This is a genomic window from Jhaorihella thermophila (assembly GCF_900108275.1).
Lineage (GTDB): Bacteria > Pseudomonadota > Alphaproteobacteria > Rhodobacterales > Rhodobacteraceae > Jhaorihella > Jhaorihella thermophila.
The window spans coordinates 109,046-219,069 of sequence record NZ_FNVD01000005.1 but is presented as its reverse complement, the minus strand read 5'-3'; the positions used below and the strand labels follow the sequence as shown (position 1 = coordinate 219,069).

At 66.1% G+C, this 110,024-nt stretch carries 118 protein-coding genes, 1 tRNA gene and 1 pseudogene (2 of these 120 running past the window's edge); 61 read left to right on the top strand and 59 right to left on the bottom strand.

Annotated elements, in window-relative coordinates; genetic code table 11:
* The 14 genes from C4S70_RS08480 to rpmD all read left to right on the top strand — a co-directional run.
* Positions 1-207, top strand: the 3' portion of a protein-coding gene (locus C4S70_RS08480; protein ID WP_104007679.1) for a TIGR04282 family arsenosugar biosynthesis glycosyltransferase. 396 nt of this gene lie to the left of the window's left edge; the window shows 207 of its 603 coding nt (coding positions 397-603); the start codon falls outside the window, past its left edge; its stop codon occupies positions 205-207.
* Positions 208-286: 79 nt separating this feature from the next.
* Positions 287-2,539, top strand: coding sequence for a ribonuclease R (gene rnr / locus C4S70_RS08475; protein WP_104007678.1), 2,253 nt, complete (start codon positions 287-289; stop codon positions 2,537-2,539).
* A gap of 100 nt (positions 2,540-2,639) precedes the next feature.
* Entirely contained in the window at positions 2,640-3,923 is a 1,284-nt protein-coding gene (locus C4S70_RS08470; protein WP_104007677.1) for a lytic murein transglycosylase, read from the top strand.
* 193 nt (positions 3,924-4,116) lie between these two features.
* Positions 4,117-4,317 (top strand): 50S ribosomal protein L29, encoded by a 201-nt coding sequence (rpmC, locus tag C4S70_RS08465; protein WP_104007676.1) that lies wholly within the window; start codon positions 4,117-4,119, stop codon positions 4,315-4,317.
* Between the two features lie 12 nt (positions 4,318-4,329).
* Complete coding sequence (rpsQ, locus tag C4S70_RS08460) at positions 4,330-4,560, top strand: 30S ribosomal protein S17 (protein ID WP_104007675.1); 231 nt, start codon at positions 4,330-4,332, stop codon at positions 4,558-4,560.
* Positions 4,561-4,636: 76 nt separating this feature from the next.
* Entirely contained in the window at positions 4,637-5,005 is a 369-nt protein-coding gene (rplN, locus tag C4S70_RS08455) for a 50S ribosomal protein L14 (RefSeq protein WP_104007674.1), read from the top strand.
* Between the two features lies 1 nt (position 5,006).
* Entirely contained in the window at positions 5,007-5,318 is a 312-nt protein-coding gene (gene rplX / locus C4S70_RS08450) for a 50S ribosomal protein L24 (RefSeq protein WP_104007673.1), read from the top strand.
* A complete protein-coding gene (gene rplE, locus C4S70_RS08445; RefSeq protein ID WP_104007672.1) occupies positions 5,311-5,871 on the top strand; it encodes a 50S ribosomal protein L5 in 561 nt (186 codons plus the stop codon). Before rplX ends, rplE begins: the two co-directional genes overlap by 8 nt.
* A gap of 16 nt (positions 5,872-5,887) precedes the next feature.
* Positions 5,888-6,193: a 30S ribosomal protein S14 gene (gene rpsN, locus C4S70_RS08440; RefSeq protein WP_104007671.1), complete on the top strand. Its 306-nt coding sequence runs from the start codon at positions 5,888-5,890 to the stop codon at positions 6,191-6,193.
* Positions 6,194-6,205: 12 nt separating this feature from the next.
* The gene (gene rpsH, locus C4S70_RS08435; protein WP_104007670.1) at positions 6,206-6,598 is read left to right on the top strand and encodes a 30S ribosomal protein S8; all 393 of its coding nucleotides are present in this window, start codon (positions 6,206-6,208) and stop codon (positions 6,596-6,598) included.
* A gap of 11 nt (positions 6,599-6,609) precedes the next feature.
* On the top strand, positions 6,610-7,143 hold the full coding sequence (gene rplF / locus C4S70_RS08430; protein ID WP_104007669.1) for a 50S ribosomal protein L6: 534 nt from the start codon (positions 6,610-6,612) through the stop codon (positions 7,141-7,143).
* An 11-nt stretch (positions 7,144-7,154) separates the two neighbouring features.
* Positions 7,155-7,514: a 50S ribosomal protein L18 gene (gene rplR / locus C4S70_RS08425; protein WP_104007668.1), complete on the top strand. Its 360-nt coding sequence runs from the start codon at positions 7,155-7,157 to the stop codon at positions 7,512-7,514.
* A 132-nt stretch (positions 7,515-7,646) separates the two neighbouring features.
* Positions 7,647-8,216: a 30S ribosomal protein S5 gene (gene rpsE, locus C4S70_RS08420; RefSeq protein WP_104007667.1), complete on the top strand. Its 570-nt coding sequence runs from the start codon at positions 7,647-7,649 to the stop codon at positions 8,214-8,216.
* 12 nt (positions 8,217-8,228) lie between these two features.
* On the top strand, positions 8,229-8,417 hold the full coding sequence (gene rpmD / locus C4S70_RS08415; RefSeq protein WP_104007666.1) for a 50S ribosomal protein L30: 189 nt from the start codon (positions 8,229-8,231) through the stop codon (positions 8,415-8,417).
* Between the two features lie 78 nt (positions 8,418-8,495).
* Here the strand turns inward: rpmD and pncB are convergent, their stop codons facing one another.
* From pncB to C4S70_RS08400, 3 genes are all read right to left on the bottom strand, one after another.
* Complete coding sequence (gene pncB / locus C4S70_RS08410; protein ID WP_200822742.1) at positions 8,496-9,788, bottom strand: nicotinate phosphoribosyltransferase; 1,293 nt, start codon at positions 9,786-9,788, stop codon at positions 8,496-8,498.
* A 102-nt stretch (positions 9,789-9,890) separates the two neighbouring features.
* On the bottom strand, positions 9,891-10,286 hold the full coding sequence (locus C4S70_RS08405) for a hypothetical protein (RefSeq protein WP_104007665.1): 396 nt from the start codon (positions 10,284-10,286) through the stop codon (positions 9,891-9,893).
* 6 nt (positions 10,287-10,292) lie between these two features.
* Positions 10,293-10,832 (bottom strand): DMT family transporter, encoded by a 540-nt coding sequence (locus C4S70_RS08400; RefSeq protein ID WP_104007664.1) that lies wholly within the window; start codon positions 10,830-10,832, stop codon positions 10,293-10,295.
* A 157-nt stretch (positions 10,833-10,989) separates the two neighbouring features.
* On the opposite strand from C4S70_RS08400, the gene C4S70_RS08395 reads away from it, so the two are divergent.
* Complete coding sequence (locus C4S70_RS08395; RefSeq protein WP_104007663.1) at positions 10,990-11,745, top strand: hydroxypyruvate isomerase family protein; 756 nt, start codon at positions 10,990-10,992, stop codon at positions 11,743-11,745.
* A 4-nt stretch (positions 11,746-11,749) separates the two neighbouring features.
* On the opposite strand, the gene polA is transcribed toward C4S70_RS08395, so the two are convergent.
* From polA to C4S70_RS08375, 4 genes are all read right to left on the bottom strand, one after another.
* Complete coding sequence (gene polA / locus C4S70_RS08390; RefSeq protein WP_104007662.1) at positions 11,750-14,560, bottom strand: DNA polymerase I; 2,811 nt, start codon at positions 14,558-14,560, stop codon at positions 11,750-11,752.
* 137 nt (positions 14,561-14,697) lie between these two features.
* On the bottom strand, positions 14,698-14,880 hold the full coding sequence (locus C4S70_RS08385) for a zinc-finger domain-containing protein (RefSeq protein ID WP_104007661.1): 183 nt from the start codon (positions 14,878-14,880) through the stop codon (positions 14,698-14,700).
* 98 nt (positions 14,881-14,978) lie between these two features.
* Positions 14,979-16,292, bottom strand: a complete 1,314-nt coding sequence (locus C4S70_RS08380; RefSeq protein ID WP_104007660.1) for a replication-associated recombination protein A — start codon at positions 16,290-16,292, stop codon at positions 14,979-14,981.
* A gap of 5 nt (positions 16,293-16,297) precedes the next feature.
* Positions 16,298-17,677 carry a trypsin-like peptidase domain-containing protein gene (locus C4S70_RS08375; protein ID WP_104007659.1) on the bottom strand — a complete coding sequence of 460 codons (1,380 nt, stop codon included), beginning with the start codon at positions 17,675-17,677 and terminating at the stop codon, positions 16,298-16,300.
* A 171-nt stretch (positions 17,678-17,848) separates the two neighbouring features.
* Between C4S70_RS08375 and C4S70_RS08370 the strand changes: the two genes are divergently transcribed.
* The gene (locus C4S70_RS08370) at positions 17,849-18,301 is read left to right on the top strand and encodes a host attachment family protein (RefSeq protein WP_104007658.1); all 453 of its coding nucleotides are present in this window, start codon (positions 17,849-17,851) and stop codon (positions 18,299-18,301) included.
* Positions 18,302-18,374: 73 nt separating this feature from the next.
* Here the strand turns inward: C4S70_RS08370 and rplQ are convergent, their stop codons facing one another.
* The 8 genes from rplQ to C4S70_RS18630 all read right to left on the bottom strand — a co-directional run bounded on the left by rplQ (position 18,375) and on the right by C4S70_RS18630 (position 24,010).
* Entirely contained in the window at positions 18,375-18,794 is a 420-nt protein-coding gene (rplQ, locus tag C4S70_RS08365; RefSeq protein ID WP_104007657.1) for a 50S ribosomal protein L17, read from the bottom strand.
* A gap of 118 nt (positions 18,795-18,912) precedes the next feature.
* Positions 18,913-19,929: a DNA-directed RNA polymerase subunit alpha gene (locus tag C4S70_RS08360; protein ID WP_104007656.1), complete on the bottom strand. Its 1,017-nt coding sequence runs from the start codon at positions 19,927-19,929 to the stop codon at positions 18,913-18,915.
* A 115-nt stretch (positions 19,930-20,044) separates the two neighbouring features.
* On the bottom strand, positions 20,045-20,434 hold the full coding sequence (rpsK, locus tag C4S70_RS08355) for a 30S ribosomal protein S11 (RefSeq protein WP_104007655.1): 390 nt from the start codon (positions 20,432-20,434) through the stop codon (positions 20,045-20,047).
* Between the two features lie 12 nt (positions 20,435-20,446).
* A complete protein-coding gene (rpsM, locus tag C4S70_RS08350) occupies positions 20,447-20,815 on the bottom strand; it encodes a 30S ribosomal protein S13 (RefSeq protein ID WP_104007654.1) in 369 nt (122 codons plus the stop codon).
* A 195-nt stretch (positions 20,816-21,010) separates the two neighbouring features.
* A complete protein-coding gene (locus C4S70_RS08345; protein WP_104007653.1) occupies positions 21,011-21,658 on the bottom strand; it encodes an adenylate kinase in 648 nt (215 codons plus the stop codon).
* Entirely contained in the window at positions 21,655-23,022 is a 1,368-nt protein-coding gene (gene secY, locus C4S70_RS08340; RefSeq protein WP_104007652.1) for a preprotein translocase subunit SecY, read from the bottom strand. Before secY ends, C4S70_RS08345 begins: the two co-directional genes overlap by 4 nt.
* Positions 23,023-23,133: 111 nt before the next feature.
* Positions 23,134-23,604, bottom strand: a complete 471-nt coding sequence (gene rplO / locus C4S70_RS08335; RefSeq protein ID WP_104007651.1) for a 50S ribosomal protein L15 — start codon at positions 23,602-23,604, stop codon at positions 23,134-23,136.
* Positions 23,605-23,743: 139 nt separating this feature from the next.
* Entirely contained in the window at positions 23,744-24,010 is a 267-nt protein-coding gene (locus tag C4S70_RS18630; protein ID WP_160114858.1) for an integrase core domain-containing protein, read from the bottom strand.
* Positions 24,011-24,043: 33 nt separating this feature from the next.
* Here C4S70_RS18630 and C4S70_RS18625 point away from each other — a divergent pair, with 33 nt between their 5' ends.
* Entirely contained in the window at positions 24,044-24,439 is a 396-nt protein-coding gene (locus tag C4S70_RS18625; RefSeq protein WP_160114857.1) for a hypothetical protein, read from the top strand.
* A 280-nt stretch (positions 24,440-24,719) separates the two neighbouring features.
* On the opposite strand, the gene C4S70_RS08325 is transcribed toward C4S70_RS18625, so the two are convergent.
* On the bottom strand, positions 24,720-25,313 hold the full coding sequence (locus tag C4S70_RS08325; RefSeq protein WP_104007649.1) for a hypothetical protein: 594 nt from the start codon (positions 25,311-25,313) through the stop codon (positions 24,720-24,722).
* A gap of 61 nt (positions 25,314-25,374) precedes the next feature.
* Complete coding sequence (locus C4S70_RS08320) at positions 25,375-27,723, bottom strand: DNA topoisomerase IV subunit A (protein ID WP_104007648.1); 2,349 nt, start codon at positions 27,721-27,723, stop codon at positions 25,375-25,377.
* Between the two features lie 203 nt (positions 27,724-27,926).
* Here C4S70_RS08320 and C4S70_RS08315 point away from each other — a divergent pair, with 203 nt between their 5' ends.
* From C4S70_RS08315 to C4S70_RS08300, 4 genes are all read left to right on the top strand, one after another.
* A complete protein-coding gene (locus C4S70_RS08315) occupies positions 27,927-28,577 on the top strand; it encodes an SH3 domain-containing protein (protein ID WP_104007647.1) in 651 nt (216 codons plus the stop codon).
* 64 nt (positions 28,578-28,641) lie between these two features.
* Positions 28,642-29,472 carry an SDR family NAD(P)-dependent oxidoreductase gene (locus C4S70_RS08310; protein WP_104007646.1) on the top strand — a complete coding sequence of 277 codons (831 nt, stop codon included), beginning with the start codon at positions 28,642-28,644 and terminating at the stop codon, positions 29,470-29,472.
* Positions 29,473-29,544: 72 nt separating this feature from the next.
* On the top strand, positions 29,545-29,745 hold the full coding sequence (locus tag C4S70_RS08305) for a twin transmembrane helix small protein (protein WP_104007645.1): 201 nt from the start codon (positions 29,545-29,547) through the stop codon (positions 29,743-29,745).
* 3 nt (positions 29,746-29,748) lie between these two features.
* Positions 29,749-30,321: a cob(I)yrinic acid a,c-diamide adenosyltransferase gene (locus tag C4S70_RS08300; RefSeq protein ID WP_104007644.1), complete on the top strand. Its 573-nt coding sequence runs from the start codon at positions 29,749-29,751 to the stop codon at positions 30,319-30,321.
* Between the two features lie 31 nt (positions 30,322-30,352).
* Here C4S70_RS08300 and C4S70_RS08295 read toward each other — a convergent pair whose 3' ends face one another.
* Positions 30,353-30,814, bottom strand: a complete 462-nt coding sequence (locus tag C4S70_RS08295) for a GyrI-like domain-containing protein (RefSeq protein ID WP_160114856.1) — start codon at positions 30,812-30,814, stop codon at positions 30,353-30,355.
* Positions 30,815-31,048: 234 nt separating this feature from the next.
* Here C4S70_RS08295 and C4S70_RS08290 point away from each other — a divergent pair, with 234 nt between their 5' ends.
* Both C4S70_RS08290 and C4S70_RS08285 read left to right on the top strand, forming a co-directional pair.
* Complete coding sequence (locus C4S70_RS08290) at positions 31,049-31,807, top strand: electron transfer flavoprotein subunit beta/FixA family protein (protein ID WP_104007642.1); 759 nt, start codon at positions 31,049-31,051, stop codon at positions 31,805-31,807.
* Positions 31,807-32,736, top strand: coding sequence for an electron transfer flavoprotein subunit alpha/FixB family protein (locus C4S70_RS08285; RefSeq protein ID WP_104007641.1), 930 nt, complete (start codon positions 31,807-31,809; stop codon positions 32,734-32,736). The genes C4S70_RS08290 and C4S70_RS08285 overlap by 1 nt, the downstream gene beginning before the upstream one ends.
* A gap of 101 nt (positions 32,737-32,837) precedes the next feature.
* On the opposite strand, the gene C4S70_RS08280 is transcribed toward C4S70_RS08285, so the two are convergent.
* Positions 32,838-34,808 (bottom strand): hypothetical protein, encoded by a 1,971-nt coding sequence (locus C4S70_RS08280; protein ID WP_104007640.1) that lies wholly within the window; start codon positions 34,806-34,808, stop codon positions 32,838-32,840.
* Between the two features lie 138 nt (positions 34,809-34,946).
* Between C4S70_RS08280 and C4S70_RS08275 the strand changes: the two genes are divergently transcribed.
* Positions 34,947-35,627 (top strand): thiamine diphosphokinase, encoded by a 681-nt coding sequence (locus tag C4S70_RS08275; protein ID WP_104007639.1) that lies wholly within the window; start codon positions 34,947-34,949, stop codon positions 35,625-35,627.
* On the opposite strand, the gene C4S70_RS08270 is transcribed toward C4S70_RS08275, so the two are convergent.
* The 3 genes from C4S70_RS08270 to C4S70_RS08260 form a co-directional block, all read right to left on the bottom strand.
* Positions 35,587-36,561 carry a DMT family transporter gene (locus C4S70_RS08270; RefSeq protein ID WP_104007638.1) on the bottom strand — a complete coding sequence of 325 codons (975 nt, stop codon included), beginning with the start codon at positions 36,559-36,561 and terminating at the stop codon, positions 35,587-35,589. The genes C4S70_RS08275 and C4S70_RS08270 overlap by 41 nt on opposite strands.
* A 162-nt stretch (positions 36,562-36,723) precedes the next feature.
* Positions 36,724-38,100, bottom strand: a complete 1,377-nt coding sequence (locus C4S70_RS08265; protein ID WP_104007637.1) for an L-serine ammonia-lyase — start codon at positions 38,098-38,100, stop codon at positions 36,724-36,726.
* 153 nt (positions 38,101-38,253) lie between these two features.
* Positions 38,254-39,282 carry an NADP-dependent oxidoreductase gene (locus C4S70_RS08260; protein ID WP_104007636.1) on the bottom strand — a complete coding sequence of 343 codons (1,029 nt, stop codon included), beginning with the start codon at positions 39,280-39,282 and terminating at the stop codon, positions 38,254-38,256.
* Between the two features lie 157 nt (positions 39,283-39,439).
* Here C4S70_RS08260 and C4S70_RS08255 point away from each other — a divergent pair, with 157 nt between their 5' ends.
* Complete coding sequence (locus C4S70_RS08255; RefSeq protein ID WP_104007635.1) at positions 39,440-40,225, top strand: inositol monophosphatase family protein; 786 nt, start codon at positions 39,440-39,442, stop codon at positions 40,223-40,225.
* 121 nt (positions 40,226-40,346) lie between these two features.
* Here C4S70_RS08255 and C4S70_RS08250 read toward each other — a convergent pair whose 3' ends face one another.
* From C4S70_RS08250 to C4S70_RS08230, 5 genes are all read right to left on the bottom strand, one after another.
* Positions 40,347-41,927, bottom strand: coding sequence for an ABC transporter ATP-binding protein (locus C4S70_RS08250; RefSeq protein ID WP_104007634.1), 1,581 nt, complete (start codon positions 41,925-41,927; stop codon positions 40,347-40,349).
* A complete protein-coding gene (locus C4S70_RS08245) occupies positions 41,924-43,030 on the bottom strand; it encodes an ABC transporter permease (protein WP_104007633.1) in 1,107 nt (368 codons plus the stop codon). The genes C4S70_RS08250 and C4S70_RS08245 overlap by 4 nt, the downstream gene beginning before the upstream one ends.
* Complete coding sequence (locus C4S70_RS08240; protein ID WP_104007632.1) at positions 43,031-44,143, bottom strand: microcin C ABC transporter permease YejB; 1,113 nt, start codon at positions 44,141-44,143, stop codon at positions 43,031-43,033.
* Between the two features lie 7 nt (positions 44,144-44,150).
* The gene (locus C4S70_RS08235; protein WP_235003763.1) at positions 44,151-45,938 is read right to left on the bottom strand and encodes an extracellular solute-binding protein; all 1,788 of its coding nucleotides are present in this window, start codon (positions 45,936-45,938) and stop codon (positions 44,151-44,153) included.
* 328 nt (positions 45,939-46,266) lie between these two features.
* Positions 46,267-46,773 carry a c-type cytochrome gene (locus C4S70_RS08230; protein ID WP_104007630.1) on the bottom strand — a complete coding sequence of 169 codons (507 nt, stop codon included), beginning with the start codon at positions 46,771-46,773 and terminating at the stop codon, positions 46,267-46,269.
* Between the two features lie 114 nt (positions 46,774-46,887).
* Between C4S70_RS08230 and C4S70_RS08225 the strand changes: the two genes are divergently transcribed.
* Positions 46,888-47,718, top strand: coding sequence for a prephenate dehydratase (locus C4S70_RS08225; protein WP_104007629.1), 831 nt, complete (start codon positions 46,888-46,890; stop codon positions 47,716-47,718).
* 5 nt (positions 47,719-47,723) lie between these two features.
* Here C4S70_RS08225 and C4S70_RS08220 read toward each other — a convergent pair whose 3' ends face one another.
* Both C4S70_RS08220 and nudC read right to left on the bottom strand, forming a co-directional pair.
* Complete coding sequence (locus C4S70_RS08220) at positions 47,724-48,191, bottom strand: SRPBCC family protein (protein WP_104007628.1); 468 nt, start codon at positions 48,189-48,191, stop codon at positions 47,724-47,726.
* A 39-nt stretch (positions 48,192-48,230) separates the two neighbouring features.
* Entirely contained in the window at positions 48,231-49,214 is a 984-nt protein-coding gene (nudC, locus tag C4S70_RS08215; protein ID WP_104007699.1) for an NAD(+) diphosphatase, read from the bottom strand.
* A 260-nt stretch (positions 49,215-49,474) separates the two neighbouring features.
* On the opposite strand from nudC, the gene dgcN reads away from it, so the two are divergent.
* The 3 genes from dgcN (at position 49,475) to C4S70_RS08200 (ending at position 52,420) form a co-directional block, all read left to right on the top strand.
* Positions 49,475-50,491: an N-acetyltransferase DgcN gene (gene dgcN, locus C4S70_RS08210; protein WP_104007627.1), complete on the top strand. Its 1,017-nt coding sequence runs from the start codon at positions 49,475-49,477 to the stop codon at positions 50,489-50,491.
* Positions 50,492-50,580: 89 nt separating this feature from the next.
* Positions 50,581-51,546 (top strand): N-acetyl-D-Glu racemase DgcA, encoded by a 966-nt coding sequence (dgcA, locus tag C4S70_RS08205; protein ID WP_104007626.1) that lies wholly within the window; start codon positions 50,581-50,583, stop codon positions 51,544-51,546.
* A 13-nt stretch (positions 51,547-51,559) separates the two neighbouring features.
* The gene (locus C4S70_RS08200) at positions 51,560-52,420 is read left to right on the top strand and encodes a D-amino-acid transaminase (protein ID WP_104007625.1); all 861 of its coding nucleotides are present in this window, start codon (positions 51,560-51,562) and stop codon (positions 52,418-52,420) included.
* On the opposite strand, the gene C4S70_RS19060 is transcribed toward C4S70_RS08200, so the two are convergent.
* From C4S70_RS19060 to C4S70_RS08160, 9 genes and pseudogenes are all read right to left on the bottom strand, one after another.
* The gene (locus C4S70_RS19060) at positions 52,417-52,827 is read right to left on the bottom strand and encodes an STAS domain-containing protein (protein WP_235003762.1); all 411 of its coding nucleotides are present in this window, start codon (positions 52,825-52,827) and stop codon (positions 52,417-52,419) included. The genes C4S70_RS08200 and C4S70_RS19060 overlap by 4 nt on opposite strands.
* Positions 52,828-52,932: 105 nt before the next feature.
* Positions 52,933-54,015 (bottom strand): annotated as a pseudogene (locus C4S70_RS19055) (SulP family inorganic anion transporter); the annotation flags it as partial.
* A gap of 204 nt (positions 54,016-54,219) precedes the next feature.
* Positions 54,220-55,203, bottom strand: a complete 984-nt coding sequence (locus C4S70_RS08190; RefSeq protein WP_104007698.1) for a zinc-dependent alcohol dehydrogenase family protein — start codon at positions 55,201-55,203, stop codon at positions 54,220-54,222.
* An 82-nt stretch (positions 55,204-55,285) separates the two neighbouring features.
* Positions 55,286-55,600, bottom strand: coding sequence for a DUF1244 domain-containing protein (locus C4S70_RS08185; protein WP_104007624.1), 315 nt, complete (start codon positions 55,598-55,600; stop codon positions 55,286-55,288).
* Between the two features lie 215 nt (positions 55,601-55,815).
* Entirely contained in the window at positions 55,816-56,424 is a 609-nt protein-coding gene (gene plsY / locus C4S70_RS08180; protein ID WP_104007623.1) for a glycerol-3-phosphate 1-O-acyltransferase PlsY, read from the bottom strand.
* The gene (pyrC, locus tag C4S70_RS08175) at positions 56,424-57,701 is read right to left on the bottom strand and encodes a dihydroorotase (RefSeq protein WP_104007622.1); all 1,278 of its coding nucleotides are present in this window, start codon (positions 57,699-57,701) and stop codon (positions 56,424-56,426) included. Before pyrC ends, plsY begins: the two co-directional genes overlap by 1 nt.
* A 24-nt stretch (positions 57,702-57,725) precedes the next feature.
* A complete protein-coding gene (locus C4S70_RS08170; RefSeq protein WP_104007621.1) occupies positions 57,726-58,121 on the bottom strand; it encodes a hypothetical protein in 396 nt (131 codons plus the stop codon).
* Positions 58,118-58,666, bottom strand: coding sequence for a hypothetical protein (locus tag C4S70_RS08165; protein ID WP_104007620.1), 549 nt, complete (start codon positions 58,664-58,666; stop codon positions 58,118-58,120). The genes C4S70_RS08170 and C4S70_RS08165 overlap by 4 nt, the downstream gene beginning before the upstream one ends.
* Complete coding sequence (locus C4S70_RS08160) at positions 58,663-59,607, bottom strand: aspartate carbamoyltransferase catalytic subunit (protein ID WP_104007619.1); 945 nt, start codon at positions 59,605-59,607, stop codon at positions 58,663-58,665. The genes C4S70_RS08165 and C4S70_RS08160 overlap by 4 nt, the downstream gene beginning before the upstream one ends.
* Before the next feature lie 117 nt (positions 59,608-59,724).
* On the opposite strand from C4S70_RS08160, the gene C4S70_RS08155 reads away from it, so the two are divergent.
* The 6 genes from C4S70_RS08155 (at position 59,725) to C4S70_RS08130 (ending at position 67,290) form a co-directional block, all read left to right on the top strand.
* On the top strand, positions 59,725-60,495 hold the full coding sequence (locus C4S70_RS08155) for a uracil-DNA glycosylase (RefSeq protein ID WP_104007618.1): 771 nt from the start codon (positions 59,725-59,727) through the stop codon (positions 60,493-60,495).
* On the top strand, positions 60,492-61,091 hold the full coding sequence (locus C4S70_RS08150; RefSeq protein ID WP_104007617.1) for a metallophosphoesterase family protein: 600 nt from the start codon (positions 60,492-60,494) through the stop codon (positions 61,089-61,091). The genes C4S70_RS08155 and C4S70_RS08150 overlap by 4 nt, the downstream gene beginning before the upstream one ends.
* Positions 61,088-61,708 (top strand): LysE family translocator, encoded by a 621-nt coding sequence (locus C4S70_RS08145; RefSeq protein WP_104007616.1) that lies wholly within the window; start codon positions 61,088-61,090, stop codon positions 61,706-61,708. The genes C4S70_RS08150 and C4S70_RS08145 overlap by 4 nt, the downstream gene beginning before the upstream one ends.
* Positions 61,709-61,711: 3 nt before the next feature.
* A complete protein-coding gene (gene moaB, locus C4S70_RS08140; RefSeq protein WP_104007615.1) occupies positions 61,712-62,254 on the top strand; it encodes a molybdenum cofactor biosynthesis protein B in 543 nt (180 codons plus the stop codon).
* A 125-nt stretch (positions 62,255-62,379) separates the two neighbouring features.
* On the top strand, positions 62,380-63,864 hold the full coding sequence (locus tag C4S70_RS08135) for an efflux RND transporter periplasmic adaptor subunit (RefSeq protein ID WP_104007614.1): 1,485 nt from the start codon (positions 62,380-62,382) through the stop codon (positions 63,862-63,864).
* A gap of 24 nt (positions 63,865-63,888) precedes the next feature.
* A complete protein-coding gene (locus tag C4S70_RS08130; protein ID WP_104007613.1) occupies positions 63,889-67,290 on the top strand; it encodes an efflux RND transporter permease subunit in 3,402 nt (1,133 codons plus the stop codon).
* On the opposite strand, the gene C4S70_RS08125 is transcribed toward C4S70_RS08130, so the two are convergent.
* On the bottom strand, positions 67,236-67,706 hold the full coding sequence (locus tag C4S70_RS08125) for an NUDIX hydrolase (protein WP_104007612.1): 471 nt from the start codon (positions 67,704-67,706) through the stop codon (positions 67,236-67,238). The genes C4S70_RS08130 and C4S70_RS08125 overlap by 55 nt on opposite strands.
* Before the next feature lie 5 nt (positions 67,707-67,711).
* A complete protein-coding gene (locus tag C4S70_RS08120) occupies positions 67,712-68,524 on the bottom strand; it encodes a protein-disulfide reductase DsbD domain-containing protein (protein ID WP_200822741.1) in 813 nt (270 codons plus the stop codon).
* Between the two features lie 147 nt (positions 68,525-68,671).
* Here C4S70_RS08120 and C4S70_RS08115 point away from each other — a divergent pair, with 147 nt between their 5' ends.
* On the top strand, positions 68,672-69,229 hold the full coding sequence (locus C4S70_RS08115; protein WP_104007610.1) for a YqgE/AlgH family protein: 558 nt from the start codon (positions 68,672-68,674) through the stop codon (positions 69,227-69,229).
* 57 nt (positions 69,230-69,286) lie between these two features.
* Here the strand turns inward: C4S70_RS08115 and prpE are convergent, their stop codons facing one another.
* Both prpE and C4S70_RS08105 read right to left on the bottom strand, forming a co-directional pair.
* Complete coding sequence (prpE, locus tag C4S70_RS08110; protein WP_104007609.1) at positions 69,287-71,179, bottom strand: propionate-CoA ligase PrpE; 1,893 nt, start codon at positions 71,177-71,179, stop codon at positions 69,287-69,289.
* A gap of 236 nt (positions 71,180-71,415) precedes the next feature.
* On the bottom strand, positions 71,416-73,689 hold the full coding sequence (locus tag C4S70_RS08105; protein ID WP_104007608.1) for an NADP-dependent malic enzyme: 2,274 nt from the start codon (positions 73,687-73,689) through the stop codon (positions 71,416-71,418).
* Positions 73,690-73,843: 154 nt separating this feature from the next.
* Between C4S70_RS08105 and C4S70_RS08100 the strand changes: the two genes are divergently transcribed.
* Genes C4S70_RS08100 through C4S70_RS08085 form a run of 4 tightly spaced genes read left to right on the top strand, consistent with a single transcriptional unit; the run spans position 73,844 to position 77,843 of the window.
* Positions 73,844-74,932 (top strand): cupin domain-containing protein, encoded by a 1,089-nt coding sequence (locus tag C4S70_RS08100; protein ID WP_104007697.1) that lies wholly within the window; start codon positions 73,844-73,846, stop codon positions 74,930-74,932.
* Positions 74,929-75,321: a cytidine deaminase gene (gene cdd, locus C4S70_RS08095; protein WP_235003759.1), complete on the top strand. Its 393-nt coding sequence runs from the start codon at positions 74,929-74,931 to the stop codon at positions 75,319-75,321. Before C4S70_RS08100 ends, cdd begins: the two co-directional genes overlap by 4 nt.
* Before the next feature lie 6 nt (positions 75,322-75,327).
* Entirely contained in the window at positions 75,328-76,635 is a 1,308-nt protein-coding gene (locus C4S70_RS08090; RefSeq protein ID WP_104007606.1) for a thymidine phosphorylase, read from the top strand.
* A complete protein-coding gene (locus C4S70_RS08085) occupies positions 76,632-77,843 on the top strand; it encodes a phosphopentomutase (protein ID WP_104007605.1) in 1,212 nt (403 codons plus the stop codon). Before C4S70_RS08090 ends, C4S70_RS08085 begins: the two co-directional genes overlap by 4 nt.
* Before the next feature lie 47 nt (positions 77,844-77,890).
* Here C4S70_RS08085 and betC read toward each other — a convergent pair whose 3' ends face one another.
* Positions 77,891-79,402, bottom strand: coding sequence for a choline-sulfatase (betC, locus tag C4S70_RS08080; RefSeq protein ID WP_104007604.1), 1,512 nt, complete (start codon positions 79,400-79,402; stop codon positions 77,891-77,893).
* Between the two features lie 300 nt (positions 79,403-79,702).
* Between betC and C4S70_RS08075 the strand changes: the two genes are divergently transcribed.
* The 6 genes from C4S70_RS08075 (at position 79,703) to C4S70_RS08050 (ending at position 86,144) form a co-directional block, all read left to right on the top strand.
* Positions 79,703-80,653, top strand: a complete 951-nt coding sequence (locus tag C4S70_RS08075) for an ABC transporter substrate-binding protein (protein WP_104007603.1) — start codon at positions 79,703-79,705, stop codon at positions 80,651-80,653.
* Positions 80,637-81,719 carry a quaternary amine ABC transporter ATP-binding protein gene (locus C4S70_RS08070; protein WP_104007602.1) on the top strand — a complete coding sequence of 361 codons (1,083 nt, stop codon included), beginning with the start codon at positions 80,637-80,639 and terminating at the stop codon, positions 81,717-81,719. The genes C4S70_RS08075 and C4S70_RS08070 overlap by 17 nt, the downstream gene beginning before the upstream one ends.
* Positions 81,716-83,779 (top strand): ABC transporter permease, encoded by a 2,064-nt coding sequence (locus C4S70_RS08065; RefSeq protein WP_104007601.1) that lies wholly within the window; start codon positions 81,716-81,718, stop codon positions 83,777-83,779. Before C4S70_RS08070 ends, C4S70_RS08065 begins: the two co-directional genes overlap by 4 nt.
* 208 nt (positions 83,780-83,987) lie before the next feature.
* Positions 83,988-84,863 (top strand): DMT family transporter, encoded by an 876-nt coding sequence (locus C4S70_RS08060; protein ID WP_104007600.1) that lies wholly within the window; start codon positions 83,988-83,990, stop codon positions 84,861-84,863.
* The gene (locus C4S70_RS08055; RefSeq protein WP_104007599.1) at positions 84,863-85,534 is read left to right on the top strand and encodes an NnrU family protein; all 672 of its coding nucleotides are present in this window, start codon (positions 84,863-84,865) and stop codon (positions 85,532-85,534) included. The genes C4S70_RS08060 and C4S70_RS08055 overlap by 1 nt, the downstream gene beginning before the upstream one ends.
* An 85-nt stretch (positions 85,535-85,619) precedes the next feature.
* Entirely contained in the window at positions 85,620-86,144 is a 525-nt protein-coding gene (locus C4S70_RS08050) for a DUF2478 domain-containing protein (RefSeq protein WP_104007598.1), read from the top strand.
* A 132-nt stretch (positions 86,145-86,276) separates the two neighbouring features.
* Here C4S70_RS08050 and C4S70_RS08045 read toward each other — a convergent pair.
* From C4S70_RS08045 to C4S70_RS08030, 4 genes are all read right to left on the bottom strand, one after another.
* A tRNA-Arg gene (locus tag C4S70_RS08045) sits at positions 86,277-86,353 on the bottom strand.
* A 54-nt stretch (positions 86,354-86,407) separates the two neighbouring features.
* Positions 86,408-87,796 (bottom strand): sensor histidine kinase, encoded by a 1,389-nt coding sequence (locus C4S70_RS08040; protein ID WP_104007597.1) that lies wholly within the window; start codon positions 87,794-87,796, stop codon positions 86,408-86,410.
* 15 nt (positions 87,797-87,811) lie between these two features.
* Complete coding sequence (locus C4S70_RS08035; protein WP_104007596.1) at positions 87,812-89,230, bottom strand: dihydrolipoyl dehydrogenase family protein; 1,419 nt, start codon at positions 89,228-89,230, stop codon at positions 87,812-87,814.
* Between the two features lie 6 nt (positions 89,231-89,236).
* Positions 89,237-89,977, bottom strand: a complete 741-nt coding sequence (locus C4S70_RS08030; protein WP_104007696.1) for a TVP38/TMEM64 family protein — start codon at positions 89,975-89,977, stop codon at positions 89,237-89,239.
* A 309-nt stretch (positions 89,978-90,286) separates the two neighbouring features.
* On the opposite strand from C4S70_RS08030, the gene rpmH reads away from it, so the two are divergent.
* The 8 genes from rpmH (at position 90,287) to yihA (ending at position 97,156) form a co-directional block, all read left to right on the top strand.
* Positions 90,287-90,421 carry a 50S ribosomal protein L34 gene (gene rpmH / locus C4S70_RS08025; RefSeq protein WP_104007595.1) on the top strand — a complete coding sequence of 45 codons (135 nt, stop codon included), beginning with the start codon at positions 90,287-90,289 and terminating at the stop codon, positions 90,419-90,421.
* Positions 90,422-90,451: 30 nt separating this feature from the next.
* Positions 90,452-90,877: a ribonuclease P protein component gene (gene rnpA / locus C4S70_RS08020; RefSeq protein WP_104007594.1), complete on the top strand. Its 426-nt coding sequence runs from the start codon at positions 90,452-90,454 to the stop codon at positions 90,875-90,877.
* Positions 90,874-91,125: a membrane protein insertion efficiency factor YidD gene (yidD, locus tag C4S70_RS08015; protein WP_235003757.1), complete on the top strand. Its 252-nt coding sequence runs from the start codon at positions 90,874-90,876 to the stop codon at positions 91,123-91,125. Before rnpA ends, yidD begins: the two co-directional genes overlap by 4 nt.
* A 152-nt stretch (positions 91,126-91,277) precedes the next feature.
* Positions 91,278-92,147, top strand: a complete 870-nt coding sequence (gene ttcA / locus C4S70_RS08010) for a tRNA 2-thiocytidine(32) synthetase TtcA (RefSeq protein ID WP_104007592.1) — start codon at positions 91,278-91,280, stop codon at positions 92,145-92,147.
* Positions 92,148-92,210: 63 nt separating this feature from the next.
* Complete coding sequence (locus tag C4S70_RS08005; RefSeq protein ID WP_104007591.1) at positions 92,211-93,755, top strand: putative bifunctional diguanylate cyclase/phosphodiesterase; 1,545 nt, start codon at positions 92,211-92,213, stop codon at positions 93,753-93,755.
* 106 nt (positions 93,756-93,861) lie between these two features.
* Entirely contained in the window at positions 93,862-95,748 is a 1,887-nt protein-coding gene (gene yidC / locus C4S70_RS08000) for a membrane protein insertase YidC (RefSeq protein WP_104007590.1), read from the top strand.
* Positions 95,745-96,506, top strand: a complete 762-nt coding sequence (locus C4S70_RS07995) for an MOSC domain-containing protein (protein ID WP_104007589.1) — start codon at positions 95,745-95,747, stop codon at positions 96,504-96,506. The genes yidC and C4S70_RS07995 overlap by 4 nt, the downstream gene beginning before the upstream one ends.
* Complete coding sequence (gene yihA, locus C4S70_RS07990) at positions 96,506-97,156, top strand: ribosome biogenesis GTP-binding protein YihA/YsxC (protein WP_104007588.1); 651 nt, start codon at positions 96,506-96,508, stop codon at positions 97,154-97,156. Before C4S70_RS07995 ends, yihA begins: the two co-directional genes overlap by 1 nt.
* Positions 97,157-97,159: 3 nt before the next feature.
* On the opposite strand, the gene C4S70_RS07985 is transcribed toward yihA, so the two are convergent.
* Genes C4S70_RS07985 through C4S70_RS07975 form a run of 3 tightly spaced genes read right to left on the bottom strand, consistent with a single transcriptional unit; the run spans position 97,160 to position 100,244 of the window.
* Positions 97,160-98,332: a lytic murein transglycosylase gene (locus C4S70_RS07985; protein WP_104007587.1), complete on the bottom strand. Its 1,173-nt coding sequence runs from the start codon at positions 98,330-98,332 to the stop codon at positions 97,160-97,162.
* 32 nt (positions 98,333-98,364) lie between these two features.
* A complete protein-coding gene (cbiB, locus tag C4S70_RS07980) occupies positions 98,365-99,285 on the bottom strand; it encodes an adenosylcobinamide-phosphate synthase CbiB (RefSeq protein ID WP_104007586.1) in 921 nt (306 codons plus the stop codon).
* A complete protein-coding gene (locus C4S70_RS07975) occupies positions 99,282-100,244 on the bottom strand; it encodes a threonine-phosphate decarboxylase (RefSeq protein ID WP_104007585.1) in 963 nt (320 codons plus the stop codon). The genes cbiB and C4S70_RS07975 overlap by 4 nt, the downstream gene beginning before the upstream one ends.
* Before the next feature lie 185 nt (positions 100,245-100,429).
* On the opposite strand from C4S70_RS07975, the gene C4S70_RS07970 reads away from it, so the two are divergent.
* A complete protein-coding gene (locus tag C4S70_RS07970; protein ID WP_104007584.1) occupies positions 100,430-100,792 on the top strand; it encodes a response regulator transcription factor in 363 nt (120 codons plus the stop codon).
* Here the strand turns inward: C4S70_RS07970 and C4S70_RS07965 are convergent.
* Positions 100,774-101,763 carry a glutathione S-transferase family protein gene (locus C4S70_RS07965; RefSeq protein ID WP_104007583.1) on the bottom strand — a complete coding sequence of 330 codons (990 nt, stop codon included), beginning with the start codon at positions 101,761-101,763 and terminating at the stop codon, positions 100,774-100,776. The two genes, C4S70_RS07970 and C4S70_RS07965, sit on opposite strands and share 19 nt — an antisense overlap.
* 215 nt (positions 101,764-101,978) lie before the next feature.
* Here C4S70_RS07965 and C4S70_RS07960 point away from each other — a divergent pair, with 215 nt between their 5' ends.
* Entirely contained in the window at positions 101,979-102,332 is a 354-nt protein-coding gene (locus C4S70_RS07960) for a hypothetical protein (protein WP_104007582.1), read from the top strand.
* Between the two features lie 23 nt (positions 102,333-102,355).
* Here C4S70_RS07960 and C4S70_RS07955 read toward each other — a convergent pair whose 3' ends face one another.
* From C4S70_RS07955 to C4S70_RS07940, 4 genes are all read right to left on the bottom strand, one after another.
* Positions 102,356-103,534, bottom strand: coding sequence for a MalY/PatB family protein (locus C4S70_RS07955; RefSeq protein WP_104007581.1), 1,179 nt, complete (start codon positions 103,532-103,534; stop codon positions 102,356-102,358).
* Between the two features lie 138 nt (positions 103,535-103,672).
* Positions 103,673-103,909 (bottom strand): helix-turn-helix transcriptional regulator, encoded by a 237-nt coding sequence (locus C4S70_RS07950; RefSeq protein ID WP_104007580.1) that lies wholly within the window; start codon positions 103,907-103,909, stop codon positions 103,673-103,675.
* Positions 103,906-104,532 (bottom strand): hypothetical protein, encoded by a 627-nt coding sequence (locus C4S70_RS07945; RefSeq protein WP_104007579.1) that lies wholly within the window; start codon positions 104,530-104,532, stop codon positions 103,906-103,908. The genes C4S70_RS07950 and C4S70_RS07945 overlap by 4 nt, the downstream gene beginning before the upstream one ends.
* On the bottom strand, positions 104,529-105,113 hold the full coding sequence (locus tag C4S70_RS07940) for a hypothetical protein (protein WP_104007578.1): 585 nt from the start codon (positions 105,111-105,113) through the stop codon (positions 104,529-104,531). The genes C4S70_RS07945 and C4S70_RS07940 overlap by 4 nt, the downstream gene beginning before the upstream one ends.
* A 150-nt stretch (positions 105,114-105,263) precedes the next feature.
* Between C4S70_RS07940 and def (C4S70_RS07935) the strand changes: the two genes are divergently transcribed.
* Genes def (C4S70_RS07935) through C4S70_RS07915 form a run of 5 tightly spaced genes read left to right on the top strand, consistent with a single transcriptional unit; the run spans position 105,264 to position 107,685 of the window.
* Entirely contained in the window at positions 105,264-105,782 is a 519-nt protein-coding gene (gene def / locus C4S70_RS07935; protein ID WP_104007577.1) for a peptide deformylase, read from the top strand.
* The gene (def, locus tag C4S70_RS07930; protein WP_104007576.1) at positions 105,779-106,276 is read left to right on the top strand and encodes a peptide deformylase; all 498 of its coding nucleotides are present in this window, start codon (positions 105,779-105,781) and stop codon (positions 106,274-106,276) included. The genes def (C4S70_RS07935) and def (C4S70_RS07930) overlap by 4 nt, the downstream gene beginning before the upstream one ends.
* A gap of 8 nt (positions 106,277-106,284) precedes the next feature.
* Positions 106,285-107,190, top strand: a complete 906-nt coding sequence (gene fmt, locus C4S70_RS07925) for a methionyl-tRNA formyltransferase (RefSeq protein ID WP_104007575.1) — start codon at positions 106,285-106,287, stop codon at positions 107,188-107,190.
* Positions 107,191-107,199: 9 nt separating this feature from the next.
* On the top strand, positions 107,200-107,436 hold the full coding sequence (locus C4S70_RS07920; protein ID WP_104007574.1) for a hypothetical protein: 237 nt from the start codon (positions 107,200-107,202) through the stop codon (positions 107,434-107,436).
* A 9-nt stretch (positions 107,437-107,445) separates the two neighbouring features.
* Positions 107,446-107,685, top strand: a complete 240-nt coding sequence (locus tag C4S70_RS07915) for a GlsB/YeaQ/YmgE family stress response membrane protein (RefSeq protein ID WP_104007573.1) — start codon at positions 107,446-107,448, stop codon at positions 107,683-107,685.
* 108 nt (positions 107,686-107,793) lie between these two features.
* Here the strand turns inward: C4S70_RS07915 and rnhA are convergent, their stop codons facing one another.
* From rnhA to C4S70_RS07895, 4 genes are all read right to left on the bottom strand, one after another.
* Positions 107,794-108,252, bottom strand: coding sequence for a ribonuclease HI (gene rnhA, locus C4S70_RS07910; protein WP_104007572.1), 459 nt, complete (start codon positions 108,250-108,252; stop codon positions 107,794-107,796).
* Positions 108,245-108,838, bottom strand: coding sequence for a class I SAM-dependent DNA methyltransferase (locus C4S70_RS07905; RefSeq protein ID WP_104007571.1), 594 nt, complete (start codon positions 108,836-108,838; stop codon positions 108,245-108,247). The genes rnhA and C4S70_RS07905 overlap by 8 nt, the downstream gene beginning before the upstream one ends.
* Positions 108,839-108,849: 11 nt before the next feature.
* Positions 108,850-109,800 carry a 4-hydroxy-3-methylbut-2-enyl diphosphate reductase gene (ispH, locus tag C4S70_RS07900; RefSeq protein ID WP_104007570.1) on the bottom strand — a complete coding sequence of 317 codons (951 nt, stop codon included), beginning with the start codon at positions 109,798-109,800 and terminating at the stop codon, positions 108,850-108,852.
* A gap of 136 nt (positions 109,801-109,936) precedes the next feature.
* Positions 109,937-110,024: the 3' portion of a LabA-like NYN domain-containing protein gene (locus C4S70_RS07895; protein WP_104007569.1), read on the bottom strand. Its footprint extends 497 nt past the window's final position; 88 of the gene's 585 nt are visible here — the last part of the coding sequence; the start codon falls outside the window, past its right edge — the gene reads right to left on this strand; the stop codon is at positions 109,937-109,939.

Below are 110,024 nucleotides of genomic sequence, written 5' to 3'. Positions count from 1 at the left end.
ACCGACGGCGGCTTCTGGCTGGTGGGGGCGCGGCGCGGGTCGGCGGTGCCCGCGCGGCTGTTCGCCGGTGCGCGCTGGTCGAGCGAATACGCGCTGGCCGACAGCATCGCCTCGGTTCGCGGTGCGCGGATCGCGCTTGTGGACCGGCTGCGCGACGTGGATGAGGCGGCCGATCTGCCCGGCCGCACGAGCCCGCCGCGCGATTGACATTCCCCTCCCCGGCTCTCGCCCCGGCGCAGTCGCTTTTGCGCATGACGCCGCCCGCGCGCCGTGCTAGGCGAACCGTATGAAGCGAATTCCTTCCAAGGCGGAGATCCTCGACTGGATCGCCGCGCACCCGACCCAGACCAGCAAACGCGACATCGCCAAGGCGTTCGGCATCAAGGGCGCCGACCGGATCGAGTTGAAACGCGTGCTCAAGGAGCTCGAGGCCGAGGGCCACCTGGAAAAGCACAAGCGCAGCTATCGCGACCCTGAAAGCCTGCCACCGGTGACGGTGCTGACGGTCAAGGCCCCGGACGAGAACGGCGACCTCTACGGACGGCCGCTGGAATGGCATGGCGAGGGGGTGGAACCGATCGTGCTGATCGTGCCACGCGCCTCCGACCCCGCGCTGGGCGAAGGGGACCGGATCCTTGCCCGCCTGACCCGCGTGCACGAAGAGGACCACAATTACGAGGCCCGCCTGATCCGCCGCATCGGGTCGGCCCCGCGCCGGGTGGTGGGGATCTTTCGCAGGACCGCCGAGGGCGGCCGCATCCTGCCCATCGACAAGGCCGCCAGCACCGAATGGATGGTGGCCGAGGCCGACCGCCACGGCGCGAAGGACGGCGAACTGGTCGAGGCCGAACAGGCCGGCCCGCGCGGCCGCATGGGCCTGCCCCGCGCGCGGGTGATCGAACGCCTGGGCGACCCCACCGCGCCCAAGGCGGTGTCGCTGATCGCGATCCATCAGCACGGCATCCCCGACGAGTTCCCGCCCGAGGTTCTGGCCGAGGCCGACCGGATCAAGCCGGTGGGGCTGAAGGGCCGCAGGGATCTGCGCGATCTGCCCTTCGTCACCATCGACCCTGCCGACGCCCGCGACCACGACGACGCCTGCCATGCCCATCCCGACGACGACCCCAAGAACCCCGGCGGGCATGTGATCTGGGTCGCCATTGCGGATGTCGCGGCCTATGTGCGGCCCGGTTCGGTGCTGGACCGCGAAGCGTGGAAGCGCGGCAATTCCACCTATTTCCCCGACCGCGTGGTGCCGATGCTGCCCGACCGGCTGTCGGGGGATCTGTGTTCGCTGCACGAAGGCGTGCCGCGCCCCTGCATCGCGGTGCGCATCCGCGTCGATGCCCAGGGGCGGAAACTGGGCCACAAATTCGTGCGCGGCATGATGAAATCGGTCGCCTCGCTGACCTACCAGGAGGTGCAGGCCGCTATCGACGGCCAGCCGAACGAGCGCACCGAACCGCTGCTGGATCCGGTGCTGAAGCCCCTCTACTCCGCCTGGCGGGCGCTGGCCGCCGCGCGCGAGGAACGCCAGCCGCTGGATCTCGACCTGCCCGAACGCCGCATCGTTCTGGGCGAGGACGGCAAGGTCAAGTCGGTCGCTTTCCGCGAGCGGCTGGATGCACACCGGCTGATCGAGGAATACATGATCCTCGCCAATGTCTGCGCCGCCGAGACGCTGAACAGGAAACGCTCGCCGCTACTGTTCCGGGTGCACGAAGAGCCGACCCCCGAAAAGCTCGAGGCGTTGCGGGAAACCGCGCAGGCAAGCGGACTGACGCTGGCCAAGGGGCAGGTGCTGCAGACCCGGCACCTCAACGCGCTTCTGGCCGCGGCCGAGGGCACCGAGTTCGACGAACTCATCAACCTCTCTACCCTGCGGTCGATGCAGCAGGCCTATTACAGCCCCGAAAACTTTGGCCATTTCGGACTGGCCCTGGCCAATTACGCGCATTTCACCTCGCCCATCCGGCGCTATGCCGACCTGATCGTGCACCGCGCCCTGATCCGCGCGCACGGCTGGGGCGATGACGGGCTGACGGACGAGGAAATCGAACGGCTGGACAAGACGGCCGAGCACATCTCGGACACCGAACGCCGATCGATGATGGCCGAACGCGACACCACCGACCGCTATCTTGCCGCCTATCTGAGCGAACGGGTCGGCAGCGAGTTTTCGGGGCGCGTCAGCGGGATTGCCCGGTTCGGGGTGTTCGTGAAGCTGGACGAAACCGGCGCCGACGGGCTCATTCCGGTGCGGTCGCTAGGGCGGGAGTATTTTCATTTCGACGCCGACAGCGGCACCCTGATGGGGGCCGATACCGGGCTGACCATCAGCATCGGCCAGCGCGTGACCGTGCGGCTGGTCGAGGCCTCGCCCGTGACCGGGGGGCTGGAGCTGGAACTGCTGTCGCTGGAGGACAAACCGATGCCGCGCGGGCCGCGCCCGGCGCGGCGGGCGAGTGGGCGCAAGGTCAAACCGACGCGGCAGAAACGCGACCGGCTCAAGAAGAAGGCCGCGCGGCGCAGGCGGTGATCGGCAAGGGCCCGCCGCCCGGCGCGGCCCGTCCCTTCCCGCGCTTTACGCATAGGCAGGGGCGGCTATTCTGGACCCGAGGCAGCGCGATGGGAACGGCATGGCACGGATCACCGGCAGATTTCGGGCGAGACGGGGCGGATTGGTCGTCGCGGCGGTTCTGTGCGCCGGCATCGCGCAGGCGGCCGGGCCGGTCGATCATTCGCTGCGCCCGCTCGCGCGGCCCGGCATGGTGATGCACCCCGCCCCGGCCTCGGCCAGCGCCTTTGACGCCTGGGCCACGGATTTCCGCCGCAGGGCGGAGGCGCTCGGCATCGACCGCGCGTTGATCGACCGCGCCTTTCTTGGCGTGTCCTTCGACCCCGCGATCCTGAAACGCGACGAAAACCAGTTCCAGTTCACGAAAACGGTCGGGCAATTTCTGAAAACCGCCGTGTCGGAGGCCCGGATCCGCAACGGGCGGGCCGCGATGCGCAAATACGCCGCCGATCTGGCCGCTATCGAGGCGCGTTACGGCGTGGAAAAGCAGATCGTCGCCGCGATCTGGGGGCTGGAGAGCGCCTATGGCGCCTGGCGCGGCTCGACCGATGTTCTCAGCGCGCTGGCTACGCTGGCTGCCACCAGCCGGCGCGGGGCGTTTTTCGAAACGCAACTGATCGCCGCGCTCACCATCCTGCAACGGGGCGAGGCGCGCGCCACCGACCTGCGCGGCAGCTGGGCGGGCGCGATGGGGCACACCCAGTTCATGCCGACCTCCTATCTGCAATATGCCGAGGATTTCGACGGCGACGGGCGGCGCGACATCTGGTCGGACGACCCGCGCGATGCGCTGGCCTCAACCGCGGCCTATCTGGCGGCGCACGGCTGGACCCACGGCCAGCCCTGGGGGGTGGAGGTGCGCCTGCCCGAGGATTTCGACTATCTGCTGGCCGACCGGCGAATCGAGAAGATGCCGTCGGACTGGGCCGCGCTGGGGGTGAGAGGGATCGACGGCCAGCCGGTGCCCGATCACGCGCCGGCCTCGATCCTGCTGCCGGGCGGGCACCGGGGGCCGGCCTTCATGATCTTTCCCAATTTCGCGGTGCTGGAGCGTTACAACACCGCCGACGCCTATGTAATCGGCGTGGGCCATCTGGGCGACCGGCTGATGGGGGCGGGACCGGTCGGGCACCCCTGGCCGGACGACCGGGCGCTGACCTATGACGAACGGATCGAACTGCAGCGCCGCCTGACCGAACGGGGCTTTGACACGCAAGGCATCGACGCGCGGATCGGGCCGCTGACCATCAACGCAGTGCGCGCCTTTCAGAACGCCCAAGAGCTCATTCCCGACGGCTATCCGTCACCCGCGCTGCTGGCCCGTCTGCGCGGCGCGGGGGGCTGAGTTCCGCCCGGCGCGGATGCAGGGAAAAAACCGCAAACTTTCCCTTGCCCCTGCGCCCACCCTCCCTTATAGGAGCGCATCTCGCGGATTCCGGTGACGGGATTCGTGTGTCTTTTGTTTTGTCCACCGGGATCAGGGTGACCCTTGCCAAAGGTCGGGGCCCTCCGGTGTTCGAGGAAAGAGGAAAAAGGCGATGAACGCCCAGGAACTGAGAGAAAAGACCCCGGACCAGCTCCGGGAGGACCTGGCGGCGCTGAAGAAGGAAGCGTTCAACCTGCGCTTTCAACAGGCGACCGGCCAGCTTGAGAACACCGCGCGGATGCGCACCGTCCGCCGCGACATTGCACGGGTGCTGACCGTGCTGAACGAAAAAGCCGCAGAAGCTGCGAACTGAGGAGCCTGATCGATGCCCAAACGTATCCTGCAAGGCACCGTCACCAGTGACGCCAACGACCAGACCGTGACCGTCCTGGTGGAACGCCGCTTCCGCCATCCTGTTCTGAAGAAAACGGTTCGCAAGTCCAAGAAATACCGGGCTCACGATCCGAAGAACGCCTTCAAGGTCGGCGACACCGTTCGCATCATCGAATGCGCGCCGAAATCGAAGACGAAACGCTGGGAGGTTCTGGAGGCGTAAGCCTGCGAACCTTTCGGTTTGAGCGAAACCCTGGGGGAATGAACGAGAACAGCCCCCACAGGTCGGGAGAAACCACATGATCCAGATGCAGACCAATCTGGATGTCGCTGACAACTCCGGCGCCCGCCGGGTTCAGTGCATCAAGGTCCTGGGTGGTTCCAAGCGGAAATACGCGTCGGTGGGTGACATCATCGTCGTGTCCGTCAAGGAAGCCATCCCGCGCGGCCGCGTGAAGAAAGGCGACGTCCGCAAGGCCGTCGTCGTGCGCACCGCCAAGGAAGTCCGCCGCGAGGACGGCACCGCGATCCGTTTCGATCGCAACGCCGCCGTGATCCTCAACAACAACCTCGAGCCGATCGGCACCCGGATCTTCGGGCCGGTGGTGCGCGAGCTGCGGCAGAAGAACTTCATGAAGATCATCTCGCTCGCCCCGGAGGTGCTGTAAGATGGCTGCCAAACTGAAGAAGGGCGACAAGGTGATCGTGCTTGCCGGCAAGGACAAGGGCAAGCAGGGCACCATCACGCAGGTCATGCCGAAGGAAGGCAAGGCCATCGTCGAAGGGCTGAACATCGCCATCCGCCACACCCGCCAGAGCCAGACCAGCCAGGGCGGCCGCCTGCCCAAGGCGATGCCGATCGACCTGTCGAACCTGGCGATCGTCGACAAGAACGGCAAACCGACCCGCGTCGGCTTTCGTATGGAAGGCGACAAGAAGGTCCGTTACGCCAAGACCACGGGGGACGTGATCGATGCTTGATGCCGCAAACTACACCCCGCGCCTGAAGGCCGACTACAAGGACCGCATCCGCGCCGCTCTGAAGGAAGAGTTCGGCTACAAGAACGACATGCAGATCCCGCGTCTGGAAAAGATCGTTCTGAACATCGGCTGCGGCGCCGAGGCCGTGAAGGATTCCAAAAAGGTCAAGTCGGCCCAGGAAGACCTGACTGCGATCGCCGGCCAGAAGGCCGTGGTCAACAAGGCCAAGAAGTCGATCGCCGGCTTCCGCGTCCGCGAAGGCATGCCGCTGGGCGTCAAGGTGACCCTGCGCGGCGACCGGATGTATGAATTCCTCGACCGCCTGATCACGATCGCCCTGCCCCGCGTCCGCGACTTTCGCGGCGTGAAGCCGGCCTTTGACGGCCGCGGCAACTTTGCCATGGGCATCAAGGAGCACATCGTGTTCCCGGAAATCGACTTCGACAAGGTCGACGAGGTCTGGGGCATGGATGTCGTGATCACCACCACGGCGAACACCGACGCTGAAGCCAAGGCGCTGTTGAAGCATTTCAACATGCCGTTCAACAGCTGAGCCTGAGAGGACTATCATGGCCAAGAAAAGCATGATCGAACGCGAGAAGAAGCGCCAGCGCCTGGTGGCGAAATACGCCGAAAAGCGTGCCGCGCTGAAAGAGATCGCGAATGACGAAAGCCGCCCGATGGAAGAGCGCTTCAAGGCGCGTCTGAAACTGGCGAAACTGCCCCGCAACAGCTCGCCCACGCGGCTGCACAACCGCTGCCAGCTGACGGGCCGCCCGCACGCCTATTACCGCAAGCTGAAAGTCAGCCGTATCGCGCTGCGGGAACTGGGCTCCGCCGGTCAGATCCCCGGCATGGTGAAGTCGAGCTGGTAAGGAGAGAGTGAGATGAACGATCCTATCGGCGATATGCTCACCCGTATCCGCAACGCGCAGATGCGCGGCAAGTCCACCGTGACCACGCCGGCATCCAAGCTGCGGGCCTGGATTCTCGACGTGCTGGCGGAGGAAGGCTATATCCGCGGCTACGAAAAGACCACGGATGCCAACGGCCATCCGGCGCTCGAGATCAGCCTGAAATACTTTGATGGCACCCCTGTCATCCGCGAGATCAAGCGGGTCTCCAAGCCCGGCCGTCGCGTTTACATGGGCGTCAAGGACATCCCGCAGGTCCGTCAGGGCCTGGGCGTGTCGATTGTCTCCACCCCCAAGGGTGTGATGTCGGATGCGAACGCACGCGCGGCCAATGTCGGCGGCGAAGTGCTTTGCACGGTCTTCTGAGGAGGTCGCCCATGTCTCGTATTGGTAAGCAGCCGGTCGAGTTGCCCAGCGGCGTCACCGCGACCGTGTCGGGCCAGACCATCGAGGTCAAGGGGCCGAAAGGCACCCGCAGCTTTACCGCCACCGACGATGTCGCGCTGGTGGTCGAGGACAACGTCGTCAAGGTTCAACCGCGCGGCAAGTCCAAGCGTGCCCGCCAGCAGTGGGGCATGTCCCGCACCATGGTGCAGAACCTCGTCACCGGCGTGACCCAGGGCTTCAAGAAAGAGCTGGAGATCAACGGTGTGGGGTATCGTGCCCAAATGCAGGGCAACAAACTCAAGCTGAACCTCGGCCTGAGCCACGACGTCGAATACGAAGCGCCCGCGGGCGTGACCGTTTCGGCGCCCAAGCAGACCGAGATCGTCGTGGAAGGCATCGACCAGCAGCTCGTCGGCCAGGTTGCCGCGGAAATCCGCGCCTGGCGCAAGCCCGAGCCCTACAAGGGCAAGGGCATCAAATACAAGGACGAGTACATCTTCCGCAAGGAAGGCAAGAAGAAGTAAGGACGCGAAAAATGGCAAACAGCAAAAGAACCCTGTTTCTGAAGCGCCGCCTGCGCGTTCGGAACAAGCTTCGCAAGGTCAATGTCGGCCGTCCGCGGCTGAGCGTGTACCGTTCGAACAAGAACCTCAGCGTACAGCTGATCGACGACGTTCGTGGCGTGACCCTGGCCTCGGCCTCGACCTTGGAAAAGGATCTGGGCCTGGTCGGCAAGAAGAACGTCGAAGCCGCGGCCAAGCTGGGCGCGGTGATCGCCGAGCGCGCCAGGAAAGCCGGCGTCGAAGAGGCCTATTTCGACCGTGGCGGCTATCTCTACCACGGCAAGGTCAAGGCGCTGGCCGACGCCGCCCGCGAAGGCGGACTGAAGCTCTGATGCAAAGCGTGGGCGGCGCGGGTTGCGTGCCGCCCCGATGATCCGGGGGTTCCGGCCCTGATCGGGCAACACCGGGGCCCACCTGGATTGGACGAACCGGCGCCATGCGCCACCAAGAGAAGGGAATGCCGAATGGCAGAACGTGAAAACCGCCGGGGCGGCCGCCGCGACCGCGAGGAAGCCCCTGAATTCGCCGATCGCCTGGTCGCGATCAACCGTGTGTCCAAGACCGTGAAGGGCGGCAAGCGCTTCGGCTTCGCGGCTCTGGTGGTCGTGGGCGACCAGAAGGGCCGGGTCGGCTTTGGCAAGGGCAAGGCCAAGGAAGTGCCCGAAGCCATCCGCAAGGCCACCGAGGCCGCCAAGCGCAACATGATCCGCGTGCCGCTGAAAGAGGGCCGCACCCTGCACCACGACATCGAAGGTCGCTGGGGCGCCGGCAAGGTCGTGATGCGCACCGCGCCGGAAGGCACCGGGATCATCGCCGGTGGTCCGATGCGCGCCGTGTTCGAGATGCTGGGCGTCAAGGACGTGGTGTCCAAGTCGATCGGCTCGCAGAACCCCTACAACATGATCCGCGCCACCATCGACGGCCTGACCAAGACCCAGTCGCCGCGCATGGTCGCCCAGCGCCGCGGCAAGAAGGTCGCCGACATCCTGCCCAAGCGGGACGAAGCGCCGGCCCAGCAGCCGGCCGAAGCGTAAGGAGACGTCAACATGGCCAAAACCATCGTCGTCAAGCAGATCGGCAGCCCGATCCGTCGCCCGGCCAAGCAGCGCCAGACGCTGATCGGACTTGGACTGAACAAGATGCACAAGACCCGCGAACTGGAGGATACTCCGGCCATCCGTGGCATGGTCGCCAAGATCCCGCACCTCGTGGAGATCATCGAAGAGCGCGACTGAGGCATGATCGCCTCGCATGACAATGCGAACGCCCCCGGAATCCGGGGGCGTTTTTTCATTGCCCGGCGGGCAGGACGCTCAGACCTCGACCTTGATCCGCTTCTGCTCTCCAACGCCGAAGACGCGCTTGTAGCGTTCGATCTCTTCCGGCGGCCCCATCGCCTTTTCGGGGTTGTCGCTCAGCTTGACCGTGGGCCGGCCATTCGCGGCAGCCGCCTTACAAACCAGCGAAAACGGCGCCAGCGCATCGCCCGGCACCAACCCGCGAAAATCGTTGGTCAACAGCGTGCCCCAGCCATAGGACACCTTGGCGCGATGGGCGAAGCGCTTGTGCAGATCCAGAATCTTGTCCACGTCCAGCGCATCGGAAAAGATGATCCGCTTCTGCCGTGGATCCTCGCCGCGCGATTTCCACCAGGCGATCGCGGTTTCCGCGCCTTCGACGGGGTCTCCGCTGTCGATACGGATGCCGGTCCAGCTGGCCAGCCAGTCCGGGGCACGCTCCAGAAACCCCTTGGTCCCGAAGGTGTCCGGCAGGATGATGCGCAGGTTGCCTTCGTGTTCCTCGTGCCAGTCCTTGAGCACTTCATAGGGCGCCTGCGCCAGTTCCTCGTCGGTGTCCGCCAGCGCCGCATAAACCATCGGCAGTTCATGCGCGTTGGTACCGATCGCCTCCAGATCGCGATTTTTGGCGATCAGGCAGTTCGACGTGCCCACAAAGCCCTCGCCCAGCCCTTCGGTCATCGCCTGCACGCACCAGTCCTGCCACAGAAAGGAATGGCGGCGGCGCGTGCCGAAATCGGCGATCTTGATGCCCTCGACGGCGCGCAGGCGTTCGACCTTTTCCCACAGCTTGGTCATCGCGCGGGCATAGAGCACCTGCAGCTCGAACCGGCGCATCTTGTGCAGCACCGCCCGCCCGCGCAGCTCCATCAGCACGGCAAGCGCCGGGATCTCCCACAGCATCACCTCGGGCCACTTGCCCTCGAAGGTCAGCTCATACTGGCCGTCGCGCTTTTCCAGGTGATAGGGCGGCAGGCGCAGACCCTCGAACCATTCCATGAAGTCGGGACGGAACATCTGCCGCTTGCCGTAGAACATGTTGCCGCGCAGCCAGGTGCTCTCGCCTCGGGTGAGCCGCAGGGTGCGGATGTGGTCCAGCTGTTCGCGCAGCTCGCCTTCGTCCACCAGTTCCGCCAGCCGGATGTGCTTGGAGCGGTTGATCAGGCTGAAGGTGACAACGGTGTCGGGCTTGTTGCGGAACACCGACTGGCACATCAGCAGCTTGTAGAAATCCGTGTCGATCAGCGACCGCACGATGGGGTCGATCTTCCACTTGTGGTTCCAGACGCGGGTCGCGATATCCACCATGGGCTTGGGCTCCGTTTCTGCCGGCCCGGCAGACGCGTGCGCGCCGGCCGGGACAGTTCATGCGGATACCGCGCCGCGCCGCTTATCGCAAGCGCCGCGGGTTCAACGGCGGCCGACCCACCCCCCGCCCTGCGACAACACGACCCCAAGCGCCACGATCGCGGCGCCGGTGGCCTGCCGCCAGTCCCACGCGCCCCCCAGCGACAGCAGGATCACCATCACGTAGAAGGGCGCGATGTTGATGTGGAACGAGGCCACCGCAATCCCCAGCCGCCCCACCGAGGCGATCCACATCACCTGGCTGAGCGCCATGCCGGTGACCGCGTAGATCGTCAGCAGGCCGAACTGTTCCACCCCGACAGTGCCGCGCGGCAGCATGTCCGAGCCCATAGTGCCCATCACGGCCGTGACCAGCACCATCAACACCATGCCACCGGCCAGCGTGATCGTGGTGCGGCCCAGCGGGCTCAGGTCGGGGAAATCTTGCACCGCCTTCATGCTGCCCTAGGCAAAGACAAAGACCGAGGCAATCGCATAGGCCGCCCCCATCCCCAGATCGGCCGAGGGCGTGCCCTGCGTGGCCACCGCGCCGCCGATCACCGAGGCCGCCAGCCCCAGCACGAAACCGGGCGTCAGCCTGCGGCTGCGCTGCGCCATCTCCAGCAGCGTCGCCGCCAGCGGCGAGGCCGAGGCGATCAGCGCCACCGTCACCGGATCGGTCAGCGCCTGCGCCTTGAGCAGAAAGAACGCCCCCAGCCCAAAGCCCATGCCGCCCACCATCAGGCCATGCCCCCAGCGCGCGTGACGCGCCGCAGCCGGCCCGTCCGCCATGATCCAGACCGGCAGCAGGATCGCCACCGCCAGCACCAGCCGCGCGGCGGTCAGCGCAGCGGGGTGCCAGCTGTCCAGCAGGATCTCGGCCGCCGGAAAGCCCGCGGCCCATGTGACCATCGAGGCCACACACAAGGCATTGCCCGAAAGAATACCGCCCCGGCGGATCGCACCAACCTGCGAAAACCCCGCCGGATCATAGGGATAGGTCATGGAAACACCCGCAAGATCCGTTGCGTTCCTTGCTCCTCAATCCTCTGATTCGCGGCTTCCGTCTGGCCCGGATTCGACAAGGTGTCGTTTTCGGACTCCTTTCCTTTGCGCGGCCGGGTCGCTAAGCCTGAACGGACCGAACAAGGATTCCGAGCCAATGCCCCGCCTCGCCGCCAACATCTCGCTGCTGTTTTCCGAACTGCCGTTCTTCGACCGTTTCGAGGCCGCCGAGCGCGCGGGGTTCGCGGGCGTCGAGATCCTCTTTCCCTATGACGTCGCCGCAAAAGAGATCCGCCGCCGCCTGATCGCCAACGGGCTGGAACTGGTGCTGTTCAACGCGCCACCCCCCAACTACACCGGCGGCACGCCGGGCTATGCCGCCCTGCCCGACGGCGTGGAGCGGTTTCGCCACGACATGCGCCGCGTGGACCGCTTTGCCGAGGAACTGCGCCCCGGCCTGATCCATGTGATGGCCGGTTACACGGACGATCCGCGGGCCGAAGAGACCTTCGTGGCAAACCTGCAATGGCTGGCCGACACCTGGCCGCGCAGGCGGTTCACCATCGAGCCGCTGAACGCGAGCAACCAGCCGGGATATTTCCTGAACGACTACGGCCTTGCCGCGCGGGTGCTGGACCGGGTGGACCGGCCCAATGTCGGACTGCAATTCGACAGCTATCACGCCCAGATGATCCACGGCGACGCGCTGGAGGTCTGGCGCCGCTTTGGCCATCGCGCCTTTCACGTTCAGATCGGGCAGGCCCCGGACCGCCGCCAACCGGGGTCCGGCCCGATCGACTTTGCCACGCTGTTCGACGCTATCGAAGCCAGCGGTTATGACGGCTGGATCAGCGCCGAATACAACCCCACCACGCCGGACACGCGCGAGTCCCTGGGCTGGATGCCGGCCTGACGGGTCAGTGCGCCTCGGCCCAGTTGTCACCCACGCCTGCGTCCACGGTCAGCCGCACGTCCAGCTTCACCGCGGGTTCGGGCGCGTTTTCCATCACCGAGCGGGCGATCTCGATGGTCTTGTCCACCGCATGCTCGGCCACTTCGAACAGCAGTTCGTCATGCACCTGCAACAGCATCTTCGCGGGCAGGCCGGCGATCGCGTCGGGCATGCGGATCATCGCCCGCCGGATCACGTCCGCGGCCGTGCCCTGGATCGGCGCGTTGATCGCCGCGCGGCGGGCGAACCCGGCCCGCGGCCCCCTGGCCGCGATTTCCGGCGTATTGATGCGCCGGCCGAACAGGGTGCGGACGAACCCGTGCTCCTTGGCAAAGGCAACCGTGTCGTCCATGTAGGCCCGGATGCCGGGGAAGCGTTCGAAGTAGCGGTCTATGAATTCCTGCGCTTCGCTGCGCGGAATGCGCAGGTTGCGCGACAGGCCAAAGGCCGAGATGCCGTAGATCACCCCGAAATTGATCGCCTTGGCGCGGCGGCGGATCTCCGGCGTCATCTGGTCCAGCGGCACGTCGAACATCTCGGAGGCGGTCATGGCGTGGATGTCCAGCCCGTCGGCAAAGGCCTGTTTCAGCGCCGGGATATCGGCGATATGGGCCAGAATCCGCAATTCGATCTGGCTGTAGTCCAGCGACACGATCTTGTTGCCCGGCTCGGCGACGAATGCCTTGCGGATGCGGCGGCCTTCCTCGGTGCGCACGGGGATGTTCTGCAGGTTGGGATCGGTCGAGGCCAGCCGCCCCGTGTTCGCCCCCGCGATCACATATGACGTATGCACCCGCCCCGTTTCCGGGTTGATGTGGTCCTGCAGCGCATCCGTATAGGTCGATTTCAGCTTGGCCAGCTGCCGCCAGTCCAGCACCCGCGCCGCCAGTTCGTTGCCCTCGGCGGCGAGATCTTCCAGAACGTCCGCCCCCGTGGCATAGGCGCCGGTCTTGCCCCGCTTGCCGCCCTCGATCCCCATCTTGTCGAACAGGATCTCGCCCAGCTGTTTGGGGCTGCCGACATTGAACTCCTCGCCCGCCAGTTCGTGGATCTCGGATTCGAGCGCGGCCATTTTCTGCGACAGCCCGTTGGACATGCGGCCGAGCGTGTCGCGGTCCACCTTGATGCCGTCCATCTCCATCCGCGCCAGAACCGGCACCAACGGGCGTTCCAGCGTCTCATAGACGGTTGTCACCCGCGCCCGGTGCAGCTGGGGCTTGAACACGCGCCACAGCCGCAGCGTGATGTCGGCATCCTCGGCGGCGTAAGCCACGGCGTCCTCGATCTTGACCTTGTCGAAGGTGATCGCCGACTTGCCAGAGCCCAACAGCGGCTTGATCGGGATCGGCGTGTGGTTCAGGTAGCGTTCGGACAGCGTGTCCATCCCATGCCCGTGCAGGCCCGCGTGCATGGCATAGGACAACAGCATCGTGTCGTCGATCGGCGCGACGTCGATCCCGTGCCGGGCCAGGATCTTGGCGTCGTATTTCATGTTCTGCCCGATCTTCAGGATCGAGTCGTCCTCCAGCACCGGCTTCAGCATGCCCAGCGCCTGCGCCTTGTCCATCTGCCCTTCGGCCAGCGCGTCCGAGCCAAAGAGGTCATCGGTCGCGCCGTCCTTGTGCCCCAGCGGGATGTAGCAGGCCGAACCCGGCTCGACCGCCAGCGAGATACCCACCAGATCGGCGCGCATCTCGTCCAGGCTGGTGGTTTCGGTGTCCACCGCCACCCAGCCGCGGAACTGGATCAGGTCGATCCAGCGTTGCAGCGCCTGGGCGTCGCGGACGCATTCGTAATTGGCCGAATCGAAAGGCTGATCGTCCGGTGCCGGCGCATCACCGGCAGGGTCCGGCGCCTTTTCGGGGATGACCGGCGGCTCCACCCCCAGCTTTTCGGCGATCCGCCGCGACAGGGTGCGAAACTCCATCTCGGCCAGAAACGCCAGCAACTTGTCCGGGTCCGGCTCGCGCAGCTCCAGATCGTCCAGCGACACGTCCAGGGGCATCTTGCAGTCGAGCTGCACCAGCTTCTTCGACAGCTCGATCTGGTCGCGTTTCTCGATCAGGGTCTGACGGCGCTTGGGCTGCCTGATCTCCTCGGCATGGTCCAGCAACGTTTCCAGATCGCCCCATTCGTTGATGAGAAGCGCCGCCGTCTTGATCCCGATCCCCGGCGCGCCGGGGATGTTGTCAATGCTGTCGCCCGCCAGCGCCTGCACGTCCACGACCTTTTCCGGCGGCACGCCGAACTTCTTGATCACGCCGTCGCGGTCGATGCGGATGTTTTTCATCGGGTCCATCATCTCGACCCCGCCGCCGACCAGCTGCATCAGATCCTTGTCCGAGGACACGATCGTCACCCGCCCCCCGGCCTGCCGCGCCCGGCAGGTCAGCGTGGCGATGATGTCGTCGGCCTCGAAGCCTTCGAGCTCGATCGAAGGGATGTTGAACGCCTCGGTCGCAGCCCGCGTCAGCGGGATCTGCGGGCGCAGATCCTCGGGCATCTCTTCGCGGTTGGCCTTGTAGTCGGGAAACAGCTTGTGGCGGAAATTGTCGCCCTTGGCATCGAAGATCACCGCCAGATGGGTCGGCGCATCCGCGCCGTGGTCGCCGTCCACATAGCGTTGCAGCATGTTGCAGAACCCGGCCACCGCGCCCACGGGCAAACCGTCGGATTTCCGCGTCAGCGGCGGCAGGGCGTGATAGGCGCGAAAAATGAAGGCCGAGCCGTCGATCAGGTGCAGGTGGCACCCCTTGCCGAAATTCGAATCCGTCATGCTGCGTCGCCCACCCGTTCCTGTTGCTGCCGGACTGCGCCCGTTATCGGCCATGACGGCGCACATCGCAATCGCCGCGTGCCCTCCGGCCGGGGAACACGCGGCATGAAAAGGATCGCGTCAGCGGGTGCCGAGGCTCAGGCGGCCTTGTCCTCGTGGCCCTTGAGCACGTATTTGCAGTCGCAATAGGGGCACTCGATCCAGCCCTGCCCTTCGGGGATGTGCAGCCAGACCCGCGGATGGCCCAGCGCGCCTTCGCCGCCGTCACAGGCAATGCGCGTGGTTTCGACGATCTTGATTTCAGGCGCTTTTGTCGTCATCTTCCCGGCTGTCCTTCTGGTTGGTGGCGCATCGCGCGCCGCGACCTCGAGTCACCGGCGTTTATGAGCGATCAGAGGCCAGGGGGCAAGAGCCCGCCCTACCCGCCGCGCCGCGCCCGAAGCCGCGCGAAATAGTCCAGCCGGCGTTTCAGCTCGCGCTCGAACCCGCGTTCGACCGGCTGGTAGAGCACCGGGCGTTTCACGCCTTCGGGGAAATAGTTCTGCCCCGAAAACCCGTCCTCGGCATCGTGGTCGTATTCATAGCCCGCCCCATAGCCCTGGTCCTTCATCAGCGCCGTTGGCGCGTTCAGGATATGCTTGGGCGGGGGCGCGCTGCCGGTCTTTTTGGCCAGCCGCATCGCCGCCTTGTAGGCCACATAGCCCGCGTTCGATTTGGGCGCGAGCGCGAGATAGGCCACCGCCTGCGCCAGCGCCAGTTCGCCCTCGGGGCTGCCGAGGCGTTCATAGGTTTCCCAGGCGTGCAGGCAGATGGTCTGGGCCTGCGGGTCGGCCAGCCCGATATCCTCGACCGCCATCCGCGTGATCCGGCGCGCCAGATAGCGCGGATCCTCGCCCCCCTGCAGCATCCGCGCCAGCCAGTAGAGCGCCGCGTCCGGGTCCGAGCCGCGCACGGATTTGTGCAGGGCCGAAATCAGGTTGTAATGCTCGTCTCCGCTCTTGTCGTATTTCGCCGCCCGTCGCATCAACCGCCGGGCCAGCGCGTCGGGGTCCAGGGGTTGCTCCACCCGCCAGGCCGCGACCTGCTCTACCAGGTTCAACAGCGCCCGCCCGTCGCCGTCGGCCATTTCCTGCAAGGCCTCGCGCGCGGGACCGGTGAGCGGCAGCTTGCGGCCCAGTTCGGCCTCGGCCCGCTGCATCAGCCGTTCCAGATCCGCAAGCGACAGCCGTTCCAACACCAGCACCTGCGCGCGACTCAGCAGCGCGGCGTTCAGCTCGAAGGACGGGTTTTCCGTGGTCGCCCCGACCAGAAGGATCGTGCCGTCCTCCATATGCGGCAGGAATCCGTCCTGCTGGGCCTTGTTGAAGCGGTGGATCTCGTCCACGAAAAGCAGCGTCCCCTGCCCGTTCTGCCGCCGGATCTTCGCCGCCTCGAACACTTTCTTCAGTTCGGGCACGCCGGTGAAGATTGCGCTGATCTGCACGAAATGAAGATCTGTTTCATCGGCCAGAAGCCGCGCGATGGTGGTCTTGCCCACCCCCGGCGGACCCCAGAAGATCAGGCTGCCGAGCGACCCGGACTCCAGCATCACCCGCAGCGGCGCATCCGGCCCCAGCACCTGGTCCTGCCCGATCACTTCGGCCAGCGTTCTCGGCCGCAGCCGGTCGGCCAGCGGCCGGTGCGGGGCGGCGTGATCACCGGTTTCCTCGGGGCTGTCGAACAGGTCGGCCACGACGGTCAGAGCCTCAGCCGCAGACTGACCCGCTGGCCCTGCCGCAACAGGTCGATCCGCAGCCAGCGGCCCGGCCGTGTCAGGGCGCGGCGCACGTCGCGCGGCCGTTCCACCGCCTCGCCGTTGATGGCGACAATCACATCCCCCGCGCGCAGCCCCGCCGGCCCGGCATAGGGGCCCGGTTCGGTCACTACCACCCCGTCCAGCGACAGCGGCAGGCCGAACCGCAGCATGGTGCGCGGGTTGATCCGCGCCACCTTGAGGCCGGGAAACACGGTGCGGTCGCCCAGTTCGGTTTCTTCCGCCGGCGGATCGTCGGGCGGCGGCATCATGGCGACTTCGATCTCTTTCGTCCGGCCATTGCGCAGCCGCGTAACCCGCGCCTTGTGACCGATCCCCGCCACCACCATGCGGAACATCATCTCGGCGGGGGAATTGACCTCTTGCCCGTCAACATGGGTGATCAGGTCGCCCACGCGAAAGCCCGCGCGGGCAAAGGGGCTGGCCGGATGCAGGTCGGAAATCAGGAAACCCTGCGGCAGATCCAGCCCCAGTGAGGCGGCCAGGTCCGCGTCCACCGATTGCCCCGCCATCCCGGCCCAGGGGCGGACGAATTCCCGGTTTCCCGCCCGCGCCTGCGCGAGAAATTCGCGCACGAGATTGGCGGGGATCGCAAAACCGATGCCGTTCGACCCGCCGGACCGGGTCAGGATCGAGGTGTTGATGCCGATGAGCCGCCCGTTCACGTCGATCAGCGCCCCGCCCGAGTTGCCGGGATTGATTGGCGCGTCGGTCTGGATGAAATAGCCGCGTTCGTTGCCCACCGACGTGCCCGACCGCGCCAGCCCCGAAATGATGCCGCTGGACACGGTCTGCCCCACCCCGAACGGGTTGCCGATGGCCAGCACCAGCTCGCCGACCTCGACCCTGTCGGAATCGCGCAATTCCAGATACGGCAGGTCGCGCGCATCTTTCAGCCTGAGAATGGCGAGATCCAGCGCCTCGTCGCCCAACAGCACCTCGGCCTCGTATTCCCGCCGGTCCTTCAGCACCACGCGGATGTCGGTCGCGCGTCCCACGACGTGAAAGTTCGACACCACGATTCCGTCCGGCGTCAGGATCACCCCCGATCCCAACGAGTTCTGAATCCGTGGGCGCGGCTGGGCGAAATCGCGAAAGAACTGCTCAAAGAACGGATCGCCCGCAAAGGGGGATCGTTCCTGCGTCACCGTGCGCGCATAGATGTTCACCACCGCCGGAGCGGATTTCTTCACCACCGGAACAAAGCTCAGCGAAATCTCGGCGGGAGACTGCGGCACGCGGGTTTCGGCCCCTGCCGCCGCCGCGGAGACCAGCGTGAGCGCAATCAACAGAATACGGAACATGGCGCCTCCTCGGGGTTTGACCCTTGATATGCGCGGGCGATCTGGCAATTGCAAGAAACCCCGCGACCCGTGGCCTCACCCTCTTGCGCCGAAGGGGCTGAATGCAAAGATCAGTTTCGAACAAGGACGGTCCGCCCACGCGACCGGGCATTCAAGAGAGGGGTAACTGAAATGATCGAACTCAAGAACGGTATCTGGATCGTCGTCGCGGATCAGGAAAAGGCGCTGTTCCTGCGCAACATCACCGATCATCAGGATCCCAACTTTGAGGTGATCCGCAAGGAAGAGTTCGACAGCGAGGCCTTCCGCCCGGAAACCGAGGCCGGGCGCCGGGCCGACAAGGGGCCGAACCAGAAGTCGGCCGTGAACGATGCGGACGCCTGGCACGATCTGGCGCGCGATACCTTTGCCCGCGATCTTGCCGAGATCCTCTATAGGCAGGCGCACAAGGGGGCGTTCAAGCGCATCGTGATCGCCGCAGCGCCGGACGTTCTCGGCGCGCTGCGCGACGAGTTGCACAAAGAAGTCGCCGAACGGGTCGTGGCCGAGATCCCCAAGACTCTGACCAATCACCCGGTCGATCAGCTCGAAAAGGTCGTCAAGGCGGAGCTCGAGGCCATGTAGCCGCACGAAAAAGCCGCCCCGAACGGGTCGGGGCGGCATATTCGGCCGTGGGACCGGCCGGAAAAACAGAGATTTATTCTTCGGCGGCCTCTTCTTCGGCAAGGCGGGCCTTGTCGGCGGCACCTTTCGCGTTCGGGTCACGGTCCACCAGTTCGATGATCGCCATCGGCGCCATGTCGCCATAGCGGAAGCCGGCCTTGAGCACGCGGGTATAGCCACCATTGCGCTCGGCATAGCGGGGGCCGAGAACCTCGAACAGCTTGGCGACGTGCTTGTCCTGCTTGAGCCGGGCCGCCGCCTGACGGCGGGCGTGCAGGTCGCCGCGCTTGCCCAGCGTGATCAGCTTGTCCATGATCCGCTTGAGTTCCTTGGCCTTGGGCAGGGTGGTCTTGATCTGCTCGTGCTCGATCAACGAGCCGGCCATGTTGGCGAACATCGCCTTGCGGTGTTCGTGGGTGCGGTTCAGGCGGCGATAGCCTTTTGCGTGACGCATTGTTCAGTTCCTTCTTTCACGTTTTGCTTTGTCCGGCGGCCGATGCGTGTCAGCCGCTCTCCTTGGGGCGGGTGCCCGGGGTCCACGGCGCAGTGCCGCGCCGTGGAGACGGGACGCCTCAGTAGGCGTCCTCGTATTTCTTGGCCAGTTCCTCGATGTTGTCCGGCGGCCAGTCCTCGACATCCATGCCCAGGTGCAGGCCCATGCCCGACAGCACTTCCTTGATCTCGTTCAGCGACTTGCGGCCGAAGTTCGGGGTCCGCAGCATCTCGGCCTCGGTCTTCTGGATCAGATCGCCGATATAGACGATGTTGTCGTTCTTCAGGCAGTTTGCCGATCGGACCGACAGTTCCAGTTCGTCCACCTTCTTGAGCAGCAGCGGGTTGAATTCCAGCTCTTCGCCCTCGTCGGCGCGGCCGGCGGCTGCGGGTTCCTCGAAGTTGACGAAGATCGACAGCTGGTCCTGCAGGATCCGCGCGGCAAAGGCCACGGCGTCCTCGGGCGTGACCGAGCCGTCGGTTTCCACCTTCATGGTCAGCTTGTCATAGTCCAGAACCTGGCCTTCGCGGGTCGGCTGAACGTCGTAGGAAACCTTCTTGACCGGCGAATAGATCGCGTCGATCGGGATCAGGCCGATCGGGGCGTCTTCGGGCTTGTTCTTCTCGGCCGAGACATAGCCCTTGCCGGTGTTGACGGTCAGCTCCATGTAGAGATCCGCGCCATCGTCCAGGTGGCAGATGACGTGATCGCGGTTGAGAACCTCGATGCCGGCGCTTTCGCTGATGTCGCCGGCGGTCACGACCGCAGGACCACGGGCCGAGATCGACAGGCGCTTGGGCCCTTCGACTTCCATCTTCAGGGCGACGCCCTTGAGGTTCAGGATGATGTCGGTCACGTCCTCGCGCACGCCAGCGACCGAGGAAAACTCGTGCAGGACGTTGTCGATCTGCACGCTGGTGATCGCAGCCCCCTGCAGCGACGACAGCAGCACCCGCCGCAGCGCGTTGCCCAGCGTCAGACCAAAGCCGCGCTCCAGCGGTTCGGCGACGATCGTGGCCTGCCGCGACGGATCGGCGCCCGGCTTGATCTCGAGCTGCGTCGGCTTGATCAGTTCCTGCCAGTTCTTGTGGATCATGTAGTACCCTCCATTCCTGTCTGCGCCCCATGTCCGAAAGGCGCAGACGCCCGAGGTTCAAAACGGCGTGCTGGGGCCGTGCGGATGACACGGCCCCAGCGATGATTTCTTGCGCTCAGACGCGGCGACGCTTGGGCGGGCGGCAGCCGTTGTGCGGAATCGGCGTCACGTCGCGGATCGACGTGATGTTGAAGCCGATCGCAGCCAGCGCCCGCAGCGCCGATTCACGGCCCGAACCGGGGCCCTGAACCTCGACTTCCAGCGTCTTGACGCCATGCTCCTGCGCCTTGCGGCCGGCGTCTTCGGCGGCCAGCTGGGCGGCATAGGGGGTCGACTTCCGCGAGCCCTTGAAGCCCATCGTGCCGGCCGAGGACCAGGCAATCGCGTTGCCCTGCACGTCCGAGATCAGGATCTTGGTGTTGTTGAAGGTCGAATTCACATGCGCCACGCCAGCGGCGATGTTCTTGCGTTCCTTGCGGCGAAGGCGGGTCTTGTCACGAGCCATGTTCCTGCCTCCTTATTTCTTCTTGCCGGCGATGGGCTTGGCCGGCCCCTTGCGGGTGCGGGCGTTGGTGTGGGTGCGCTGGCCGCGAACCGGCAGGTTCCGGCGGTGACGCAGGCCACGATAGCAGCCAAGATCCATCAGGCGCTTGATGTTCATCTGCACTTCGCGGCGCAGGTCGCCTTCGACCGTGTAGTTCTGGTCGATATGTTCACGAATCTTCAGGACTTCGGCGTCCGACAGTTCGTTCACGCGACGGCTCGGCTCGATGCCGACAGCTTCGCAGATCTTCTCGGCCGAGGTGCGGCCGATTCCGTGGATATAGGTGAGGGCGATGGGCACCCGCTTTGCAGTCGGGATGTTAACGCCGGCAATACGTGCCACGTTTCTTCTTCCTTTCGTTGCGGTTCCGTAATTCCAGAACCTTTTTTCACAACGCTCGACCTTGGCGGCGATGCCAGTGGGCCCAGCAGTTCATGAGGTGGTCCCGCGCGGGCAGGCGAATCCCTTCCGCGCGAAGCGATTCCCTTGCGGGATGGGGGTCGATATGGGCTTTTCGCGATTGCGTCAAGCCCCCAATTACAGACTGTCCAGCACCCCGGCTATGGAGGTGCGCACCTCGTCGATCTCGCCCAGCCCATCGACCCGATGCAGCAGGCCCTTGGCATAGTAGTAACCGATCAGCGGCGACGTTTTCTTGTAGTATTCCATCAGCCGGTTGCGCAGGCTTTCCTCGTTGTCGTCCGCGCGGCGGCGAAAGTCGGACGCGCCGCATTTTTCGCACTTGCCGTCGGCCGGGATCGGCCTGGTGATGTCGTTGTAGACCTCGCCGCAACTGCCGCAGGTGGACCGCGCCGTGATCCGGGCGATCAGCGCCTCGTCATCGACCGCCAGCTCGATCACCGCATCCAGCTTCTGCCCCATCGACTCCAGCAGCTCGCCCAGCGCATCCGCCTGGGCCAGCGTGCGCGGGAACCCGTCGAAAATGAATCCGCCGCCGGCTTCGCCCTCGAGCTTTTCGCGGATCAGACCGATCACAATCTCGTCGGTGACCAGTTCGCCGCGGGCCATGATCTCGGCCACGCGGCGGCCCATCTCGGAACCGCTGTCCTTGGCCTCGCGCAGCATGTCGCCGGTGCTCAGCTGCACCATGCCGCGCTCTTCCACCAGAAACCTTGCCTGCGTTCCCTTGCCTGCCCCCGGAGGCCCCAGAAGTATGATATTCATCGACGCGACGGTACCCTTCTTCCGCGTTTGCGATTGCCCTTGCCACGCAGCTGCGACTTTTCGATCAGCCCCTCATACTGATGCGCAAGGAGATGGCTCTGAATCTGCTGGATCGTGTCCATGGTCACGCTGACCACGATCAGCACCGAGGTGCCGCCAAAGTAGAACGGAACCGCGAACTGGCCGCGCAGGAACTCGGGCAGCAGCATCACCGCCACCAGATAGATCGAGCCCACCACCAGAATCCGATTGACCACGTATTCCAGATATTCGGCGGTCTTCTTGCCGGGGCGGATGCCGGGGACAAAGCCGTTCTGGTTCTTGAGGTTCTCGGCCACGTCATCGGGCTTGAACGACACGTTGAAGGTGTAGAAATAGGCAAAGAACACGATCATGACCGCGTAGAACAGCAGATAAAGCGGCTGTCCGGGTCCGAAAAAGGCCAGCAGCCACGACATGATCGGCCCGCTTGCCGCGCCCTGGCTGAAGGTCGAGATCGTGGTCGGAAGCAGCAGAAGCGAACTGGCAAAGATCGCCGGGATCACGCCGGCGGGGTTGACCTTGACCGGCAGATGCGAAGACCCGCCGTCATAGACCTTCATTCCCACCTGGCGGCGCGGATACTGGATATGGATCTTGCGCAACGCCCGTTCCATGAACACCACGAAGGTCAGCACCACGACCACCATCACGATCACGCCGACGATCACCGCCGGGCTGATCGCGCCGCTGCGGCCCGAGGCAAAGAACTGCGCCAGTGCCGCCGGAATTTCCGCCACAATGCCGACAAAGATGATGAGCGACACGCCGTTGCCCACGCCGCGCTGGGTGATCTGTTCGCCCAGCCACATCAGGAACATGGTCCCGCCGACCAGCGTGATCATGGCCGAAAACCGGAAGAACAGCCCCGGATCCGTCGCCAGATCGCCCGCCTCCAGCGACACAGCCAGCCCGTAGGCCTGCAACGTGGCCAGCGCCACGGTGCCGTAACGGGTATACTGGTTCAGCTTCTTGCGGCCCTGTTCGCCCTCTTTCTTGAGCTGCTCCAGCGACGGCACCATCGACGCCAGCAGCTGCACGATGATCGAGGCCGATATGTAGGGCATGATCCCCAGCGCAAAGATGCCCATCCGCCCCAGCGCGCCGCCGGTGAACATGGAAACCATGCCGCCGATCCCCTGACCGGCCTGCTCCATGAATTCACGCAACGCGGCGCCGTCGATGCCCGGCACCGGGATGAAGGTGCCCAGCCGATAGACGATCAGAAGCCCGATGGTAAAGAGGATCCGGTTGCGCAGATCGGTGGCCTTGCCAAGGGCGGCCCAGCTGGTGTTCGCCGCCATCTGTTCTGCTGCTGATACCATGAATGCGGTCTCTTGTTGTGAAACGCCGCCCGGAACCGTTTTCCGGCTCGGGCGGCGTCATGGAAAACTGGGGTCTATGTAAGCGGCTCGCGCGCCGCTCACAAGCCGCAATTACGCTGCGGGCGCGTTTGCGACCTTCAGCGAGCCGCCCGCCTTCTCGACCGCCTCGATGGCAGCCTTCGAGGCACCGGTGACTTCCAGATTCACCTTGGCGGTGATGTCACCCTTGGCCAACACGCGGATGCCGTCCAGCTTGCGACGGACCAGGCCACTGGCAACCAGCGCATCCTCGGTGATCGCGGATTTGGCGTCCAGCTTGCCGGCATCGACGAATTTCTGAATGAGTCCGAGGTTCACCACGGCATATTTCTTGCGGTTGGGCTTGTTGAAGCCGCGCTTGGGCAGCCGCATGTAGAGCGGCATCTGCCCGCCTTCGTAGCCGTTGATGGCCACGCCCGAACGGGACTTTTGACCCTTGATACCCCGGCCGCCGGTCTTGCCGGTGCCGGAACCCGGACCGCGGCCCACGCGCTTGCGGGGTTTCGTCGCGCCGGGATTGTCGCGCAGTTCGTGCAGTTTCATGTCGCTTCTCCTGTTGCCGGATGTGACCCCCGAAGCGAACGGGGCCAAACGCGGCGTTTCGTGCTTTTCGAGTCGCGGCCCCTCGGCCACCGGGGGCGTATAGCCCCATCCCGCGCCTTTGGCAAGAAAGTGCACAGGCTCAAGACATCCGAGACGCGCGGGCGGCTTTGAGGGGGTCCGCCGAATCGTGGTGGAAGAGGTAATGCAGGGTTGGTTTCTGGCCAAGAACATCGTGGGGGCGGTGGGTGTTGTATCGGTGGGCGAAGGCGTCGATCAGCGGGTTGAATTCGGCGATCCGGTGGGGAGGATCGTAGACGGCGTAGAACTCGTAGCGCCAGGTTGCCTGCATGCGTTCGACGCGGCCGTTCATCTCTGGCGAGCGGGGCGGCAGCACCCACGGGGGCATCTTGCGCGCCGCGCAGGCGTCTTTGAGCCCCCCATGAACTCCGATCCGCCGTCGATCTGGATGACCTTCACGGGGAAGGACATCTCGGACACGAGCTTGTCGAGGAAGCGTGCCGCAGCACTGGCAGTAAGGCGGTGGACGGCCATGGCCACGCTTCAGCGCGAGGCGCAGTCGATGGCGGTGAACTGGCGGGCCTGCCGGCCGGCGCCGAGATTGACCTTGAAGCTGTCGATCTGCACCACCTCGCCGGGGGCGCGGGCCCGGAGCGCCTTGCGCAGCCTGCGGGCATGGGGCCGGCGCGGGCGGGGGGCGGCGCGGCGGGGCGAAGGCTTGGGCCATCAGCCACGGCAGGATGCGCCCTGCCGAGCTGTCGGAAACGGCAAAACCCCGCGCCCTCAGCACCGGGCCGAGCTTGCGCTTGCCCCATAGCGGGTTGTCCTCGTGCAGGCGCCTGAGGTCGGCCACCGGCGCCCGGTCCCAGCGCCGCTGACGCACGCGCCGCGCCCGGCGCTAGAGCGTCGCCCGGCTCACCCCCACTGCGGCTGCCGTCCGGGCGTTCCTGATAACCTGGCGAGGCACGCCAATAACCTGCATGGGGTTCTCCTCCTCTCTTGTCTCTCAACAACAGATTCGGAAAACCCCTCCTCAACCTCAAAGTCTCACATGTGTCTGAACCTGGACAGAATGCCGCGCGGCTTGGGGGGCCAAATCACTGGCTGGGCAGCGGGTCGTCGTTTTCCGGCGGGTTGAACACCGGGTTGTCGGTGAACCAGCCGTATTTCTCGTGCTGCTCGGCAAGCCATGCCTCGAGCTGCTTGGCGGCGTTGTAGGACAGGCCCGCGATCTGTTCTTCGCGCGTGCGGGTGTATCCCGACCCCAGCAGCGCCGAATCCGCCTCGGTGTTCTCGAATACCACCAGCTGATGCGGCTTGTCGTTCAGCTTGCGCGCGTCGTCATCGTCCCAGACCGTGACCAAAAGGACGAGAACGGATTTCGGGCTGTACAGAACCGGAACGCCGCCGGGGGCCAGCATGTAGCCTTCGACGCTGACGCCAAGATGATAAAGTTTGTCGCCATCATAGCGCCCCAGGCGCTCGGCGAAGGCGTTGGTCAGCGCGTCGATCCATTCTTCCTTGGTCGCCTCGCGCGAAACGGGGCCCTTCTGCATCTTGGGCGCAACCACGATGTTGTGGCCAAGACTGAAGTCGCCGAGTTGCAGTTTGGGCTCCTCGGAGATCGGAGGCTGTGCGCCACAGCCCGCCAGAAAGGCAAGACCGGCGACAAGAGCAATTCGTTTCAGCATGACCACTCGATCGGTTTCTCGTGTCCCGGTCTTACTGCACCCTCGCCGGCCGCGCAAACCATCAGCTGAACCGGTTGTTGCGCGGGAACCCGTAGGGCGGCTTCTTGCCGACACCGGCACGCTTGCCCAGCCAAGGCGACAGATCCTGTTCATGCCGCGTCTTGCCGCCGCCCATTTCCCATTTCAGCCCCTCGGCCCAGTCGAAGGTCGTCAGGTCCGACAGGCCGCCGTCCAGTTCCAGCGTGCCCTGCCGGCCACGCGCCATGTTGTATTTCTGAATCCGCACGCCCTTGCCGCGGGTCATCTCGGGCAGCTCGGAGACGGGGAACACCAGGAAGCGGCCGTTTTCGCTGACCACGGCGACGTGATCGCCGGCCACGCGGCGGCAAATCCGCGCCGTTTCGCCCTCCTTGAGGTTCAGCACCTGTTTGCCCGCACGGGTCTGGGCCACCACCTCGTCCTCGTTGACGATGAACCCGTTGCCGGCGTTGGAGGCCACCACCAGGCGCTGGCCGGGACGGTGAATGAAGAGGTCGACGATCTCGACATCGTTGGGCAGATCCACCATCAGCCGCAGAGGTTCGCCCAGCCCCCGCCCGCCGGGCAGGTTGGCGGCGCTGATCGTGTAGAACCGCCCGTTCGAGCCGAACACCAGCAGCTTGTCGGTGGTCTCGGCATGGAAGATGAAGCGCGGCCCGTCGCCGTCGCGGAACTTCAGTTCGCGTTTCAGGTCGATATGGCCGGTCATGGCGCGGATCCAGCCCATCTGCGAACAGACCACGGTGATCGGCTCGCGCTCGATCATCGCCTCGAGCGGCACTTCTTCGATTTCGCCCGCATCGGCAAAGCGGGTGCGGCGCGCGCCGCCGGGATAGTCCTTGCCGAACTTCTTCTTCGTTTCCTTGAGCTGTTCGGAGATCTTCGCCCATTGCAGGCTTTCGTTCTCCAGCAGATCCTCGAGCTGCGCGCGCTCCTCCATCAACGCGTCGCGTTCGCGGATCAGCTCGATCTCTTCCAGCCGGCGCAAGGACCGCAGACGCATGTTCAGGATCGCGTCCACCTGCACCTCGGACAACTCTCCCTCGCCCGGGCCGGGTGAGACATAGTCGGCTTCGGAGGTGGCGCGGGGATGGTCAAGGCTCCAGTCCTCGCGCATCAGCGCGGCCTTGGGGTCGTCGTCGTAGCGGATGATGTCGATCACCCGGTCGAGATTGAGGAAGGCGACGATGAAGCCTTCGAGCACTTCGAGCCGATGGTCGATCTTGCCCAGCCGGTGCCGCGACCGGCGCAGCAGCACCTCTTGCCGATGGTCGAGAAAGGCGCGCAGCACCTCCTTCATCGAACAGACCTTGGGCGTCAGCCCGTCGATCAGCACGTTCATGTTCAGGCTGAACCGCACCTCGAGATCCGAGTTTCGGTATAGCATGTTCATCAGCACGTCCGGGTCCACGTTCTTCGACCGCGGCTCCAGCACGATGCGGATGTCGTCGGCGCTCTCGTCCCGGACATCGGCGAGGATCGGCACCTTCTTGGTCTGGATCAGCTCGGCCAGCTTTTCGATCAGCTTGGATTTCTGCACCTGATAGGGGATCTCGGTGACCACGATCTGCCACTGGCCGCGGCCCAGATCCTCTTTCTCCCACGAACAGCGCAGGCGGAAGCTGCCGCGCCCGGTGCGATAGGCCTGGGCGATGTTCTCGGCCGGCTCCACGATCACCCCGCCGGTGGGGAAGTCCGGGCCGGGGACGTATTTCAGCAGCGTGTCGTCGCGAGCGTCGGGGGTCTTGATGAGATGTAGGCAGGCATCGACCAGTTCCGCGATGTTGTGCGGCGGAATGTTGGTCGCCATGCCGACCGCGATGCCGCTGGCGCCATTGGCCAGCAGGTTCGGAAAGGTCGCCGGCAGAACCACCGGTTCCTTCAGCGTGCCGTCATAGTTGTCTCGAAAATCGACCGCGTCCTCGTCCAGCCCTTCGAGCAGCGCCTCGGCGACCACGGTCATGCGGGCCTCGGTGTATCGGCTGGCGGCGGGGTTGTCGCCGTCGATATTGCCGAAATTGCCCTGCCCGTCCACCAGCGGGTAGCGGACGTTGAAATCCTGCGCCAGGCGGGCCATCGCGTCATAGATCGCGGCGTCGCCGTGCGGGTGATAGTTGCCCATCACGTCGCCCGAGATCTTGGCGGACTTGCGGAAGCCGCCGGTCGAGCTCAGCCGCAGTTCACGCATCGCGAACAATATGCGCCGGTGAACGGGTTTCAGCCCGTCCCGCGCATCGGGCAGCGCCCGGTTCATGATCGTCGAAAGAGCATAGGTCAGATAGCGTTCGCCGATCGCGCGGCGCAGCGGCTCGGCCAGCTCATACCCGCCTTCGGGGCGCTCCATGTTGGGGGTGTCCACATCTTCGGTCATAGATGCGGTGATACCGGGGCAGCGGCGCAGGGTAAAGCGGCGGATGCAGGTTATCCACCGCAATCCGGGGGCGGGGAAGCGGGCGGCAGGTTTCCCCGGTGCCGCGAATCGAAGGGAAGGGTTATGCTGACCTTCGCCCGAATCTCGGGCCGGACAGCCGGGTTTCACGCCATTTTCAGTCGTTTCGCCTTCGGGGACGCGCCATGCGCTTTGCCATCGTCTCGTTCGTTTTCCTGTTCTGGGCCTTCTACGAACTCAGCGGCGGCGCCGATTTCGAACCGCGCGGCCGCCGGCCCACACCGCAGGCCGATCTGGCAGCAGACCGGGCTGCGCCGGTGGTGGAAAAGGTTGCGGCCCGCCCCGCAATCGCGCCGCGCAAACCCCACCCAAGGACGGCAGACGTCCCGTCTGCCCAAGAGTCGCCGGTGTCGGAGCCGGCCGCCGACCCACCGCAGACCGCCCCACACAAGCCGCCGCGCCTGGCCGCGAGCGTCGGCGCGGGTCTGTCCCTTTTCCCGCCCGTCGCGGGCAACGCATCGCTTGCCGCATCCGGCGGCCCGATCCCGTCGCTGGCGACGATCGCGGCAAGGCCGGCATCGCAAACGGAAACGTCAACCACCACGGTCACCCCGGATACCACGCCGACCGAACCCGACATCCGCGAGATCATCGGCACGCGGGTCAACATGCGCGACGGCCCCGGCACCATCTATCCCGCCACCGCGCGGCTGATGCTGGGTCAGAAGGTCGAGGTGCTGGAGGATTCCGGCACCGGCTGGCTGCGGCTGAAAACGGTGCAGAGCGGGCTGCGCGGCTGGGTCGCGGCCTCGCTGGTCAGCAAGCCCGCGCGGTAATCTGTCTCTTGCCTTGTCCGGCCCGGATGGCGACAACGGTGCCGATACAGGCAGGAGACGCGCAATGGCGGGGAAAACCATCCTCATCACCGGCTGTTCATCGGGAATCGGGCTGGACGCGGCGCGGGGCTTGCGCGCCCGCGGCTGGCGCGTCTTTGCCTCATGCCGGCAACAGAAGGATTGCGACCGGCTGCGGGCGGAAGGATTCGACAGCCCCCGGATCGATTATTCCGACGCCGCCAGCATCGAAACCGGTCTGGCAGAGGTGCTGGAGGCCACCGGCGGACGGCTGGACGCGCTGTTCAACAACGGCGCGCACGGGCTGCCAGGGGCGGTCGAGGACATCCCCACCGAGGCCCTGCGCGAGATCTTCGAGACCAACTTCTTCGGCTGGCACGACCTGACCCGCCAGGCGATCCCGGTGATGCGGGCGCAGGGCGCGGGGCGGATCGTGCAGTGTTCGTCGATCCTGGGTTTCATCGCCTTTCCCTGGCGCGGGGCCTACACGGCCACGAAATACGCGCTCGAAGGGTTGACCGACACGATGCGGATGGAACTGCGAGGGACAGGGATCGAGGTGGTGCTGATCGAACCGGGACCGATCACGTCAAAGCTGCGGGAAAAGGCGATCCCGCATTTTGAACGATACATCGACTGGCGGCATTCGGCCCTGCGCGAGAAGTATGAGACACAGGTGCTGAAACGGCTCTACGAAAGCCGCGGGCCGGACCGGTTCGAACTGCCGCCCAGCGCGGTGACGGCCAAGCTGGTGCGGGCGCTGGAATCGCGCCGCCCACGTCCGCGCTACTATGTCACGACGCCCACCCATGTCGCCGGATACCTGCGCCGGTTCCTCTCCACCCGCGCCACTGACCGCATTTTGTCGCGACTCTAGGCGGAAAACGCGGTCGCATTTGCTGCCGGAACGGGATAGACCCGCCCTACCAAGCGAACAGCGGGGGCCGATATGGGCGAACCTCTTTTCATCCTGATCCTTCTGGCGATGCTGGCGGTCGTCGTGGTGCTGGCCATCGGCATCGGCGGCTTTGGCGCGGGCGGCAAGTTCAATGCGAAATACGCCAATCTGATGATGCGCCTGCGGATCCTGTTCCAGGCCATCGCGGTGGCGCTGATCGTTTTGTTCGTCTATCTGAAGACAAAGGGCTGAGCAGTGGTCGTTCTGAACAAGATCTACACCCGCACCGGCGACAAGGGCGATACCGCGCTGGGCGACAGTCAGCGCGTGCCCAAGAACGCCGCGCGGGTCAATGCCTATGGCACCACGGACGAGCTGAATTCCTTTGTCGGCCTCGCCCGTCTGCATGCCGACGGCGAAATGGACGCAGCGCTCGCGCGGATCCAGAACGACCTGTTCGATCTGGGCGCGGACCTGTGCCGGCCGGGACGCGAAAATGACGCCGAGGCCGAATATCCGCCCCTGCGCATGGTGGCCGAACAGGTCGAACGGCTCGAGGCCGAGATCGACTCGATGAACGCGGGCCTGCAGCCGCTGCGCAGCTTCATCCTGCCGGGCGGCTCGCCGCTGGCGGCGCATCTGCATGTCTGCCGCACCGTTGCCCGCCGGGCCGAGCGGCTGGCGGTGGAGCTCGACGCCGAGGAGGACGTGAACCCGGCAGCGGTGAAATACCTCAACCGTCTGAGCGACTGGTTCTTCGTCGCTGCCCGCGTGGCCAACAACAACGGCGCCGACGACGTGCTTTGGGTTCCGGGCGCGAACCGCTGAGCGTCCGCGAAGCGGCGGGGCGTCCGGCCGATCACGCCTGGACCGGCACCCAAATCTCCCACGCGACCCCGTCCGGCCCGTTGCGCGGATCGTCGGGGTAGCGTTCGAACACCGCCCCTTCGCGCTGGCACCAACCTGACCCCGGCAGCCATTCCGTGAACATTTCGTCGAACGCACGCGGCAGTTCCTCAATTGGCGCAAAGCGACGCAGCACGGCATACTTGCCGGCGCTCAAAGTGACGACACAGCTGCGCTGGGGGCGCTGTTCGGGCAACGGGTCGACCTCGACGGCCACCGCATAGCGGAACCCGCCCTTCCCATCCGCGCTGAAGGAAACGCCATAAAGCGCGCCGGGCACCCGGTTGCGAATGTGCTGTGCGTCCTTGAGGAACGCCTGCCACAGTTCGCCGATCCTGTGACGGGTCTCGACCGTAAACGCATCGGCAAAGCCCACAAGCCGCCGCTCCGGCGCGGTTTCGATTTCGGGTTCCAATGGGGGCCTCCTGTCACAGCGGATGCGAAAACCGCGTTCCGGTCCGCGCCAAGGTCGCCGATCAGAAACATTCTCGCAACAAAATTGCGCCACGTCGTGAAAACGCGACGTCCTTGAGCGCTGACGTGACGATTTTGCCCTGTTGCGGCGCAGACCGAACCGTTATCTACGCCCGGGAGAGCGTGGGGGAGTCGCAAAGCGGCTTGCCGTTTTTTGTAAGGAGAGAACGCAAAGATGAAGGTCCTTGTGCCCGTCAAGCGCGTGATCGACTACAACGTGAAAGTTCGCGTGAAAGCGGACGGAAGCGGTGTCGATCTCGCCAACGTGAAGATGTCCATGAATCCCTTCGACGAGATCGCCGTCGAGGAAGCCATCCGCCTGAAGGAAGCCGGCAAGGCCGACGAGATCGTCGTCGTGTCGATCGGCGTCAAGCAGGCCCAGGAAACGCTGCGCACCGCGCTGGCGATGGGCGCGGACCGCGCGATCCTGGTGGTGGCCGCCGATGACGTGCATCAGGACATCGAGCCGCTGGCCGTGGCCAAGATTCTCGCCAAGGTGGTCGAGGAAGAGCAGCCCGGCCTCGTTCTGGCCGGCAAGCAGGCGATCGACAACGACATGAACGCCACCGGTCAGATGCTGTCGGCGCTGTTGGGCTGGAGCCAGGCGACCTTTGCCTCCAAGATCGACATCGAAGGCGATCATGCGCTGGTCACCCGCGAGGTGGACGGCGGCCTGCAGACCATCAAGGTGAAGATGCCCGCGGTCGTCACCGTGGACCTGCGCCTGAACGAGCCGCGCTATGCCTCGCTGCCCAACATCATGAAGGCCAAGAAAAAGCCGCTGGATGAAAAGACCGCCGCCGATTACGGCGTGGACCTGACGCCGCGGCTCGAAGTGGTCAAGACCGATGAACCGCCGGCGCGCGCCGCGGGCATCATCGTCGGCTCGGTGGACGAGCTGGTCGAGAAACTCAAGGAAGCGGGGGCTGTGTGATGGCTGTTCTTCTTCTTGCCGAAGTCAACAACGGCGAACTGGCGCTGGACGCCACCGCCAAGGCCGTAACCGCCGCCAAGGCGCTGGGGGACGTGACCGTTCTGTGCGCCGGCGCCCATGCCGCGGCCGCCGGTGAAGCCGCCGCCAAGATCGACGGCGTGAAAAAGGTTCTGGTGGCCGAAGGCGAATCGCTGGGCCACCGTCTGGCGGAATCCACCGCCGATCTGATCGTGTCGCTGGCCGGCGACTATGACCACATCGTCGCGCCGGCCACCACCGACGCCAAAAACGTGATGCCGCGGGTCGCCGCGCTGCTGGACGTGATGGTGATCTCGGATGTCTCGGGCGTGGTGGATGCGGACACGTTCGAACGGCCGATCTACGCGGGCAACGCGATCCAGACCGTGAAGTCGCGCGACCCCAAGAAGGTCGTCACAATCCGCACCTCGACCTTCGATGCGGCGGGCGAGCAAGCGGCGGCGCCGGTGGAAACCGTCGCGGCCCCCGAAGCGTCCGGCCTCAGCGAATGGGTCGAGGACAAGGTGGCCGAAAGCGACCGGCCCGAACTGACCAGCGCCAAGATCGTCGTCTCGGGCGGCCGCGGCGTGGGCTCGGAAGAGAACTTTGCGCTGATCGAGAAGCTGGCCGACAAGCTGGGCGCCGCGGTGGGTGCCTCGCGCGCGGCAGTCGATTCGGGCTATGCGCCGAACGACTGGCAGGTGGGCCAGACCGGCAAGGTCGTCGCGCCCGATCTGTACGTTGCGGTCGGCATCTCCGGCGCGATCCAGCACCTGGCGGGGATGAAGGATTCCAAGATCATCGTTGCCATCAACAAGGACGAAGAGGCACCGATCTTCCAGGTGGCAGACTTCGGCCTGGTTGCGGATCTGTTCCAGGCTGTGCCGGAACTGACCGAGAAACTGGGGTGATCCGCCGGGCGCATACGCCCACCGGATGACAGCGCAAGACCGAAAGCGGCCCGCCGAGATACCGGCGGGCCGCTTTTCGTTGTTCCGGCGGGCGTCTCGCCTCAGCCGGTCGCGCGCTGGCCGGGACGGAAGCCGATATCACCGGATACGGTGAAACGTCCGCCGCCTTTCTTTTCGATCTTGCCTTCGCGCAGCAGGTGGCCAAATGCCCGCAACCCGTCCTCGCGGTTGAAGTCGGCATTGCGCACCTGACGGGCCACATTCATCAGTTGCGGACGGGAAAACTCCGTCCGGCCCTCGACAAAGGCAAGGTAGGCCGCGGCCGCTTCCAGCAACTCCGGCAACTCCTCGGCCCCGAGTTCCCGGGCAAACCTGGCGAATTCGCTCTCGCCGGACGGGACCGCCGCCATGACGCTGTCGTCCAGCAACTCGGCTGCCACGCGGCGCGGCCGGATCGGACCGCGCGCCGCCCTGCCGGCACCTTCGTCGACCCGCTGCTCTGCCACCAGTTTCAGCGGTGCGGCGCGGGTCTTGGTGGTTGGCCGGACCGGCCGTGTTCTTGGCGCATCGGGGCGGCGCGGACGCACCGCATGGGCCAGATCGACCCGGTAAGGATCGTCGCTGGGGTGAGTGCCCATCGTTCCGCCCGCTTCGCGTTCGGCGCGCGTTGTCGCCACGGCGGCGCGCATGTGGGTATAGGCTTCGTGGCGGGCCGCGGCCTCGGGGTCGCTCAACCGCTCTTCGGCCGATTTCATCAGCCGCTCCACGTCCGGCGTGCCTGCTGGCCCCTTTCCGGCCGGGCGCGCCGGTTCGTATTCTTCCGCCGCCGGCGCCTGGTCGGCGCCCGTAATCTCGGCTTCGAGCTGGGCCAGTTCCTGAATCAGTTCGGCTTCGTCCTCGGGCGGCAGGTCGCCGTGATCCGAAGGCGCGGCGTCTTCGACGATTTCTTCCAGCTCGGCCGCTTCGACTGCCTCGTCCAGATCCCGCTTCTTGATCTTGATGACGCTGGCTGCGGGCTCTTCCTCGGCCTCCGAGAGGATGTTGGCCACGTCCTGGTCGTCCGGCTCGGCCTCGTCCGTTTCCTGATCGAGATCACCGAACAGGCTGTCCGCTCCCGTCAGGTCTTCTTCGCTTTCGTCGGGGCCAATGTCGCTGTCATCCTTACCGGCGGCTTCTTCAACCGGCTCCGCAGCTTCGTCAGCCCCCTCTTCAACAGTCGGCGCGGCGGCGGGCGCTTCCGCAGCGGCGGGCTCGGCGAAGGCTTCCCAGGTCAGGGGCTCCGCAGCCTCGGCTTCTTCCTCGGTATCTTCCGCGTGGAGGACATGGGCGAGCGTCGAGGTGATCTCGGCAGGGGCGGCGGAGTCGGCGAGAGCGTCCTCGTCATACTGGTCCGTCTCGGCCTGTTCATTCCGGGCCACAACCGCGCGAATTCGCTCCAGCTTGGCGGCGATGCTGTCTTCGGCCTGCGGACGGGCCGGCGCCGGTTGGCCAAGATCCTCGGCCGTCGCCATTTCGGGTTCGGCCTCCGACGCGGGTTCGGCAGGCTCTTCGACCGCCGGCGGCCGAGCGGTTTCCCCCGAAGGCTCGGGCGCCGCCTCGGCATCCTCCTGAACCTCTTCGGCCGACACCTCGGCGGGTTCTTCGATGATCGGCGGTTCGGATACGGCCGCGGACTCTGCGGCGTCGGCATGCGCGTGCGGCTGGGCCGGTTCGGGAGCAGGCTCGGGCGCCGCCTCGGCCACTGCGGCGTCGGCCGCCGAGGGCGCGTCTGTCGCTTCGGCCATCGCGGGTGCCGCAGGCGGCGTGGTCGCTTCCGGCGCGGCGGCCGTCAGCACGATGCCGCTTTCCTCGTGCCGGGCCTCGACCTGGCGGGCGATTTCGCGTTCGGCGATCCGGGCGAGCATCTCGGCGTCCGGCTGCGGCGGTTCCGCGCCGAAATAACGGTCCTCGCGGGCAAGATCCCGGAAATACTCGGCAATCGCCTTCATCGTCTCGAAGGAGTCTTCAAAGCCTTCCAGCGTACAGGAAAACGTGCCGTAAGATACGGTCAGGATCTTGTTGTTCTGTACCATCGGATGCTCGTCCTCTCACATTGTTTCGCGTCGGTTTACCATGACCGACTCGACGAAAGCGGCCCGAATCTGTGCCAAACAGCGTATCATTTCATGACTAGATTGTGTCGTGTTTCCAAAAAGGGCATGTAACCGGGCATGAAACCACCGATTGTTGACATCTCCGAACCAGTTACGCTGATTGGCGGGGGTGAACTGGGCCGAAATGACCTTGACGACGCCCTGTCGCGGGCGCCGCGTCTCATTGCGGCGGATGGCGGGGCGGGGCCGGCCCTGGCGGCCGGGCATATACCCGAGGCCGTGATTGGCGATTTCGATTCGCTGACGGCGGAGTGGCGGCATCGCATTCCCGGCGACCGCCTGTTTCCGATCCGTGAACAGGACAGCACAGATTTCGACAAAGCCCTGCGCAGCATCCGCGCGCCGCTGATTCTGGCCGTCGGGTTCCTGGGTGCGCGGGTGGACCACCAGCTCGCGGCATTCAATGCCGTGGTGCGACACGCGAATCACAGCTGTATCCTGATCGGCGCGCATGAGGTGATCTTTCATGTGCCCGCACGGATCGAGGTTCCCGTCGCGCGGGGCGATGTCGTGTCACTGTTTCCGATGCGCGCGGTCACGGGACGATCGCACGGGCTGGAATGGCCGATCGACGGGCTGGAACTGAACCCGGGCGGGCGCATCGGCACGTCGAACCGCGCGCTTGGCCCGGTGACGATCGAAACCGATCAACCGGGGCTGCTGGCGATGGTGCCGCGCGGGGCGTTGGACGATGTGATCAGGGCGCTTGCGCCGGCGCAGGCTCGGGCGGCGGAGTGAGGCGCGACAGTCCGGCCTCGGCCTGCTCCTTCAGCCGCGTCGTAGCGCGCGCCACGGCGTGTTCCCGCAGCACTACATAGATCCCGGCGCCTATGGTGACCGCGATGCCCGCGCTGGCCAGGAGATTCGGCAAATCCCCGAACATGAGAAAGCCGAAGACCGTTGCCAGCGGGATTTCCAGATACTGCATCGGGGCCAGCGTGGCCGCGGGCGCGAAACGCAGCGCCCAAGTCATCAGCAGATGCGCCACCGTTCCCATCAGGCCAACGGACACCAGCAGCCCCCAGTCCACCGCGCTGACGGCGGCCAGATCCGATGGAGCCACCTCCAGCGCCGACGCAAGGAACCATGCCGGGATCAGCAGCACGACCGCCATGGCCCCGCTGACCGCCTGCAGGCCGATCGGGTCGGTGCCCCGCGCGATCTGGCGCGTGACCAGCATGAACAGGGAAAACAGCACCGCGACGACCAGCGGCCAGAGCGCGGGCCAGCCGACCTCGGCAAAGCTGGGCTGGACCACCATCAAGGTGCCGCCGAACCCGACGAGGCATGCAATGATTCGCCGCATCCCGACCTCTTCGCCCAACAGGAACCGTCCCAGCAGCAGCATCAGGAACGGCATCACGAAGGAAATCGCGACGGCATCGGCCAGCGGCAGATATTTCAGCGCGGTGAACATGGCGGCAATCGCGGCCATGTGCAGCAGCGTGCGCAGCGCGATCCAGCCGATGACGCTCCGCCGCAGCCAGCCCAGCCCGCCCCGAGAGATGACGATCGGCACGAGGATCAGAGCCTGTATGCCGAACCGCATGACCAGCAGGACCAGAACCGGCACCGAGGTGCCGAGCAGCTTGACCACGGCATCGCCCAGCGGCGCCACCACGCAAAAGCCCAACATGAGCAGTATTCCAAGAACCGGGCGATCCTGTGTCATGGGGCCCACGGTAGAGGCCACTTCGATTCATTGCAAGCTTGGGTTGCGTCAAAATCGAGGCTCGGCGAAAAAGTTTTGGCCGCGATAGGCGAGTTGCCGCTCACCGTCTCGTTCCAGACGTGCGAGCGACCCGGCGCCCTGCCGCGCTCTTGCCGTGTAGCCTCAGCAGTTCGGCACGTTCACCGCCAGCCCGCCCAGCGAGGTTTCCTTGTATTTCTCGTGCATGTCGTGGCCCGTCTGACGCATCGTTTCGATGCAGGCATCGAGCGGCACGAAATGATCGCCGGTGCCGCGCAGGGCAAGGCTGGCGGCGCTGACCGCCTTGACCGCGCCCAGCGCGTTGCGTTCGATGCAGGGCACCTGCACCAACCCCTTTACCGGATCGCAGGTCATGCCAAGGTGATGTTCGAGCGCGATCTCGGCGGCGTTTTCCACCTGCTCGGGCGTGCCGCCCATCACCGCGCAAAGGCCCGCCGCCGCCATCGCGCTGGCGCTGCCGACCTCGGCCTGACAGCCGGCCTCGGCCCCGCTGATCGAGGCATTGTATTTGATCAGCCCGCCGATCGCCGCAGCGGTCAGCAGGAAGTCCTCGACATGGGAGTCCGACGCGCCCGGAACGTGGTCGAGGTAATAGCGCAGCACCGCCGGCAGCACGCCCGCGGCGCCGTTGGTCGGGGCCGTGACCACCTGTCCCCCCGCGGCGTTTTCCTCGTTCACCGCCATGGCATACACGCTGATCCAGTCGTTCACCGTGTGCGGCGCGTTCAGGTTCATGCCGCGTTCGGCGTGAAGCGCGCGATGGATCGCACCGGCGCGGCGTTTGACCTTCAGCCCGCCGGGCAGGACTCCATCGGCCGCCAGACCGCGCTCGATGCAGGCGTTCATCACCTCCCAGATCCGCGCGGTGCCCGTGGCAAAGGCCTTGGCGCAGCCGCCGCGGGCGATCTCGTTCTCGCGCTTCATCTGGGCGATGGACTTGCCGCTCTCGCGTGCCATGCGCAGCATCTGTTCGGCGGTTTCGAACGGAAAGGGAACCGGCGGGCCTTCGTTGCGGTCCCGGCCCTCGGCCAGTTCCTTTTCCGTCACCACGAAACCGCCGCCGATGGAATAGTAGGTTTCCTGCAGGATCACGTCGCCCTGCGCATCGGTGGCCATCAGGATCATGCCGTTGGCGTGCCCCGGCAAGGGACGGTCATAGTCGAAGACCAGATCCTCGGCAGGGGCGAAACCGAGCGTGCCCAGCCCGTCCGGGCTGACCCGCCCGGTGGCGCGGATCTCGGCCAGCGCGGCCTCGGCCGCCTCGGCGTCATACGTGTCAGGAGTGAAACCGGCGAGCCCAAGGATCGTGGCCCGGTCGGTTGCGTGCCCGACCCCGGTAAAGGCGAGCGACCCGTGCAGGCTGCCCCGCAGGCCGTGGAATTCGAAGGGCGAGGCGCGCATCAGGTCGAGAAACCGCGCCGCGGCCACCATCGGCCCCATCGTGTGCGACGAAGACGGACCGACGCCCACCTTGAACATGTCGAAAACGGAAAGAAACATCGCGCGTCTCCTGATCGGCCGGCCGTTTGCGGCCGGTGATGGGTTCCTGATTAGGACAGGACGCCACCCGGGAGACGGTCGATTGCGACGTTTCCTATAGGAAACGCGCCCCGCGCCGGGCACGGGGCGCGCGCGCCTGCGTTGGGCCGCAGGTCAGATCAGCTTGACGATCTGCTTGCCCTTGTTGCCGCCCTTCAGCATCGACAGGAAGGCGGCGGGGGCATTCTCGAGTCCCTCGGCGACGTCCTCGAGATAGCGGATCTCGCCGCTGGCGACCTTGGGGCCGACTTCCCTGAGGAATTCGCCGAACCGGTCGTAGTGGTTGAAGATGATGAAGCCGTTGACGGACAGGAACTTCACCAGGATCGTGCGCCACAGCATCGGCGCAGTGAGCCCTTCGCCTTCGCCCTCCTTGGGTTCATACCAGCTGATCATGCCGCAGACCGGGATCCTGCCGAAATTGTTCATCAGCGGCAGAACGGCCTCGAGCACCTTGCCGCCCACGTTTTCGAAATAGATGTCCACGCCGTCGGGGCATTCCGACGCGATCGCGCGTCGCAGGTCCGCAGCGGAATCGAACGCGCGGTGGTCGATGCAGGCGTCAAAGCCGAAGGTCTCGGTGGCCAGTTTGCACTTCTCCGCCCCGCCGGCGATGCCGACCGCGCGCAGGCCCGCGAGCTTGGCCAGCTGCCCTACCATCGACCCCACCGGCCCGGTCGCGGCGGCCACGACCAGCGTCTCGCCCGCCTTGGGCCGGCCGAATTCGTTGAACCCCACCCAGCCGGTGAAGCCGGGCATTCCCAGAACGCCCAGCGCCGTGGAGATCGGCGCAAGGGTCGGATCCACCTTGCGCAGCTGGTCTCCGGGCAGGCAGCCGTGGGTAGCCCAGCCGAACATGCCGAAGGCGAAATCGCCGGGTTTGTATCCGGGATGGTTCGAGGCGATCACCTCCCCCACGCCGCCGGCCTCCATCGTGCCGCCGACCGGCACCGGGGCGGCGTAGGATTTCGCGTCGCTCATCCGGCCGCGCATGTAGGGGTCGAGCGACATGTAGTGGACGCGCACGAGCACCTCGCCTTCGCCGGGGGTCGGGACGGGCGCGGTTTCCAGGCGGAAATTGTCCAGCGTCGCGTGCGCCTCGGGGCGGCTGGCAAGAACGATGCGCTGCATCTGGTCGGTCATCGGGCCATCTCCTCTGTCTGTATCCGTGGTGAGGGTGGGAGCCGGAGCGCTGGATGGCAAGTGGCGCGAGCCGGAACGTTGCGGCGCGTCTGCCTCTTGGCAAAGGCAACCGGCGCGCGTATACGCGCCAACTGATCCCGAACAGGAGCCCGGACAGATGGTTGGCAGCGCAAACCTCAACATCATGATCAAGGCCGCCCGCAAGGCCGGCCGGTCGCTGGTCAAGGACTTCCGCGAGGTTGAGAACCTGCAGGCCAGCATGAAGGGCGCGGGCGATTTCGTGTCCCGGGCCGATCTGGCCGCCGAGGCGATCCTGAAGGAGGAGCTGCTGGAGGCGCGGCCCAGCTATGGCTGGCTGGCCGAAGAGGGTGGCGAGATTGCCGGCAAGGATCCGACCCGGCGCTGGATCGTCGATCCGCTGGACGGGACGACGAATTTCTTGCACGGGCTTCCGCACTGGGCGATCTCGATCGCGCTGGAGCACAAGGGGCAGATCGTCGCCGGGGTGATCTATGACCCGGCGAAAGACGAGATGTTCTATGCCGAAAAGGGCGAGGGCGCCTGGATGAACCAGACCCGCCTGCGGGTATCGGCGCGCGGGCGGATGATCGAATCGATCTTTGCCACCGGCCTGCCCTATGGTGGACGTGCCGACCTGCCCGACACGCTGCAGGATCTGGCGCGACTGCTGCCGGTCTGTGCAGGCGTGCGGCGCTGGGGGGCGGCGGCTCTGGACATGGCCTATGTGGCCGCCGGTCGCTATGACGGGTTCTGGGAACGCCGCCTGAACGCCTGGGATCTGGCCGCCGGCATAGTCATCCTGCGCGAGGCGGGGGGGCTGATCGAGCCGCTGGATCCCGAGGGCGACATCCTGGCCGATGGCGAGGTGATCTGTGCCAACGAGCCGATCTTTTCGCAGTTCGCCAAGGTGATCCGAGGCTGAGCGGTTTCGGATCGCTGGCGCGATCCGACCGATGCGGGGGCGCTGCCCCCGCACCCCCGGAGTATTTTCAGGCAAGATGAAGGGACGAGACGAGGCGCCCCCGGCCGGTGCCCCGCGGTGTCTAGGCGGTGACCTCGACCAGTGTGCGGGTGTAGTCCGATTTCGGGGTCTCGAACACGTCGCGGGCGGGGCCGGTCTCGATCACATCACCGTTGCGCATGACCATGACCTTGTGGGACATCGCCCGCACCACTTTCATGTCATGGCTGATGAAGAGGTAAGCCAGTCGGTGACGCCGTTGCAGGTCGCGCAGAAGGTCCACGATCTGCACCTGGACCGTCATGTCGAGCGCCGATGTCGGCTCGTCCAGCACCACCAGGCGCGGACGCAGAACCATGGCGCGGGCGATCGCGATGCGCTGACGCTGGCCACCGGAAAATTCGTGCGGGTAGCGGTCCATCGCCGCCGGGTCGAGCCCGGTTTCCTGCATCACCTCGGCCACGAGGTCGCGGTGGTCGCGATGGGGGTCGACCTTGTGGATCTTCAGCCCCTCGGCGATGATCTGGGCGCAGGTCATGCGGGGGCTGAGTGAGCCGAAAGGATCCTGGAACACGATCTGCATGTCCTTGCGAAGCCGGCGCAGTTCACGCGTCGACCACTTGCGGATGTCCTGACCCCGAAAGGTAATCGCGCCCTCGGACCCGATCAGGCGCATGATCGCCAGCGCCAGCGTGGTCTTGCCCGAGCCGCTTTCGCCGACGATGCCGAGGGTTTCGCCCTCGCGCACCGAGAGCGTCGCGTCGTTGACCGCCTTCACATGGCCCACGGTGCGTTTGAGAAGCCCCCGCTGGATCGGAAACCAGACCTTCAGGTGTTCGGCGCGGACGATTTCGCGGGCGCCCTCGGGCACGGGGTCCGGCGCGCCCCTGGGTTCGGCAGCCAAAAGCTTTTGCGTATAGGGGTGTTGCGGATTGGCGAATATCTCGGCGGCGGGGCCGGTCTCGACGATTTCGCCGTCCTTCATCACGCAGACCCGGTCGGCGATGCGGCGCACGATGCCGAGGTCATGGGTGATGAACAGAAGCCCCATCCCCTCGTCCCGCTTGAGTTCCGAGAGCAGTTCGAGGATCTGTGCCTGGATCGTCACGTCCAGCGCGGTGGTCGGTTCGTCGGCGATCAGGATGTCGGGCTTGTTGGCCAGCGCCATCGCGATCATCACCCGCTGGCGCTGCCCGCCCGACAGCTGGTGCGGATAGGCGCCCAGCCTGGTTTCGGGGTCGCGGATGCCGACGCGGGTGAGAAGTTCGACGATACGGGCCCGGGCGGCCTCTCCGGTCAGGCCCTGGTGGATGGCGAGGCTCTCGGCCAGCTGTTTCTCGATCGTGTGCAGCGGGTTGAGCGAGGTCATCGGCTCCTGGAACACGAAGCTGATGTCATTGCCGCGCACGTCGCGCAGCAGCTTCTCGTCCGCGCCGATCATCTGCCGGCCGTCGTAGGTCACCGACCCCTCGACGATCGCGCTGTCGCCCAGAAGCGACACGGTGGACAGGGCCGTGACCGACTTGCCCGATCCTGATTCGCCCACCAGCGCGACGGTTTCGCCCCGGTCCACGGTGAAGGACACGCCGCGCACCGCGGGCATGATCCGGCCGTCCTGCCGGAAGGAGACTCGCAGGTTCTCGACTTGCAGCAGCGCGGTCATTGGAACGTCTTTCGCGGGTCGAAGGCATCGCGCACGCCTTCGAAGATGAATACCAGCAGCGACAGCATGATCGCGAAGGTGAAGAAGGCGGTGAAGGCCAGCCACGGCGCCTGAAGGTTCTGTTTCGCCTGGAGCGTGAGTTCGCCCAGCGACGGGGCCGACGACGGCAGGCCGAAGCCGAGGAAATCGAGGCTGGCCAGCATGCCGATCGTCCCGGTGACGATGAAGGGCAGCATGGTCAGCGTCGCCACCATCGCGTTGGGCAGCATGTGGCGGAACATGATGGTCAGGTTGCCGACCCCCAGCGCGCGGGCGGCGCGGACATATTCCAGGTTGCGGGCGCGCAGGAACTCGGCCCGCACCACGCCCACGAGCGCGGTCCAGCCGAACAGCACGGCGATGATCACCAGCATCCAGAACGACCGCTGGAAGATCGCGAACATGATGATGATGACATAGAGCGACGGCGTGGCCGACCAGATCTCGATGATGCGCTGAAAGATCAGGTCGATGCGCCCGCCGAAGAAGCCCTGCACCGCCCCCGCGGCGATTCCGATGAGCGAGGCGATGGTGGTCACGATCAGGGTGAACAGCACCGACAGGCGAAAGCCGTAGATGACGCGGGCCAGCACGTCGCGCTTGGTGTCGTCGGTGCCCAGCCAGTTCTGGCGGTTGGGCGGCAGCGGCGCGGCGCCGGGGCGTTCGACGATGGTGTCATAGGAATAGGGGATCGGCGGCCAAAGCGCCCAGCCCTTTTCGATCGGCTCACCCTCCACTACCCCATCCGCGGCGTCGTCCATCACGCCTTCGGGGTCGTCAAAGCAGAGATCCAGCCCGCCGGTCACGATCAGGCACTGCACCTCGGGGTCGGTATAGGCGGCTTCGGTTTCGAAATCCCCGCCAAAGGCGGTTTCGGGGTAGAACCGGAACACGGGCATGTAATAGTCGCCCCGATACTGCACGAGGATCGGCTTGTCATTGGCGAGAAACTCGGCAAACAGCGTCACCCCGAACAGGATCGAAAAGATGATGAGCGACCAGAAGGCGCGGCGGTTGCGCCTGAAGTTGCGCCAGCGGCGCTGGTTGAGCGGGGACAGCGCCATTCAGCCCTCCCGCCGCTCAAAATCGATGCGGGGATCGACAAAGACATACATCAGGTCGCTGAGGATCCCCACGACCAGGCCCAGAAGGCCGAAGATGAAGAGAGTGCCGAAGATCACCGGATAGTCGCGCGCCACCGCGGCCTCGAACCCCAGCCGGCCCAGCCCATCGAGCGAGAAAATGGTTTCGATGATCAGCGACTGGCCGAAGAACACGCCGATGAACACGGCCGGAAAGCCTGCGATCACGATCAGCATCGCGTTGCGGAACACATGGCCATAAAGCACGCGCCGTTCCGACAGGCCCTTGGCGCGGGCGGTCATGACATACTGTTTCTTGATCTCGTCCAGAAAGCTGTTCTTGGTCAGCAGCGTCAGCGTGGCAAAGGCCGAGATCGTCGAGGCGATCACCGGCAGCGTGATGTGCCAGAAATAGTCCGCGATCTTGCCCCACAGGCTGAGGCTTTCCCAGTTGTCCGATGTCAGCCCGCGCAGCGGAAAGATCTGCCAGTAGGACCCGCCGGCCAGCAGCACCAGCAGAAGGATCGCGAACAGGAAACCGGGAATCGCATAAGCCACGATGATGAGCGCGCTGGTCCAAGTGTCGAACCGCGACCCGTCCCGCACCGCCTTGCGGATGCCCATCGGGATCGACACCAGATAGGCGATCAGCGTGGACCACAGGCCAAGACTGATCGACACCGGCATCTTCTCCAGCACCAGGTCCGTCACGCTGATCGAGCGGAAATAGCTCTCGCCGAAATCGAGCCGCATGTAGTTCCACATCATGTTCAGGAACCGCTGCAAGGGCGGCTTGTCGAACCCGTATTCCCTTTCCAGCTCGGCAATGAACTCGGGCGGCAGGCCGCGCGCGCCGATATATTTCTCGGACCCGCCGCCGGTGGCGACGCCGCCTTCGTCGAGCCCGGTGTTCAGCCCCGCATCCATCTGCGTTCCGGCAAAGCCGCCGAACACGTCACCGCCGCCCTGCGCCCGCGCGATCGCCTGTTCCACCGGACCGCCCGGCACGAACTGCACCAGGACGAAGTTGATCACCATGATCCCCAGAAGCGTCGGGATCACCAGCAACAGCCGGCGAAGGATATAGGCGCCCATGCCCGGCCTACCTCAGCGCGCCGCGGGCAATCAGTGCCGCGTGTTTCTCGGCATTGAACCACCAGAAATCGAGAAACCCCAGATCATAGGGCGGCAGCGGGTCGGGATGTTCATACTGGTCGTAATAGGCAACCCAGTAATTCGCCTTGTACCAGACCGGGATCATGAAGAATTCATACCGCAGCGCCCGGTCCAGCGCGCGCAGCATGGTCACCTCTTCCTCGCGGCTTTTCGCCATAAGCGAGGCATTGATGATCGCATCCACCAGCGGGCTTGCCAGACCGGCCGGGTTGAACAGTGAAAATTCGGCCTCGGACGACCCGTAGCGCTGCAACAGGCCCGTGCCGGTGCCCAGAAACGGCGCGTAGGCATCAAAGATCAGGTCATAGTCCCGGTCGCGTTCACGCAGGGTGTATTGCGCCGCGTCCACCTTTTCCAGCCGGGCGTCGATACCCATCCTGCGCAGGTTCGACATGAAGCCCTCGACCACCGCGCCCAGCGTCCCGTCCGAGGCCGAGTTGAACAGGAAGGTGATCGTCAGCGGCTGGCCCGCCGCGTTGCGCCGCTTGCCGTCCGGCCCCACGGGCCATCCGGCCTCGTCCAACAGCTTCATGGCGCGGCGCAGGTTGCGCCGGTCGGTGACGCGCTTGGGGCTGGAAGTATGCGGCATCCGCGCCGGTTCGGTCAGCATCTCGGGCGGCACCAGATCGCCCAGCGATTTCAGAAACTCCAGTTCGGCCCCTTCGGGCACGCCGGTCGCCATCAACGGCGTGTCCTGCGTGAACGAGGCGCGCTGCTTGAACAACCCGTATTGCAGCGATTCATTGGTCCATTCGAAATTGTAGGCCAGCGCGATCGCCTCGCGCACGCGCTTGTCCTGCAAGACCTCCCGGCCCAGGTTGAAGACGAACCCGGTCGGCGTGGGCGGGGTGCCGTCGGGGAGTTCGGTCTTGACGACCGACCCGTCGCGCACCTTGGGAAAGTCGTAGCCCGTGGCCCATTTCTTGGAATCGCCCTCGACGCGAAAGGTATAGACGCCGGCCTTGAACGCCTCGAACGCTGCGGTGTCGTCGCCGAAATATTCCACCCGGATCGCATCGAAATTGTGCCGCCCGCGATTGATCGGCAGATCCCGGCCCCAGTAGTCGGGGTTGCGGCGATAGACGATCTTGCGGTTCACCTCGACGGTATCGACCATGTAGGGGCCGGAACCCGGCGGGGTGTCCAGCCGGCTTTCGTCCAGTCGCGCGCCGGTTTCCTCGAACCACTTGCGCGACCAGACTGGCACGCTGCCCACCTGATCAATAAGGCTGCGCCGGGAAATGCCGGGGGTAAAGTCGAAGCGGATCGTATAATCATCCAGCGCTTCGGCATGAGGGATCCGCCGCTTCACCGCCACCGCATAGGACGGCAGCCCCTGCTCCAGCAGCAGGTTGTGGGAAAACAGCACGTCATGGGCCGTGACCGGCGTGCCGTCGGAAAACCGGGCCTCGGGGCGCATGTGAAAGATCACCCAGTCCTTGGTGACGGGATATTCCACGCTTTCGGCCAGCAGGCAATATTGTTCGCCATATGTATCGGCAGGGCCGTCGCCCAGCAGGCTTTCATACATGATCCAGCTCAGCTGCCCGCGCCGGCCCTTGCGCGAATAGGGGTTCATCGAATCGAACGTGCCCAGCGCCGCGATCGAGATCTCGCCGCCCTTGGGCGCGTCCGGGTTGACGTAGGAGAAATGCGAAAAGTCCGGGCCATAGGTCAGGTCGCCATAGAAGGAATAGCCATGCGACCGCACCATCTGCGCGCCGTCGCCCGCCTCCGTGCCCGCAGCGCCCGCGGCCAGGACGCGCGACGCCGGGCCCGCTACGGCCAGGGCCGACAGACCCGCCAGCACGCCGCGCCGCGAAAATGACCCAACCGGCCCCGGTGCCTTGCCTGAAGTCATCGCGTCATCCTCCGCTGCCCTGGCCCTGCGGGCCATTGTCGTTGTGTCTGCAAGCTAATGGCGCGCAGGGGGGATGTTCAAGGCGGGAAAGGATTACAATCCTGTCAGGTCCGCGAAGCCGCGGCCAACGAAAAAGGCCATCGCCGATGCGATGGCCCCTTCACTGTCCCCGGATCCCGGATCAGTCGTCCAGGCTGTCCAGATAGGCGATGATGTTGGCGCGATCCTCGGGCTTGGAGAGGCCCTTGAACGTCATCTTGTTGCCGGGAATGTAGTTCTTGGGGCTTTCCAGGAAGGCAAACAGCTCTTCCGGAGTCCATTCGCCCCCGTGGGCCTTCATCGCGTCGGAATAGTTGAAGCCGGCGACACCGGCGACCGGGCGGCCAACCACGCCGTAAAGATACGGGCCGGTGGCGTTCGCGCCCTCTTCGGTCTTGTGGCAGGCCACGCATTTCTTGAACAGTTTCTTGCCCTTTTCCACATCGGCCTGGGCCAGAAGATCCTCGAAGCTGACCTCTTCCACCGCCTCTTCGCCGCCGCCCGAGCTTTCGACTTCGATGACATAGGCGGCTTCGCCATGCCCATCGACATGATACATCAATTCGGCGGCCCACTTGCCCAGCAGGAAGATCAGAAAGGCGCCCAGCACACCGCCGGCGGCCTTGGTCACAGTCATCGTGTCAAACATTGATCGCGAGTCCATTTGTCCGTTTGCGGGGTGTCTAAGGCTTCCCCTCGCGCGAGGCAAGGTATAGACAGCGCGACGAAACGCCCAATTCGCACCTGTTGCACGGAAAACCACATGACCGGACGCATCGCATTCCAGGGAGAGCCCGGCGCCTACAGCCACGAGGCCTGCATCAAGGCCCGCCCGGACATGGAGCCCCTGCCCTGCCGCACCTTCGAGGACGCGATCCGCGCGGTGCAGACCGGCAAGGCCGACATGGCGATGCTGCCGGTGGAAAACTCCACCTACGGCCGGGTCGCGGACATTCACCGCCTGCTGCCCGAAAGCGGTCTGCACATCGTGGACGAGGCCTTCGTGCGGGTGCATATCAGCCTGATGGCGCTGCCCGGCGTCGAGATCGAGGAAATCGAGCGCGTCCGCGCCCATCTCGTCCTGCTGCCGCAGGCGGCCGAGTTCCTGAAACGCTATGGCATCCGGGGCGAGGCGGCGGCCGACAGCGCCGGCGCGGCGGCCGAGATCGCGAAGTCCGGGGACCGCAGGACCGGGGCGCTGGCCTCGGACCTTGCAGCCGAGATCAACGGCCTGCACATCCTGGCCCGCCATATCGAGGACCACGCGCACAACACCACCCGGTTCCTGCTGATGTCGCGTCAGGCGGACCATTCCCGCCGGGCCGAGAAGATGATGACCACCTTCGTCTTTCAGGTGCGCAACATTCCAGCGGCGCTCTACAAGGCGCTGGGCGGATTCGCCACCAACGGCGTGAACATGACCAAGCTGGAAAGCTACATGCTGGACGGATCGTTCACCGCCACCCAGTTCTATGCCGACATCGAAGGCCACCCGAACGACCCGAACGTGCGGCTCGCGCTGGACGAGCTGGGCTATTTCACCGCAAGCATGGAAATCCTGGGCGTCTACCCGGCGGCCGGCGAACGCGGCTGATCCGGTCAGGCGAGCTTCGCGCAGCGGTCCTCTATGCCCTGGGCGAAATCGGCAACCTTCAGCTTGAAGCGCCGGTTCATGTCCTTTTTCGCCAGCTTCAGCGACTGCACGAACAGTCGCCCGGCCAGGGTTCTTGGACGGATCTCGACCGAGATGCTCAGCCGCGTGCGGTGCGGCGACAGCGCGATCAGCGCCACGTCAAGCGTGCCCTCGAAGCTCTTGCCGGTAGCGGTCAGCTGAACGTCGGTGGGCGCGTCGAACCGCGACAGCACCAGCTTCATCTCGCGTGGCTTGCCGCGCAGCCGGAACGTGGTGTCCCAACTCATCCCCGTCGCCGGCGGGGTCAGATCATTGCGCCGGCGCACCTCGGCGCCCCGGCGGATCGCGGACCGTTCGAAGGCTTCGAAATCCGAAATCTCGGCGAAAACGGTTTCGATCGGCGCTTCGATGTCTTCCTTGCTTGAAAACTTCATCGTTCCTGCCCGGTCATGCCCCCGGTTCCCGGTTACCCGTTAATCCAGCCGGTCCGCAAGCCAGTTGCGCAAAAGAAACTGCGCGATGGCGCCACGTCGCGCCGGCTTCAGGACGGGATGTTCCCCGGCAAAGGCCGACAGCATCTCGGACCGGGTCACCCACATCGCGTCCTCGATCTCGACCGAATCGATGGTGATCTCGCGCGACAGCGCCGTGCCCCGGCAGCCGATCATCAGCGAGGCCGGAAAGGGCCAGGGCTGGCTGGCGAGATAGGACACCTCGCCGACCGCCACGCCGGTTTCCTCGGCGACCTCGCGGCGCACGGCGGCCTCGAGCGTCTCGCCCGGCTCCATGAAACCCGCCAGCAGCGAATACATCCCCTCGGGCCAGCCGGGTGAACGGCCCATCAGCACTGAATCGCCATGCGTTATCAACATGATCACCACCGGGTCGGTGCGCGGGAAATGAGTCGCGCCGCAACCGTCGCACAGCCGCTGCCAGCCCGCCATGACCGGGGCGCTTTCCCGCCCGCAGCGGGCACAGAAACGGTGGGTGCGGTGCCATTCGACAAGCCCCCTGGCGATCACCGCCAGCTCCGCATCGCGTGGCGAAAGCCGTGACATCAGCCGGCGCAGCTCGGCAAAGACGTGATCGGGCGGCAGATCGGGATGGTGCTGCTCGGTCGGGTCGAAGAGTCGCCCCAGCGCCGCGGTATCCTGCCCCTCGGGGTGCCAGTGCGAGATGTCGCGGGCGAAATACGGTTCGTCGGCTTCGGACAGGCCCAGAAAGATCGGACTGTCCGGCTCGCCCCCCGGCGGCGCGACGATCAGGGGATGGGTCATCGGCAACAGCGCCAGCTGATCCCGGTTTTCACCCCGGACCAGCGGCTTGCCGCGCCAGATCGGCAGGAAGGTCGCGTCGGCTCGGGCCAGCAGGTCGGCTTGCCGGTCCGGGTCGCCGCGAAGATGCGCCGCGCGATTCAGGCCGGATCCGCCGAATGTTACCTGTTCCGCAATCTTCATGGCATCCCCCCTTTCGCTGCTGCCCACACGGCTGCCACGGAGCGGCGAAGGGCGCAATCGGAAAGCGGCGGCCGCCAGGTTTCCCGGCAGACAGGACGCGCCCTTCACCACCGAGACGCGCTTTCATCGAAGAATATTCGAAGCAAAGTGGAATTGCCGCAAAAATTTCGCGCCAGACCCACCAGTTTGCGCCAGTTTGGAACAACCTTCCCCGTCAAATCGGACACACTCGTCCCAGAGTCAGACGCGAGGACGGAACCATGATCCAGACGCCATATCTTCTTTTCCTGGGCGACGCGCCCGACCAGCTCGCCGCCAAGGTCGCGCAGGGCATCAAGGACTGGCGTCCGGAAAACGCCGTGGGCCAGTACCGGATGGCGGGCTGCGGGGCGGATCTGGGTCTGAAGGACATGGAATTGGCCGAGGCCAAGGCCGCCGGCGCCAAAACGCTGGTGATCGGCGTTGCCAACCGCGGGGGCGTCATCAGCAAGGAATGGAAAAAGGTTCTGGTGGCGGCGCTGGAAGAAGGGTTCGACCTGGCCTCGGGGCTGCACAACCTGCTGCGGGACGAGCCGGACCTGGTGGCCGTGGCCGAGGCGTGCGGCCGGGCGCTGCACGATGTTCGGGTGCCGGAGGTGGATTACCCGATCGCCAACGGCGTCAAGCGCCGGGGCAAGCGGCTGCTGGCGGTGGGCACCGACTGTTCGGTTGGCAAGATGTATACCACGCTGGCGATGGACGCCGAAATGCGGCGACGGGGGATGAAATCGACTTTTCGGGCGACTGGTCAGACCGGTATCCTGATCACCGGCGACGGCGTGCCGCTGGATGCGGTCGTGGCCGATTTCATGGCGGGGTCGGTCGAGTGGCTGACGCCCGACAATGACGACGATCACTGGGACATCATCGAGGGACAGGGCAGCCTGTTCCACGTCTCCTATTCCGGTGTGACGATGGCGCTGATTCATGGGGGACAGCCGGATGCGCTGGTCCTGTGCCACGAACCGACGCGGGAGCACATGCGCGGACTGCCCGGCTACAAGCTGCCGACGCTCGAGGCGCTGCGGGACATGGCGCTGGGGCTGGCGCGTGTGGCCAATCCCGATTGCAGGGTCATCGGCATTTCGGTCAACACCCAGCACATGGACGAGGACGCGGCAAAGCGTTATCTCACGGAACTTGAGGCGCGGATGGGCTTGCCGGCAACGGATCCGTTCCGTTTCGGACCGGGCAAGCTGGTGGATGCGCTGGCCGCGGAGTTCTTGGAACCGGCCTGAGCCGTTTCGCGGGCGGCAATGGCGGGGGCGAGGGGCGCTGCCCCTCGCGCTCCCCGGAGTATTTGGAGCAAGATGAAGGGGGCAGGGGCTTGACGATCAAGGTGACCCGCGACGTGTTCCGGCTGGCGCAGGTCTTTACCATCTCACGCGGGTCGAGGACCGAAGCGCGGGTTCTGACGGTTCACGTCCGCGACGGGACGCATAGAGGATGGGGCGAGTGCGTGCCCTATGCGCGCTATGGCGAGACGCTGGAGTCGGTCGAGGCGCAGATTGCCGGCTTGCCGGAAGGAATCGACCGGACAGCTTTGCAAGAGGCATTGCCCGCAGGCGCGGCGCGCAACGCGGTCGATTGCGCTCTGTGGGATATGGAGGCCAAGCGCGCCGGGCGCCGGGTGTGGGAATTGGCCGGGTTGCCCGCGCCGGGGCCGGAGATCACCGCCTATACCTTGTCGCTGGACACGCCAGAGGCAATGCGCGCGCAGGCCGAGAAGAATGCGCATCGGCCGCTGCTGAAGATCAAGCTGGGCACGCCTGACGACATGCCGCGGCTCGAGGCGGTGAGGGCCGGCGCGCCGACTTCGAAGATCATCGTGGACGCCAACGAGGGCTGGAGCGCCGAGATCTACGCCGATCTGGCGCCGCATCTGAAGCGGCTGGGCGTGGCGCTGGTGGAACAGCCTCTGCCGGCGGCGGAAGATGATGCGCTTTTGGGGATGGAGCGCCCGGTGCCGGTCTGCGCCGACGAGAGCTGTCATGACCGCGCCAGCCTGCCGGCACTCAGGGGCAAATACGACCTGATCAACATCAAGCTGGACAAGACCGGCGGTCTGACCGAGGCGCTGGCCTTGCGCGCGGCGGCCCAGGCGGAGGGCTACGCCATCATGGTCGGCTGCATGGTCGGGTCGTCGCTGGCAATGGCGCCGGCGGTTCTGGTGGCGCAGGGTGCGGCGGTTGTTGACCTTGACGGGCCGCTGCTTCTGGCCGAAGACCGCGAGCATGCTTTAAGATATGATGAAAAGGGCGTGCATCCCCCCGATGCCGCGCTCTGGGGATAGGAGAGACCGGCCCATGCGCACCGTTTACGTGAATGGCGAATACCTGCCCGAGACGCAGGCGAAGGTATCGATCTTCGATCGCGGCTTTCTGATGGCCGACGCGGTCTACGAGGTGACCAGCGTGCTGGACGGCAGGCTGATCGACTTTGACGGCCACGCGGCGCGGCTGGCGCGGTCGCTGTCGGAGCTCGAGATGCAGAACCCGTTGAGCCGGGATGAGCTGCTGGAAATCCACCGCGAACTGGTGCGCCGCAACGGGATCGAAGAGGGGATGATCTATCTTCAGATTACTCGGGGCGCGCCCGCCGACCGGGATTTCGTCTTTCCCGACCCCGACGAGGTGAAGCCCACCGTGGTGATGTTCACGCAGAACAAGCCCGAACTGGCCGACAACCCCGCGGCGAAACGGGGGATCAAGGTGATCTCGATCCCCGATCTGCGCTGGAGCCGCCGTGACATCAAGACGGTGCAGCTTCTCTATCCCTCGATGGGCAAGATGGCCGCCAAGAAGGCCGGTTGCGACGATGCCTGGATGGTCGAGGACGGGTTCGTGACCGAAGGGACATCGAACAACGCCTATATCGTCAAGGACGGGCGGATCATCACCCGCGATCTGAGCCACGACATTCTTCACGGGATCACCCGTGCCGCCGTGCTGCGCTTTGCCCGCGAGGCGCAGATGGAGGTCGAGGAACGCCCCTTCACCATCGACGAGGCCAAAGCCGCGGACGAGGCGTTCATCACGTCGGCTTCGACCTTCGTATTCCCGGTGGTGGAAATAGATGGCGTTCGGCTGGGCGACGGCACGCCCGGGCCGGTGGCGACGCGGCTGCGCGAGATCTACCTGGAGGAAAGCCGCAAATCGGCAATCTAGGTCGCTTCGCGATCTGGCTGGGTCCGCGCCACGTCGGCGTTCAGGCAGGCGAGGGCGCTTTCGACGCTCGCGGCAAAGCGCGTGCCGGCCGGCAGGTCCGCCGATCTGAGCGCGCGGCGATCGGCGGGCGAGGCGTGGGTGATCCAGATCTTCTCGGTTCCGCGCTGACATTCTCGTCTCAGGAACGCCGCCAGGGACCGGGCGCCGGTCTGGTCGATCACGGGCACGGCCGAGAGATCCACGACGAGATGCCGAGGCGTCTCCGATATCCGCTCGAGGACCGATTCCAGAATCGGGGCCAGACCGAAGAAACAGGCACCCGTGAGCGTCAGGATCAGGGTGCCTGCCTCTTGCTCCTGGTGTTCGGCCTCTGCCAGAGGAACCGGCGTCGCGGTAATGCCGCTCATGCGCGCAAGCCGGCGCAGAAAGTAAAGCGACCCCAGCGCGGTGCCCACCATGATCGCCTCGGTCAGATCGCGCAGCACGGTCAGCGCCAGGGTCACGCCGAGGATGGCAAGTTCGGCCCGCGCCGTGCGCCACAGGTTCCGCATCGCGGCGACGTCGATCATGTGCAGAGACACATGAATCAAAACGCCTGCCAGCGCTGCAAGCGGGATCGCCGCCGCAAGCGGCGCCAGAAGGATCAGCGCCGCGAGAACGACAAGCGCGTGGAACATGCCGGCGGCGGGGCTGCGGGCGCCTGCACGCACATTCGTGGCGGTGCGGGCAATGGTTCCCGTCACCAGCAGCCCACCAAAAAGCGCCGAACCCACATTGGCAATTCCCTGCCCCACGAGTTCGGCGTTCGGGCGGTGTTTGTGGCCGGTCATGCTTTCGGCGACGACGGCGGACAGAAGCGACTCGATCGCGCCCAGAATGGTAAAGGCGATGGCGTCGGGCAGAACGGCTCGGATCATCTCTGCGTCGAAATCCGGCAGCCGCGGGGCGCGCAGTCCGCCGCCAATGCCACCAAAGACCGAACCGATCGTTTCGATCTCGTGTTCAAGCGGCAGCACGGCCAATGACGCAAGCGCCACGGCGATCAGCATGCCGGGCCAGTTGGGCCGCGTCCGGTGCAGGATCTGGATGACGGCGATGGTCAACAACCCGATGGCGACAGATGCCGGCGAAAAGGTCGGCAGCGCCTCGGTCAGCACAGGCAGTTTTTCAAGAAAGGGACCGGGTTCCGGCCCATCCAGATGAAGCCCCAGGAAAGGGCGCAGTTGGCTGGTCAGGATGATCGCGCCGATGCCGGCCGTGAATCCCAGCGTGACCGGCTAGGGCACGTATTTGACGAAGACGCCCAGCCGCAACACGCCCACACACGCCAGCATCAGCCCCGACAGGAAGGTTGCCAGCGCAAGGCCCTCCAGGCCATGACGCATGACGGTGGCGGCGATGAGCACAATGAACGCCCCCGCCGGCCCACCGATCTGAAACCGGCTGCCGCCAAAGGCCGATACCAGAAAGCCGCCGATTGCCGCCGTCACCAGCCCCCGATCCGGCGAAACCCCGCATGCGATGGCGATGGCCATGGAAAGTGGCAAGGCGACCACCGCAACGGTGAGCCCCGCCACGATGTCCTGCCGCAACATGCTCGTGTCATATCCTTCGCGCATGGCGGGCACGATTTCGGGGATCAGCGTGCGGGGCGCACGCGTCCCCGTCCTGGCAGAACGGCGGATGACGGGCATCGCCGCGAGCCATTGACAAGTTAATCAATATCGCGGAGTCGGATCCGCCATTACGCCCGTTGCCCCGGCGGGTCAAGCGGGGCGCTCAATCCGTCCACCCGCCGCTCACGGGACCAGAACGGCCGCCCCTTGCAGTCGGCCGCTGCGCAGGTCCGCGAGTGCCTCGTTGGCCTTTTCCAGCGGATAGGGCACGGTTTGCGTCCTGACCCCAGCGGCCTCGGCCAGCGGAAAGAATCCCTCTCCATCCGCGCGGGTCAGATTGGCGACCGAACGGATCTGGCGCTCTTCCCAAAGGTCGGCATAGGGGAAAGAGGGTATGTCGCTCATGTGGATGCCGCCGCAGACCACGCGCCCGCCCTTGCGCACCGACTTCAGCGCCAGCGGCACCAGCGCGCCGACCGGGGCAAAGATGATCGCCGCGTCCAGCGGCTTGGGGGAAGGCTCGCCTGATCCGCCGGCCCACGATGCGCCAAGACTGCGGGCAAAGTCCTGCGCTGCGGTATCCCCCTCGCGGGTGAAGGCCAGCACCTCGATTCCCTTCCACACGGCAATCTGGCACAGGATATGGGCCGCCGCGCCAAAGCCGTAGATGCCGAGCGTTTCAACCTCTCCTGCCTGGGCGAGGCTGCGATAGCCGATCAGCCCCGCGCACATCAGCGGGGCCAGCGCGACCGGGTCGGCCCGTTCCGGCAGCGGGAACACGAAATGCGCGTCCGCGACGCAATGCTCGGCATAGCCGCCGTTGCGCGTGTAGCCGGTGAAGTCGGGCGCGTCGCACAGGTTTTCCCGCCCCGAGGCGCAATAGCGGCAATGGCCGCAGGTATGACCCAGCCACGGCACGCCGACTCTCTGGCCGGGGGAAAGGCCCACCACCTCCGCCCCGACGGCTTCGACCCGCCCAATGACTTCATGGCCCGGAACCAGCGGAAGCGCGGGATCCGTCAACTCTCCGTCAACGATGTGCAGATCGGTTCGGCAAACGCCGCACGCCTCAACCCGAATCAGGACTTCGCCCGGCAAGGGTTTCGGGCAGGGAATGTCCTGCAGGCTCAACAGCTTGCCCGGTTGATCGAGAACCATCGCGCGCATGTGTCCCTCCGGCACGAAATCGCCTTTCGAAATATCCGCGATCCGGGACGCGATCGCCTTGAGACAGGTCAAGGCGCCCCGATCAACCGTCTTTCAGAACGTTCTCCTTGAACGCGACTTCGAAGGCCGCCTGCTTTTCCGGGCTGGCCTCGGTCTGGTGCTGCGCCTTCCATTCTTCATAGGGCATGCCATAGAATATCTCGCGCGCCTCGTCCTTGGACATCTCGATGCCGCGTTCGTTGGCGGCCTCCTGATACCATCGGCTCAGACAGTTTCGGCAGAACCCGGCGAGGTTCATCAAGTCGATGTTCTGCACGTCCGGGCGGTCTTCCATCAGGTGCTTTCGCAGGCGACGGAAGGCAGCTGCCTGGAGTTCGATTTCCGTTTGCTTGTCCATCGTGCTGGTCCTTTTCGGTCTATCGCGGTGATTTTGGCCGGATCCGCCGTTTCGTCAATGGCAGGCGACGCCGCGCCTTGTGGGGTCGGAGTGGGGCTCCGCCCCACACCCCGGGGTATTGAGAACCAGAAAGAAGCGGAAACCCGTTTTCTTCTTTCTGGTCCCAAATACCCCCGCCGGAGGCAGCCCGTCCCCGGCAGGGGACGGGCTTTCCATCAGGATTTCGACCCGATCCGAGGTTCGGTGCCGGCTTTCAGGCGGGCGATGTTCGCGCGATGACGCCAGAACACCAGCAATGTCAGAAGGATCCCGAGAATGAGCGCGGTTCCTTGACCGAGCAGGACCGCCCAGATGGTAGAGAAGGCGGCGGCGGACAGCGCGCCGACCGACGATGTTCGGGTGACCAGGACAGCAACGAGCCATGTCGCGCAGTTGGTCAGGCCCACGGGCCAGGCCAGCGCGAGCCAGAGGCCGATGAAGGTCGCCACCCCCTTGCCGCCCCGAAACCTCAGCCAGACCGGGTAGCAGTGCCCCAGAAAGGCGGCGAGCGCGGCGAGTTGCGCCGCGTCTTCCGCCGCGTAGGCACGGGCCAGCAGCACCGCAAACGCCCCCTTGGCCGCATCCAGCAGCAGGGTCAGCGCGGCGGCGGTCTTGTTGCCGGTGCGCAGCACGTTGGTGGCGCCGATATTGCCCGAGCCGATCTCGCGCAGATTGCCCAGCCCCATCAGGCGCGCCAAGATCATTCCGAAGGGGATGGATCCGAGTCCGTAGCCGATCACGGCCCAGAGGATCAGTTGCGCGGTGGTGCTGTCGAGTGGCGGCATCAGTTTCTCCGATAGACGGGCCGGCCGGCGACCCAGGTGCCCAGCACCCTACCCTGCATCCGCTGCCCGTCAAACGGCGTGTTCTGCGATTTCGATTTCAGCGTGGCGCGGTCCAGAACAAACGGCACGTCCGGGTCGAACAGCAGAAGGTCGGCGGGTGCCCCCGTCTCCAGCCGCCCGGCATCCAGCCCCAGCCGGCGCGCAGGGTTCAGCGACATGGCGCGAAACAGGGTGGGCAGGTCCAGCAGTTCGGCGTGGTACAACCGCAGCGCCGCGGGCAGCAGGGTTTCCAGCGCCACGGCCCCGCTGGCGGCCTCTTCATAGGGCAGGCGCTTGCTTTCCTCGTCCTGCGGCGTGTGCATCGAGCTGATGATGTCGATCAGGCCGGTGCGCACCGCCTCTGCCGTCGCCATGCGGTCGTCTTCGGACCGCAGCGGCGGCTTGACCTTGAAGAAGGTGCGATAGTCGGCCACGTCCAGTTCGTTCAGCGTCAGGTGATGTATCGAGGTGCCGGCGGTCACGTCCAGCCCGTTTGCCTTGGCCCGCTCCAGCGCCGGAAGGGCGCGCGCAGTGGTGATCTGGTCGGCGTGATAGCGCGCGCCGGTCATCTCGACCAGCGACAGGTCGCGGTCGAGCCCCATGCGCTCGGCCATGGGCGACACGGACGGCAGTCCGCGCAGGGTGGCGAACTTGCCCGAGGTCGCCGCGGCGCCGTCGGACAGCCCCGGATCCTGCGGGTGGCCGATCACCAGCGCGCCCAGGCTGCGGGCATAGCTGAGAGCGCGGGAAAAGACCTTGGTGTTGGTCACCACTCGGTCGCAATCGGTGAAAGCCACCGCGCCCGCGTCCATGAGAAAGCCGATCTCGGTCATTTCGCGGCCCTCGCGGCCCTTGGTCAGCGCGGCCATCGGCAGCACGTTCACAGGGGCATCGGCCTGCGCGCGCCGGTTGACGAATTCCAGCGCCTCGGGCGTGTCGATCGCGGGGCTGGTGTCGGGGCGGGTGACGATGGTGGTGACGCCCCCGGCGGCGGCGGCCTTGCCGGCGGACTTGTAGCTTTCCTTGTGGCGTTCGCCCGGCTCGCAGACCTTGACGCCGATATCGACGATGCCGGGGGCAAGGCAGGCGCCGCGCCCGTCGATCACCTCCGCGCCTTCGGGGGCGGCGATGTCCGGCCCCACCTCGGCGATCCGGCCATCTCGGACCAGCAGGCGGCCGGGCGTGTCGGTTCCCCCGGCCGGATCGATCAGGCGGACATTGGTAAAGAGAAGGCTCATAGGCGTGCTATCCTTTCATGCCGCTCACGCGTGACCGCGCGTGACCGCGGCCTCGATCTGCGCCGCCGCGCGGGCCGCGTCGGGCTGGTGCTTGATCAGGTGCTTGTCGCCGCTCCGGGTGACGATCTGGACCATCGGCCCCAGCGACCGGACCTGCGCGATCTCACCCAGCCGGACCGTGCGCCCGCCGGGGCCGGTCAGCGTATTGCCCGACAGTTCCCATTCGGCGGCCAGTTCCTCGTCGGCCAGATACCAGCCGCGCAGTGCGATCGCAGCCAGCCCGCCCACCGCGCCGGTCCAGATGTGCGCCTCGCCCAACGCCCACAGCACCGCCATCGCGCCGGCCATGGCAAAAGCGGCCAGCCAGGCATTGGTGCGGATATAGGTCGCACGGTCGGGGGTGAAGCGGATCGTGTTCATCGTAAAACCAGCCAGATGACGAAAGCGATGATGATGGCCATGACGCCGGCAAAGACCGAGGCGCCGATCATGCGGGCCTGAGCGCGGGCCTCGCGCGGGGATTTGCGCGGGGCGGTGCCCATATGGGCACTTTCCGCCTCCAGCGGGCCGCCGCTCCAGTCCACGCCGGGTTCGACCCAGGCGCCGACCGGGCGCACCGCCGGGTCGGGATGCAGCGTGACCTCGCACCCGCCAAAGGCGCGGCTGCGCACCACCATCACCCAGCCCTCCAGCGTCTCCAGCGCCGCGCGGTCGGGCTCCAGTTGCGCCGGGTCGATGCCGAAGCCTTCGGCGAGGTAGCCGGCCAGCCCCATCTCGCCCAGATCCCGAATCGGGAAAATCGCCACCTCGTCGTCGTCAAGCTCCTCGACCCCCAGCACCTGCGCCGCCGCGCCCGGTTCGCGCAGGAATCGTGCGCGCTCGGCCGGCATGTTGAGCGCAAAGAGCCGCACCACGCCCACCTCGAGCGGACCGACACGCAGCGGATCGGGGCGGGGCGCCGTCATGCCGGCACCCGCGATCCGGCGAGGTTGCCGGCCAGAAGCTCCATTGCCGCCATGCGAACCGCAACGCCCATCTCGACCTGATCCTGAATGACGGAACGGTTGATGTCGTCGGCCAGCGTGCCGTCAATTTCGACCCCGCGGTTCATCGGGCCGGGGTGCATGACGATGGCGTCCGGCTTGGCCAGCGCCAGCTTTTCCGCGTCCAGCCCGTAGCGGTGGTAATATTCGCGCTCGGAGGGGATGAAGCCGCCATCCATCCGCTCTTTCTGAAGCCGCAGCATCATCACCACGTCCACGCCCGCAAGCCCCTCGCGCATGTCGTCATACACCTCGCAGCCCATGTCGGCGAATTGCGCGGGCACCAGCGTCGGCGGACCGATCAGGCGGATGCGGCTTTCCATCTTGCCCAGCAGCAGGATGTTCGACCGCGCCACGCGGGAATGGGCGATGTCGCCGCAGATCGCAACGTTGAGCCGGTGCAGCCGGCCCTTGGCGCGGCGGATGGTCAGCGCGTCCAAGAGCGCCTGGGTGGGGTGTTCGTGCCGCCCGTCGCCGGCGTTCAACACGGCGCAGTTGACCTTTTGCGCCAGCAAATCCACCGCGCCCGAATGCGGATGCCGCACCACCAGCAGATCGGGATGCATCGCGTTCAACGTCAGCGCCGTGTCGATCAGCGTCTCGCCCTTCTTGATCGAACTGGCCTGCATGGCCATGTTCATCACGTCCGCGCCCAGCCGCTTGCCGGCCAGTTCGAAACTGGCCTGCGTTCGGGTCGAGGCTTCGAAGAACATGTTGATCTGGGTCAGCCCGGCCAGCACGTCGGCATGCTTGGCCGCCTGACGGTTCAGGTCCACATAGGATTCGGCGAGGTCGAGGATCTGGGTAATGTCCTGCGGCTTGAGCTGTTCGATCCCCAGAAGGTGGCGGTGGGCGAATGTCATGGGCCGCGACTCCGATCCTGTTCCGACCCGCTTATAGAAAGCGCGTGATGCGGGGGCAACACGGGCGGGCGCGTATTCCGGTTTTCGCGGCGCACGAAGGGGGATAGGGTCAGGGCCATGGAATCGGGGATCGACTTTCACACGGCGAAGGCGCTGCTGGAATGGCAGCTGGAACTGGGCGCGACCGAGGCGATCGGCGATGCGCCGGTGAACCGCTACGACCTGCCGGATGCCGCGCCCAGGGCGGCCAAGCCCAAACCCGCGGCGCCGCAACCCGCCCCCAAGGCGCCCGAGATAGACCCCGTTGCCGCTGCGGCAGAAGCCGCGGCAAAGGCGCAGACGCTGGAAGATCTGCGTGCCGCGATCGCGGGGTTCGACCTGTGCGACCTGAAACGGGGCGCGCGGAACACCGTATTCGCCGACGGGGTGCCTGGCGCGCCGGTCATGATCATCGGCGAGGCGCCGGGGCGCGACGAAGACCGCGGTGGCCGGCCCTTCGTCGGGCGGGCGGGCCGGCTCCTGGACCGGATGCTGGACGCGATCGGGCTGAGCCGTGCCGAAAACGTCTATATCACCAATGTCCTGCCCTGGCGGCCGCCGCAGAACCGCGACCCCACGCCGGACGAGATCGGCATGATGACGCCGTTTCTGAAACGCCATGTGGAACTGGCCGATCCGGCGGTTCTGGTGCTGATGGGCAACATCTCGTGCCAAGCGGTGCTGGGCCGACGCGGCATCACCCGGCTGCATGGCAAATGGGATCAGGCCTGGGGGCGGCCGGTGCTGCCGATGTTCCATCCCGCCTATCTGCTGCGCCAGCCGCATGCCAAGCGGGACGCCTGGGCCGATCTGCTGGAACTCAAGGCCAAGCTGCGAGAGGTGACATGAGGATCCTTGCCTTTTCCGACCTGCACCTGGCCCGCGCCCGCGCCGCCGATCTGGTGGCCGCCAGCGCAGAGGCCGATCTGGTGATCGGGGCCGGTGATTTCTGCGTGGCACGCGACGGGCTGGACCGCGCGGTGGAGATGCTGGACGGCATCGCCGCGCCGGTGGTGGCGGTGCCCGGCAACGGCGAAAGCGCCGAGGAACTGCGCGCCGCCGCGCCCGAGCACTGGCATGTCCTTCATGGAGAAGGCGCCGAGATCGGCGGACTGCGGTTCTTCGGGCTGGGCTATGCCGTGCCGGTGACGCCGTTCGGCGCGTGGTCCTGCGACCTGACCGAGGCGGAGGCCGAGGCGATGCTGGACCGTTGCGACTGTGCCGATGTGCTGATCGTCCATTCCCCGCCCAAGGGCGTGGCCGACCGCACCTCGCAGGGGGCATCGGTGGGTTCGACCACCATCCGCGCCGCGATCGAGCGGTTGCAGCCGAAACTGGCCGTCTGCGGCCACATCCACGACAGCTGGGGACAGCGCGGCACGATCGGCGCGACGCCGGTGGTCAATCTCGGCCCCACCGTCAACTGGTTCGAGGTGACACCATGATCGACACCGTAACCCTTTTGGCCTTTGTTCCCGCCGCGCTGGCGCTGAACCTGACGCCGGGGGCGGACATGATGTTCTGTCTGGGCCAGGGGCTGCGGTCGGGTCCGCGCGCGGCGGCGGCGGCCAGCGCGGGCATCTCGCTGGGCGTGATGGTGCATGTGGCGCTGGCCGGGCTGGGCGTGGGCGCTGCGGTGGCGGCGATGCCGTGGCTGTTCGACGCGATCCGATGGGCCGGGGTGGCCTATCTGCTGTGGCTGGCCTGGGGCGCGCTGCGCAACGGCGCGGTCCCGGCCGAAACGCCGCAGGTGCCGGCCCGCCGGGCGTTCCGCTCGGGGTTGATGGTGAACCTCGCCAACCCCAAGGTGATCCTGTTCGTGCTGGCCTTCGTCCCGCAATTCGTCGATCCCGCCGCCGGGCCGGTGCTGGCGCAGTTCATGATCCTGGGGACGGTGCTCGCGCTTGGCGGGTTCGTGATCAACGCCGCCGTCGGCCTGTTCGCGGGCAGCGCCTGGCGGCATCTGACCGGATCGCCCGCCGCCGCGCGCTGGATGGGGCGGATCAGCGGCGGCATCTTCGCGGCGCTGGCCGTCAGGCTGGCTTTGATCGAAAGGGCTTGAGGCATGTCGAAAATCGGGGACGACAACCCGTTCATTCCCGTCCGCATCGCGGTGCTGACCGTGTCGGACACGCGATCGCTGGAGGAAGACCGGTCCGGCCAGGTTCTGGTGGACCGGCTGACGAAGGCCGGCCATATCCTGGCCGACCGCAAGATCCTGCGGGACGAACGCGACCAGATCGCCAATCAGCTGCGCGCCTGGGTGGCGGATGACGGGGTGGACGTGGTGATCTCGACCGGGGGCACGGGGCTGACGGGCCGCGACGTGACGGTCGAGGCGCACCGCGACGTCTATGAAAAGGAAATCGACGCCTTTTCGACCCTGTTCACGCTCATTTCCTATGAAAAGATCGGCACCTCGGCGGTGCAGTCCCGCGCAACTGCGGGCGTTGCGGGGGGCACCTACCTGTTTGCCCTGCCCGGCAGTCCCGGCGCCTGCAAGGACGCCTGGGACGGAATCCTGGAAAAACAGCTGGACTATCGCCACCCGCCCTGCAACTTCGTCGAGATCATGCCGCGCCTCGACGAGCATCTGCGGCGGAAATAGCCGGCCGGCGGATACAGGGCGATACAAAAGGTTACGCTTTGTAACCGGCTTGTGGCTTGGCATTTTTCCCCGCCTCGCTACCTTAGAGGGGTGGCCGCGCGGGGCGGCCCCGAGAAGGAGTGGCGATGCGATTTCTGCGTCAGAGCCTGCTGGGCCTGTTCCTGGTGTCCCTGACGCTGGGGCTGCTGGCCTATGCCGGGCGGCTTGTCTGGGACGCGGTCGAAGCGCGGATGAACGACGATCGCCGCCCGCCGCCCGCGCGGGAACGGGTCTTTGCCGTCAGCGTGCAGACCGCCCGGATGGAGACGGTCACGCCCGTACTCGAAGCCTTTGGCCAGATCCAGAGCCGCCGCAGGCTGGAGCTGCGCGCGGCCTCGGGCGGACGGGTCATGTGGCTGGCGCCCGGTTTCGAAGAGGGCGGCGCGGTCGCGGCCGGAGAGGTTCTGGTGCGGCTGGACCCGGCGGACGCGCAGGCGGCGCTGGACCGGGCGCAAAGCGACCTGCTGGATGCCGAGGCCGAGCAGCGCGACGCCGCGCGCGGGCTGGATCTGGCGCGGGACGAACTTGCGGCGGCCCAGGAACAGGCCGAGCTGCGCGAACGGGCCTATCAGCGGCAGAAGGATCTGAAGGCGCGCGGCGTGGGCACCGCGGCAGCGGTGGAGGCGGCAGAACTGTCGGCGGCAGCGGCGCGTCAGGCGGTGCTGTCGCGGCGCATGGCGCTGGCCCAGGCCGAGGCACGCGTGGATCAGGCCGCCACCCGACTGCGTCGCGCGCGGATCGCGCTGGAAACCGCCCAGCGCGACCTCGAGGACACGGTGATCTCGGCCCCCTTCGCCGGCACGCTCAGCGGCGTGACGCTGGTCGAGGGCCGGCGCGTGGCGACGAACGAGAAACTGGCCGAACTGATCGACCCGCAGGCGCTCGAGGTGGCGTTCCGTTTGTCCACGGCGCAATATGTGCGGCTGCTGGACGAGGGCGGACAACTGGTCCATGCGCCGGTCAACGTGTCGCTGGACGTCTCGGGCGTGGACCTGACCGCGAAGGGACATATCAGCCGCGACAGCGGCGCCGCCGGCGAAGGGCAGCCGGGGCGGTTGCTCTTTGCGCGGCTGGACGACGCGCCGGGCTTCAAACCGGGCGATTTCGTCACCGTCCGCGTCGAAGAACCGCCGGTGGACGGCGTGGCGCGGCTGCCGGCTTCGGCACTGGGGCCGGACGGGACGGTTCTGGTGCTGGGGGCCGACGACCGGCTTGAGGCGCTGAAGGTCGAACTGGTTCGGCGGCAAGGCAACGACGTGCTGCTGCGGGGCGCGGGGCTTGCGGGGCGCGAGGTGGTGACCGGGCGCACGCCGCTGCTGGGGCCGGGCATCAAGGTCCGCCCCCTGCGCGATCAGGCGCGGGCGGGCAAGGCGATGGCCGGGCCGTCGGACGATTCGCGGGATGTGCCGATGCTGGAGCTGACCGAGGAACGGCGGGCGCGGCTGGTGGCCTTCATCAAGGCCAGCAACCGGATGCCCGAGGACGCAAAGGCACGCGTTCTGAACCTGCTGGCCGAAAGCCGCGTTCCCGCCCGGCTGGTCGAACGCATCGAATCCCGGATGGGGGGCTGATCCGATGCGGTCGGGCATGGGCATATGATCCGCGAGGTGCCCCGCGGCGCGGGCGGGATCCTGAGCTATTTCACCCGCCACCGGACGGCGGCGAACCTCGTTCTGCTGATCATGCTGGTGCTGGGCGCGGCGGCGCTGCCGAACATGCGGGCGCAGTTCTTTCCCGACGTGATCGTGGACAGCGTGACCGTCACGGTCACATGGGAAGGCGCCGGCCCCGAGGACGTGGACAAGGCCATCGTGCAGGCGTTGGAACCGACACTTCTGGCCGTGGACGGGGTGGCAAGTTCCGACTCCGTCTCGCGCGAGGGCAAGGCGACGATCAAACTGGAATTCGAACCGGGCTGGGACATGGCCCGCGCCGCCGATGACGTGCAGGCGGCGGTGGACACGGTCACGATCCTGCCCGAAGAGGCCGACGATCCAAAGGTCAAACGCGGCGTCTGGCGCGACCGGGTGACGGATGTCGTGATCACTGGGCCGGTGGGACCGGAACAGCTGGGGCTGTTCGCCGACGAGCTGGTGACGCGTCTGTTCAACGCGGGCGTCACGCGCACCACGATTCGCGGCGTCGCCGCGCCGCGCACGATCGTCGAGGTCCCCACCCGCAACCTTATCGCCCATGACGTTACCATGGCGCAGATCGCCGCCGCGATTGCCGCCGAGGTGGACACGGACCCGGCCGGCGACGTGTCCGGCGCGAACACGCGCGTGCGCACCGGGGCCGAACGGCGCAAGCCCGACGACATCGCGGATATCGTGCTGCGGTCCAACCCCGACGGGTCGAAACTCAGGATCGGCGACGTGGCCACGATCCGCGTCGAGGGCGTGACCCGCAACCGCAGCTATTTCGTCGGCGACGATCCGGCCATGTCGATCCGGGTCGACCGCGCGGGCCGGGGCGATGCGATCGACGTGCAGCACCGTGTCGAACGCGTGGCCCAGGAGATGCAGGCCACCCTGCCCCAAGGCGTGACCGTGCGGCTGATCCGCACCCGGGCCGAGGCGATCACCCAGCGGCTGGATCTTCTGATCGACAACGGCCTGATGGGGCTGGGGCTGGTGCTGCTGCTTCTGTTCATGTTCCTCAACGCGCGCACGGCGTTCTGGGTCGCGGCGGGCATACCGGCCTCGATGATGGCAGCGGTGGCGCTGATGTATGCCTTTGGACTCACCATCAACATGGTCAGCCTCTTCGGCCTGATCATCACGCTGGGGATCGTGGTGGATGACGCGATCGTGGTCGGCGAACACGCCGATTTCCGCGCGCGGCGGCTGGGCGAAACCCCGGTGGTGGCAGCGGAAACGGCGGCGCGGCGGATGGCGATGCCGGTCTTTGCCTCGACCATCACCACGGTGATCGCGTTCTTCGGGCTGGTGGCCATCGGCGGGCGGTTCGGGGATCTCATCAAGGACATCCCTTTTACCGTGATCGTGGTGCTTCTCGCCTCGTTGCTGGAATGTTTCATCATCCTGCCCAACCACATGGTCCACGCCATCGAGCATGGCAATCGCCGGCACTGGTACGACCTGCCCAACCGGATGGTAAACGGGGGGTTTCGCTGGGTGCGCGACCGCCTGTTCCGGCCGCTCATGGTGCTGGTGGTGCGCGGGCGTTACGTGGTGCTGGCGGGGACGGTCGCGATTCTTGCCTCTCAAGTGGCGGTGTTCATCCGCGGCGACGTGCAGTGGCGGTTCTTCAACGCGCCCGAGCGCGGCTCGGTCACCGGCAATTTCGCGATGGCCGAAGGCGCCACGCGCGCCGATTCGCTGGCCATGATGCGCGAGATGCAGCGCGCCGCCGAAGAACTGGGCCGCGAATACGAAGAGCGCCATGGCCGCAACCCGATCGAGTTCGTTCTGGCCGAAGTCGGCGGCAATGCCGGCCACCCGCTGGCCGGGTCGGATACCAAGGACCGCGACCTTCTGGGCAGCATCTCGATCGAGCTGATCGACGCCGACCTGCGCCCCTATTCCAGCTTTGCCTTCGTCGCCGAGCTTCAGGAGCGCGTGCGCCAGCACCCGATGGCCGAAACCGTCAGCTTCCGCGGCTGGCGGTCCGGGCCGGGCGGCGATGCGCTGGACGTGCAGTTTTACGGCGCGGACGTGGACACGCTGAAGGCCGCGAGCGAAGACCTGCAGACCGCACTGGCCCGCTATCCCGAAGTGTCGGCGGTTCAGGACAACCTGGCCTATGACAAGGAAGAACTGGTCCTCGATCTCACGCCGCAGGGGCAGGCGCTGGGCTTCACCACCGACGGGCTGAGCCGCGTTCTGCGCCACCGGATCAACGGGATCGAGGCCGCGACCTATCCTGACGGCCCCCGCAGCGCCGAGATCCGCGTGGAACTGCCCGAAAGCGAACTGACCGCCGACTTTTTGGAACGGATGATGCTGCGCGCGCCGTCCGGGGCCTATGTGCCGCTGTCCGACATCGTGACCGTCGAGCGCCGCACCGGGTTCTCGACGGTCCGGCGCGAGAACGGGCTGCGGGTGGTCAGCGTCACCGGCGACATATCCGAGGACGACCCCGCCCGCGCCGAAGCGATCGACCGCGCCCTGCGCGAAGAGATCCTGCCGAAGATCGCCAGCGAACGGCAGGTCGAATGGCGGCTGGGCGGACTCAAGGAGCAGGAAAGCCGGTTCCTGAATGATGCCCGCACCGGGCTGATCCTGTGTCTCGCGGGGATCTACCTGGTTCTGGCATGGATCTTTGCCAGCTGGACCCGGCCGCTGGTGGTGATGTCGATCATTCCCTTCGGGCTGGTCGGAGCGATCTGGGGGCATTATTACTGGGGCGTACCGCTCAGCATGTTCTCGGTGGTCGGGCTGATCGGCATGACCGGGATCATCATCAATGACGCGATCGTTCTGATCACGACGATCGACGACTATGCCACGCGGCGCGGGCTTGTGCCGTCGATCATCGACGCGGCGGCGGACCGGTTGCGGCCGGTGATGCTGACCACGATGACCACGGTGCTGGGGCTGACGCCACTGCTGTTCGAACGCTCGCAGCAGGCCCAGTTCCTCAAGCCCACGGTGATCACGCTGGTCTATGGGCTGGGCTTCGGCATGGTTCTGGTGCTGCTGGTGGTCCCGGCGCTGGTGGCGGCGCAGCGCGACATGGCCCGCCCGCTGGCGGCGATGCGCCGGGCGTGGCGCGCGCCCGGCCGGGGGCTGCGCGCGGCGGTCGGCCTGACCGGGGTGGCAATGACGGGATGGTTCGCGGCCACGCTGGGCTGGGCGCTGACCACGGGGGCCTTGCCGGATGCGGTGGCGGACCTTTTCCCCGCGCTGGCCGGTGCCGGTCCGGTTCTTGCGGCGCTGATCCTGTTCGCGGCCGGCGCGCTGGCAATCACCCTGACCGGCTATCTGCTGTCGGCGGCGGTGCTGGCCTGGCTTTCGGCGCATCGCCGCGCCTGAACGCGGGCTATGCCAAGCTCCATCACCTCGGCCACGTTCGCGCTCATGGGCAGTTCTCTGGCGCGAACGGTCTTGACGTCGAACCAGGCCGCGTCGGTCACGTCATCCGCCGCAACCGGCGCACCCCGCCGGTAGTCGCACAGCACCGCCGCCAGAAGATAATGCGCCACCAGCCGCCCCGAGCCATCGTGGCGCAGCACATCGACATTGGTGAGATACTCCACCGGCCGGGCGATCACGCCGGTTTCCTCGGCCAGTTCGCGCGCGGCCGCCTGCATCGCGGTCTCTCCCGGCTCCACATGACCGCCGGGAAAACCCCACAGCCCCCGGTCCGGCGCCTTGCCGCGCTGCACCAGCAGCACGCGATCCCCGCGAAGGACCACCGCGATCGCGCCAAGTCTGGGGAAAGCGGACACGCGCTTCAGCCCGCCGAACAGCCCCGGATATCGACCGCGTGGTCGCGCCCGATCACCGTGATGCGAATCCGTGACCTGTCCAGAGCAAACGCGGCGGCGCCTCGCGCGTCCGCGACTTCGGCCGAGGCGACCAGCATGTCGCCCTTGCGTCGGGTTTCGGTCTCGGACGCCCAGAGCTGGGGATCACCGGGTTCGATCACGGCAATTTCCTGCCCCCCCGCAGTCGGCATGGCGATCCGCGCCTCGACCCGGACGCCATTCGCGGAAGGGCGGATCCGGCAGGTGGCCTTGCGGACGCCGGCCTCTTTGGCCGAATAGGGGCGCTGCGCCAATGCTGCGGCGATAACGGGATTGCGGCCTGCCCGCGGGTCCAGCCGGTGATCGAAATCAAGCGTCGCCGGCATGCAGACATCCTTGCACACGCCCAGATCGACCGATCCGCGCAACCGGACCGGTTGGCCCTTGCGGGTCGGGGTGACCTCGACCGGCAGCACCAGCTCGTATTTGTAGCCGATCGCGCGCAGGCCCTGGAGGTCAAAGACCTGCGGCGTGGGCCAGGTGATGTCCACCCGCCCGACATTGCTGGAACCGCTCCAGTCGAATCTGGGCGGTATCCCGGCTTCTCCCGGCGCGCGCCAGTAGGTTTTCCACCCCTCGGCCAGTTGCATGCGCAGGGCCGCCAGATAGGTTCCATTGGCGGTCATGCCGCCATCCAGCACCTCAAGCCGTATCGTGGCGCCCGAATCGTCCTCACCTCCGGCCAGGGCCGGAGCGGCGAGCCGCGGCCAAGCGGCAAGAAACAACAGGGCAAGACGCATGAGCATGAAACCTAGATGGAACATTCCAGTCACGATGCCAAGTCACGTTCCGGTCAACGGCGCCAATGCGCGCGGATCGGCTGCAAGGGCTCTTGCGCAGGGCAGAACGGAACGCCATGTTGAACAAAGAAGGGGCGTATTCCGACCATGGAACTCACTGGTAAACTGTTGATTGCAATGCCCGGAATGGGTGACCCGCGATTCGAGCATTCCGTCGTCTTCCTGTGCAGCCACGGTGATGACGGGGCGATGGGGCTGATCGTGAACAAACCGGCCCTGGACGTGAGCCTGAAGGATCTGCTGGAACAGCTCAACATCAAGACCCACGAAGGGCGCGACATGGACCTGCCGATCCATTTCGGCGGTCCGGTGGAAACCGTGCGCGGGTTCGTCCTGCATACATCCGATTACCTGTCCAACCTGCACTCCATGCCGGTTGCGGACGGGTTCAGCATGACCGCCACGCTGGACATCTTGGAAGACATCGCCGCTGGCAAGGGTCCGAAGAAGGCTCTGATGATGCTGGGCTACTCCGGCTGGGGGCCGGGGCAGCTGGAAAACGAGATCGCCATGAACGGCTGGCTGACCACGGATGCCAGCATCGAACTGGTCTTCGGCACCCCCGATGACGAAAAATGGAGCGCCGCGCTGAAGACGCTGGGCGTGGACCCGATGACGCTTTCGGCCAGTTCGGGCCGGGCCTGAACGACATGAAAAGCCCCCGGGCGGAACACGCGCCGGGGGCTTTGGATTCGGGTCCGCTTACGATTTGGGATAGCCCAGCGATTTCAGCGCCTCGCGGATTTCGTCCAGGATCGCCGGGTCGTCGATCGTGGCGGGCATCTTGAAGTCCTGCCCGTCGGCGATCTTGACCATCGTGCCGCGCAGGATCTTGCCCGAGCGCGTCTTGGGCAGGCGATCCACCACCACCGCCTGCTTGAAGGCGGCGACGGGGCCGATCTTTTCGCGCACCAGCTTGACCACCTCGGCGACGATCTCTTCGGCCGGGCGGTTGGTGCCGGCATTGAGACAGAGGAAGCCGACCGGCAGCTGGCCCTTGAGGTCGTCCGAAACCCCGATCACCGCGCATTCGGCCACGTCCGGGTGGCTGGCAAGAACCTCCTCCATCGCGCCGGTGGACAGCCGGTGGCCGGCCACGTTGATGACGTCATCGGTGCGCGCCATGATGTAGAGGTATCCGTCCTCGTCCTTGTAGCCAGCATCGCCGGTTTCGTAATAGCCGGGGAAGTGCTCGAGATACGACTTGCGATAGCGTTCCTCGGCATTCCACAGCGACGGCAGCGTGCCCGGCGGCAGGGGCAGCTTGATGGCTATGGCGCCGAGCTGTCCGGCCGGGAGTTCGTGCCCGCCTTCGTCCAGGATACGCACGTCATAGCCCGGCATCGGCACCGAGGGGCTGCCCAGTTTCGTCGGCAGTTCCTCGATCCCCAGCGGGTTTGCGGCGATCGCCCAGCCGGTTTCGGTCTGCCACCAGTGGTCCACCACCGGCACGCCCAGCTGTTCCTGCGCCCAGGTGATCGTGTCCGGATCGGCGCGCTCGCCGGCCAGGAACAGCGCCTTGAGGCAGGACAGATCGTATTTCCTGACGAACTCACCCTTGGGATCCTCGCGCTTGATCGCGCGAAAGGCGGTGGGCGCGGTGAAGAAGCTTTTGACCTTGTGTTCGGAGATCACCCGCCAGAAGGTGCCGGCATCGGGGGTGCCGACGGGCTTGCCCTCGAACACGATGGTGGTGTTGCCGTGGATCAGCGGCCCATAACAGATGTAGGAATGGCCCACGACCCAGCCCACGTCCGAGGCCGCCCAGAACACGTCGCCCGGATCGACATTGTAGATGTTCTTCATCGTCCAGTTCAGCGCCACCAGCTGGCCGGCGGTCTGCCGGATCACTCCCTTGGGCTGGCCGGTCGTGCCCGAGGTGTAGAGAATATAGGACGGGTGGTTGCCCTCGACGGGGACACATTCCGCGGGCGTCGCGCCATACTGGAAGCTGTGCCAGCCATAGTCGCGGCCCTCGACCAGCTTGGCCACCTCCTGTTCGCGCTGGAGGATGACGCAGAATTCGGGCTTGTGCTCGGCCATCTCGATGGCCTCGTCCAGAAGCGGTTTGTAATGCACGATCCGGCCAGGCTCGATCCCGCAGGAGGCGGCGAGGATCGCCTTGGGCTTGGCATCGTCGATCCGCACGGCCAGTTCGTTGCTGGCAAATCCGCCGAACACCACCGAATGGATAGCGCCCAGCCGGGCGCAGGCCAGCATCGCCTCGAGCGCCTCGGGCACCATCGGCATGTAGATGATCACCCGGTCGCCCTTTTCCACACCCTTGGCGCGCAGCGCGCCGGCCAGCGTTGCAACGCGGTTGCGCAGTTCCGAATAAGTGATCTTGTGGGTGCGCCCGGTGATCGGGCTGTCATAGATGATGGCATATTGCGGGCCGCGGCCGGCCTCGACATGGCGATCCACCGCGTTCCAGCAGGTGTTCACCTTGGCGTCCGCGAACCATTCGTAGATCGGCGCGTTCTCGTCGAACAGCGCCTTGGAGGGCGGCTCGATCCAGTCGATCGCCTGTGCCGCCTCCATCCAGAACCCTTCGGGATCTGCCTTCCACGCCTCGTAAACGTCCTTGTATGCCATTGCGTGCTCCTCCGGATACCTTGAGACGGTGTTAGGAGATGCGGCGCCATCGGGGCAAGCCCGCAAGGGAACGTAACGTCAGATTGTCGCTGGAAATTTGCACTCTTCGGCGCATTCCCTCTGCAAAGTTTTGCAAATTGGCTGAGATTACCCGACCATTTCTCGCAACGTCGATGGGTTTGCAAATTATTCGCCGAACGAATTGCAAACCCGCCCGACACTGCGAGTCGCCCCCTTCATCCGTATTGTGCCACCGGCGTGCCGGCGATGGCCGCCATGTTCAAGAGGCCCCGCGCCGTGATCGACGGCGTGACGATATGGGCGCGGTTGCCCATGCCCATCAGGATCGGCCCCACGGCCAGCCCTCCGGCGCGCGTCTTGAGAATGTTGCGCACACCCGAAGCGGCGTCGGCATGGGCAAAAATCAGCACGTTGGCCGGCCCCTTCATCCGCGAATTGGGGAAGATCCGTTCGCGCAGCTGCGGGTCCAGCGCGGTGTCGATCTGCATCTCGCCTTCATAGCAGAAGTCGCGCGGCGCGCTGTCGAGAATGGCGATCGCGTCCCGCATCCGCTTGCCTGTGCCGCCTTCGTGGTTGCCGAACTGCGACTGGGTGCACAGCGCGATCGCCGGTTCGATACCGAAACGGCGGACGTGCCGCGCCGCGCCGATGGTGATCTCGGCGATCTGTTCGGGCGTGGGTTCCTCGTGCACATGGGTGTCAGCGATGAACAGGGGACCGTCCTCGAGGATCATCAGCGTCAGCGCGCCGTGCGGGCGCAGTTCGGCCGTGCCCAGCACCTGCGTCACATAGCGCAGATGCCAGCGGTATTCGCCGAAGGTGCCGCAGATCAGACTGTCGGCTTCGCCCCGATGCACGGCGACCGCGCCAATGGCGGTGGTGTTGGTGCGCATCACCGCCTTGGCGATGTCGGGCGTCACCCCGCGCCGCTGCATGATCTCGTGATAGCTGGTCCAGTAATCGTAATAGCGCGGGTCGTTTTCCGGGTTGACCAGTTCGAAATCCCGCCCCGGTCGGATCCGCAGGCCATAGCGTTCGCAGCGCCGCTCGATCACCTCGGGCCGACCGATCAGGATCGGCGTCTCGGTGGTTTCCTCGAGAATAGCCTGGGCGGCGCGCAGGACGCGCTCGTCCTCGCCCTCGGCAAAGATGATCCGGCGCGAGGCAGCGCGGGCTGCTTCGAACACCGGCCGCATCAAGAGGGCCGACTTGAAAACGCCCTGGTTCAGCCGGGCCTTGTATTCCTCCATGTCCGCGACCGGGCGGGTGGCGACGCCGCTGTCCATCGCCGCCTTGGCGACCGAGGACGACACGACCGCCATCAGGCGCGGATCAAAGGGTTTGGGGATCAGGTAGTCGGCGCCAAAGGTCAGCTGATCGCCGCGATAGGCGGCCGCCGCCTCGGCGCTGGTGGTGGCGCGGGCCAGTTCGGCGATGCCATCGATGCAGGCCAGCTGCATCGCGTCGTTGATCTCGGTCGCGCCCACGTCCAGCGCACCACGGAAGATGAAGGGAAAACACAGGACGTTGTTGACCTGGTTGGGATAGTCGCTGCGCCCGGTGGCGATGATCGCGTCAGGCGCGACCTTGCGAGCCTCTTCCGGCATGATTTCCGGCGTCGGGTTGGCCAGCGCAAAGATGATCGGACGGTCGGTCATCTTCGCCACCATCCCGGCCGTCAGCACGTTCGGACCGGACAGGCCAAGGAACATGTCCGCGCCCTCGATGACCTGATCCAGCGTCCGCAGATCGGTCCGTTGCGCGAAGGCCGCCTTTTGCGGGTTCATGTCCACCTCGCGACCCTCGTAGACCAGCCCGTGAATGTCGCACAGCCAGATGTTTTCCCGCTTCACCCCCAGCTTGAGCAGCATGTTGAGACAGGCGACCCCCGCCGCGCCGCCGCCGGTGGAGACGAGCTTGATCTCCTCGGGCCGCTTGCCGGCCACACGCAGCGCGTTCTTGGCCGCAGCCCCCACCACGATGGCGGTGCCGTGCTGGTCGTCGTGAAAGACGGGGATGTTCATCCGCTCTCGGCAGATCCTTTCCACGATGAAGCAGTCGGGCGCCTTGATGTCCTCGAGGTTGATCGCGCCAAAGGTGGGCTCCAGCGCGCAGACGATCTCGGCCAGCTTTTCGGGGTCGGATTCGTTCACCTCGATGTCGAAACAGTCGATATTGGCGAATTTCTTGAACAGGACCGCCTTGCCCTCCATCACCGGCTTGGACGCGAGCGCGCCGATATTGCCCAGCCCCAGCACCGCGCTGCCGTTGGACACCACCGCGACAAGATTGCCCTTGGCGGTATAGCGCACCGCATCGGCCGGGTTGTCGCGAATCTCGGTGCAGGCTTCGGCCACGCCGGGAGAATAGGCGCGGCTCAGGTCGCGGCCATTGGCCATCGGCTTGGTAGCGCGAATCTCCAGTTTTCCCGGCTTGGGAAACTCGTGATAGAACAGCGCGGCCTCGCGCAGCGTCTCTTTCTGTGGCATGGGCGAGATCTCCGAGAGAATGTAGTTTAGCATTAAACTATATCTGACGCCGGGGAAACCTCAGAATCCGCGCCGGGGCGCCGACTCGGCGGGTTGCAAATCCGAGGGGCACTCGTCACTCTCGGCGGGCATGACATTTTCGATCGTGGAACACATGTCCGATACCATCGCCGAGATCCGCCTGCCCACGAAAGAACTTCGCGACGACATCCCGTTCTTCACGAACGTTCTGGGAATGCGGATGGACATGATCTACCCCGCCGACGACCCGCGAATCGCGGTGTTTTCCGGCCACGGGCTGCGGCTGCGCATCGAAAAGGGCGCGCCCGAGCCGCCGGGCACGATCCGCATCCTGACCGACGACCCGGACGGGTTTGCCGGCGGCGCGCGGGAACTGGTGGCCCCCAACGGCACGCGGGTCGAGATCGACGCGCGCGACCCGCCGCTGGTGCTGCCCGAGACGCGGCATTCCTTTGTCGTGCGCCGGCTGGCCGACGGGGCGCCCTGGGTAATCGGCCGGGCGGGGATGAACTATCGCGACCTCGTGCCCGACCGGCTGGGTGGGGCGATGATCGCCAGCCACATCCGCATCCCCCACGGCGGGCCGGTGCCGGACATGGTGCATTATCACAAGGTCGGGTTCCAGCTGATCTTTTGCATCAACGGCTGGGTCGATGTGCTGTATGAGGATCAGGGCGGTCTGCGGCGGCTCACGGCCGGCGACTGCTTCATCCAGCCGCCCGAGATCCGCCACAGGGTGGTGGAAGCCAGCGACGATCTGCAGGTGATCGAGATCGGCGTGCCGGCCGAGCATGTCACCGAGATCGACCACGAGATGACGCTGCCCACCCCGCATTACCGCCCAGACCGCGAATGGCAGGGGCAGAGATTCGTGCACAGCCTTGCGAAGGAGGGCAAATGTGGTCCGTCGCGCCTGCCCGGCTACATCTGCCGCGACACCGGGATCGCCGAGGCGACACGCGGCGTGGCGGGTGTGCAGGTGCTGCGTCGCGGCGAGGATGCGCCGGGATGGGCCGTTCATGACGCGGACATCCTGTTCAACTATGTGATGGCGGGCCGGGTCATGCTGCAAGGCGAGGGGCGCACCCCGTTCGCGCTGGAGGCGGGCGATGCCTTCGTGATCCCGCCGGGGATGGCCACGCGGCTGGCGGACCCGTCGGACGATCTGGAACTGCTCGAAGTGACCCTGCCCGGGACATTCAGGACGGAGGTGCAATCGTGACCACGCTCAAGCAAGCGGCCGAAGCCGTCAGGCACAATGCGCATGCGCCCTATTCGGGCTTCAAGGTCGGCGCTGCGGTGCGCACGGCCAGCGGCAAGATCTTTGCCGGCTGCAATGTCGAAAACGTCTCCTACCCCGAAGGCACCTGCGCCGAGGCCGGAGCGATCGCGGCCATGGTCGCGGCCGGCGAGACCGAGATCGCCGAGGTCTATGTGATCGCCGACAGCCCGGTGCCGGTATCGCCCTGCGGCGGCTGCCGCCAGCGGATCGCGGAATTCGCCTGCGGCGCGGTGCCGGTCGTCATGGCCACCACGCGCGGCGAAGAACGGGTGATGACGATGGAAGAGCTCCTGCCCGGCGCTTTCGGCCACGATCACTTCGAGGTGTAGGGGAACATGGACGCGCGTTCCATCATTGCCAAACTTCGCCGGCGCGAAGTGCCGACCGAGGACGAATTGCGCTGGTTCGCCCAAGGGCTGGCCGATGGCCATGTCAGCGACGCACAGGCCGGGGCCTTTGCCATGGCCGTCTGCATGGGCGGGCTGGGCGAGACCGGGCGGACGGCGCTGACGCTGGCCATGCGCGACAGCGGCGAGGTGCTGCGCTGGGATCTGGACGCGCCGGTGGTGGACAAGCATTCCACCGGGGGTCTGGGCGATTGCGTGTCGTTGCTGCTGGCGCCGGCGCTGGCCGAATGCGGGGCCTATGTGCCGATGATCTCGGGCCGGGGGCTGGGGCATACGGGCGGGACGCTGGACAAGCTCGAATCGATCCCCGGCGTGGCGACGGTATTCCCCGAGGACCGCCTGCCCGACCTGCTGGTTCGCGCGGGCTGCATGATCGTCGGCGCCTCGGCCCATATCGCCCCGGCGGACAAGCGGCTCTACGCGATCCGCGACGTGACCGCGACGGTGGAGAGCCTCGATCTCATCACCGCCTCGATCCTGTCCAAGAAGCTTGCGGCGGGGCTGGAGGCGCTTGTGCTGGACGTGAAGGTGGGCAGCGGCGCCTTCATGAAGACGGCGGACGACGCCCGCGCGCTGGCGCAGGCGCTGGTGGCCACGGCCAATGCCGCCGGGTGCCGGACTGCGGCGCTGATGACTGACATGAACCAGCCGCTCGCGCCGAGCCTCGGTAACGCGCTGGAAGTGGCCGAGGTGATGCGGGTGCTGACGGGGCGGGCCGGCGGACCGCTGGCGGAACTCACCGCCGCGCTGGGCGGCGATGTGCTGGCGCTGGCGGGGCTGGCTGAGGATGCGGATGCGGGCGCAAGGGCGGTGGCCGACACGTTGGCCGATGGTCGCGCGGCAGAGCGGTTCGGACGCATGATCGCGGGGCAAGGCGGCCCCTTGGGCTTTGTTGATGACTGGGCGCGGTTTCTGCCCGAGGCGACGGTGATCCGCGAGGCGCCCGCCCCGACATCCGGCTACGTCACCGCGATGGATGGGGAGGCGCTGGGCCTCGCCGTGGTCGCGCTGGGCGGCGGGCGGCAGGTGGAAACCGACCGGATCGACCCGGCCGTGGGGCTGGCGCAGGTGGCGCGACTGGGCCAAAGGGTTGAGGCCGGCCAGCCGCTGGCGATGGTTCACGCCGCGCGCGAGGACGCCGCGGCGGCAGCCGTGGCGGCGGTGCGGGCGGCGATCACGATTTCGCCGGATCCCGCGCCGGTTCCGGCATTGATTCACGAACGGGTGGGACCATGACGCGCGCCTTTCTGGTGGTGATGGATTCGGTCGGCATCGGCGGGGCGCCGGATGCGGACCGGTATTTCAACAGTGGCGTGCCGGATACCGGCGCGAATACGGTCGGCCACATCGCGCAGGCCTGTGCCGAAGGCCGCGCCGAAGAGGGCCGCAGCGGTCCCTTGCGGCTGCCCAATCTCGATGCGCTGGGGCTGGGCGCAGCGGTGCGGCTGGCCAGCGGGATCGATGCGCCGGGGCTGGAGGCGGACCCGACCGGGTTCTGGGCCGCAGCCACCGAACAGTCGAGAGGCAAGGACACGCCCTCGGGCCACTGGGAGTTGGCCGGCCTGCCGGTGCCGTGGGACTGGACCTATTTCCCCGATACCGTCCCCGCCTTTCCCGAAGAGGTCACGCAGGCGGTGATGAAGGCCGCGGTCACCGACGGAATCCTCGGCAATTGCCACGCCCCCGGCACCGCGATCATCGAACGTCTGGGTGCGGAGCATATGCGCACCGGCTGGCCAATCTGCTACACTTCGGCCGACAGCGTGTTCCAGATCGCCGCGCACGAGGAAACCTTCGGGCTGGAGCGGCTGCTGAAGCTTTGCGCCGACATCGCGCCGATGCTGCACGCGATGCGCGTGGGGCGCGTGATCGCCCGGCCCTTTGTCGGCGATCCCGAACATGGATTCACCCGCACGCCGCACCGCAAGGATTTCGCGATCACCCCGCCGTCTCCGGTGCTGACCAACTGGGTGCAGGACGCGGGTCGCAAGGTTTACGGGATCGGCAAGATCGGCGACATCTTCTCGATGCAGGGGATCGGCCGCAACGTGAAAGGCCCCGATGCCGAGCTGATGGAGCATCTCAAGCACCGCGTCGCCGAGGCCGAGGACGGCAGCCTGACCTTCGCCAATTTCGTCGAATTCGACAGTCTCTACGGCCACCGCCGCGACGTGAGCGGCTATGCCCGCGCGTTGGAATGGTTCGATGCCCGCATCGGAGAGGTCCGCGCCACGCTGCGCCCCGGCGATCTGCTGGTGATCACCGCCGATCACGGCAACGACCCGACATGGGCCGGCACCGATCACACCCGCGAACGGGTGCCGGTGCTGATCGACGGCGCAGGCGCGGGCAGCGCGGGGCTGATCGCCATGGCCGACGTCGCCGCCAGCGTCGCGGCGCATCTGGGCGTGCCCGCGCAGGGGCCCGGCCGCAGCTTTCTGTAGGCGCAGGGCGGTCCGGCCGCCCTGCCCCGTGCATCACTGCCTGCACATTACCCCTTGGGCGCGGGATATTGCATCCGGTGCACCACGTCGTCCCAGCTGACCGTGTTGCGGACCCATTCATTGGCGGCGTCCCTTGGCGGGTTGTAGTCCCACGAGGTCCACCTGCCCTGTTCCATCGCCGCATGCACCGCGCGACGGCGGCGCTGCGAGGCGATCACGTCGGCGCGGATCCTGTCGCTGTCCCAGCGGGCGCGCGCCTCGGCCTGGAACGCGCCCAGCAGATCGGCATGGGCCGGGTCGTCGGCCAGGTTGTCGCGCTCCATCGGGTCGCTGGCCACGTTGAACAGCTGCGGCGGGTCCACCTCGCAATGGATGAACTTGTAGTCCCCCCGCCGGATCATGAACAGCGGGTGGCTGAGGCATTCGGCGCAGTATTCGCCACAGACCGTGCGCCCGTCCGTTTCCTCGCCCCGCGCCAGCGGCAAGAGCGACCGCCCGTCCAGCGGCATCGCGGGGGCGGGGGGCTCGCCACCCGAGGCGAGGTCGAGGAATGTGGGCATCAGGTCCACCAGCGACACCGGTTCGGCCACGGTGCCCTGGGGGATGCCGGGGCCGGACAGGATCAGCGGCACGCGGGCGGAGTGTTCGAAGAAGTTCATCTTGTACCACAGGCCCCGCTCGCCCAGCATGTCGCCGTGGTCCGAGGTCACGACGATCACCGTGTCGTCGTAAAGATCGGCCTCTTTCAGCGCCTGCACGATCGCGCCCACCTTGCTGTCGAAATAGCTGGTGTTGGCGTAGTATCCGTGCCGGGCGTTGCGGATCTGGCCGTCGGTGACGGCGACCGCGTCGGCCTCGATCCCGTGCATGATGCGGCGCGTGTGCGGATCGCCCGCCGGGCCGGTTTCCGGCATGTCGATCTCGTCATCGCGGTAGAGGTCCCACCATTCGGGCCGCGCCGCATAGGGGTCGTGGGGGTGGATGAAGCTGGCGACTATGCAGAAAGGCCGCACGCCCTCCATCGCGTATTCGAAGATCCGGCGGCGGGCCAGGAAGGCGGTTTCCTCGTCATATTCATACTGGAATGTGGTCGCCGCCGGCCCGGCCTGCCGCACCGAATCCATGTTGTGATACCATTTGTCGATGCGTTCGTCGGGCTGTTCCCAATCGGGCGTCCAGGCGTGGTCGGCGGGATAGATGTCCGAGGTCAGGCGCTCTTCGAACCCGTGCAGCTGGTCGGGACCGACGAAGTGCATCTTGCCCGACAGGCAGGTGCGATAGCCCATCGCCCGCAGATAATGGGCGAAGGTGGGGATCGACGCCTGGAACTCGGCGCCGTTGTCATAGCCCGCGATGCGGGTGACCAGTTGGCCGGACATGAAGGAAAATCGCGACGGCGCGCAAAGCGGCGCGTTGCAATAGGCCGCATCGAACCGCGTGCCGCTGGCGGCCAGCGCGTCCATGTGCGGGGTCTTGACGACGGGGTGGCCGTAGGTGCCGGTAAATTGCGGCGCCAGCTGATCGGCCATGATGACGACGATGTTGGGTCGCTTGGACATGGGGTGTCTCCCTTGAAACCTTGTGTGAAAAACGGTTCAGGGGAGCCGGGGCGGAGGGTGATAGTGCATCCGTTTCATGGCCGCGCGCATGGGCGACAGACTGCACCGGCGGGCATCGCCTGTCTTGTCCGTTGCGACATTCGGCGTGTCGGTTTTGAGCCGCGATGGACCGTGCTGAATTGCAGGTGGCCCCGCGCGGATTGGTGCTATGCTCGGCCGGGGCGCCAAAACGGTTGCCCTGAAACGAGACTCGTTATATTGACTGACCAGTCAATCAAGGACAACAGGGAGAGAGAAGGGATGAAATCGGCATTTATCGGAGTGGCCCTTGCGGCGATGGCGGGGGCGGCCGGCGCGGCCGAACTGGGCGCGGTGGACGAGCCGATCAAGCTGGCGATCAACGAATGGACCGGCCAGCATGTGACCACCCATGTCGCGGGCGAGATGCTCAAGGCCGCGGGCTACAAGGTGGAATACGTCACGGCGGGCATGCTCAACCAGTTCCAGGCGATCGCCGACGGCGACATCACCGCGACGCTGGAAATCTGGTCGTCCAACGTGTCGGATGAATATTACAAGAAGATGGAAGAGGGGACCGTCATCGACCTGGGCGAACTGGGACTGGATGCCCGCGAAGGCATTGCCTATCCCGCCCATGTCGAAGAGATGTGCCCCGGCCTGCCCGCGTGGGAGGCGCTGAAGGACTGCGCCCAGATCTTTGCCACCGCCGAAACCATCCCGATGGGCCGTCTGGTGGACTATCCCGCCGACTGGGGCACGCCCGGGGCCGACCGGATGAAGGGGCTGGGCCTGCCGTTCAAGGCGATTCCCGCAGGGTCCGAAGGCGCCCTGATCGCGGAGTTGCGCGCCTCGACCGAGCGCAAGTCGCCGCTGCTCATCACCTTCTGGCAGCCGCACTGGGCGATGTCGGCCTACAACGTGAAATTCGTGGACCTGCCCGAGGCAGAGGACGCGTGCTTTACCGATCCGTCCTGGGGCCCGAACCCGAACGAGGTCAACGACTGCGACTTTACCTCGACCACGATCACCAAGGCCGGCTGGGCCGGGCTCAAGGACAAGTGGCCGGCGGCCTACGAAATCCTCGTGAACTACAAGCTGTCGGTCGAGGATCAGCAGCCGATGATGGGCGCGATCGACGTGGACGGCGGCAAGGTCGAAGAGGTCGTCGCCAAGTGGATGGCCGAGAACGAGGCCAAGTGGCGCCCCGTCGTGGATGCCGCGATCAAGTGAGCCTGACGACGTGACCGGAACGACACCGCCGGCGATCGCCTGCCAGCATGTCTGGCAGGTGTTCGGCCCGAATGCGAGGAAGGCGCTGGACGCGGCGCTGCAGCGGACGGGAGGCGATGCACGAGCCGCCGCCGCGCAGCTGCGCGAACAGGGCCTGATCCCGGCGGTGCAGGATGCGACCTTCGAGGTCGGCAAAGGCGAATTGTTCGTCATCATGGGCCTGTCCGGTTCGGGCAAGTCCACCATCATCCGCTGCATCTCGCAGCTTCTGGACGCGACGGCCGGCGAAATCGCGCTGGATGGCGAAAACATCGTGGGCGCGTCGAAACAGCGCCTGACCCAACTGCGCCGCGAAAAGATGGGGATGGTGTTTCAGCATTTCGGCCTGTTCCCGCACATGACGGTGGCGGAAAACGTGGCCTATCCGCTGCGCGTGCAGGGGGTGGCGAAGGCCCGCCGCCGCGAACGCGCGCAGGAAGTCATTTCGCTGGTCGGACTGGAGGGGCGCGAGGACGCCTTCCCGCGTGAACTCTCCGGCGGCCAGCGTCAGCGGGTCGGGATTGCCCGCTCGCTGGCGGTGAACCCCGACATCTGGTTTCTGGACGAACCCTTTTCGGCGCTCGATCCGCTGATCCGGCGGCAGTTGCAGGACGAATTCCTCAAGATCCAGGCAAACCTGAAGAAATCCATCGTCTTCATCACCCACGACATCGCCGAGGCGCTGAAACTGGCCGACCGCATAGCGATCATGCGCGACGGGCGGATCGTGCAGATCGGCACGCCGGCCGACATCGTGCTGCGCCCGGCCGACGACTATGTGCGGGAGTTTTCGCGCGACGTGGCCAAGGGTGCACATGCCCGCGTCAGGTCGGTGATGCGCCCGGTGTCCGACCTGCCCCCCGGCCCCGACGATCCCGGCCTGCGCCCGGACATGACCCTGGACGAGGCGCTGGCGCACTGCATGGAGCTTTATCAGCCGGTGCCGGTGCATGACGACTCCGGGGCGGTGATCGGAGCGGTCAATCCCGTCGATCTGGCCGCCGCATTGCAGGTGGAGAGCGAATGACCACCGCCGCCGATGTCCTGCCCTCCCGCCTCGGGCTGACGCCGGGCACGCGCGCGGCGCTGGTCGTTCTGCTGACCGGCGCGCTGTGTCTGGCGCTGGAACCCGTCCTGCCCTGGCTCGTGAAATGGCCCGACGCCTGGACGCTGCCCGCGACGCAGTGGGTCGATACGGTCACGCGCTGGATCCTCGGCTGGCTCAAGCCGCTGGCCCGCGCCTTCGCCGACCTGATGCGCTATCCGATGGATTGGGCCAATCTGGCGCTGAACGCGACGCCCTGGCCGGTGACGATCGGTCTGATCACTGCGCTTGGCTGGTATCTGGGCGGTCTGCGGATGGCGGCGCTGGGCTTTCTGGGGCTGTCCTTCGTTCTGGCCTCGGGCTACTGGTCCGAAAGCATGAACACGCTGGCGCTGGTCGCTGTATCGGTGCCGCTGGCGCTGATCGTGGGCGGAGCGATCGGGCTTCTGGCCAATGAATTTCCCCGGCTGAAGCCGCCGGTGCAGGCCGTGCTGGACGTGATGCAGACGGTGCCGACCTTCGCCTATCTGACCCCGCTTCTGGTGCTGTTCGGCTTTGGCCCGGTCGTCGGTCTGATCGCCTCAGCCATCTACGCCGCGCCGCCGATGGCGCGGAACGTGATCCTCGGGCTGGAACGGGTCGAAAGCGAGATCAAGGAGGCCGCCGTCATGTCCGGCGCCGGCCGCCTGCAACAGCTGTTTCAGGTGGAAGTGCCCTCGGCCGCCTCGCAGATCATGGTGGGCGTGAACCAATGTCTGATGGCGGCCCTGTCGATGGTCATCATCGCCGCGGTGATCGGCGGGTTCAACGATATCGGCTGGGAAGTGCTGCTGACCATGCGCAAGGCGCAGTTCGGACAAAGCCTGCTGGCCGGCCTGGTGATCGTGGTCTTTGCCGTGGTGATCGACCGGATGAGCGGCGCGCTGGCGATCGAACGGCGCCGTCACGACCCACGCGTGGTCTATGGCGTGCTGGCGCTGGCCGCCGTGCTGACCGCCCTGTTCTGGTCCCGCCTGCCCGACCCGGCCGAGTTCACCCTGCTCGCGCCCGTCGCGGAAGCGGTCGATACGGGACTGGGCGAATTCACCGCTGCCAATGGCGACTGGCTGGCAGGCGTCAAGAACGGGGCGATGTTCTATGTCCTGCTGCCGCTGCGGATCGGGCTGGATCAGGCGGTGTTGCCCTTCACCTGGGGCTTTGCATGGACCCCGGGCATGAGCTGGGCTGTTTTCGCCGCCGGCGCGGCGCTGTGCCTGATCCTGATCTGGCGCGGACGTGTCACGGCGGGGCTGATGGTGCTGATCGGTGCCGGGATGCTGGAAACCGGCATCGCCGACCTGCCGTGGCCCTTCGTTCTGGTCGGCGCGGCGGCGCTGGGCCGGATCGCCGGCGGCTGGCGGCTGTCGCTGCTGGCGGTGGGGCTGATGCTGACCATCCTGCTGTCGGGCCTGTGGGACCGGGCCATGCTGTCGCTGTATCTCAGCGGCGTGTCAGTCGTCGCCTGTGCCGTGGTCGGTGGCTTCTTCGGCCTGTGGAGCGCGGTCAGCCCGATGGCCTGGCGCATTGTTCAGCCGATCTGCGACATGCTGCAGACGATCCCGCTCTTCGTGTTCCTGATCCCGGTGCTGATGTTCTTCCAGATCGGCGAATTCTCGGCTTTTCTTGCCATCTGCGCCTATGCGGTGGTTCCGATGATCCGCTACACGCGGCACGGCCTGGTTTCGACCCCACCCGAACTGATGGAAGCCGCGATCGCCTCCGGCGCGACCGGATGGCAAATCATGCGCGACGTGCGCGCGCCCTACGCCGCGCCGACGATCCTTCTGGGTCTGAACCAAACCATCCTCTACGCCTTTGCCATGCTGGTGATCGCCGCATTGATCGGCACTACGGGACTGGGCCAGTCGATCTACCTCGCCTTGGGCAAGGCGGATGTGGGCCTGGGCATCTCGGCCGGCGCGGCCATGGCGATCCTGGCCTTCCTCGCCGACCGGATGGTGCAAGGCTTTGCCGAGGAGCGGCGGCGCGCACTCGGATTATGACCGGCACCATGACGGCCCGGCGCCGGGCGGAATTTGACCACACCGAACCAACATCCACTTCTTCATCTTGCCGGAAATACTCCGGGGGGTGCGGGGGGCAGCGCCCCCCGCATCGGTCGGATTGGCAACGCCAATCCGAAATGATACGTCCGACCCGTCCGAACACTGGCATTTCGGATGCCATTCGCCCCACGCAAGAAAGACGGCCATGCAACAGGTCGAACTGAAGCCCGTGCTCCTCGCCACATTCGCCGCCACCATCTGGGGCCTCTGGTGGGTGCCCATCCGCTGGCTCGAAGCACAGGGCCTCTCCGGCGCAATGGGGGGCATTGCAATGAATGCAGGCGCCTTCCTTGCCGGTCTGATCTGGATGTTCGCGCGCAGGATCCCGCTGCAACTGGGCGGTCATGCCCTGCTGGGCACGGCGCTGGCCGGTGCCGCCGTGGGATCCTACTCCGTCGCCCTCGTCTATGGCGACGTGGTGAGGGTCGTCCTGCTGTTCTACCTCGCACCCGCCTGGAGCAAGATCATCGAGTGGACCTTTCTCGGCCAGCCCTGGCGCTGGGCGTCTTCCGTGGCCCTCGTGGCCGCGTTCACGGGCGCGGTGCTCGTGCTGGGCGGCGCGGTATCCTTCGCGGATCTCTCGGCCGGCGATCTCGTAGCGGTAGTTTCCGGCCTGTTCTGGGCCTGCGGCGCAGCGCTGGTGTTCACCGCGCCGAAAAGCTCGCCCGCCTCGCTGACCGTTACGACGGCTCTCGCCGCCGCCCTGATCGGTGTGCCCTTCGTGATCGCGGAGGGCGCCGCCCTTCCCCCGGTCGCGCCCGTCGCCACCGGCCTCGCAGCGGGCGTCGTCTATGTATTGCCGATCCTCGGCCTGACGCTCTGGAGCGCCCGTATCCTGCCGCCGGCGACGCTGACCTTCCTGCTGACCGCCGAGATCGTCGCCGGCGTCGTGTCCGGCGCGCTCTTCCTGGACGAACCCTTCGGCCCGCTCCAAATCGCAGGCGCCGCTCTGATCATCCTGGCCGCTCTCAGCGAGCTCCTTCCACGGCTTCGGCCCGCAGCCACGGAGGAAAGCGCGTGATGGAAGACTGGTTCGGCTTTGCCGCCGCGCTCGCCGCGTTCCTTCTCAGCCACGCGATTCCCGTGCGACCGCCGGTGCGCCACTGGCTGGTCAAACGGCTGAGCCTGCGCGGCTACCTGTTCGCCTACAGCGCCTTGTCGCTGGGTCTGCTCTGGTGGCTGATCGTCGAAGCCGCCCGCGCGCCTTATGTCGAGATCATCCCGCCCCATGAAGCCCTGCGTTGGGTGCCACTACTGACCATGCCGGCGGTTTGCTTTCTCGTCGTGGCGGGGATGGCGCGGCAGAACCCGCTGTCCTTTGGCGGGATCGGGACGAAACCCTTTTCACCCGATCGGCCGGGCCTTCTGGCATTCTCGCGCCATCCGCTGCCGCTTGCGATCATGCTTTGGTCGATCGCGCATATGCTGGCGAACGGCGATCTGGCACATGTGATCCTGTTCGGGCTCTTTGCGCTGTTTTCCGGCGCGGCCATGCACATGATCGACCGCCGCAAGCAGCGGGAAATGGGCCAGACCGAATGGCAGCGACTGTCGCGCAACACCGCCCTGCTGTCCCTGCGCGGCCTGCGTCGGATGTCCGTCTCGCCCCTTCAGGTCGTCGCGGCCGCACTGGTCTTTGCCGGCCTTCTGTGGTTGCACCCTGTGGTGATCGGCGTTTCTCCGATGCCCTGACCGGGGGACCGGTTGTTCCTATGGGCAGAGGCGCCGCAACGTGCTATGCCCTTGGCCGCAAACAGGTCCTGCGAGGAGCTCCGCCATGCAACTGGGCTATGTCATTTGCGAGGGACGGGGAGAAACCGACCGTCTGCTCACCGAACTGGCTGACAGGCTGCTGGCCGACGGCGTTCGGCTTGCCGGTGTGGTGCAAACCAACACCGAATGCGCCGACAACGCCAAATGCGACATGGACCTGCGTGTCCTGCCGGACGAGGCCACCATCCGTATCTCGCAGTCATTGGGCGCCGGCGCACGGGGCTGCCGCCTGAACCCGTCGGAGCTGGAGCGCGCGGTGGCACTGGTCGGGCAGAGCCTTGACGCGGATCCCGAACTTCTGATCATCAACAAATTCGGAAAGCACGAGGCCGATGGTCGCGGTTTCCGCCCCCTGATCGCCGAGACATTGTCGCGCGGCATTCCCGTTCTGGTTGGGCTGAATGGCCTGAACGAGGAAAAGTTCCAGGATTTTGCCGAGGGCATGGCAGAGCGCGTTGCGGGCGATCTCGATGCGCTCCGGGCTTGGGCGAATTCCGCACGCGGCAAGGCGGTCCCGGACGTCGCCTGAGGGGCGAAAGCCGCCGTGCGCGCATCTTGTTCCATTTCGAAGTACCACACCGCCGCAAACGAAGCAGCGATCAAGTGGATGGCAAAACACTGCCGCTGTGACGGCAAATTCACCTTGAGAATACATGAAGTATGGCGGACCGAGGAGGATTCGAACCCCCGACCCCCTGATTCGTAGTCAGGTACTCTATCCAACTGAGCTATCGGTCCGTGGGGTCGCCATGTAGACTCAGGCGACGGGCATTGCAACCCCAAAAATCGAAATTAGAGCATCCCCTCTCCTCGCGGCAGGCAGATCAGGAAAACCGTGCCCTCCGGGCCGGTCCGGGCAAGCTCCAACCGACCACCGTGCCCACGCACCAGTTCGGCCGAAATTGCCAGACCCAGCCCGGTGCCACCCTTGGCGGCCCGTCCCTGGAATGCGGTAAAGAGATGTTCGCGCGCCCGCTCCGGCAGACCGGGGCCCGTGTCGATCACTTCGATCCACCAGTTGTCGTCCGCCTCCCGCGCCGTGACCGTGACCGACCCGGGCTTGCCAGTCGCCTCGACCGCCTGTCGGGCGTTGCGCACGAGGTTCAGAAGCACGCGAAACAGTTGCTCGGGGTCGGCGCGGACCGTCAGATCGGCCGGAACCGCGTTGACGAATTCCACCCTGCCGGCGCCGTCCGAGGCAAACCGCTCGGCCTCGAGCACATCATGCGTCAGCCCCGCCAGCGGCACCAGGGTCAGTGTCGGCGCGGGCTCGTCGGCGCGGCCAAAGGCCAGCGTGCTCTCGCACAGCGACACGGCGCGGGTGATCGAGTTCACCAGCTTCGGCGCGAGCCGCCGGACCAGCGGATCCTCGCTGGCCTCGATGCGATCGGTGAACAATTGCGCCGAAGTCAGGATGTTGCGCAGATCATGGCTCACCTTGGCCACCGCGGCGCCCAGCTGGGCCAGCCGCTCGCGCTGCTTCAGGGCGTGGGTCAGTTCCGTCTGCATCTGCTGCAACGCCTCTTCGGCCTCGCGCAGTTCGGTGACGGTCGAAGTGGGCTGAATGATTAGACGCGCGTCCTCGGGCGATTCGGCATAGCGCTGCATGGCGCGGACCACCCGCCTAATCGGGCGAACCAGCAGCCGACGCACGGCCAGGAAAAGCAGAAATGCGGTGATGACCGAAATGACCGCAGACAGGATCAGGATCCGCAGGCCATAGTCCAGCATCGCCGCGCGCATCGGCCGGGTTTCCATGGTGATCTCGATCAGTTCGCCGCCGTCGCGGACGGGGCGGCTGATCACGCGAATGATCTGGTTTTCGGGGGTAAAGAGCCGGTTCATGGCATCGCGGATCAGCACCCAGGGCGTCGCGTCGCGCAGATCATAGGTGGCGACGATCGGCGCAGGTATGGGCGAGGACAGCATCAGCTGGCGCATGTCATCGCGGCGCAGCACCACGTTGAACACCTCGGCATTCCGCAACAGTTCCGCTTCGAGATCGTCCGACAGCAGGTCACCGGCGAGAAGCGCCAGCGAAGCAATCTGGGCGCGCTCCAGCCGCGCCAGCAGGTAGTCTTCGCGAAACCGCGCGATCGACGGCACGAAGATCAGCACCTCGGCCAACATGACAAAGGCCGTGGTGAGAATCAGGAACCGCCCGGAAAGCGAATTCAGCATCGCGCCCTTCCCCGGTCAGGGAATCCACCTCTGCACCGCCCCGACCACGCGCTTGACCATCGGACTGTCGAACAGCCGTGGCGAGAAATAGGCCCCCGCCGCGCGCTTGTTGACCTCGCCGATGGTCGGGAAGGGCGATACCATGGCCGCAATCTGCCCCATTTTCAGCCGGTTGGCGAGAGCAAGCGACCAGAGATTGACCAGTTCGCCGGCCTGATGGCCGACGATCGACGCGCCCACAGGACGGCCCCGCACCACCATCAGCTTGATGAAACCCTCGGTCCGGCGCTCGGCCACGGCGCGGTCGTTATGGGCCATGTCGAAACGGACGACCTCCAGCCGCGTGCCGAATTTCTCGCGCGCTTCGGCTTCGGCCAGGCCGACCTGGGCCAGTTCGGGATCGGTATAGGTCACACGCGGGATGTGATGCGTTGCGGCCCGCGCGGGCAGGCCGAACAGGATCGAGCGGATCACGACGCCGGCGTGATAGCCCGCGACATGGGTGAATTGCAGCCCGCCCGCCACGTCACCGATGGCGTAGACCCGACGGTTGGTGGTGCGCAGACCGGCATCCACGCGAATGCCGGTGCGGGTGGTTTCGATCCCCGCAACCTGAAGGTTCAACCGGTCGGTATTGGCCCGGCGCCCCACCGCGACCAGCAGATCGGAGCCCCGGAACACCCGCCCATCGGCCACCGAAACCTCGGTCACGCCGCCGTCGCGGCGCACGCCGGAAACCATCGCGTCCTCGGCAATCTCGACGCCTTCGCGTTCCAGCGCGGCGCGCACCACGGCGGCCAGGTCCGGATCGTCGCGATTCAGGACGCGGTCGCCCTCGATGACCGTGACCTTGCTGCCCAGGCGAACATGCGCCTGCGCCATTTCCATTCCGATCGGCCCGCCCCCGATCACCAACAGATGCTCGGGCCGCGCGCGCCGGGCGAAAATCGTCTCGTTCGTGTCAAAGGGCACGTCCGCAAGCCCCGGGATCGGCGGCACCAGCGGCGAGGATCCGGTGGCGATGACCACCCGGCGGGCGCGGATCACATGGTTGCCGGCCCGCACCTCGGTCGAAGAGATGAAACGGCCGTAGTCGCGAATCACGCGGACGCCCAGCGCCTCGAACCGCTCCTGGCTGTCATTGGGGGCGATCTCGGCGATCACCTGCGCGACATGATCCTTGACAGCCGCAAAATCGACCTGCGGAACCATATCGGCAATGCCGAAGGCCGATGCGTGGGCCTGCGCATGGGCAACCCTGGCCGCGGCCAGCAGCGCCTTGGATGGCACGCAGCCCCAGTTCAGGCAGTCGCCGCCCATCTCGCCGCCTTCCAGCAGGACGACACGCACCCCCATCTGCGCCGCGCCGGCCGCCACCGACAGACCGCCCGAGCCCGCCCCGATCACCAGAAGATCGGTCCTGATCCGCTCCATGTCCGCTCAGTCCTTCGTTTTTCGGCTTCGAACCCACCGCACCACCATCGGCAAGGCTGCCAGAAGGCACAGCCCGGCCAGCGGACCCAGAATGTAAGGTTCGCGCAAAATGGACAGATCGGGCGACTCTCCGCGGCTGAACACTTCGCCCAGACCGACACCGATCCAAGTGTAGACGATCGCGCCGGGGATGATGCCCACCGCCGTCGTCCAGACAAAGTTGCGCAGGCTGACCCCGACCATGGCCGGCACCAGATTGGCGACGAAGAACGGCACCGCCGGCACAAGCCGCATCAGAAGCAGAACGCTGATTTCGTTCTTTCGCAGGTTCTCGCGCACTTTCGCCGCTGCGCCGCCGACATTTTCCAGCCGTTCCGACAGGGTCGCCCCGATCCCCCAGCGCGCGGCAAGAAAGATCGCCGTCGCCCCGATGGTGGCCGACGCGACATTCAGCGCCGTGCCTGCCACCAGACCGAACAGGAACCCCCCGGTCATCGACGCCACCGCCGCACCCGGGAGAGAGAAGGCGACGATCAGAACGTATGCGCCCAGGAAGATCGCGGCCATCGCCGCATAATGGGCATCGCGAAAGGCCAGCAGCGCCTCGCGATGGGCGCGCAGGGTCTCGAACCCCAGCTGGTCGCGCAACGTGATCGCGCCGACCACCGCCACCACGGCAATCACGGCCAGCGGCAGGTGCCGCAGCCAACCGCGCCTTGGCGGCAGCGTTTCCGACTCGGTCGTCATTCCCGTTCCGTCCGTTTCTGTTTCATCTGCGGTCATCCTGCCCCCAACATGCGACGGGGCGGGGCGAAACGACAGCCCGATCACGCCCGGTTGATTCAACCCCTCGGAAACGTGAGAAAATCCGCTCCGATCTTGATTTCTGAAACATTTTCGACCACCGATCGCGGAATTTGTTGCAACAGGCCCGATTTCCGGCGACAGGGGGTTTGACTTGCCGCCCTTTGCGCAGTAAGGACCGGGTTTCACAAGAGATGCCCCGGGCCGGGTGAATCCGCACCATGCCCGACCGCAAGAGATGGAGACGGAGCGATGAAGCGCACCTATCAACCTTCGAACCTGGTCCGCAAACGCCGTCACGGGTTCCGCGCCCGCATGGCGACCAAGGCCGGCCGCAAGATCATCAATGCACGCCGCGCCCGCGGCCGCAAGGTTCTGAGCGCGTAACAGGCGCGTCTCGTCAGACCGGACACGGACATGACACCGCCGGAGCCCCCCCAGGATGGCGCAGCCAGCCCCGGGGAAACACCCCCGGCGGTGTCCGTTTGCGTGCGCCCTGCCCTGACAACCCTGCGCAAGCGCGCCGATTTCCTGGCCGCCGCCCGCGCGTGCAAGCAGGCGACTTCGACGATGATCGTGCAGGCCCGCCGCCGCCCACCGGGACAGGCCGAGGGGATAAGGGTCGGGTTCACCTGTTCCAAGAAGGTCGGAAACGCCGTGACCCGCAACCGCGCCCGCCGCCGGCTGCGCGAGGCGGCGCGGCAGATCCTGCCACGGCTGGGCCGCGACGGATGGGACTATGTCCTTGTGGGTCGGCGCAATGCTACGGTCGATGCGCCGTTTGAAACGCTGTTGCGCGATCTTACATATGCGCTGAAAAAGCTGCACGCAGAGCGCCATTGACCTTCTTCGCCCATATCCTTGCCCTGCCCGTCCGGTTCTACCGGCTTGTGTTTTCGCCTTGGGTCGGCTTCAACTGCCGCTATCAGCCGACCTGCTCGGCCTATGCGCTCGAGGCGCTGAAAAAGCACGGGGCTGTCAAGGGCAGCTGGCTGGCCATGCGGCGGATCGGGCGTTGTCACCCCTTGGGCAGTTCCGGTTACGACCCGGTTCCCGACTCCGAAGAAGGCGACACCGGTCCGCGGGTTTGATCGGACGTGCTTTCGCCCTTTCGCTGAATACGCGACTCGGAATGCGAGTCGAAGTGCGCACCCGTCCGAAGGCCGAAGAAGGGGCGGAGGCCGACCGCTGCAGAACCCGCGCGGCCCTTGCCCGACGCGACCAAAGGCTTTAAGGCCGCGCCATGTTCGACAACGAAGACGACATCCACCCGCTGCTGGCCGGTGCGCCGGCGACCACGGCGTTCAAGAAGCTGCGCAAGCGGATCGTGCGGCAGGTGCGCGAGGCGCTCGACCAATACGGCATGGTCCGGCGCGGCGATCGGTGGCTGGTCTGTCTGTCGGGCGGCAAGGACAGCTACACCCTGCTGGCCGTGCTCTACGAACTCAAATGGCGCGGACTGCTGCCGGTGGATCTGCTGGCCTGCAACCTCGACCAGGGCCAGCCGGGCTTTCCCTCGACGGTGCTGCCCGAATTTCTGGAACGCATGCAGGTGCCGCACCGGATCGAGTATCAGGATACCTATTCGGTGGTGAAGGCCAAGGTGCCGCAGGGGCGGACCTATTGCGCACTGTGTTCCCGTCTGCGCCGGGGGAACCTCTACCGAATCGCGCGGGAAGAGGGGTGTTCGGCCGTGGTGCTGGGCCATCACCGCGACGACATTCTGGAAACCTTCTTCATGAACCTGTTCCACGGCGGGAGGCTGGCCACCATGCCGCCCAAACTGGTCAACGAAGAAGGCGACCTGTTCGTGCTGCGCCCGCTGGCCCATGTGGCCGAGGAAGACTGCGAGAAATTCGCGCGCGGAATGAACTATCCGATCATTCCCTGCGACCTCTGCGGCAGTCAGGACGGGCTGCAGCGCCAGCAGGTCAAGCAGATTCTCGACGGTTGGGAACGCAACAGCCCCGGCCGCCGGCAGGTGATGTTCCGCGCCCTGATGAATGCGCGCCCTTCGCATCTGCTGGACCCGAAATTGTGGGATTTCACGGGGCTTGAACTGGGCCGGCCGAACGGCCACGCCGAAGAGGACGATATTCCGGTCCTGCGTTAACGCTCCGGTCAGACGCGCGTCCTATGGTCCCCACAAAGGCAATCCAGCCGGGGGAACCAAACGATGCAGACAAAAACCGGACAGGTCAGTCGCGCCGTTGCCGCGCTCGCAGCCATTTTGGCCGGCCCGCCGGCACTGGCCTTTGCCCCGGCGATCTCGCTCGGCGCCTTCTGGATCGGCGGCGAAGGGGCACTGATGCTGGCCGCCCTTGGCCTGCCCGCCCTGTTGATCGTGGTTCAGGCGGTCGGCAATGCGGGGAACCCGGATCGCGCTCCCGTTGACGCGGTCACCGGCCTGCTGCGGGCAGACGGGTTCCGCGCCGCGGTCAGCGACGTGCACGCCAACAGTCCGAACGGGGGGCTGCGTTCCTGCATCTTTCTGCTGGAACTCGCCGATCTGGCCGACCTGAAACACATCCACGGTCAGGCGGCGGCGGACAGGGTGGCGCAGACCTGCGGCGAACGGCTACTGTCGGCGCTGCGCGATGACGACTGCGTGGCCCGACTTGACGAAAACCTGTTCGGCGTGTGCCTGGCGCCGGTCCGGCTGTTCGACCTGGAATCGGCGATCAAGCTGGCCGGGCGCATGCAATCCGCGCTGGAAGAGCCCGTCGCCGTGGACGGGATGAACCTGTATGTTTCCTGTTCGGTCGGATTCTGCCTGCGCAACCGGGCGCCCGGAGAGGCGGCCGAAGACTGGATGCAAGCCGCCGAGGACGCGCTGGGCGAGGCGCGACAGAACGGCCCGTCGGCGATCCGCGCCCATTCGACGAAACTGAAACGCCGCGCACGCGCGAACGGCCCCTTGCGGAACGAAGTTGCCGCGGCGCTCGAACGGGGCGAAATCCGGCCCTGGTTTCAGCCACAGATCTCGACCGAAACGGGCAAGGTTTCGGGTTTCGAGGTTCTGGCACGCTGGGTGCATCCCGAAAGAGGCGTTGTCGCACCCGACATGTTCCTGCCGGCGATGTCCGAGGCGGGGCTGATGACACGGCTGAGCCAGACGATGATTTTTGGCGCGCTCACGGCGCTCCGAGCCTGGGACAATGCCGGCGTGCAGGTGCCGCGGATCGGCGTGAATTTCTCGACCGACGAGCTGCGCGATCCCGATCTGGTCGAAAGGGTCCGCTGGGAACTGGACAGATTCGAACTGATGCCCGACCGCCTGACAATCGAGATTCTGGAAACGGTCGTTGCCGATGATCCCGACGATACGGTGCTGCACAACCTCACCAAGCTGAGTGCAATGGGGTGCGGCATCGATCTTGATGATTTCGGCACGGGGCAGGCCTCGATCTCGGCGATCAGGCGATTTTCGGTGTCGCGGATCAAAATTGACCGCTCATTTGTCACCAGGGCCGACAGCGACCCCGATCAGCAGAAAATGGTGGGCGCGATTTTGGGTCTGGCCGAGCGGCTCGACCTGGATACGCTGGCCGAAGGGGTCGAAACGGTGGGCGAACATGCGCTACTGGCGCAGCTTGGCTGTGGGCATGTGCAGGGCCATGGAATCGGCCGCCCCATGCCCTTCGAGGAAACGCTGGACTGGATGGCGCGCCATGACGCCAAACTGGGGCGGCTGCCGTCGATCGGGCGCGAGACCGGCTGAACACGGCTCACAAAGGCTGGCTGCTGCCCGGATTCCGCTTGACCTTTGGGGCTGCACTCTGTTGAACCCGGCCTTGTCATCCAAGGCTTGAAGGTAGCTGTCCCCGATGGACGATCAGAACAAGAACCTCATTCTTGCAACCGCGCTCAGTTTCCTGGTGATCCTCGTCTGGTTCCTGCTGTTCCCACCGGAAGAGCCGCAACCGGTTGCGGGCGACCAGCCGACTGCCGCCCGGACCCAATCGGACGAGGCAGTCGTGGGGACCGCCCGGACCCAATCGGACGAGGCAGTCGTGGGGACCGCCCCGGCCACATCGGACTCCGCCGCGCCGGCAGCGTCGGGCGCAACGAGCGAACCCAGCGCGGCGGACAGCGCGCTGGCCCGGGCACCGCGGGTGGAGATCGACACGCCCAGCCTCAAGGGCAGCATATCCTTGCTGGGCGGCCGCGTGGACGAGCTGTTCCTGAAGGACTACCGCGTCACGGTCGAGCCGGAGTCCGACATCGTGCAGCTTCTCGCGCCAAGCAACCAGGCCGAGACCTTTTATGCAGTCTACGGCTGGGCCCCAGGTCAGGGACTCGGCATGGACGAGGTTCCCGGCGCCACCACCGAATGGCGGCTGGAAACCGGCGACCGGCTGACGCCTGACACGCCGGTGACGCTGGTATGGGACAATGGCAACGGCCTGACCTTCCGTCGCCAGATCGCGGTTGATGACAAGTTCATGTTCACGGTGAAACAGATGGTCGAAAACCGGACGGGCAAGACCGTGAGCCTTGCGCCCTACGGGATCCTGGCGCGGCACGGCACCGGCGATTACGGCGAGCCTGCGGATATCAAGAATTTTTTCATCCTGCATGAAGGTCTGGTGGCGATGACCGATGGCAAGCTGACCGAAAACAGCTACTCGGACATGCGCGACTATGGCTTCGACGACCAATGGGGCGGTCCGACCGAGATCCTTCAGGTGCAGGAAAGCGGCTGGATCGGGTTTACCGACCATTACTGGATGGCCACGCTGATCCCGGCCGCGGGCACCCCCTTCAAGGCGGTTGGCAAATTCGACCCGCGTGGCCAGATCTACCAGACCACCGCGATGATGCCGACACAGACGCTGGCGGATGGCGGCACGGCGTCGGTCACCACCCAGCTGTTTTCGGGCGCGAAGGAATGGGCGACCATCCGCGAATACGAAAAAGCCGGGGTCGCGGGCTTCATCGACAGCATCGACTGGGGCTGGTTCTTCTTCCTGACCAAGCCGATCTTCTGGCTGCTGCATCAGCTGAACGTGATGATCGGGAACATGGGCTGGGCGATCATCGGACTGACCGTCATCATCAAGGCGATCGTGCTGCCGCTGGCGTTCAAGTCCTATGTCTCAATGGCCAAGATGAAAGAGCTTCAGCCCCGCATGGAAGAACTCAAGAAAGCCGCCGGCGACGACCGCCAGAAGTTCCAGCAGGAGATGATGGAGCTCTACAAGAAGGAAAAGGTGAACCCCGCCGCGGGTTGTCTCCCGATCCTGCTGCAGATCCCGATCTTCTTTTCCCTTTACAAGGTGATCTTCGTCACCATCGAGCTGCGCCACGCGCCGTGGTTCGGCCCGTTCCGCGACCTCTCTGCGCCGGATCCGACCTCGATCATCAACCTGTTCGGCCTGCTGCCATTTGAAGGCCCCGAACCGGGATCTCTGATGGCCCTGATCTTTGTCGGTATCCTGCCGCTCTTGCTCGGCATCTCGATGTGGCTGCAGCAAAAGCTGAACCCGGCACCGACCGACCCCACGCAGCAGATGATTTTTGCCTGGATGCCCTGGGTGTTCATGTTCATGCTGGGTGGCTTTGCAAGCGGGCTGGTGCTGTACTGGATCACCAACAACGTGATCACCTTCATCCAGCAATACAGCATCATGACGATTCACGGCCATCGTCCGGACCTGTTCGGCAATATCCGCAACAGCTTTAACCGCAAGGCGAAGGCCGAGAAGAAATGACCGCCCGCGTCGCGGAGATCTGGCGCCACCCCATCAAGTCGCACGGGCGCGAGCGGATCGACACCGTGAAGCTCGCGCCCGGCCAGGCGATCCCGTGGGACAGGCGCTGGGCCGTGGCGCATGAACGGTCCTGCTTTGACCCCGACAACCCGCGCTGGCAGCCCTGCACCGAGTTTTCGCGCGGAGCCAAGTCGCCGCGCCTGCAGGCGATCCAGGCACGGGTCGATCCCCTGCGGGGCAGCCTGACGCTCAGCCATCCGGACCGGCCGGAGATCACCATAGACCCGGAGGACGAAGGCGACGCGAACCGGTTCATCCAGTGGGTGATGCCGATCTCGAATGGCAACCGCATGCTGCCTGCCCGGCTGGTGCGCGCCGGCGACACGCCCATGACCGACACCGATTTTCCGTCGATCTCGATCATCAATCTTGCCTCGCACCGCGCGGTGGAGGCACGGCTGGGCCAGGCGCTGTCGCCGCTGCGCTGGCGCGGCAACCTGCTGATCGAGGGGCTGGAGCCATGGGCCGAAGAGAAATGGGTCTGGAAGACCGTTCGCTTCGGCGAGGTCGAGATGGAGATCATCGAACCCATCGCCCGTTGCATGGCCACCACCGCCAACCCCGAAACCGGAGAACGCGACGCCGACACGCTGAAGGCGCTGCGCGACGGCTGGGGGCACCAAAATTGCGGCGTCTATGCCAAGGTAACCAGGGGCGGCGTTCTGCGCGAAGGCGACCCGGTCGAGGTGATCGGCTGATGCAGATGGACTTTCCGCTTGCTGAAGAACCGGATGCTGCGGCAGCCGAGGCGGGGCGCAAGCTGTTCACCGGGCCTGTCGATTTTCTGAAGGGCGTCGTCGCCATGTCCGGCCTGCCCCCGGCCGACCGGATCGAGGTCTGCTTTGCCGGGCGGTCGAACGTGGGCAAATCGACGCTCATCAACGCGCTCACGGGGCGCAAGTCGCTGGCGCGGGCCTCGAACACGCCGGGGCGCACGCAGGAAATCAATTACTTCACGCTGGGGGACAGCCACTATCTGGTGGACCTGCCGGGCTATGGCTATGCCAACGCCCCGGTGAAGGTGGTCGAGAAATGGCAGCGCCTGCTGAAACAGTATCTCAGCGGCCGTCCCACGCTGCGCCGTGCCTTTGTCCTGATCGACGCCCGCCACGGCATCAAGAAGGTGGACGAGGACATCCTGACGCTGCTCGACTCCAGCGCGGTCACGTTCCAGTGCGTTCTGACCAAGGCCGACAAGGTCAAGGCCAAGGACCGCGACAGGGTACTGGCGCAGGTGCGCGGCGCGCTGGCGAAGCACCCCGCCGCCTTCCCCGAGATCGTTCTCACTTCGTCCGAAAAGGGCACCGGCATCGCGACTTTGCGCGCGATCATCGCCGGTCTGGAATAACCGTCACAGCCGATCCAGCAACTCGGGCGTCGGCCAGGCATCCGCCGGAAGGCCCAGCCGTTTCTGCTCGGCCTGAACGGCGGCGCGGGTGCGGGCGCCGAGGATGCCGTCGATTTGGCCCACGTCATGGCCTCGCGCGGCCAGCTTGCGCTGCAACGCCTTCATCTGCGGCCCGGTGAGCCCCGGCGCGGGCTTGCCCACATCATAGACCGGTGCGCCTTCCAGCCGCGTGGCGAAATAGGCCGCCGTGAGGACGTAGGTAAAGCTCTGGTTCCATTCAAAGAACACGCGGAAATTGGGATAGGCCAGAAAGGCCGGCCCCTTGTGGCCCTGCGGCAGAATCAGCGCGGCCGGCAGATCGGTGCGCGCGAATGAGCCCGATCTGGGACTGACGCCGATGGCCGCCCATTCGGAGGGGCTGCGCGGGTGGTCTAGCCCGGTCAGGGACCAGTCCATCCGCTCCGGCACGCGGACCTCCTGCAGCCACGGCTCTCCGGGCCGCCAGCCCAGCGCCGACAGCATCCTTGCCCCCGACATCAGCGCATCCGGCGCCGAGGTCTTGAGCCGCACATGCCCGTCCCCGTCGCCGTCCACGCCGTTTTCCAGGATGTCGCGCGGTAGCATCTGAACCATGCCGATCTCGCCCGCCCAGGCCCCCGTCGTCCGCGCGGGGTCGAAGTCGCCCTGTTCATACAGCTTCAGCGCGGCAAAGATCTGTGGCCGGAACAGTTCTGGCCGGCGGCAGTCATGGGCCAGCGTGACCAGCGCGTTCAATGTGTTGAAGTTGCCCTGAAAGCCCCCATAGTCGGTCTCGAAGGCCCAGAAGGCCAGCAGAACTCCGCGCGAGACGCCGTATTCCGCTTCGATCCGGTCAAAGACGGAATCGTATTTCCGGGCCAGCGCACGGCCCTTGTCCAGCCGGCCTTTCGAGATCAGCCGCCGGGAAAATTCGATGAACGGTTTCTGGAACACGCCCTGCGCCCGATCGGCCCTCAGCACCTTGGGATCCTGGCGGACCGTGCGGAAGAAGGCATCGACGGTCGCCCGGTCGTGCCCCGCTTCGATGGCTTCGGCCTTGAGCTCGGCGACAAAGGTCGGAAACGCCCCGCCGCAGGGGGCCGCAAGGCCGGGCGAGGCAAGGGTGACGGCCACGAGAGGCCAGAGAAATCGTTGCATGAATTTGTCCGTCGAAATCAGGAATGCCGCGCTCAGGGTAGATGCTGGATCAGCCCCAGCGCAATGGCGAAGACGAGGAAAACCGCCCAGACCCGCCAGAGCACCGCAACCGCGGCTTCGATCTCCGCGGGACCGATGTCGCGGCGGGCATCCTGGTTGACCCAGGCCAGATCGCGCATCCGCCCGTCATAGCTGCGCGGCCCGGCCAGCGCCACGCCCAGCGCGCGGGCCATTGCGGCCTCGGGCCAGCCGGCGTTGGGGGATCGGTGCCGTCTTGCGTCGCGAACGATCGCCGGCCAGTCGCGCAGGCCCGCATGCAGTGCCGCGATCAGCAGCCCGGTCAGCCGCGCCGGGATCAGGTTCAGCAGATCGTCCGCCCGCGCCGCCGCCCAGCCGAAGTCGCGGTAGCGGTCGTTGCGATAACCGATCATGCTGTCGGCGGTGTTGACCACCTTGTAGAGCAGCAGCCCCGGCAGCCCCAGCGGCAGGAACCAGAAAGCCGGCGCGATCACCCCGTCCGACAGGTTTTCGGCCGCGCTCTCGATCGCCGCGCGGGCGATGCGTGGCGGGTCCATGTGGCGGCAATCCCGGCTGACGATACGCGCGACGGCTGTGCGGCCCTCTTCGACCGACCGGCGCAGAGCGGTCGCCACGTCCCGGACATGCTCCACCAGGGACCGCTGCGCCAGAAGGACGGCGGCGGCAAGAACCTCGGCGATCGGGCCGGCCCACGACACGACCTGTCCGACAAGCACCGCTCCGGCGGCCAGGGCGACCAGCGCGGCCGCGCCTTTCAGCCGTTTTGCCGCCCCCCGGTTCAGGTGCCGGTCCAGCCAGCCGACCGCGCGCCCCATCAGCACCGCCGGATGCGGCAGGCGCGACCACAGCCAGTCGGGCTCGCCCAGCGCGGCATCCAGCAGCATCGAGGCGGCCAGCAGCAACCCGTTGCTCACAGCGCGGCCTCAAGCTGATCCCAGCGGTCGGCGGGCGGCAGGCCGAGGCGCAGGAACGTGGTGGAATAGGGAAAGATGCGGCTCCAGACCCGACCACGGGCCAGCCGGTCCTGCCATGCGGCGGCGGCATCGACGCGATAGAGCCGGAACAGCGTGGTGCCTCCGGCCACCGAGGCGCCGCGGGCCGTCATGATCGCGTCCAGCCGCGCGCTGTCGCGGACCAGCCGGGCACGGGTTGCCGCCGCCCAGTCCGCATCACGCAGGGCGGCCGCTCCGATTCGCAGCGCCGGCCCCGATACGGGCCAGGGCCCCAGCAGCGCGCCAAGTCGGGCAATGGTGGCCGGCCGGGCGATGGCAAAGCCAAGGCGCAGCCCAGCCAGCCCCCAGAATTTGCCGAAACTCTTCAGAACGATCCGGCCGGGGCGCTCGGCCAGATGGACAAGGCTTTGATCGGGCGCGACATCGCAAAAGCTTTCGTCGATCACGACCAGCGGCGCGTCGGCGTCGGCCGCCGACCATAGCCGGCCGTCGGGGTTGTTGGGATGCACCAGAACGCAGGCTTCGGCCGGGCCGCGATCCGCTACCGTCCAGCCATGCGCGGCAAAGGCGGCCGCGTGTTCGTTGTAGGTGGGGCGTTCGATTCGCACTGTTGCCGGCCGCATCAGCGCCGGAATCCGCGCGATCAGGGCCGAGGCGCCCGGTGCGGGCAGGATCGCGGCGCCGTCGGGCACCGACCAGAAGGCTCGGGCGGCCGAGATGATCGCATCCTGCGCCGCGTGATCGGGCAGCGCGGTCCAATCCTGCGGCTCCAGCGAGGGAATCGGATAGTGTTCGGGGTTGATGCCTGTGGACAGATCCACCCAGTCGGCGCGCGCGCCCCCGAACCGGTTGATGGCGGCATCAAGCCCGCCACCGTGATCGCGGGAATCGAGCGGCTGAATGCTCGGCTGCGCTGTCATTCGGACCGCCCCCCCGGATGGATGCTTTCGCCCGGTTCAAGCGGATTTTCGCCAAATTCACAAGAGCGGCCGCAAAACGGATCGACCTTCGGGATTCGTTAAACCTTTGTTAAGGGAATGGGTGGACATCTGAGAAAAGCGGGGAGAGATGTCGGGCCCCTGTCCGGGGTCGGTCTGTTGGTCAGATGAAGGTTCTGATTGTCGAAAGTAAGCCTGACTTGGGCAGGCTCTGGGCGCGCCACCTGGAGCGGCAGGGTGCCGAGGTGACCCTGGTGCACGATCAGGAAACGGCCATTCTTGCGCTGTATGGCTCGGCCTACGACATCATCGTTCTGGATCTCGTTCTGGAACAGGGCAGCGCTTTGGCCGTGGCCGATTTCGCCAGCTATCGCCGCCCCGAGGCACGGGTGATCTTCGTCACCAACACCAGCTTTTTCTCGGACGGGTCGATCTTTGCTCACAGCGCCAATGCCTGCGCCTATGTGCCCAGCGGCACGCCGCCCGAAGACCTGGCCGCGATGGTCGAACACTACGCCGCGCCGCGCTGACCCCGCCCGTGCGGCTGCCAGTAGTCCAGCCTTGGCCCGATCGGCACGATCCGGTGCGGATTGATGCTGTCGTGGCTGTAATAATAGTGCCGCGTGATGTGATCCATCCGCACCGTGCCGGCCACGCCCGGCCACTGATACAACTCGCGCGTGTAGGCCCACAGATTCGGATAATCGACGATCCGCGCGCGGTTGCACTTGAAATGGGTGTGATAGACCGGATCGAAACGGATCAGCGTGGTGAACAGCCTCCAGTCTGCCTCGGTAATTCGGTCGCCCATCAGGTAGCGGTTGCGTGACAGGTGACCCTCCAGCCAGTCCAGCGTATCGAAGAGCGGCCCGACCGCCGCGTCATAGGCCGCCTGCGTCGTGGAAAATCCGCATTTGTAGACGCCATTGTTCACGGTGTCGTAGATCCGTTCGTTCACCTCTTCGATCGCGTCCCGCAGCGGTTCGGGCCAGTAGTCATCGGAATTTCCGGTGATGTGGTCGAAGGCCGAGTTGAACATTCGGATGATCTCGGCGCTTTCGTTGGACACGATGGTTTCGCGCTGCGTGTCCCACAGGACCGGCACCGTGACCCGGCCGGTGTAATCCGGGTCGGCATGGGTGTAGAGCTGATGCAGGAAACGGTGGCCGTAAAGCGGATCGCCGGTCGCGCCGTCGAAATCATCAGACAGGCTCCAGCCGTCCGACAGCATGTCGGGATGCACCACCGAGACCGGGATATGCGCCTCCAACCCCTTGAGAACGCGAAAGATCAGCGTCCGGTGCGCCCAGGGGCAGGCGTAGCTGACATACAGGTGATAGCGGCCCGATTCGGCCTTGAACCCGGCCTCGCCCGTGGGCCCGGCGCTGCCGTCCGGGGTGATCCAGTTGCGAAACTGCGACGCCGAACGGCGGAACGCGCCGCCGGTGGATTTCGTGTCATACCAGGTGTCGTGCCAGACACCGTCGATCAGTTGTCCCATGCTGCGGCCCTTTCGTTTCCGCCCTGAATCTAGGTGGCAACAACGCGGCGCGCCATCCTTGCCGACGCGCAGGCGCCATGCGTCACTGCACAGGCGCGGAACGGTTCCGGGCTGGCCGGATGGCAACACGGGCAGATGTCATGGAATCTTCACTTGATTTTTGCCGTGGCCGTTGCAGGCTGGATCCGCTGCCAGATTTCAGGGATGCCGGGGTCATGTCGACATATCTGCCGAAGGATGTTCACGAGGGGCTGGAGGCCGCGCGGCTGGCCGGTCTGAAAAAGACCAGCCGCCTGCGGGTGCTGGCGGGAGATCGCTTCTATCCGGTCCTGCGCAAATGGCGCGACCGCTTCAGCGTCGAGGCAGAAACCACCCCGCATCTGCGCGGGCTCGTGAATCTCTACGAAGGCGACCGGCACCTGTGCGAGTGCCTGATCGTCGCCTCCGGCAAGGACGGCGGCGAGATGCTCTATGAGTTCAAGCGCGCAACCGCGGCCGCGGACAAGCCGCCGCTGGATTTCTACCGTGACCCGGAAGCCCCGATCGCGCTTTTGGGGCGGACGAAGTAGGCCCGAACAGCGATATCTCAGCCCTACTGAAGATCGGCGAAGGCCGCGCGCAGCCGGTCGCAGGCTTCCTGCACGCGCGCCCTCTGGGTGCCGAAATTGAACCGCAGGAAGTTTTCGCCGCCGGCGCCGAAGGTCGGGCCGTGATTCGCGGCGATTTTTGCCTCCTGCTCGACGCGGCGGGTGAACTCTTCGCGCTCCATGCCGGTTCCGGAGAAGTCCACCCAGGCGAGAAAGGTCGATTCCAGCGGCATCGAGGTCAGGCCGGGGATCTCGGCGATCGCCGCGTCGAACAGCTGGCGGTTGCCGTCGAGATAGGCGACCAGAGCGTCCACCCATTCCGCGCCTTCGGGCGAATAGGCGGCCGTGGCCACGAACTGGCCGACCGAGTTGGGCGCGAGGCTGAGCGCCGACATGCGCGCGGCAAAGCGGGCGCGCAAAGCGTCGTCGGGGACGATCACGTTGCCGGTATGCAGGCCCGCGACATTGAAGGTCTTGGAAGGGGCGGTCAGCATGATCAGCCGGTCCTGAACCGACGGATCGGCCACCGGCATCGGGACATGGGTGTGGCCGGGGTAAACCAGATCGTGATGGATTTCGTCCGAGATCACCAAAAGATCGTGCCGGCGCGCGAAATCGGCCAAGCCGCGCAGTTCTTCAACGGTCCAGACCCGGCCGCCGGGGTTGTGCGGCGAACACAGGATCACCATGCGCTCGGTCCCGTCCAGCATCGTGTCCCAGCGGTCGAAATCCATGACGTATTTCCCGTTCTCGACCGGCATCGGGCATTCGACCACACGCCGTCCGGCGGCACGGATGACGCGGGCAAAGGCGTGATAGACCGGGGTCATCAGCACGATGCCGTCGCCCGGTTCGGTGAAAGCATCAAGGCACATGCCGACACCGTTGACGAGCCCCGTGGTGGTGAAGATCCAATCGGGTTCGACCTTCCAGCCGTGGCGGGTCTGCATCCACCAGCCGATTGCCGCGGTGTATTCGGGGTTCAGGTCGGTATATCCGAAGACCCCGTGCCGGGTGAGTTCGCGCAACTTGTCGAGCACGACCGGCGGGGCGCGGAAATCGGTGTCGGCCACCCACATCGGCAGCCCATCCGCCGCGGGCACGCCGAAGATGCGTTCCATCGAATCCCACTTGTTGCTGTGCGTGCCCCGACGGTCGATGATCTCGTCAAAGTCGAAATTCATTTGTCTCTCCTGCGAAGTCGCGGGGCAGGCTAGCCGGATCGGGGACGGGTGCAAGGGGGAAGGCGCGCGCCTTTGCCGCCGTCGCATGTGGCGGGCGCGGGATTTGGGTATTTGGAACCAGAAAGAAGCAGGATGTCGTCAGGAACCGCGACGGGCGCGGGCTGGATCGTCGGGGGGGAGAGAAAAGATGTCCTCGACCCGGCATCCCAGAACCGCGGCGATTCGCAGGGCGAGAACCGTGGAAGGCACGAAGACGCCGTTTTCGATCGTGTTGATGGTCTTGCGTGACGCGCCGATCCGGTCGGCGAGTTCCGCCTGGGTCAGGCCCGCCGCAAGGCGCAGGGGTTTGAGGCGGTTGTTCAGCGCACGGATCATGCGCGCGCTTCCAGCCGCCACAGCAGGCCCGAGTAGGTGGTCCACATGAACCCCGCCATTGCATAAAGAAGCACCGGCGCGGGGGGAAAGGCCGCACTGTAGGTCGCAATCGCCGCGCCGGCGAGGCCGGCAATCATGGCCGCGCGCAGGGTCAGCGCCTGCGCCTGCTGTTGCACCGCACGGAACCGTTCGTCCCCGCAGGGCAGAAACAGGCCCGAGGCGGTGGTCGGGAACAGCGTTCCCAGCCCGATTATGGTGGCGATCATCGCCGGGTTCACCCAGATCGTGCCACCGGGCCGGGCAAGTGCGGGCACAAGATCCTCTTGGATGGCGACCAGGACCGTGATGCCCAAGCTGGTCGCCGCGGCGAAAAAGAAGGTCAACCGCAATCGCGCAACCGAAGGGGTCTCGTCCAGTCGGGCGGCGTTTCTGCGCCGGTTGGGCCAGCCCAGAGCATTGGTCTGCGCCCAGATCGCCGCGCCCGCGAAGATCCCCCAGAGCGGCCCGGCGGGGCCTCCGGTCAGGCCCGCGGGCCACATGTGCAGCGCGCGCAGCGCGGGTTCGGCCAGCACCGCGCCTGCGCAAAGCAGAATGGCCAGCGCGATCCAGCGTCCAGTGGTCATCGTGACTTCCGCGCCTCCCGACTATCGCGCCATTCCAGGAAGGCCTGTCCCAGCAGCCCGGTTTCCACCGCCACGAAAGCCACCGAAAACCCGACTGCGGCGCCAGACAGGTTAAGGATGTCTTCAAGATCGAGAAAACCCAGAATCAGCCCGGTCTCGAGCGCGGCCAGCAACGCCCACCGTTCGGCGCGATCCCGATTGGCGCGGGCGTGTTCGTCGAATAACCTCGGTCTGGTGCGCATGTGCAATGCCAGGGCGCGCTGGCGCGCTGCGGCCCACAGGCCCAGCCCGGCTCCTGCCGCGACTGCCAGCCAACCGAAGATGAACCGCGGATCGTCTTGCAGCCGCCACAGGCCAAATGCCATCAACGCAGCGCCCAGTGCGAGCTGCAGATAGTGCCAATGAGCCCGGTCCGGGTTGGGCGGGGATGCCGGGGCCATGGCCGGTGGAAACAGGCGGTGTTCCGCCAGGCTGACAAGGATGACGGCGGCGACCACGCTGGCCCCGGTGATCCATCCGGCGCGATATCCGGCCGCCTCCAGCCCCGCGATCAGAACACCGGCGAGAGCACCGGCGGCCACGATCGCAACTACTGGTCTGAGCATTCTCGGTCTTTCCCGATCGGCATGAAAATGTAACGTGTAGGTTACATTGCCCAAAAGCGTGTGTAACGTCAAGGTTACGTACCGCCGTGGTTGCGGAAAAGCCCGATTGCCCTTACATGGCAGGGCATGAAGCGGAACATTCTCATTCACCCCGACCCCCGGCTCAAGAAGGTGTGCGCGCCGGTCTCCGACCTTTCGGACGAATTGCGCGCTTTGGCCGATGACATGCTGGAAACCATGTATGACGCGCCCGGCATCGGCCTGGCCGCGCCGCAGGTCGGCGTGCTGGACCGGCTGATCGTGCTGGACTGTGTGAAGGAGGAAGGCGAGTCCCCTCGACCGCTGGTGATGTTCAACCCCGAGATCATCGCCGCTTCGGACGAAACCAGCGTGTATGAAGAGGGCTGCCTGTCGATCCCCGAACAGTTCGCCGAGATCACCCGCCCCGCCGAGGTCGAGGTCGAGTGGATGGACCGGAACGGGCACGCGCGGCGCGAGGTGTTCACCGGGCTCTGGGCGACCTGCGTTCAGCACGAGATCGACCACCTGAACGGCAAGCTGTTCATCGACTATCTCAAGCCGCTCAAGCGCCAGATGATCACTCGCAAGATGCAGAAGCTGAAACGCGAGCGGGCCCGCGCGTGACCGTTCGCCCGACCCTGCGCTGGCCCGACAGACGGCTGCGGATCCCTGCCGCGCCGGTCGAGGCGATCACCGATGAAATCCGCGCGATCTGGGATGACATGATCGACACGATGGAGGCGATGCCAGGCGTGGGCCTGGCCGCGCCGCAGATCGGTGTGATGCTGCGGCTGGCTGTGGTGGACGGTTCCACAGAACGCGGCCGCGCGGTGCGGCTGGCCAATCCCGAGATCCTGCATGCCAGCGTCGAGCTGCGCGAACACGAAGAGGCCAGCCCCAACCTGCCCGGCGTCTCGGCGGTGATCCGTCGGCCGCGGGCGGTGACGGTGCGATATATGAATGAAGCCGGCGAAATGGTGGAACGCGATTTCGTCGGGATCGAGGCCACCAGCGTGCAGCACCAGATCGACCACCTGCAGGGGCGGATGTATTTCGACCGGCTGAGCAAGGTCAAACGCGACATGCTGTTGCGCAAGGCGAAAAAGATCAACGGCTGAGGCAGATCATGCGGATCGTTTTCATGGGAACGCCAGACTTTTCCGTGCCGGTGCTGGATGCACTGGTCGAGGCCGGGCATGACATCGCCGCCGTATATTGCCAGCCGCCGCGTCCGGCAGGACGGGGCAAAAAGGAACGCCCCTCGCCCGTCCACGCCCGGGCGCAGGCGCTGGGACTGCAGGTCCGGCACCCGGTGTCGCTCAAGTCGCCCGAGGAACAGGCGGCCTTTGCCGCGCTGGACGCAGACGTCGCCGTGGTGGTGGCTTACGGGCTGATCCTGCCGCAAGCCGTCCTTGACGCGCCACGGCGCGGCTGCCTCAACATCCACGCCAGCCTGTTGCCCCGCTGGCGCGGCGCCGCACCGATCCACCGGGCGATCATGGCCGGCGATCGGGAAACCGGCGTCTGCATCATGCAGATGGAGGCGGGGCTGGACACCGGCCCGGTTCTGATCTGTCGCTCCACGCCCATCGGCACCGAGGAAACCACGGGCGAGCTGCACGACCGCCTGTCGCAGATGGGCGCCGCGCTGATCGTCGAGGCGCTGGAGCGGCTGGACGAACTTGAACCCACGCCCCAGCCCGAGCACGGCGTGACCTACGCCGACAAGATCGAAAAGGCCGAGGCGCGGATCGACTGGACCCGGCCCGCGGAAGAGGTGGACCGGCTGATCCGGGGCCTTTCCCCCTTTCCCGGCGCCTGGGCGGAAATTGATGGACAGCGGGTCAAGTTTCTCGGCTCGCGGGTCGAACCGGGCAACGGCGCGCCGGGTGAGGTGCTGGACGACCGCCTGCTGATCGCCTGTGGCACCGGCGCGGTGCGGATCACCCGCTTGCAACGGGCGGGCAAGGCGGCGCAGGATGCGGACATCTTCCTGCGCGGCTGGCCGATCGCCCGGGGCACGCGGCTATAGGAGGCAAGGATGATCCTCACGCTCATGGGCTCGGTGGTCATCGCGGCGATCGTCGGCTACCTGTCCGAACGCAGCGGCTTCACCCGAAACGGCTATCTGCCGTCAATCATCATCTGCGTGGGCGGTGCCTTCCTGTTCTACTTCGTCCGCATCATGTTCGGTGTCAGCTTCGGCTCGCCGGGCATGGATGCGATCATCTCCTCGGTCGGAGCGCTGGTCATCGTGCCGACCCACTGGAAGCGATAGGAGCAACTCATGGGCATCGTGGCGCTGATCATCATCGGGGCGGCAGCCGGGTTCCTTGCGACCCGCCTCATGGGGGTCGAGACCGACATCCCCACCACCATGTTCATCGGAATCGTCGGCGCGCTGGTCGGCGGGCTGATCCTGCGCGCGCTGCTGGCAATGATGGGGGCACTCTCGGGGTTCGTCGGCGCGGTTCTCGGCGCGATGCTGCTGATCTGGCTGTGGCAAAAATACGGCCCGACGCCCTAGATCGCGGGCCGCTTTGTCGCTTCTTCATCTTGCCCGAAATACTCCGGGGGAGCGCGAGGGGGCAGCGCCCCCTCGCCTCGGTCGGATCGGCACAGCCGATCCGAAACCTCATCCGCCCCGCTTGAACGGCTTCATGCCTTCCCGCGCCAGCTCGTCTGCGCGCTCGTTCTCCGGATGCCCGGCATGGCCCTTGACCCACTGCCAATGCACCTTGTGCCGGGCCTGCGCCGCATCCAGCCGCTGCCACAGCTCGGCATTCTTAACCGGCTTCTTCGCCGAGGTCTTCCAGCCGTTCTTCTTCCACCCGTGCAGCCAGGACGTGATACCGTTCTTCACATAGGCGCTGTCGGTGACGACGGTGATCTCGGCAGGCCGCTCCAGAGCTTCCAGCGCATTGATCGCCGCCAAAAGCTCCATCCGGTTGTTGGTCGTCTCCGGCTCGCCCCCCTTCAGCTCGCGCTCCTTCACCACCCGGCCGCCGTCCTTCGCCTGCAACAGGACGCCCCAGCCACCGGGGCCGGGATTGCCGGAACAGGCGCCGTCGGTATAGGCAAACAGCTCAGGCACGCGCGGTCACCGCAATCCAGTCCGACACCGACCCGTCAAGGCCGGTCCCCGATCCGAACCGCTTGCCCAGAACGGCAAACCCGGCCTCGGCCAGCAGACGGTCCAGCTCGGCCTCGGAATAATAGGCGTAGAACCGCCCCAGCCGGTCGCGCGACTCGCCCTGCCCCAGCTTGACCGCCAGATGGAAGACGCCGCCCGGCCGCAGCGCCCGATGGATCGCGGCAAGATGCCGGGGCATCTCCGACCGTGGCGCGTGCAGCAGCGAAAAATTCGCCCATACCCCATCATGAATCGCCTCCTGGCCGAGCTCGTCAAAGGTGGCCCGCCATGCCGTCACGCCCTCGTGGGCGCCGGCCCGCGCCACCATCTCGGCCGAGGCATCGATCGCATCCACCCGCAGACCCGCCCGCGCCATCGCAGCCGCCGAAGCGCCGGGGCCGCAGCCCAGGTCCAGAACCCGCGCACCCTTTGGGCAAGCCGCGATGAAGGCCGCCAGCAGCGGATCCGCCGCGTTGTGCCCGTCGGTCAGATCCGCATAGCGATCAGCCTGCCGATCATAAAGACGGATGGTGTCGGGATCGCTCATGGCGCAAGCCTTCAAGCCGGTTCGCGCAGGATACGGGGCACCTTGAACTCGACGTTCTCGGCGGCGGTTTCCACCGTCTCCACGGTCACGCCGAACCGCGCCCGAAAGGCGTCGATCACCTCCTCCACCAGCACTTCGGGCGCAGAGGCCCCGGCGGTGATGCCGACCGACCGAACATCGGCCAGCGCCGCCCAGTCGATCTCCGCCGCGCGCTGCACCAGCTGGGCATAGGCGCACCCGGCCCGCGCGCCGACCTCCACCAGACGGCGGGAATTGGACGAATTCGGCGCCCCCACGACCAGCAGCGCATCCACCGTGGGCGCGATCACGCGGACGGCCTCCTGCCGGTTGGTGGTGGCGTAACAGATGTCTTCCTTGTGCGGGCCGACAATGTCGGGAAACCGCGCCTTCAGCGCGGCGATGATGTCGGCCGCGTCATCGACGCTCAGCGTGGTCTGCGTGACATAGGCCAGTCGATGCGGATCGCGCACCTGCAGCCGCCCCACGTCCCGGGGCGTCTCGACCAGCAGCACCTCGCCGGGCGGAAGCTGACCCATCGTGCCGACGGTCTCGGGGTGGCCGTCATGACCGATCATCACGATCTGCAACCCGTTCGCGTGGTGCCGCTCGGCCTCGATATGCACCTTGCTGACCAGCGGGCAGGTCGCGTCCACATAGATCATGTTGCGCCGCTCGGCCTCGGCCGGCACCACCTTCGGCACCCCGTGCGCGGAAAAGATCACCGGCCGGTCGTCGGGACATTCGTCCAGTTCCTCGACGAACACCGCCCCCTTCGCCCGCAGGCTGTCCACGACAAAGCGATTGTGCACGATCTCGTGGCGGACATAGACCGGCGCGCCCCATTTCTCGATCGCCATCTCGACGATGCGGATGGCGCGATCGACGCCGGCACAGAATCCGCGCGGCGCGGCAAGACGGATGGTCAGGGGCGGTTTGGTCATGGCGCGTGTCTCCTGACGCCATCAGGTAAGCCGTCGCGCCGCGATGGTCCAGAGCGAAGACCGAAAAACACGCGGCGGCCCCCGCAGGCAAGCCGGGACCGCCGTGGATCACCCCGAACGGATGAATTGAACCGCCTTATTTCCCCCCGGCCGACGCGGCCTGGCGAACCTCCGCCTGTGCCTCCCGCATCTCGCGCGGCGGGCGGCCTATGACCTCGCGCAGA

Coding starts and splice junctions, on each gene's coding strand:
- rnr (WP_104007678.1), top strand. CDS start 287: ATGAAGCGAATTCCTTCCAAGGCGGAGATCCTCGACTGGATCGCCGCG.
- C4S70_RS08470 (WP_104007677.1), top strand. CDS start 2,640: ATGGCACGGATCACCGGCAGATTTCGGGCGAGACGGGGCGGATTGGTC.
- rpmC (WP_104007676.1), top strand. CDS start 4,117: ATGAACGCCCAGGAACTGAGAGAAAAGACCCCGGACCAGCTCCGGGAG.
- rpsQ (WP_104007675.1), top strand. CDS start 4,330: ATGCCCAAACGTATCCTGCAAGGCACCGTCACCAGTGACGCCAACGAC.
- rplN (WP_104007674.1), top strand. CDS start 4,637: ATGATCCAGATGCAGACCAATCTGGATGTCGCTGACAACTCCGGCGCC.
- rplX (WP_104007673.1), top strand. CDS start 5,007: ATGGCTGCCAAACTGAAGAAGGGCGACAAGGTGATCGTGCTTGCCGGC.
- rplE (WP_104007672.1), top strand. CDS start 5,311: ATGCTTGATGCCGCAAACTACACCCCGCGCCTGAAGGCCGACTACAAG.
- rpsN (WP_104007671.1), top strand. CDS start 5,888: ATGGCCAAGAAAAGCATGATCGAACGCGAGAAGAAGCGCCAGCGCCTG.
- rpsH (WP_104007670.1), top strand. CDS start 6,206: ATGAACGATCCTATCGGCGATATGCTCACCCGTATCCGCAACGCGCAG.
- rplF (WP_104007669.1), top strand. CDS start 6,610: ATGTCTCGTATTGGTAAGCAGCCGGTCGAGTTGCCCAGCGGCGTCACC.
- rplR (WP_104007668.1), top strand. CDS start 7,155: ATGGCAAACAGCAAAAGAACCCTGTTTCTGAAGCGCCGCCTGCGCGTT.
- rpsE (WP_104007667.1), top strand. CDS start 7,647: ATGGCAGAACGTGAAAACCGCCGGGGCGGCCGCCGCGACCGCGAGGAA.
- rpmD (WP_104007666.1), top strand. CDS start 8,229: ATGGCCAAAACCATCGTCGTCAAGCAGATCGGCAGCCCGATCCGTCGC.
- pncB (WP_200822742.1), bottom strand. CDS start 9,788: ATGGTGGATATCGCGACCCGCGTCTGGAACCACAAGTGGAAGATCGAC.
- C4S70_RS08405 (WP_104007665.1), bottom strand. CDS start 10,286: ATGAAGGCGGTGCAAGATTTCCCCGACCTGAGCCCGCTGGGCCGCACC.
- C4S70_RS08400 (WP_104007664.1), bottom strand. CDS start 10,832: ATGACCTATCCCTATGATCCGGCGGGGTTTTCGCAGGTTGGTGCGATC.
- C4S70_RS08395 (WP_104007663.1), top strand. CDS start 10,990: ATGCCCCGCCTCGCCGCCAACATCTCGCTGCTGTTTTCCGAACTGCCG.
- polA (WP_104007662.1), bottom strand. CDS start 14,560: ATGACGGATTCGAATTTCGGCAAGGGGTGCCACCTGCACCTGATCGAC.
- C4S70_RS08385 (WP_104007661.1), bottom strand. CDS start 14,880: ATGACGACAAAAGCGCCTGAAATCAAGATCGTCGAAACCACGCGCATT.
- C4S70_RS08375 (WP_104007659.1), bottom strand. CDS start 17,677: ATGTTCCGTATTCTGTTGATTGCGCTCACGCTGGTCTCCGCGGCGGCG.
- C4S70_RS08370 (WP_104007658.1), top strand. CDS start 17,849: ATGATCGAACTCAAGAACGGTATCTGGATCGTCGTCGCGGATCAGGAA.
- rplQ (WP_104007657.1), bottom strand. CDS start 18,794: ATGCGTCACGCAAAAGGCTATCGCCGCCTGAACCGCACCCACGAACAC.
- C4S70_RS08360 (WP_104007656.1), bottom strand. CDS start 19,929: ATGATCCACAAGAACTGGCAGGAACTGATCAAGCCGACGCAGCTCGAG.
- rpsK (WP_104007655.1), bottom strand. CDS start 20,434: ATGGCTCGTGACAAGACCCGCCTTCGCCGCAAGGAACGCAAGAACATC.
- C4S70_RS08345 (WP_104007653.1), bottom strand. CDS start 21,658: ATGAATATCATACTTCTGGGGCCTCCGGGGGCAGGCAAGGGAACGCAG.
- secY (WP_104007652.1), bottom strand. CDS start 23,022: ATGGTATCAGCAGCAGAACAGATGGCGGCGAACACCAGCTGGGCCGCC.
- rplO (WP_104007651.1), bottom strand. CDS start 23,604: ATGAAACTGCACGAACTGCGCGACAATCCCGGCGCGACGAAACCCCGC.
- C4S70_RS18630 (WP_160114858.1), bottom strand. CDS start 24,010: ATGCCCCCGTGGGTGCTGCCGCCCCGCTCGCCAGAGATGAACGGCCGC.
- C4S70_RS18625 (WP_160114857.1), top strand. CDS start 24,044: ATGAACTCCGATCCGCCGTCGATCTGGATGACCTTCACGGGGAAGGAC.
- C4S70_RS08325 (WP_104007649.1), bottom strand. CDS start 25,313: ATGCTGAAACGAATTGCTCTTGTCGCCGGTCTTGCCTTTCTGGCGGGC.
- C4S70_RS08320 (WP_104007648.1), bottom strand. CDS start 27,723: ATGACCGAAGATGTGGACACCCCCAACATGGAGCGCCCCGAAGGCGGG.
- C4S70_RS08315 (WP_104007647.1), top strand. CDS start 27,927: ATGCGCTTTGCCATCGTCTCGTTCGTTTTCCTGTTCTGGGCCTTCTAC.
- C4S70_RS08310 (WP_104007646.1), top strand. CDS start 28,642: ATGGCGGGGAAAACCATCCTCATCACCGGCTGTTCATCGGGAATCGGG.
- C4S70_RS08305 (WP_104007645.1), top strand. CDS start 29,545: ATGGGCGAACCTCTTTTCATCCTGATCCTTCTGGCGATGCTGGCGGTC.
- C4S70_RS08290 (WP_104007642.1), top strand. CDS start 31,049: ATGAAGGTCCTTGTGCCCGTCAAGCGCGTGATCGACTACAACGTGAAA.
- C4S70_RS08285 (WP_104007641.1), top strand. CDS start 31,807: ATGGCTGTTCTTCTTCTTGCCGAAGTCAACAACGGCGAACTGGCGCTG.
- C4S70_RS08280 (WP_104007640.1), bottom strand. CDS start 34,808: ATGGTACAGAACAACAAGATCCTGACCGTATCTTACGGCACGTTTTCC.
- C4S70_RS08275 (WP_104007639.1), top strand. CDS start 34,947: ATGAAACCACCGATTGTTGACATCTCCGAACCAGTTACGCTGATTGGC.
- C4S70_RS08270 (WP_104007638.1), bottom strand. CDS start 36,561: ATGACACAGGATCGCCCGGTTCTTGGAATACTGCTCATGTTGGGCTTT.
- C4S70_RS08265 (WP_104007637.1), bottom strand. CDS start 38,100: ATGTTTCTTTCCGTTTTCGACATGTTCAAGGTGGGCGTCGGTCCGTCT.
- C4S70_RS08260 (WP_104007636.1), bottom strand. CDS start 39,282: ATGACCGACCAGATGCAGCGCATCGTTCTTGCCAGCCGCCCCGAGGCG.
- C4S70_RS08255 (WP_104007635.1), top strand. CDS start 39,440: ATGGTTGGCAGCGCAAACCTCAACATCATGATCAAGGCCGCCCGCAAG.
- C4S70_RS08250 (WP_104007634.1), bottom strand. CDS start 41,927: ATGACCGCGCTGCTGCAAGTCGAGAACCTGCGAGTCTCCTTCCGGCAG.
- C4S70_RS08245 (WP_104007633.1), bottom strand. CDS start 43,030: ATGGCGCTGTCCCCGCTCAACCAGCGCCGCTGGCGCAACTTCAGGCGC.
- C4S70_RS08240 (WP_104007632.1), bottom strand. CDS start 44,143: ATGGGCGCCTATATCCTTCGCCGGCTGTTGCTGGTGATCCCGACGCTT.
- C4S70_RS08235 (WP_235003763.1), bottom strand. CDS start 45,938: ATGGTGCGGTCGCATGGCTATTCCTTCTATGGCGACCTGACCTATGGC.
- C4S70_RS08230 (WP_104007630.1), bottom strand. CDS start 46,773: ATGTTTGACACGATGACTGTGACCAAGGCCGCCGGCGGTGTGCTGGGC.
- C4S70_RS08225 (WP_104007629.1), top strand. CDS start 46,888: ATGACCGGACGCATCGCATTCCAGGGAGAGCCCGGCGCCTACAGCCAC.
- C4S70_RS08220 (WP_104007628.1), bottom strand. CDS start 48,191: ATGAAGTTTTCAAGCAAGGAAGACATCGAAGCGCCGATCGAAACCGTT.
- nudC (WP_104007699.1), bottom strand. CDS start 49,214: ATGAAGATTGCGGAACAGGTAACATTCGGCGGATCCGGCCTGAATCGC.
- dgcN (WP_104007627.1), top strand. CDS start 49,475: ATGATCCAGACGCCATATCTTCTTTTCCTGGGCGACGCGCCCGACCAG.
- C4S70_RS08200 (WP_104007625.1), top strand. CDS start 51,560: ATGCGCACCGTTTACGTGAATGGCGAATACCTGCCCGAGACGCAGGCG.
- C4S70_RS19060 (WP_235003762.1), bottom strand. CDS start 52,827: ATGAGCGGCATTACCGCGACGCCGGTTCCTCTGGCAGAGGCCGAACAC.
- C4S70_RS08190 (WP_104007698.1), bottom strand. CDS start 55,203: ATGCGCGCGATGGTTCTCGATCAACCGGGCAAGCTGTTGAGCCTGCAG.
- C4S70_RS08185 (WP_104007624.1), bottom strand. CDS start 55,600: ATGGACAAGCAAACGGAAATCGAACTCCAGGCAGCTGCCTTCCGTCGC.
- plsY (WP_104007623.1), bottom strand. CDS start 56,424: ATGCCGCCACTCGACAGCACCACCGCGCAACTGATCCTCTGGGCCGTG.
- pyrC (WP_104007622.1), bottom strand. CDS start 57,701: ATGAGCCTTCTCTTTACCAATGTCCGCCTGATCGATCCGGCCGGGGGA.
- C4S70_RS08170 (WP_104007621.1), bottom strand. CDS start 58,121: ATGAACACGATCCGCTTCACCCCCGACCGTGCGACCTATATCCGCACC.
- C4S70_RS08165 (WP_104007620.1), bottom strand. CDS start 58,666: ATGACGGCGCCCCGCCCCGATCCGCTGCGTGTCGGTCCGCTCGAGGTG.
- C4S70_RS08160 (WP_104007619.1), bottom strand. CDS start 59,607: ATGACATTCGCCCACCGCCACCTTCTGGGGATCGAACAGCTCAAGCCG.
- C4S70_RS08155 (WP_104007618.1), top strand. CDS start 59,725: ATGGAATCGGGGATCGACTTTCACACGGCGAAGGCGCTGCTGGAATGG.
- C4S70_RS08150 (WP_104007617.1), top strand. CDS start 60,492: ATGAGGATCCTTGCCTTTTCCGACCTGCACCTGGCCCGCGCCCGCGCC.
- C4S70_RS08145 (WP_104007616.1), top strand. CDS start 61,088: ATGATCGACACCGTAACCCTTTTGGCCTTTGTTCCCGCCGCGCTGGCG.
- moaB (WP_104007615.1), top strand. CDS start 61,712: ATGTCGAAAATCGGGGACGACAACCCGTTCATTCCCGTCCGCATCGCG.
- C4S70_RS08135 (WP_104007614.1), top strand. CDS start 62,380: ATGCGATTTCTGCGTCAGAGCCTGCTGGGCCTGTTCCTGGTGTCCCTG.
- C4S70_RS08130 (WP_104007613.1), top strand. CDS start 63,889: ATGATCCGCGAGGTGCCCCGCGGCGCGGGCGGGATCCTGAGCTATTTC.
- C4S70_RS08120 (WP_200822741.1), bottom strand. CDS start 68,524: ATGCGTCTTGCCCTGTTGTTTCTTGCCGCTTGGCCGCGGCTCGCCGCT.
- C4S70_RS08115 (WP_104007610.1), top strand. CDS start 68,672: ATGGAACTCACTGGTAAACTGTTGATTGCAATGCCCGGAATGGGTGAC.
- prpE (WP_104007609.1), bottom strand. CDS start 71,179: ATGGCATACAAGGACGTTTACGAGGCGTGGAAGGCAGATCCCGAAGGG.
- C4S70_RS08105 (WP_104007608.1), bottom strand. CDS start 73,689: ATGCCACAGAAAGAGACGCTGCGCGAGGCCGCGCTGTTCTATCACGAG.
- C4S70_RS08100 (WP_104007697.1), top strand. CDS start 73,844: ATGTCCGATACCATCGCCGAGATCCGCCTGCCCACGAAAGAACTTCGC.
- C4S70_RS08090 (WP_104007606.1), top strand. CDS start 75,328: ATGGACGCGCGTTCCATCATTGCCAAACTTCGCCGGCGCGAAGTGCCG.
- C4S70_RS08085 (WP_104007605.1), top strand. CDS start 76,632: ATGACGCGCGCCTTTCTGGTGGTGATGGATTCGGTCGGCATCGGCGGG.
- betC (WP_104007604.1), bottom strand. CDS start 79,402: ATGTCCAAGCGACCCAACATCGTCGTCATCATGGCCGATCAGCTGGCG.
- C4S70_RS08075 (WP_104007603.1), top strand. CDS start 79,703: ATGAAATCGGCATTTATCGGAGTGGCCCTTGCGGCGATGGCGGGGGCG.
- C4S70_RS08070 (WP_104007602.1), top strand. CDS start 80,637: ATGCCGCGATCAAGTGAGCCTGACGACGTGACCGGAACGACACCGCCG.
- C4S70_RS08065 (WP_104007601.1), top strand. CDS start 81,716: ATGACCACCGCCGCCGATGTCCTGCCCTCCCGCCTCGGGCTGACGCCG.
- C4S70_RS08060 (WP_104007600.1), top strand. CDS start 83,988: ATGCAACAGGTCGAACTGAAGCCCGTGCTCCTCGCCACATTCGCCGCC.
- C4S70_RS08055 (WP_104007599.1), top strand. CDS start 84,863: ATGGAAGACTGGTTCGGCTTTGCCGCCGCGCTCGCCGCGTTCCTTCTC.
- C4S70_RS08050 (WP_104007598.1), top strand. CDS start 85,620: ATGCAACTGGGCTATGTCATTTGCGAGGGACGGGGAGAAACCGACCGT.
- C4S70_RS08040 (WP_104007597.1), bottom strand. CDS start 87,796: ATGCTGAATTCGCTTTCCGGGCGGTTCCTGATTCTCACCACGGCCTTT.
- C4S70_RS08035 (WP_104007596.1), bottom strand. CDS start 89,230: ATGGAGCGGATCAGGACCGATCTTCTGGTGATCGGGGCGGGCTCGGGC.
- C4S70_RS08030 (WP_104007696.1), bottom strand. CDS start 89,977: ATGACGACCGAGTCGGAAACGCTGCCGCCAAGGCGCGGTTGGCTGCGG.
- rpmH (WP_104007595.1), top strand. CDS start 90,287: ATGAAGCGCACCTATCAACCTTCGAACCTGGTCCGCAAACGCCGTCAC.
- rnpA (WP_104007594.1), top strand. CDS start 90,452: ATGACACCGCCGGAGCCCCCCCAGGATGGCGCAGCCAGCCCCGGGGAA.
- ttcA (WP_104007592.1), top strand. CDS start 91,278: ATGTTCGACAACGAAGACGACATCCACCCGCTGCTGGCCGGTGCGCCG.
- C4S70_RS08005 (WP_104007591.1), top strand. CDS start 92,211: ATGCAGACAAAAACCGGACAGGTCAGTCGCGCCGTTGCCGCGCTCGCA.
- yidC (WP_104007590.1), top strand. CDS start 93,862: ATGGACGATCAGAACAAGAACCTCATTCTTGCAACCGCGCTCAGTTTC.
- C4S70_RS07995 (WP_104007589.1), top strand. CDS start 95,745: ATGACCGCCCGCGTCGCGGAGATCTGGCGCCACCCCATCAAGTCGCAC.
- yihA (WP_104007588.1), top strand. CDS start 96,506: ATGCAGATGGACTTTCCGCTTGCTGAAGAACCGGATGCTGCGGCAGCC.
- C4S70_RS07985 (WP_104007587.1), bottom strand. CDS start 98,332: ATGCAACGATTTCTCTGGCCTCTCGTGGCCGTCACCCTTGCCTCGCCC.
- C4S70_RS07975 (WP_104007585.1), bottom strand. CDS start 100,244: ATGACAGCGCAGCCGAGCATTCAGCCGCTCGATTCCCGCGATCACGGT.
- C4S70_RS07970 (WP_104007584.1), top strand. CDS start 100,430: ATGAAGGTTCTGATTGTCGAAAGTAAGCCTGACTTGGGCAGGCTCTGG.
- C4S70_RS07965 (WP_104007583.1), bottom strand. CDS start 101,763: ATGGGACAACTGATCGACGGTGTCTGGCACGACACCTGGTATGACACG.
- C4S70_RS07960 (WP_104007582.1), top strand. CDS start 101,979: ATGTCGACATATCTGCCGAAGGATGTTCACGAGGGGCTGGAGGCCGCG.
- C4S70_RS07955 (WP_104007581.1), bottom strand. CDS start 103,534: ATGAATTTCGACTTTGACGAGATCATCGACCGTCGGGGCACGCACAGC.
- C4S70_RS07950 (WP_104007580.1), bottom strand. CDS start 103,909: ATGATCCGTGCGCTGAACAACCGCCTCAAACCCCTGCGCCTTGCGGCG.
- C4S70_RS07945 (WP_104007579.1), bottom strand. CDS start 104,532: ATGACCACTGGACGCTGGATCGCGCTGGCCATTCTGCTTTGCGCAGGC.
- def (WP_104007577.1), top strand. CDS start 105,264: ATGAAGCGGAACATTCTCATTCACCCCGACCCCCGGCTCAAGAAGGTG.
- fmt (WP_104007575.1), top strand. CDS start 106,285: ATGCGGATCGTTTTCATGGGAACGCCAGACTTTTCCGTGCCGGTGCTG.
- C4S70_RS07920 (WP_104007574.1), top strand. CDS start 107,200: ATGATCCTCACGCTCATGGGCTCGGTGGTCATCGCGGCGATCGTCGGC.
- C4S70_RS07915 (WP_104007573.1), top strand. CDS start 107,446: ATGGGCATCGTGGCGCTGATCATCATCGGGGCGGCAGCCGGGTTCCTT.
- C4S70_RS07905 (WP_104007571.1), bottom strand. CDS start 108,838: ATGAGCGATCCCGACACCATCCGTCTTTATGATCGGCAGGCTGATCGC.
- ispH (WP_104007570.1), bottom strand. CDS start 109,800: ATGACCAAACCGCCCCTGACCATCCGTCTTGCCGCGCCGCGCGGATTC.